103 protein-coding genes and 1 tRNA gene (1 of these 104 running past the window's edge) are annotated in these 115,343 nt (G+C 54.9%); 48 read left to right on the forward strand and 56 right to left on the reverse strand.

Translation table 11 applies throughout. The features are described from left to right. The 4 genes from ABJI30_RS00005 to ABJI30_RS00020 form a co-directional block, all read right to left on the reverse strand. A partial coding sequence (locus ABJI30_RS00005) for a glutathione S-transferase N-terminal domain-containing protein (RefSeq protein ID WP_348014842.1) occupies nt 1–267 on the reverse strand: 267 nt, incomplete at its 3' end. A 41-nt stretch (nt 268–308) separates the two neighbouring features. Further along, on the reverse strand, nt 309–1,751 hold the full coding sequence (locus ABJI30_RS00010) for an aldehyde dehydrogenase family protein (RefSeq protein ID WP_348014843.1): 1,443 nt from the start codon (nt 1,749–1,751) through the stop codon (nt 309–311). A 64-nt stretch (nt 1,752–1,815) separates the two neighbouring features. After that, nucleotides 1,816–2,322 (reverse strand): nuclear transport factor 2 family protein, encoded by a 507-nt coding sequence (locus ABJI30_RS00015; RefSeq protein ID WP_348014844.1) that lies wholly within the window; start codon nt 2,320–2,322, stop codon nt 1,816–1,818. A 52-nt stretch (nt 2,323–2,374) separates the two neighbouring features. Then, nucleotides 2,375–2,908: a TetR/AcrR family transcriptional regulator gene (locus ABJI30_RS00020; RefSeq protein WP_348014845.1), complete on the reverse strand. Its 534-nt coding sequence runs from the start codon at nt 2,906–2,908 to the stop codon at nt 2,375–2,377. A gap of 121 nt (nt 2,909–3,029) precedes the next feature. On the opposite strand from ABJI30_RS00020, the gene ABJI30_RS00025 reads away from it, so the two are divergent. Beyond that, nucleotides 3,030–5,414, forward strand: coding sequence for a molybdopterin cofactor-binding domain-containing protein (locus tag ABJI30_RS00025; RefSeq protein ID WP_348014846.1), 2,385 nt, complete (start codon nt 3,030–3,032; stop codon nt 5,412–5,414). A 14-nt stretch (nt 5,415–5,428) separates the two neighbouring features. Continuing rightward, complete coding sequence (locus ABJI30_RS00030; protein ID WP_348014847.1) at nt 5,429–5,884, forward strand: (2Fe-2S)-binding protein; 456 nt, start codon at nt 5,429–5,431, stop codon at nt 5,882–5,884. A 105-nt stretch (nt 5,885–5,989) separates the two neighbouring features. On the opposite strand, the gene ABJI30_RS00035 is transcribed toward ABJI30_RS00030, so the two are convergent. The 7 genes from ABJI30_RS00035 to ABJI30_RS00065 form a co-directional block, all read right to left on the reverse strand. Next, nucleotides 5,990–7,078, reverse strand: a complete 1,089-nt coding sequence (locus ABJI30_RS00035) for a site-specific integrase (protein ID WP_348014848.1) — start codon at nt 7,076–7,078, stop codon at nt 5,990–5,992. Nucleotides 7,079–7,084: 6 nt separating this feature from the next. Beyond that, nucleotides 7,085–7,564 carry a helix-turn-helix domain-containing protein gene (locus ABJI30_RS00040; protein WP_348014849.1) on the reverse strand — a complete coding sequence of 160 codons (480 nt, stop codon included), beginning with the start codon at nt 7,562–7,564 and terminating at the stop codon, nt 7,085–7,087. Between the two features lie 11 nt (nt 7,565–7,575). Beyond that, entirely contained in the window at nt 7,576–7,740 is a 165-nt protein-coding gene (locus ABJI30_RS00045; RefSeq protein WP_348014850.1) for a helix-turn-helix domain-containing protein, read from the reverse strand. Between the two features lie 120 nt (nt 7,741–7,860). Continuing rightward, nucleotides 7,861–8,535 carry a hypothetical protein gene (locus ABJI30_RS00050; RefSeq protein ID WP_348014851.1) on the reverse strand — a complete coding sequence of 225 codons (675 nt, stop codon included), beginning with the start codon at nt 8,533–8,535 and terminating at the stop codon, nt 7,861–7,863. 48 nt (nt 8,536–8,583) lie between these two features. Further along, complete coding sequence (locus ABJI30_RS00055; protein ID WP_348014852.1) at nt 8,584–8,826, reverse strand: hypothetical protein; 243 nt, start codon at nt 8,824–8,826, stop codon at nt 8,584–8,586. Nucleotides 8,827–9,069: 243 nt separating this feature from the next. After that, a complete protein-coding gene (locus tag ABJI30_RS00060) occupies nt 9,070–10,095 on the reverse strand; it encodes an integrase arm-type DNA-binding domain-containing protein (RefSeq protein WP_348014853.1) in 1,026 nt (341 codons plus the stop codon). Nucleotides 10,096–10,260: 165 nt separating this feature from the next. Then, nucleotides 10,261–10,336, reverse strand: a tRNA-Thr gene (locus ABJI30_RS00065). A gap of 214 nt (nt 10,337–10,550) precedes the next feature. Between ABJI30_RS00065 and ABJI30_RS00070 the strand changes: the two genes are divergently transcribed. Continuing rightward, a complete protein-coding gene (locus tag ABJI30_RS00070; protein ID WP_348014854.1) occupies nt 10,551–11,891 on the forward strand; it encodes a hypothetical protein in 1,341 nt (446 codons plus the stop codon). 200 nt (nt 11,892–12,091) lie between these two features. Next, the gene (locus ABJI30_RS00075) at nt 12,092–16,771 is read left to right on the forward strand and encodes an NAD-glutamate dehydrogenase domain-containing protein (protein WP_348014855.1); all 4,680 of its coding nucleotides are present in this window, start codon (nt 12,092–12,094) and stop codon (nt 16,769–16,771) included. A gap of 37 nt (nt 16,772–16,808) precedes the next feature. On the opposite strand, the gene ABJI30_RS00080 is transcribed toward ABJI30_RS00075, so the two are convergent. The 5 genes from ABJI30_RS00080 to ABJI30_RS00100 form a co-directional block, all read right to left on the reverse strand. Continuing rightward, on the reverse strand, nt 16,809–18,014 hold the full coding sequence (locus tag ABJI30_RS00080) for a DUF445 domain-containing protein (RefSeq protein WP_348015213.1): 1,206 nt from the start codon (nt 18,012–18,014) through the stop codon (nt 16,809–16,811). 167 nt (nt 18,015–18,181) lie between these two features. Further along, nucleotides 18,182–21,619 (reverse strand): efflux RND transporter permease subunit, encoded by a 3,438-nt coding sequence (locus ABJI30_RS00085; RefSeq protein WP_348014856.1) that lies wholly within the window; start codon nt 21,617–21,619, stop codon nt 18,182–18,184. A gap of 54 nt (nt 21,620–21,673) precedes the next feature. Then, nucleotides 21,674–22,855 (reverse strand): efflux RND transporter periplasmic adaptor subunit, encoded by a 1,182-nt coding sequence (locus ABJI30_RS00090; RefSeq protein WP_348014857.1) that lies wholly within the window; start codon nt 22,853–22,855, stop codon nt 21,674–21,676. A gap of 254 nt (nt 22,856–23,109) precedes the next feature. Beyond that, entirely contained in the window at nt 23,110–23,382 is a 273-nt protein-coding gene (locus ABJI30_RS00095; protein ID WP_348015214.1) for a GlsB/YeaQ/YmgE family stress response membrane protein, read from the reverse strand. A 158-nt stretch (nt 23,383–23,540) separates the two neighbouring features. Further along, nucleotides 23,541–23,840 carry a DUF1153 domain-containing protein gene (locus ABJI30_RS00100; RefSeq protein ID WP_348015215.1) on the reverse strand — a complete coding sequence of 100 codons (300 nt, stop codon included), beginning with the start codon at nt 23,838–23,840 and terminating at the stop codon, nt 23,541–23,543. Between the two features lie 628 nt (nt 23,841–24,468). On the opposite strand from ABJI30_RS00100, the gene mnmA reads away from it, so the two are divergent. Continuing rightward, nucleotides 24,469–25,602 (forward strand): tRNA 2-thiouridine(34) synthase MnmA, encoded by a 1,134-nt coding sequence (gene mnmA / locus ABJI30_RS00105; protein WP_348014858.1) that lies wholly within the window; start codon nt 24,469–24,471, stop codon nt 25,600–25,602. A 17-nt stretch (nt 25,603–25,619) separates the two neighbouring features. On the opposite strand, the gene ABJI30_RS00110 is transcribed toward mnmA, so the two are convergent. Next, entirely contained in the window at nt 25,620–25,988 is a 369-nt protein-coding gene (locus tag ABJI30_RS00110; RefSeq protein ID WP_348014859.1) for a hypothetical protein, read from the reverse strand. A gap of 29 nt (nt 25,989–26,017) precedes the next feature. Between ABJI30_RS00110 and ABJI30_RS00115 the strand changes: the two genes are divergently transcribed. After that, nucleotides 26,018–27,160, forward strand: coding sequence for a serine hydrolase (locus tag ABJI30_RS00115; RefSeq protein WP_348014860.1), 1,143 nt, complete (start codon nt 26,018–26,020; stop codon nt 27,158–27,160). A gap of 21 nt (nt 27,161–27,181) precedes the next feature. Here the strand turns inward: ABJI30_RS00115 and ABJI30_RS00120 are convergent, their stop codons facing one another. From ABJI30_RS00120 to ABJI30_RS00135, 4 genes are all read right to left on the reverse strand, one after another. Beyond that, complete coding sequence (locus ABJI30_RS00120; protein ID WP_348014861.1) at nt 27,182–27,985, reverse strand: PhzF family phenazine biosynthesis protein; 804 nt, start codon at nt 27,983–27,985, stop codon at nt 27,182–27,184. Then, the gene (gene pdxH / locus ABJI30_RS00125; RefSeq protein ID WP_348014862.1) at nt 27,982–28,560 is read right to left on the reverse strand and encodes a pyridoxamine 5'-phosphate oxidase; all 579 of its coding nucleotides are present in this window, start codon (nt 28,558–28,560) and stop codon (nt 27,982–27,984) included. Before pdxH ends, ABJI30_RS00120 begins: the two co-directional genes overlap by 4 nt. 80 nt (nt 28,561–28,640) lie before the next feature. Beyond that, entirely contained in the window at nt 28,641–29,216 is a 576-nt protein-coding gene (locus tag ABJI30_RS00130; protein ID WP_348014863.1) for a DsbA family protein, read from the reverse strand. Continuing rightward, on the reverse strand, nt 29,210–29,890 hold the full coding sequence (locus ABJI30_RS00135) for a DsbA family protein (protein ID WP_348014864.1): 681 nt from the start codon (nt 29,888–29,890) through the stop codon (nt 29,210–29,212). The genes ABJI30_RS00130 and ABJI30_RS00135 overlap by 7 nt, the downstream gene beginning before the upstream one ends. A 244-nt stretch (nt 29,891–30,134) precedes the next feature. On the opposite strand from ABJI30_RS00135, the gene ABJI30_RS00140 reads away from it, so the two are divergent. The 10 genes from ABJI30_RS00140 (at nt 30,135) to ABJI30_RS00185 (ending at nt 39,114) form a co-directional block, all read left to right on the forward strand. Next, nucleotides 30,135–30,590, forward strand: coding sequence for an ABA4-like family protein (locus tag ABJI30_RS00140; RefSeq protein WP_348014865.1), 456 nt, complete (start codon nt 30,135–30,137; stop codon nt 30,588–30,590). An 83-nt stretch (nt 30,591–30,673) separates the two neighbouring features. Further along, complete coding sequence (locus tag ABJI30_RS00145) at nt 30,674–31,594, forward strand: J domain-containing protein (RefSeq protein WP_348014866.1); 921 nt, start codon at nt 30,674–30,676, stop codon at nt 31,592–31,594. A gap of 18 nt (nt 31,595–31,612) precedes the next feature. Next, nucleotides 31,613–32,677: a YihY/virulence factor BrkB family protein gene (locus ABJI30_RS00150; protein ID WP_348014867.1), complete on the forward strand. Its 1,065-nt coding sequence runs from the start codon at nt 31,613–31,615 to the stop codon at nt 32,675–32,677. Beyond that, complete coding sequence (fabI, locus tag ABJI30_RS00155; protein ID WP_348014868.1) at nt 32,670–33,473, forward strand: enoyl-ACP reductase FabI; 804 nt, start codon at nt 32,670–32,672, stop codon at nt 33,471–33,473. The genes ABJI30_RS00150 and fabI overlap by 8 nt, the downstream gene beginning before the upstream one ends. Then, nucleotides 33,473–33,841, forward strand: a complete 369-nt coding sequence (locus ABJI30_RS00160; RefSeq protein ID WP_348014869.1) for a VOC family protein — start codon at nt 33,473–33,475, stop codon at nt 33,839–33,841. Before fabI ends, ABJI30_RS00160 begins: the two co-directional genes overlap by 1 nt. Next, nucleotides 33,838–34,914: a chorismate synthase gene (aroC, locus tag ABJI30_RS00165; protein WP_348014870.1), complete on the forward strand. Its 1,077-nt coding sequence runs from the start codon at nt 33,838–33,840 to the stop codon at nt 34,912–34,914. The genes ABJI30_RS00160 and aroC overlap by 4 nt, the downstream gene beginning before the upstream one ends. After that, a complete protein-coding gene (locus tag ABJI30_RS00170; protein WP_348014871.1) occupies nt 34,914–35,555 on the forward strand; it encodes a hypothetical protein in 642 nt (213 codons plus the stop codon). The genes aroC and ABJI30_RS00170 overlap by 1 nt, the downstream gene beginning before the upstream one ends. A gap of 4 nt (nt 35,556–35,559) precedes the next feature. Beyond that, nucleotides 35,560–37,359: an SLC13 family permease gene (locus ABJI30_RS00175; protein WP_348014872.1), complete on the forward strand. Its 1,800-nt coding sequence runs from the start codon at nt 35,560–35,562 to the stop codon at nt 37,357–37,359. Nucleotides 37,360–37,476: 117 nt separating this feature from the next. Next, complete coding sequence (locus tag ABJI30_RS00180) at nt 37,477–38,715, forward strand: dicarboxylate/amino acid:cation symporter (protein WP_348014873.1); 1,239 nt, start codon at nt 37,477–37,479, stop codon at nt 38,713–38,715. A 9-nt stretch (nt 38,716–38,724) separates the two neighbouring features. Further along, nucleotides 38,725–39,114, forward strand: coding sequence for a hypothetical protein (locus tag ABJI30_RS00185; RefSeq protein WP_348014874.1), 390 nt, complete (start codon nt 38,725–38,727; stop codon nt 39,112–39,114). Between the two features lie 3 nt (nt 39,115–39,117). Here ABJI30_RS00185 and ABJI30_RS00190 read toward each other — a convergent pair whose 3' ends face one another. From ABJI30_RS00190 to ABJI30_RS00215, 6 genes are all read right to left on the reverse strand, one after another. Then, nucleotides 39,118–40,407 (reverse strand): adenylosuccinate synthase, encoded by a 1,290-nt coding sequence (locus tag ABJI30_RS00190; protein ID WP_348014875.1) that lies wholly within the window; start codon nt 40,405–40,407, stop codon nt 39,118–39,120. A gap of 19 nt (nt 40,408–40,426) precedes the next feature. Beyond that, entirely contained in the window at nt 40,427–41,542 is a 1,116-nt protein-coding gene (locus ABJI30_RS00195; protein WP_348014876.1) for an ATP phosphoribosyltransferase regulatory subunit, read from the reverse strand. Nucleotides 41,543–41,600: 58 nt separating this feature from the next. Continuing rightward, nucleotides 41,601–43,184: a phosphoglycerate dehydrogenase gene (gene serA / locus ABJI30_RS00200; protein WP_348014877.1), complete on the reverse strand. Its 1,584-nt coding sequence runs from the start codon at nt 43,182–43,184 to the stop codon at nt 41,601–41,603. A gap of 108 nt (nt 43,185–43,292) precedes the next feature. Then, nucleotides 43,293–44,462, reverse strand: coding sequence for a phosphoserine transaminase (locus ABJI30_RS00205; RefSeq protein WP_348014878.1), 1,170 nt, complete (start codon nt 44,460–44,462; stop codon nt 43,293–43,295). A gap of 126 nt (nt 44,463–44,588) precedes the next feature. Beyond that, nucleotides 44,589–44,900 carry a PepSY domain-containing protein gene (locus ABJI30_RS00210; protein ID WP_348014879.1) on the reverse strand — a complete coding sequence of 104 codons (312 nt, stop codon included), beginning with the start codon at nt 44,898–44,900 and terminating at the stop codon, nt 44,589–44,591. A 32-nt stretch (nt 44,901–44,932) separates the two neighbouring features. Continuing rightward, on the reverse strand, nt 44,933–45,550 hold the full coding sequence (locus ABJI30_RS00215; protein WP_348025376.1) for a ferric reductase-like transmembrane domain-containing protein: 618 nt from the start codon (nt 45,548–45,550) through the stop codon (nt 44,933–44,935). Between the two features lie 142 nt (nt 45,551–45,692). Here ABJI30_RS00215 and ABJI30_RS00220 point away from each other — a divergent pair, with 142 nt between their 5' ends. Both ABJI30_RS00220 and ABJI30_RS00225 read left to right on the forward strand, forming a co-directional pair. After that, nucleotides 45,693–46,361, forward strand: coding sequence for an extensin family protein (locus tag ABJI30_RS00220; protein WP_348014881.1), 669 nt, complete (start codon nt 45,693–45,695; stop codon nt 46,359–46,361). A gap of 70 nt (nt 46,362–46,431) precedes the next feature. After that, entirely contained in the window at nt 46,432–47,301 is an 870-nt protein-coding gene (locus ABJI30_RS00225; RefSeq protein ID WP_348014882.1) for a TIGR00730 family Rossman fold protein, read from the forward strand. Nucleotides 47,302–47,340: 39 nt separating this feature from the next. Here the strand turns inward: ABJI30_RS00225 and ABJI30_RS00230 are convergent, their stop codons facing one another. Further along, the gene (locus ABJI30_RS00230) at nt 47,341–47,961 is read right to left on the reverse strand and encodes a cytochrome c family protein (RefSeq protein WP_348025377.1); all 621 of its coding nucleotides are present in this window, start codon (nt 47,959–47,961) and stop codon (nt 47,341–47,343) included. Nucleotides 47,962–48,167: 206 nt separating this feature from the next. On the opposite strand from ABJI30_RS00230, the gene ABJI30_RS00235 reads away from it, so the two are divergent. From ABJI30_RS00235 to ABJI30_RS00250, 4 genes are all read left to right on the forward strand, one after another. Continuing rightward, nucleotides 48,168–49,067, forward strand: a complete 900-nt coding sequence (locus ABJI30_RS00235; protein ID WP_348014884.1) for a prephenate dehydratase — start codon at nt 48,168–48,170, stop codon at nt 49,065–49,067. Between the two features lie 204 nt (nt 49,068–49,271). Further along, nucleotides 49,272–49,670, forward strand: a complete 399-nt coding sequence (locus ABJI30_RS00240; RefSeq protein ID WP_348014885.1) for a UrcA family protein — start codon at nt 49,272–49,274, stop codon at nt 49,668–49,670. A 169-nt stretch (nt 49,671–49,839) separates the two neighbouring features. Beyond that, nucleotides 49,840–50,199 (forward strand): hypothetical protein, encoded by a 360-nt coding sequence (locus ABJI30_RS00245; protein WP_348014886.1) that lies wholly within the window; start codon nt 49,840–49,842, stop codon nt 50,197–50,199. Next, nucleotides 50,192–50,650 carry a hypothetical protein gene (locus ABJI30_RS00250; RefSeq protein ID WP_348014887.1) on the forward strand — a complete coding sequence of 153 codons (459 nt, stop codon included), beginning with the start codon at nt 50,192–50,194 and terminating at the stop codon, nt 50,648–50,650. Before ABJI30_RS00245 ends, ABJI30_RS00250 begins: the two co-directional genes overlap by 8 nt. Nucleotides 50,651–50,684: 34 nt before the next feature. On the opposite strand, the gene polA is transcribed toward ABJI30_RS00250, so the two are convergent. The 3 genes from polA to ABJI30_RS00265 all read right to left on the reverse strand — a co-directional run bounded on the left by polA (nt 50,685) and on the right by ABJI30_RS00265 (nt 55,471). Then, nucleotides 50,685–53,543, reverse strand: coding sequence for a DNA polymerase I (gene polA / locus ABJI30_RS00255; RefSeq protein ID WP_348014888.1), 2,859 nt, complete (start codon nt 53,541–53,543; stop codon nt 50,685–50,687). Between the two features lie 55 nt (nt 53,544–53,598). After that, nucleotides 53,599–54,438, reverse strand: coding sequence for a GGDEF domain-containing protein (locus tag ABJI30_RS00260; protein WP_348014889.1), 840 nt, complete (start codon nt 54,436–54,438; stop codon nt 53,599–53,601). A gap of 127 nt (nt 54,439–54,565) precedes the next feature. Beyond that, a complete protein-coding gene (locus tag ABJI30_RS00265; RefSeq protein WP_348014890.1) occupies nt 54,566–55,471 on the reverse strand; it encodes a LysR family transcriptional regulator in 906 nt (301 codons plus the stop codon). Between the two features lie 160 nt (nt 55,472–55,631). Between ABJI30_RS00265 and ABJI30_RS00270 the strand changes: the two genes are divergently transcribed. Both ABJI30_RS00270 and ABJI30_RS00275 read left to right on the forward strand, forming a co-directional pair. Next, nucleotides 55,632–56,048, forward strand: a complete 417-nt coding sequence (locus ABJI30_RS00270) for an MAPEG family protein (RefSeq protein ID WP_348014891.1) — start codon at nt 55,632–55,634, stop codon at nt 56,046–56,048. Between the two features lie 58 nt (nt 56,049–56,106). Beyond that, the gene (locus ABJI30_RS00275) at nt 56,107–56,622 is read left to right on the forward strand and encodes a DUF1993 domain-containing protein (RefSeq protein WP_348014892.1); all 516 of its coding nucleotides are present in this window, start codon (nt 56,107–56,109) and stop codon (nt 56,620–56,622) included. A gap of 126 nt (nt 56,623–56,748) precedes the next feature. Here ABJI30_RS00275 and ABJI30_RS00280 read toward each other — a convergent pair whose 3' ends face one another. From ABJI30_RS00280 to ABJI30_RS00290, 3 genes are all read right to left on the reverse strand, one after another. Next, on the reverse strand, nt 56,749–57,942 hold the full coding sequence (locus ABJI30_RS00280) for an acyl-CoA dehydrogenase family protein (protein ID WP_348014893.1): 1,194 nt from the start codon (nt 57,940–57,942) through the stop codon (nt 56,749–56,751). Nucleotides 57,943–57,956: 14 nt separating this feature from the next. Then, nucleotides 57,957–59,075: an acyl-CoA dehydrogenase family protein gene (locus ABJI30_RS00285; protein ID WP_348014894.1), complete on the reverse strand. Its 1,119-nt coding sequence runs from the start codon at nt 59,073–59,075 to the stop codon at nt 57,957–57,959. A 148-nt stretch (nt 59,076–59,223) separates the two neighbouring features. Next, nucleotides 59,224–60,354 (reverse strand): zinc-binding dehydrogenase, encoded by a 1,131-nt coding sequence (locus ABJI30_RS00290; RefSeq protein ID WP_348014895.1) that lies wholly within the window; start codon nt 60,352–60,354, stop codon nt 59,224–59,226. Nucleotides 60,355–60,557: 203 nt separating this feature from the next. On the opposite strand from ABJI30_RS00290, the gene ABJI30_RS00295 reads away from it, so the two are divergent. After that, nucleotides 60,558–61,925 (forward strand): alkaline phosphatase PhoX, encoded by a 1,368-nt coding sequence (locus ABJI30_RS00295; RefSeq protein WP_348014896.1) that lies wholly within the window; start codon nt 60,558–60,560, stop codon nt 61,923–61,925. Nucleotides 61,926–61,949: 24 nt separating this feature from the next. Here the strand turns inward: ABJI30_RS00295 and ABJI30_RS00300 are convergent, their stop codons facing one another. After that, nucleotides 61,950–65,144: an amidohydrolase family protein gene (locus ABJI30_RS00300; protein WP_348014897.1), complete on the reverse strand. Its 3,195-nt coding sequence runs from the start codon at nt 65,142–65,144 to the stop codon at nt 61,950–61,952. A gap of 105 nt (nt 65,145–65,249) precedes the next feature. Here ABJI30_RS00300 and ABJI30_RS00305 point away from each other — a divergent pair, with 105 nt between their 5' ends. Then, complete coding sequence (locus tag ABJI30_RS00305; protein WP_348014898.1) at nt 65,250–67,190, forward strand: beta-galactosidase; 1,941 nt, start codon at nt 65,250–65,252, stop codon at nt 67,188–67,190. A 75-nt stretch (nt 67,191–67,265) separates the two neighbouring features. Here the strand turns inward: ABJI30_RS00305 and ABJI30_RS00310 are convergent, their stop codons facing one another. The 5 genes from ABJI30_RS00310 to ABJI30_RS00330 form a co-directional block, all read right to left on the reverse strand. Further along, entirely contained in the window at nt 67,266–70,724 is a 3,459-nt protein-coding gene (locus ABJI30_RS00310) for a TonB-dependent receptor (RefSeq protein ID WP_348014899.1), read from the reverse strand. 237 nt (nt 70,725–70,961) lie between these two features. Next, nucleotides 70,962–71,582: a uridine kinase gene (gene udk, locus ABJI30_RS00315; protein WP_348014900.1), complete on the reverse strand. Its 621-nt coding sequence runs from the start codon at nt 71,580–71,582 to the stop codon at nt 70,962–70,964. Nucleotides 71,583–71,607: 25 nt separating this feature from the next. Next, nucleotides 71,608–72,576 (reverse strand): 2-oxoglutarate and iron-dependent oxygenase domain-containing protein, encoded by a 969-nt coding sequence (locus tag ABJI30_RS00320; protein ID WP_348014901.1) that lies wholly within the window; start codon nt 72,574–72,576, stop codon nt 71,608–71,610. A 44-nt stretch (nt 72,577–72,620) separates the two neighbouring features. Then, the gene (locus tag ABJI30_RS00325) at nt 72,621–73,856 is read right to left on the reverse strand and encodes a NupC/NupG family nucleoside CNT transporter (protein WP_348014902.1); all 1,236 of its coding nucleotides are present in this window, start codon (nt 73,854–73,856) and stop codon (nt 72,621–72,623) included. 34 nt (nt 73,857–73,890) lie between these two features. Further along, nucleotides 73,891–74,460: a TIGR00730 family Rossman fold protein gene (locus tag ABJI30_RS00330; protein WP_348014903.1), complete on the reverse strand. Its 570-nt coding sequence runs from the start codon at nt 74,458–74,460 to the stop codon at nt 73,891–73,893. Nucleotides 74,461–74,577: 117 nt separating this feature from the next. Here ABJI30_RS00330 and ABJI30_RS00335 point away from each other — a divergent pair, with 117 nt between their 5' ends. After that, entirely contained in the window at nt 74,578–75,228 is a 651-nt protein-coding gene (locus ABJI30_RS00335) for a queuosine precursor transporter (RefSeq protein ID WP_348014904.1), read from the forward strand. After that, nucleotides 75,218–76,006, forward strand: coding sequence for a hypothetical protein (locus ABJI30_RS00340; RefSeq protein ID WP_348014905.1), 789 nt, complete (start codon nt 75,218–75,220; stop codon nt 76,004–76,006). Before ABJI30_RS00335 ends, ABJI30_RS00340 begins: the two co-directional genes overlap by 11 nt. Before the next feature lie 19 nt (nt 76,007–76,025). Here the strand turns inward: ABJI30_RS00340 and ABJI30_RS00345 are convergent, their stop codons facing one another. Beyond that, complete coding sequence (locus tag ABJI30_RS00345) at nt 76,026–76,766, reverse strand: hypothetical protein (protein WP_348014906.1); 741 nt, start codon at nt 76,764–76,766, stop codon at nt 76,026–76,028. Nucleotides 76,767–76,888: 122 nt separating this feature from the next. Here ABJI30_RS00345 and ABJI30_RS00350 point away from each other — a divergent pair, with 122 nt between their 5' ends. The 10 genes from ABJI30_RS00350 (at nt 76,889) to ABJI30_RS00395 (ending at nt 88,301) form a co-directional block, all read left to right on the forward strand. Beyond that, a complete protein-coding gene (locus ABJI30_RS00350) occupies nt 76,889–77,578 on the forward strand; it encodes a hypothetical protein (RefSeq protein ID WP_348014907.1) in 690 nt (229 codons plus the stop codon). Continuing rightward, complete coding sequence (locus ABJI30_RS00355; protein ID WP_348014908.1) at nt 77,575–78,873, forward strand: hypothetical protein; 1,299 nt, start codon at nt 77,575–77,577, stop codon at nt 78,871–78,873. Before ABJI30_RS00350 ends, ABJI30_RS00355 begins: the two co-directional genes overlap by 4 nt. Then, nucleotides 78,870–79,826, forward strand: coding sequence for a MoxR family ATPase (locus ABJI30_RS00360; protein ID WP_348014909.1), 957 nt, complete (start codon nt 78,870–78,872; stop codon nt 79,824–79,826). The genes ABJI30_RS00355 and ABJI30_RS00360 overlap by 4 nt, the downstream gene beginning before the upstream one ends. After that, entirely contained in the window at nt 79,823–81,142 is a 1,320-nt protein-coding gene (locus ABJI30_RS00365; RefSeq protein WP_348014910.1) for a DUF58 domain-containing protein, read from the forward strand. The genes ABJI30_RS00360 and ABJI30_RS00365 overlap by 4 nt, the downstream gene beginning before the upstream one ends. Then, nucleotides 81,142–82,185 carry a stage II sporulation protein M gene (locus ABJI30_RS00370; protein ID WP_348014911.1) on the forward strand — a complete coding sequence of 348 codons (1,044 nt, stop codon included), beginning with the start codon at nt 81,142–81,144 and terminating at the stop codon, nt 82,183–82,185. Before ABJI30_RS00365 ends, ABJI30_RS00370 begins: the two co-directional genes overlap by 1 nt. Beyond that, a complete protein-coding gene (locus tag ABJI30_RS00375; protein WP_348014912.1) occupies nt 82,182–83,144 on the forward strand; it encodes an RDD family protein in 963 nt (320 codons plus the stop codon). Before ABJI30_RS00370 ends, ABJI30_RS00375 begins: the two co-directional genes overlap by 4 nt. After that, the gene (locus tag ABJI30_RS00380) at nt 83,141–84,307 is read left to right on the forward strand and encodes an FAD-dependent monooxygenase (protein WP_348014913.1); all 1,167 of its coding nucleotides are present in this window, start codon (nt 83,141–83,143) and stop codon (nt 84,305–84,307) included. The genes ABJI30_RS00375 and ABJI30_RS00380 overlap by 4 nt, the downstream gene beginning before the upstream one ends. Nucleotides 84,308–84,456: 149 nt before the next feature. Further along, nucleotides 84,457–85,653, forward strand: coding sequence for an acyl-CoA dehydrogenase family protein (locus tag ABJI30_RS00385; RefSeq protein ID WP_348014914.1), 1,197 nt, complete (start codon nt 84,457–84,459; stop codon nt 85,651–85,653). A gap of 26 nt (nt 85,654–85,679) precedes the next feature. After that, a complete protein-coding gene (locus ABJI30_RS00390; RefSeq protein ID WP_348014915.1) occupies nt 85,680–86,816 on the forward strand; it encodes an acyl-CoA dehydrogenase family protein in 1,137 nt (378 codons plus the stop codon). Nucleotides 86,817–87,011: 195 nt separating this feature from the next. Continuing rightward, nucleotides 87,012–88,301, forward strand: a complete 1,290-nt coding sequence (locus ABJI30_RS00395) for an MFS transporter (protein WP_348014916.1) — start codon at nt 87,012–87,014, stop codon at nt 88,299–88,301. Nucleotide 88,302: 1 nt separating this feature from the next. Here the strand turns inward: ABJI30_RS00395 and ABJI30_RS00400 are convergent, their stop codons facing one another. Beyond that, nucleotides 88,303–89,043, reverse strand: a complete 741-nt coding sequence (locus tag ABJI30_RS00400; RefSeq protein ID WP_348014917.1) for an SDR family oxidoreductase — start codon at nt 89,041–89,043, stop codon at nt 88,303–88,305. A 90-nt stretch (nt 89,044–89,133) separates the two neighbouring features. Between ABJI30_RS00400 and ABJI30_RS00405 the strand changes: the two genes are divergently transcribed. After that, nucleotides 89,134–89,904, forward strand: coding sequence for an SDR family NAD(P)-dependent oxidoreductase (locus ABJI30_RS00405; RefSeq protein ID WP_348014918.1), 771 nt, complete (start codon nt 89,134–89,136; stop codon nt 89,902–89,904). Nucleotides 89,905–89,914: 10 nt separating this feature from the next. On the opposite strand, the gene ABJI30_RS00410 is transcribed toward ABJI30_RS00405, so the two are convergent. The 4 genes from ABJI30_RS00410 to ABJI30_RS00425 form a co-directional block, all read right to left on the reverse strand. Further along, entirely contained in the window at nt 89,915–90,688 is a 774-nt protein-coding gene (locus ABJI30_RS00410) for an SDR family oxidoreductase (protein ID WP_348014919.1), read from the reverse strand. Between the two features lie 68 nt (nt 90,689–90,756). Next, the gene (locus ABJI30_RS00415) at nt 90,757–92,631 is read right to left on the reverse strand and encodes a hydantoinase B/oxoprolinase family protein (RefSeq protein WP_348014920.1); all 1,875 of its coding nucleotides are present in this window, start codon (nt 92,629–92,631) and stop codon (nt 90,757–90,759) included. A gap of 1 nt (nt 92,632) precedes the next feature. Next, nucleotides 92,633–94,690 carry a hydantoinase/oxoprolinase family protein gene (locus ABJI30_RS00420; RefSeq protein ID WP_348014921.1) on the reverse strand — a complete coding sequence of 686 codons (2,058 nt, stop codon included), beginning with the start codon at nt 94,688–94,690 and terminating at the stop codon, nt 92,633–92,635. Nucleotides 94,691–94,721: 31 nt separating this feature from the next. Beyond that, nucleotides 94,722–95,642 carry a hydroxymethylglutaryl-CoA lyase gene (locus ABJI30_RS00425; protein WP_348014922.1) on the reverse strand — a complete coding sequence of 307 codons (921 nt, stop codon included), beginning with the start codon at nt 95,640–95,642 and terminating at the stop codon, nt 94,722–94,724. 63 nt (nt 95,643–95,705) lie between these two features. On the opposite strand from ABJI30_RS00425, the gene ABJI30_RS00430 reads away from it, so the two are divergent. Beyond that, complete coding sequence (locus ABJI30_RS00430; protein WP_348014923.1) at nt 95,706–96,887, forward strand: CoA transferase; 1,182 nt, start codon at nt 95,706–95,708, stop codon at nt 96,885–96,887. Nucleotides 96,888–96,893: 6 nt separating this feature from the next. Here ABJI30_RS00430 and ABJI30_RS00435 read toward each other — a convergent pair whose 3' ends face one another. Next, the gene (locus ABJI30_RS00435; RefSeq protein WP_348014924.1) at nt 96,894–97,544 is read right to left on the reverse strand and encodes a GntR family transcriptional regulator; all 651 of its coding nucleotides are present in this window, start codon (nt 97,542–97,544) and stop codon (nt 96,894–96,896) included. A gap of 108 nt (nt 97,545–97,652) precedes the next feature. Here ABJI30_RS00435 and ABJI30_RS00440 point away from each other — a divergent pair, with 108 nt between their 5' ends. The 4 genes from ABJI30_RS00440 to ABJI30_RS00455 are packed head-to-tail and all read left to right on the forward strand — an operon-like array spanning nt 97,653 to nt 101,816. Continuing rightward, a complete protein-coding gene (locus ABJI30_RS00440) occupies nt 97,653–98,405 on the forward strand; it encodes an aspartate/glutamate racemase family protein (protein WP_348014925.1) in 753 nt (250 codons plus the stop codon). Next, nucleotides 98,405–98,836 (forward strand): nuclear transport factor 2 family protein, encoded by a 432-nt coding sequence (locus ABJI30_RS00445; protein ID WP_348014926.1) that lies wholly within the window; start codon nt 98,405–98,407, stop codon nt 98,834–98,836. The genes ABJI30_RS00440 and ABJI30_RS00445 overlap by 1 nt, the downstream gene beginning before the upstream one ends. Beyond that, nucleotides 98,836–99,234 carry a nuclear transport factor 2 family protein gene (locus ABJI30_RS00450; RefSeq protein ID WP_348014927.1) on the forward strand — a complete coding sequence of 133 codons (399 nt, stop codon included), beginning with the start codon at nt 98,836–98,838 and terminating at the stop codon, nt 99,232–99,234. Before ABJI30_RS00445 ends, ABJI30_RS00450 begins: the two co-directional genes overlap by 1 nt. 56 nt (nt 99,235–99,290) lie before the next feature. After that, nucleotides 99,291–101,816 carry a TonB-dependent receptor gene (locus tag ABJI30_RS00455; RefSeq protein ID WP_348014928.1) on the forward strand — a complete coding sequence of 842 codons (2,526 nt, stop codon included), beginning with the start codon at nt 99,291–99,293 and terminating at the stop codon, nt 101,814–101,816. Nucleotides 101,817–101,876: 60 nt separating this feature from the next. Here ABJI30_RS00455 and ABJI30_RS00460 read toward each other — a convergent pair whose 3' ends face one another. The 9 genes from ABJI30_RS00460 to ABJI30_RS00500 are packed head-to-tail and all read right to left on the reverse strand — an operon-like array spanning nt 101,877 to nt 111,826. Beyond that, complete coding sequence (locus ABJI30_RS00460; protein ID WP_348014929.1) at nt 101,877–103,163, reverse strand: MFS transporter; 1,287 nt, start codon at nt 103,161–103,163, stop codon at nt 101,877–101,879. Continuing rightward, nucleotides 103,164–104,111 (reverse strand): NmrA family NAD(P)-binding protein, encoded by a 948-nt coding sequence (locus ABJI30_RS00465; RefSeq protein WP_348014930.1) that lies wholly within the window; start codon nt 104,109–104,111, stop codon nt 103,164–103,166. Between the two features lie 13 nt (nt 104,112–104,124). Beyond that, nucleotides 104,125–105,750 carry an FAD-dependent oxidoreductase gene (locus ABJI30_RS00470; protein ID WP_348014931.1) on the reverse strand — a complete coding sequence of 542 codons (1,626 nt, stop codon included), beginning with the start codon at nt 105,748–105,750 and terminating at the stop codon, nt 104,125–104,127. A gap of 45 nt (nt 105,751–105,795) precedes the next feature. Continuing rightward, entirely contained in the window at nt 105,796–106,983 is a 1,188-nt protein-coding gene (locus tag ABJI30_RS00475; protein WP_348014932.1) for a CaiB/BaiF CoA-transferase family protein, read from the reverse strand. Further along, complete coding sequence (locus ABJI30_RS00480; RefSeq protein ID WP_348014933.1) at nt 106,980–107,924, reverse strand: hydroxymethylglutaryl-CoA lyase; 945 nt, start codon at nt 107,922–107,924, stop codon at nt 106,980–106,982. Before ABJI30_RS00480 ends, ABJI30_RS00475 begins: the two co-directional genes overlap by 4 nt. Then, on the reverse strand, nt 107,921–108,535 hold the full coding sequence (gene leuD / locus ABJI30_RS00485; RefSeq protein ID WP_348014934.1) for a 3-isopropylmalate dehydratase small subunit: 615 nt from the start codon (nt 108,533–108,535) through the stop codon (nt 107,921–107,923). Before leuD ends, ABJI30_RS00480 begins: the two co-directional genes overlap by 4 nt. After that, nucleotides 108,535–109,938, reverse strand: a complete 1,404-nt coding sequence (locus ABJI30_RS00490; protein WP_348014935.1) for a 3-isopropylmalate dehydratase large subunit — start codon at nt 109,936–109,938, stop codon at nt 108,535–108,537. The genes leuD and ABJI30_RS00490 overlap by 1 nt, the downstream gene beginning before the upstream one ends. Continuing rightward, entirely contained in the window at nt 109,916–110,407 is a 492-nt protein-coding gene (locus ABJI30_RS00495; protein WP_348014936.1) for a DUF3598 domain-containing protein, read from the reverse strand. The genes ABJI30_RS00490 and ABJI30_RS00495 overlap by 23 nt, the downstream gene beginning before the upstream one ends. A 12-nt stretch (nt 110,408–110,419) precedes the next feature. Next, nucleotides 110,420–111,826, reverse strand: a complete 1,407-nt coding sequence (locus ABJI30_RS00500) for an alpha/beta fold hydrolase (RefSeq protein WP_348014937.1) — start codon at nt 111,824–111,826, stop codon at nt 110,420–110,422. Between the two features lie 50 nt (nt 111,827–111,876). Here ABJI30_RS00500 and ABJI30_RS00505 point away from each other — a divergent pair, with 50 nt between their 5' ends. The 4 genes in view from ABJI30_RS00505 to ABJI30_RS00520 are tightly spaced (each overlapping or abutting the next) and all read left to right on the forward strand, a layout consistent with a single transcriptional unit that may run on beyond the window. Further along, the gene (locus ABJI30_RS00505) at nt 111,877–112,557 is read left to right on the forward strand and encodes an isochorismatase family protein (RefSeq protein WP_348014938.1); all 681 of its coding nucleotides are present in this window, start codon (nt 111,877–111,879) and stop codon (nt 112,555–112,557) included. Beyond that, a complete protein-coding gene (locus tag ABJI30_RS00510) occupies nt 112,557–113,462 on the forward strand; it encodes a polysaccharide deacetylase family protein (RefSeq protein ID WP_348014939.1) in 906 nt (301 codons plus the stop codon). The genes ABJI30_RS00505 and ABJI30_RS00510 overlap by 1 nt, the downstream gene beginning before the upstream one ends. Then, a complete protein-coding gene (locus tag ABJI30_RS00515; protein ID WP_348014940.1) occupies nt 113,459–114,382 on the forward strand; it encodes a polysaccharide deacetylase family protein in 924 nt (307 codons plus the stop codon). The genes ABJI30_RS00510 and ABJI30_RS00515 overlap by 4 nt, the downstream gene beginning before the upstream one ends. Next, a protein-coding gene (locus ABJI30_RS00520; protein ID WP_348014941.1) for an aldehyde dehydrogenase family protein crosses the window boundary here: on the forward strand, nt 114,379–115,343 show its 5' portion. It continues 457 nt past the right edge of the window; only the first 965 of its 1,422 coding nucleotides appear in the window; it begins with the start codon at nt 114,379–114,381; the stop codon falls past the right edge of the window. The genes ABJI30_RS00515 and ABJI30_RS00520 overlap by 4 nt, the downstream gene beginning before the upstream one ends.

Here is a 115,343-nt window from a genome sequence, read left to right on the forward strand (position 1 = left end):
GTCTGGCCCATTGGGGTCGACAATCGCGGGAATCTTGTTGTTGGGGTTTAATGACAGAAACTCCGGTGTTGTAACCCCTTCATCATTCAAAAGCACCTTATGGGCTTCATATTCTATCCCGATTTCTTCGAGCATGATGGACACTTTTTGGCCATTTGGCGTCGGCAGGGAATAGAGCTGTAATATATCAGGGTTTTTGGCCGGCCAACGCTTTGCGATCATCAAGTCATTTACCGAGGTGACTGCATTTGTTGTTTTATCGAGCATTATTTTTTCTCTAGTTTGTTTGGGGGATGAGTGTTTTGGGTTTATTGATTGGAGGCCCAGCCGCTGACGGATTTGACTTCCAGGAAGTCTTCGATGCCCCAGCTGCCGCCTTCACGGCCATTGCCGGACTGTTTGTAGCCGCCAAAAGGAGCACCCGCTGAACGCGGCATTCCATTTATTTCGACCATGCCAGACCGCAACCTTCGTGCGACCCGAGTAGCCTTTTCGCTATCCTCAGTTTGGACATAATTGGTCAGGCCATAGACTGTATCGTTAGCAATCCTGATCGCTTCTTCTTCGTCATCAAACGGGATGATCGATAGGACGGGACCAAAGATTTCTTCGCGGGCAATTTCCATTTCGTTATTCACGTCAGCAAATACCGTTGGACGCACGAAATATCCTTCTGTGATACCCTCGGGGCGACCAGGGCCACCGGCAACAAGTCGTGCACCTTCGCCAATTCCGGTTTCAATAAGATTCTGCACTTTATCAAATTGAAGCTGTGAAACCAGCGGGCCGATATGATTGCCTTGCTTGGAAGCCATATCAACGGCAGTCGCATTTGCCGCGTCTGCCGCTGCAGTGACAGCGTCATTATAGACAGAACGTTCAACCAAAAGGCGTGTCGGAGCATTGCAAGATTGCCCGGAGTTGCCAAAGCAACGTTTCACACTCCATGCCAAGGCATTATCGCGCGCATCGGCAAATATAATATTTGCACCTTTACCGCCAAGCTCCAAATGGACCCGCTTGACCGTGTCGGCCGCACTTTTGGAAATCAGCTTGCCAGCACGGGTCGATCCGGTGAATGAAACCATGTCTACGTCCGGATGGCTGGTCAATTGGGTGCCAACACCCATGCCGTCACCATTTACCAGATTGAATACGCCCTTGGGGAAACCCGCCTCATCGATCATTTCTGCAAAAATAAGCGCAGACATGGGAGCGATTTCGGACGGTTTAAGAATGATTGTGCAACCCGCTGCAAGCGCCGCAATGACCTTCAACGTCACCTGATTAATTGGCCAATTCCACGGGGTGATCAGGGCGCAAACGCCAACGGCTTCATATAATATGCGATCATTTGGAGAATTGTCATTAAGCAGCCGGTCAAATTCAAATTCTTTCAAAGTTTTTATGAAATTCTTGATATGACCAAAGCCGGACCCCGCTTGCGCGCCCTTTGCCCAATCAATCGGTGCCCCCATTTCTTTTGAGATAGTTTCACCCATCTCGCCTGCGCGGCGGCCATAAATGTCCAGCAGCTTTTCTAGCAGAGCCAGACGTTCTTCTTTACTGGTTTGGCTCCAACCGTCGAAAGCGGCATTGGCGGCAGCCACAGCTGCGTTTGTATCGGCACCACCCCCAAGGGCGATGACGGCATAAGCCTCTTCTGTTGACGGGTTTGTGACTTCAAGGCGGGCGTCACTTTGGGACTGCCGCCATTGACCATCAATGTAAAATTCAAGTGCTTCTTGCATGGTTTTCTCCAATGGGTTCAGAGATGCTTTCTCGGTTGAAAGCATCATTGCTCCCTCAATATTATCAGTTGTTTGAATGAGAGTCGTAGACTTTGCCGCTGATTTTCCATTCGCCGTCTTTTTTGTAGAGTATGAAGAAATCAGTGAAGCGATTACCGCGCCAGTTAATGAATTCGACTTTTGCAGCCGCAGCCGGGCCGGAAATATCAATCCAAGCTATGTGATGCTTTACTTCAGGGGACGGACCTGAGCCGCCAATGCTCTTGGAAAAGCTATCCAAATCAGCATTATAAAACACACCGCCTACCGAACCGACAATATGAGCATGATCATAAAAAGCACTGCGAATTACTTCTCCGTCACCTGTCGTGGCGGATTGAATATATGGCTGCAAAGCAGCTTCAACGGCTTTATATTCAGCAAAGCTATGGGCTTCGTCTGTCTTGGTTTCTTTGGAAGTTTCAGCATTTGAAACGGCGTCGGTTCTTTGGATCGGGGTTTGGGACTGTACAGCTGTTAACGGCAGCATGAGCAGCAAAACAAATGAGAAAAGGGGGAATATTTTGTTCATAATTACTTCCTATCTATCTATATATGCATAGTTAACAATGTTAAAAAAATATTCAAGCCTTCAAAAAACCTTTTAAGGCTTCGTGAACTAGTTTTGGATCACGCCGCACTCGCGCGATCAACAACGAACCTTCTAAGGCACTAAGAAAACTGAGTGCCCGGCGATTGGCATCTGTATGTCCAACTTCTTTAAACTGACGAGCAAGCCATGCCTGAAAATCCTTGAAGTACAAGTCCACCAAATTCGATACATGCGGACTTACCGATTGCAGTTCCGCTACCATCATTCCGCAAAGGCAGAATTTTTCATCAACAGCATATTGCTGGAAAAATGCGATTACAGCTTCCAGGCGCTTTTTTGGAGATTTGGTTCCGGCTTCTATATTACTAAATCCTTCAGCATGGGCTTTGCGAATGCGCTCCACCAAAGCTGCTGCAAGGTCATCTTTGCACTTGAAATAATAATGGATACTGGACGTCTTGATCCCAATCGCATCAGCAAGATCAATATAGCTAAACCCGTTAAACCCTCTCGTTTGGGTATAACATTCAGCCAAGTCTAAAATTTTCGTTTTGGTGTCAGTCATGTTCTTTACAATCTAGTCTATGTGTATATAGATAGACTGATTCGATAATTTCACAACCCCCTTTTTTGACAAGCATTTCTGTCGTTCAGCTTATGCCAACCAATCGACTAGGAGAATATGAATGTTCTTGCATGACATAGGGGTTATCCCCGGTGGCGAAAAAAAGCAGGTAGCCGATTCAAGCGCGCCAAATATCACGAATTTATCACGGCGCGGATTTGTGGTTGGATCAAGTCTGTTTGTTGTCGGCGTCACACTTGCTGGTTGCTCCAGTTACGAAGAACCGAAAATAGATCCTAGTAATCTCGATTTACCGACCGCCGGACCTAACCCTTTGACCGACGTGAAGGGTGGTGACGCAACTCCCGCGTTGTGGATATCGATTGAAGAAGATGGCGCTGTCAAGATTACCTGCCATCGCTCTGAAATGGGCCAGCAGGTTTGGACATCGATGGCTCAAATCGTCGCCGATGAATTGGATGCTGATTGGGAAAATGTAGAGATTGTGCAGGCCGTTGGCCATGAACGCTATGGTGACCAAAATACCGACGGATCGCGCTCAGTCCGTTACAATTTCCATCGCTTACGTTTGGCCGGTGCAGCGATGAAACAGATGCTGGTGGAAGCTGCGGCAATCTATTGGAAGATGGACCCATCCAAATGCGAAGCTGCGCTCGGTAAGGTAAGCAATATTCAGAATAGCGATACGCTATCCTACGGCAATCTGGCAAAGGTCGCTGCAAAACTCCAAGTTCCCGAAGAAGCCAAGGTTTCGCTAAAAGACCCAAAAGACTGGCGGTATATCAACAAGGATGTAGCCTCGCTTACCATTCCTAAAATTACGCGCGGCGAAAGTACCTATGGCATTGATGTCGATATTCCGAATATGGTCTATGCGGTCGTTGCCAGACCGCCTCAGGTTTTTGGAAAAACAGGAGCGGTCCGCGATACAAAAGCCTTGGCAGTTCCTGGGGTGATACGCACGGTCAAATTGCCTGATGCAACCCCACCCGCACTTTTTAAAGCTTTGGGCGGAGTAGCAGTTGTTGCGTCGGATACCTGGGCCGCCATTCAGGGTCGCAATGCACTGGAGATTGATTGGATAGACGGTCCCAATGCCGGTTATGATTCGGAGACCTTCGGCAAAGAGATGGTCCAGACGGTCAAACGGTCCGGAACCGTTAGAAGAAAGCGCGGAGACGTTTCCACTGGACTATCGAATGCGAGTAAGCGCGTGGAGGCGGAATATTATGCACCTCATTTATCGCAATCGCCCATGGAACCACCCGTCGCCACCGCGTGGTGGGATGGTGACAAGCTGGAATGCTGGGCCTGCGTGCAGGACCCCCAAACCACGAGACAGACGCTGTCGGATTTATTGGGGGTCGATAAAGAGAATATTACTGTCAATGCAACTTGGCTGGGCGGAGCATTCGGACGCAAGTCAAAGCCTGACTTTGTCATCGAAGCCGCAATCATTGCAAAAGAAATAGGACGTCCCGTCAAGGTGACTTGGACCCGCGAAGATGATATCCGCCATGGCTATTATCATTCGGTGAGCGCACAGCGGCTTGAAGCCGGATTAGATGCAGATGGGAAAACTACCTCCTATCTTCACCGCACAGTCTTCCCGCCCATAGCATCTACGTTTTCACCCGGAATGGATATTCCTACCGATGGTGAAATGGGAATGGGTGCGACAGATGTACCGTTCGACATGCCGAACCTACAAGTGGAATCGGGCAATGCCGAAGGCCATTTGCGAATCGGGTGGCTGCGTTCGGTTGCCAATATCTATCACGCATTTGCGGTTCAGAGCTTTGCGGCAGAACTGGCTCATGCAGCAGGCCGGGATCAGAAAGATTATTTGCTGGAACTTATCGGCGGCGCCCGCACATTGGTGCCCGGCGATGAAGGGGCAACCTATCCCAATTATGACGCATCGATCGAAGAATATCCGATAGAAACAGCGCGGCTATCCAACGTTGTTAATATCGCTGCGGACATGGCAAAATGGGGGCGCTCGATGCCCGAAGGCCATGGACTGGGAATTGCCGTCCACCGGTCTTTCCTGTCCTATATCGCGACGGTAGTGGAAGTTGCTGTCAGTCCCGAAGGTGCGCTCACCATACCTGGCGTCTGGCTTGCCGTTGATGCAGGGACCGTAATCAATCCGCGCCATACGCGGGCGCAGATGGAGGGCGGCACAATTTACGGTCTGTCCAATGCATTATTTGGCGAAATTACCGCGAAAAATGGTGCCGTTGTGGAAGATAACTTTCCGTCATGGCGGGTGTTGCGCATGGGCGAAGCGCCTCGCGCTTTTGACGTTCAGATCGTAAAGTCGAACAGCGCGCCTGCCGGTGTTGGTGAACCAGCCACGCCGCCCGCTGCGCCGGCACTGGCTAACGCGATATTCAATGCAACCGGTCACCGTATCCGCAAACTGCCGATCATCGGGGCCTCGGGAAGAAAATTGTCACTTCCCACTAAACAAACTTCGTAAATCAGGAACAGCTCATGGCCATAACGCTTAATATTAATGGAAAAGACGAAACAGTCGATGCACCTGCCGGGACACCGTTATTGTGGGTATTGCGCGATCATCTTAAAATGACAGGTACGAAATTTGGTTGCGGGGTTGCGCAATGTGGCGCCTGTACCGTCCATGTCGATGATGCGCCCACCCGTGCCTGCATTACCCCACATGATTCACTGGATGGTTCAAAAATTACGACTATCGAAGGCGTAAAGGGCGGCGCAGCGGATGCGATCCGTTCGACCTGGATAAAAAACGATGTTCCGCAATGTGGTTATTGCCAGTCCGGTCAAATCATGGCCGCAACTGCGCTGTTAGAAGAAAATTCTAACCCAAGTGATGAAGACATCGATGCGGCGATGAGCGGTAATATCTGCCGCTGTGCGACTTACATGAGCATCCGACGAGCAATCAAGGAAGCAGCCAAAGGTTTATAGTTTTCGCTCCATATTAACTCACAAATTTTCCGTGAATCAAAGCCGTACAGCCTAGTGTCCGCTTTCGGGATAAAGCAGCCATCCTCAGGACGCCCTAATCTGTCACTATCCGAAATTGTGTTTGCGGACGGTATTTGCAATTGCCGTTATTAGCGGATCATCGCTGCGCGCACCTTCTGGGTCGATTGCTCGGATCAATTCTGCCTGTTCATCGGCTGGAACGTCTCCATAGCTGGAAAATGTCGTCATCATATTGCTGTGCCCTAAATTCTTTGACCAAGCCTTATAACTGCGGATTGGAAGGTGCAGCGTTTGCCCAAATCTTGCCAATGTTGATCGGACCGAATGCGGACTATGATATTTGAGATCGGCACCTTCAAAGGCCTCTTTGAATATCTTGCGAACCGGCCCGGCGTTACTCCAACTTTGCCGGTCTAGCCCCATAACCTCGAAACCATTGTCGCCAACGCCAACTTTGGTCTTCGGAAATAGCGGATCATCATCACCAAACAGCAAATCCTCCCGCAAATAGCGCACCCAATCAGAGACTATTTCCAGTGCATCATCGCCAACCGGAAAAAACCAAGTCTGGAATGTCTTGGAAAACTTGGTTTTAACTTCCCTAGCATCCTGATCCAACCGTTGCTCTGGAATATTAATGTGCTTCAGTTTAAGCGAAACCAGCGCACCATCACGAACGCCAGTTAAGAAGATCAACGCTACAATCGCCCGGTTGCGTTTCTCGATGTCGGATGCGGCTGGCATGGATGCGATAACTTGGCGCATTTGCTCCAATGATGGAACGGGTTGTTCGCGTTTGGCGCGGTTGATCTGCAAGTCTTTTTCGGAAATACTGAAATAGTCAGCATCGGAATAACTGAGTTTGGATTTATAACCCGGCTGGCCCGCAAGCCACTCAAAGAAATTGAACAACGCGCGCATCGTTGTGCCAATGGTCGCCTTGCTCAGCGGCTTGCCAGTTTGCTCATTAAGTTGCTCGGCAAGGTGGCGTTTAAACGCGATTGCTTGCTCTTTATGAAACAGTTTGAAATCCCGGAAGCGGGTTGATGATTCAAAGCGATGGATTGCCTTTGCGACAACATCCAATGATTTTTCATCGCGGCCTTTTGCCTCTTTCAAATATTGGAAATATTCACGCTTGATACGTTCATTTGCAGCGTTGTGTTTTGCCATAGTTTCTCAATCCCTTTTCAAGTCACTGTTTGGGGGGAGTTCAGCGCGCCCACTTAGTCTTGATTGACACTCCGCAAACTGGATTTCCATTTCGGGCATAATATGAGTTAAAACTGCTAATCTGGCGTTGCGGTTGATTGGACGTTCGCACGTCTCGCATAGGGCTTTCAAACAGCCGCTCTGTTCGTTTTTGGGTAGGTAATCGACCATGCCCAACGCCGGTCGTTTGGGCATTCGACATTTGAGGCAATAGAGTTGATTTGGCCCGCATGGTTGCTTTGCTGATTTTCGGTTGTTTTCCAGCCAGCTTTTCAAATCACTACCCAATACCAACTTGGGTTTGCGATCATCATCAATGACGGGAAGGCCGCGCTTGATCCATTCGCGCACCGTGTTTTTGTGAACACCAAGCAAGCGTGAAATATCATCCACGTTATAATTGCGATGCAGCTTAACCAGCCTATAATTGACGCGTTTGCCGGACATGATAACCGCGCCTATTCACTATCAATCAAACGGCGGATTGACTCGGTTTTGATAAGGCGGCGGCGACCAAATTTGATTGTCTCCAAGCGCCCTTCTTTGATCAACGCGTAAACTGACGTGCGGCCCAAGCCCAAAGCTTTCGCAGCGCCGGTGATTGAAATTGTAACAGGTTCCATTGTCCAAACTCCTTTGATGCACCGGTGTATTCCAGCGAACGTGAAGTTTGAATCGCACAAGGCAGATCATTTGTCGGATGATAAGGCCAAACTAAGGCCGATAATTGATCGAGGTGTATTTCAGGCCTTAACGAATTCGTCCCAAATTACCTTGGCATGAGGTCTGACTGTGCTTTCAGACGGCTCCTTGGTTGCCGTTGCTAAATGGCTTTGAATGGCCTTCTCTATTTGAGCTTGGTTTTCGGGTATAAACTCGCCTCGATATATCTGCCCCCAAACAGCCGATGATGCGCTTGGCCAGTCATATGTTGGTTTCCGGCCTCGCTTTGACTGGCCATCTTCTGTCACTACTTCTTGTGTGCTGTCTAGTCCAATATTGACCAACCCCGAGCGATGGAAATGAATGCCCTGTAGCTTGATAAAATCTGGACCGGATGGTCCCTTTCCGCGCCCTTGCGCTATTCCCATTTGCCAATCTTGATTGGATTTTGAAGGATCGGTGAAATCTCGCCAAAACCATAGCGGAATATCCCATTCAATAGCTGCCCACGGCTTTGAACCCTCGCGCGCCGTCCCTCTGTTGTTCCCTTCCCCATTAGCCCGCATCGCGCGGCCTGCAATTTGCCCTATTCGACAGGCCTCAGTAATGACCTCTTCCGTTCTTGAATGCCTACCGTTGCTAAAAATTAAATTCTGCAAATCTATGGCGGTTATCCAGCCATCTTCTGCGATGACACTGATTGCACGCATGGCCTTGGCCTGATTATCAGCAGATACAAGATCGGTTATGGCCAAAAAGTCGAAGCTTATTCCAAAAGCTTTGATTTCAAATTTTTCATCGATTCAGGTTGAAAAATCACCCGATTCCCAGTCTTGTTCGAGCGCTTCATTGCCTTCCGCCCACCAAAATCCTTTCGGCAAAATTTTATTTTGGGATTCTTGACCATCCCATATTACTGTTTCCGCCTTGGCGACAATCAACCCACTGTGCGCTCGTTCACAAATTTTAACACGTGAAGGATAGTCATACTCGCCAAGTGAAGCATATTTTAGTGCCAGCGGCGCTTTGATCCATTCGATTGCCATGCTTCCTTATGAATTGCAGCAGTCGGAAGAATCAAGTCTAGATGGTTATTGGCTAACAAGTTTATCGATTGGAATCACTTTGGCACCATCGCGCAACGTCTCCAAATGATCGCTCCACCACTGCGCCATTTGAACGCGTTCGTCCCAATGCTGGCCTCGATGATAGGCTGCGCGGATGGAATTGCTGTCTTTATGCGCCAATGCCCGCTCGATAGCATCGGGATTCCATTTTCCGCTTTCGTTTTACAATGTGCTGGCGGTCGAGCGGAAGCCATACGCGGTCATTTCTTTGCCGGAATAGCCCAGCCGCCTGAGTGCTGCATTGATCGTATTTTCTGACATAGGACGATTGCCGGGATAGAGTGAGGAAAAGACATATCTTTGTCCTTCACTTATAACCTTTGTCGATTCCATCAACTCCAACGTTTGTTCCGATAGCGGGACAACATGGGGGTCGCGCATTTTCATCTTCTCGGCTGGTATAGTCCAAATCGCCTTATCCAAATCAATTTCTTGCCATTCTGCACGGCGCAGTTCTCCGGGTCGCACAAAAAGATGCGGGGTTAATTGCAATGCAAGACAAGTAAGGGGTTGGCCCTGATAACCGTCGATTGCGCGAAGCAGTTCGCCAACCGCCTTCGGTTCCAATATCGCGCTATGGTGCTTTACTTGTGGAACCGTTAGTGCCCCCTTTAGCAACGCGGACGGATCAGCACTCGCGCGAGAAGTTGCTACAGCATAGCGAAAAACGCGGCCAGCAAACCAGCGCATCCGCCTTGCTGTTTCCAAATGCCCCTTGGTTTCCACCTTTTGCAATGTTTCCAGCAAGTCGGCTGGCGTGATCTCAGTTATCGGGCGATTGCCTAGATCAGGCTCCATCAATGACAAGAGCCAGCGAGTTTTCTTAATTGTCACGGCAGCCTTGCCTTCTTTGGCCGATTTTTCGATAAACTCATCGGCTATCGCTTGGAACGTGTTGGCTGCTTCCCTTTTTGCTGATTTGGATTGTTCGCGCTTTACGCTGGCAGGATCGACCCGGTTGGCGAGTAAAGTCCGCGCTTCATCACGCCGTTTGCGCGCCTCTTTCAATGACACATCGGGATAGACGCCAAGCGAAAGCTTCTTTTCTTTGCCCAATATTCTGTATTTCAGCCGCCAAAGCTTGCCGCCGCTGGGTTGCAATAGAAGGAAGAGTCCACGCTCGTCGAACATCTTGATCGGCTTAGGGCCATGTTTTGCGTTACGAATCTTAATATCTGTTAGCGCCATTTTGGGGCCACTCCTGCAATCAATTTCTAAGTGGCCCCCAAGGTGGCCCCCAATATGATGCGATTATACACGAACACAGGCGGACACTGGCAACCGGCTATTGCAACTTTATCGCAGTTTTTAGTGGGATTTGTAAGCTTTGACGGACACTTGCGAACGTGGGAATGGTGCCGCTTAGAGGACTCGAACCTCTGACCCCATCATTACGAATGATGTGCTCTACCACCTGAGCTAAAGCGGCTGATCGGTTGATGGAATAACTCAAATCCTGTCCATCACACGTTCGCCGGGCCTTTAACAGTCGGCTTGGTCCGTGACAAGCCTGCTCGCGAATGCGGGCCTGAATCGTCGTCCCGTGCGCCTTTGCCTGTGATAATGTTCCGGAAATTTACCATATATTTACCATAGTCGTGGCAAAACGCAGGCTATTCACAGGAACAACGGCAGAACCAGGCATGGAAAATCTTCGCAACAATGATGGCAGCAACGACATGAACGACAGTTCTGCGTCCGATTATATTGCCTATGACGACGACGCTTCTGCGGTTGAACCGCCTCCGGCCATTGGTCAGGATGAGCGGCGCATGCACGTTCGTGCCTATAATTTCTGGGCCGGATTGCTCGGTGATCGCCAGTTTCCTTCGGTTGAAGATCTGACGCCCGACACCGATGATGACTTTGGTCCGAACAGCGTTTTGCTGGATTTCACCAATGGCGTTGAAAATCCAACCATTCAGTTTCTCGGCGAGGCTCTAAGGAACGAATGCGACCTCGACGATAGCATCACCAGTATCGATGACGTTCCGGCGCGCTCGCTATTGTCCCGGATCACCGATCACTATCTGCAAATCATTGCCAATCAGGCACCGATTGGTTTTGAAGCGGAATTTGTAAATCAGCGCGGCGTTGCGATCATGTATCGCGGCATCTTGCTGCCATTCTCGACAGATGATGACACGATCGATTTCATTTATGGTGTTATCAACTGGAAAGAAGTTGCCACCGATGCGGTGACCCATGAACTGGAACAACAGGTTGCCGAAGCGATGCGAGCGGCCCCGGTCGCGGCTGAAACCGGTCCGGTCTGGGCAGATGCCCCGGCCTCTGGCCCGCTGGCAGATGTTGAAGACGCACAAGACGAACCGCTGGAGTTGACGGCAGAAGACATTGATCCCGAATTTTCGGTTCTCGACGACGAAGCGAGTCTCGCGGACTGGCTTTCGGCCGCACGAAACAGCGCAGACAACGCAGCACATTGCGAACAACGCAGCCGTGCCGCTCTATATGCAGCGGTTGGACAGGCATATGATTTCTATCTGATGACTCAGGCACATCCTGAAGATTATCAGACATTGCTCGAAGATTCCGGCCTGACCACGCAGGAACGTGCACCGATGACGCCAATTGTCAAACTGGTCTTTGGCATTAATTATGACAAGACCCGACTGACCGAATATGCATCTGCCTTGCGATTTGCTGAAAATGCAGGAATTGCCAAAGGTGAATTCGCGGCGTTTCTTGAAAATCATGACGGCGGCCTGAAGGCAATCGTCAATGCCGAACGAGTTTCGCGGAAACCGGATGTTGTGGTCGAAGATTCCGAGTCGCAGCATGAAAACATGCTGGACCGTTTGCGGTCGGCACCGGCGCGCGAACTGGCAGATATCGAAACTGGCGAAGAAGAATTTGTTGTGCTGGTGGCTCGTCGCGACAGCAGCGGGCAGCTTGCGATCGTCGGACCCGTTCTGGGCGACAGAAAACTGACCGACCGGGTTTTGAACAAAACGCAGGTCTGACCGCAGTTCTGAGCACAGGCCTGACGAGGGTAAAACACCAGTATAGTTACTTATGTAACTAAAATATCACTTTATGTCCCTAAAAGTCATTCTGGCGAAGCCAGGGTGCGATAACCTATTGAGCAACGCTGCAAACAGGCCCATAAACCGGCCGTCAGAACGCGCATTTTTCTTCGCTATGTTCTGGCTGGGGAACTATCATGGCGAGCGGTAGACGATCAGTGGCGCAGAAATCCAGATCCAGCAAATTAACGGAACTGGAGGTCAGGCTGGCGACAGCTTTTCGAGAAAGCGCACTTCCCGGCGAGAATAGCGGCTTTGATGACGAAGCTTGCGGCGAAGCCGTGCGGTTCGCGTTGCAATGCGCCGACAAGCGCAATGGTGTCGAAACCAGACTGTTGCTGGAAAGTGTCGCAGTTTCGAAGAAAAACAGACACTTGCGCCTCGCGATCATCAATGATGACATGCCGTTTCTGGTCGATTCCGTATGCGCGACAATTGTCGGTTTCGGACTGAATATTCAGCGGCTTATTCACCCGGTCGTCGGTGTCAAGCGCAGTTCCGACGGAAAACTCAAAGAGATTCTGGCCACCACGACCAAGGGAGAGAAGCGGGAATCGATTATCTATATCGAGCTCGAGCGCACCGATGCAAAAACCCGGCGTGCGCTGCAAAAGGCGCTTCTTTCCAATCTGAAAGACGTGGGCGCAGCTGTGTCCGACTGGCTGAAGCTGCAAATTGTCCTTGGTGACAATGCGGACAGCCTGCCCGACAGTGAAGGCACGACTCTTCTGCGCTGGTTCCTTGATCGCAACCTGACATTACTCGGCCATGAAATAATTGATCACAAGGGCGGACGCAGCCAGAAGCTGGGGCTCGCACGCATGCGTTCCCGGCCGGCTCTGTCCAAGGAAAGCCAGAAACGGGCGTTTCGCTGGTTTGAAGGGGGCGGGAACAGTCCGCTGGTGATCAAGTCCAATCAGATTTCAACTGTTCATCGCCAGGTTTTGATGGACCTCGTCATTGTCCCCGTGCGGGAAAAGGGAAAAATCACCGCGCTTTCGATCGTTGCGGGTCTGTGGACCAGTGCCGCTCTGGCGGCGGCTCCGGAAAATGTTCCCGTGTTGCGGCGTCAGATGGTGCAGTTGTTTGACAAATTCGGATTTGCCGAAGCAGGTCATGCCGGAAAATCCCTGACCCATGCGCTCACCAGTCTGCCGCACGATCTTCTGATCACATTTCCGCAAGAAGATCTCGAAAAACTGGCCCTGATCATGATGTCGCTGCTGGATCGACCCCGGCCCAAACTGCACAGCATCGTTTCACCGCTGGCCCGACATCTGTTCGTTTTTGTCTGGTTACCGCGCGAACAACTGTCGACCGAACGGCGGCGCAGTGTCGAGGACATGTTGACCGACGCCACCGGCGCCACCATCCTCAGCTGGTCGAATTCACTGGAAGAAGGCGGCGTATCGGCGCTGCGATATACGCTGGATATGGGCCCGAACGGCCGGGTGCCCGATCCGGATGAGCTGGACCGGAAACTGGAGAATATGGTTCGCGGCTGGCGGCCGAAAGTCGAACAGTTTTTGCGCGAGTCCGGTCAGGAGAACCGGGCCGCGATTTTGGCACAGCGCTATGCGGATTGTTTCCCCGGATCCTATCAGTCCACTTATGGTGCAAGCGAGGCCGCAAAGGATATATTGCGCCTGTTCAGCCTCGAATGGGGGCGGCAGAAATCGACGCGACTCTATCGCCTCGATGGCGATCCGGATGGGCAGCTGCGGTTGAAAATCTACTATATCGGCGGTGCCTTGCCGCTTTCAGATGCCGTCCCGACGCTTGAGAATTTCGGCTTTTCGGTATTGGATGGCATGCCAACGCCGCTCGATGAAGGGCGACTGGGTTACATTCACGATTTCAAGCTTGAAATGCGCGGCAATGACAATCTCGATGATCTGATCGCCCGGGCCGAAGATATCGAGCGTGCGATTACCGGCGTGCTCGAAGGGGAAGCCGAAAATGATGCGTTTAACCAGCTGATCACGGCCGTGGGCATTGATGCCCGCGCGACGGTCTGGATTCGTGCCTGGTTCCGCTATCTGCGCCAGATTGGTATCAGCTATGGTCTGGCGACCGTCGTCGAAGCGCTGGTCGAAGCCCCCGATGTCACGCGTGCAATGACCGGCCTGTTCCGCAATCTGCACGACCCCGCCTTCGAAGGAGATCGGGCGACTGCCGCCGCGAAAGCCGTCAAAGCCATCGATAGCGGACTGGTCCAGGTGCACAGTATCGATGATGATCGCATCTTGCGGTTATTCCGTGCGGTCATCGAGGCAATATTGCGAACCAATGCCTTTGCTTGTGGTCCGGGTGAGGCGCTGGCCTTCAAAATTGAAAGCGAGCATGTCCCTGAACTGCCGGACCCTGTGCCGTGGCGGGAAATGTTCGTGTATAGTCCGCGCGTCGAAGGCATCCATCTGCGTGCTGGTCCCGTGGCCCGCGGCGGGCTCCGCTGGTCGGATCGCCGGGATGATTTCCGGACCGAAATACTGGGGTTGATGAAGGCACAGCGCGTCAAGAATGCGGTCATCGTTCCGACCGGAGCCAAAGGCGGGTTTTTTGCCAAGCAACTGCCGCTGGGCGATGACCGCGATGCGTGGCTGGCCGAAGGCGTCGCGGCCTACAAGATTTTTATCAGCGCCTTGCTTTCGATTACCGACAATATTGTCGACGGAAAAATCATACCCCCCGTCAATGTGGTGCGCCGGGATGCCGATGACCCCTATTTTGTTGTCGCGGCGGACAAGGGAACCGCGACGTTTTCCGATATCGCCAATCAGCTTGCGCTTGATCGCAACTTCTGGCTGGGCGATGCGTTCGCCAGTGGTGGCAGCAACGGATATGACCACAAGGCGATGGGAATTACGGCCCGTGGTGCCTGGGTGTCGGTGCAGCGTCATTTTGCCGAAATGGGTGTCGATGTGCAGTCGGATCCGGTGACCGTGGTCGGTGTGGGTGATATGTCGGGCGATGTATTCGGCAACGGCATGCTGCTGTCCAAATCCCTCAAGGTGCTGGCAGCTTTTGATCACCGCCATATTTTCATTGATCCCGATCCTGACCCGGCGGCGAGCTGGAAAGAACGCAAACGGCTATTCGATTTGCCGCGTTCGAGCTGGGAAGACTATGACAAATCCTTGATTTCAAAGGGCGGTGCCATATATTCGCGCCAATCCAAGACGATCAAGATCACCAAAAAAATCGGTGAGATGCTCGATCTGGATTCCTCTGAAGAAACGACACCTTCCAGATTGATGACGGCGATTCTGTCATCGCGAGCCGATCTTTTGTGGTTCGGCGGCATCGGTACATATGTGAAGGCCGCCTCGGAAAATCATATCGAAGTCGGCGATCCATCCAATGACAAGATCCGGATCAATGCTGCGAAGCTGCGCGTAAAAGTTATCGGAGAGGGTGCCAATCTGGGCATTACCCAAGCCGCCAGAATTGGATTTGCGGAGAGGGGCGGGCGGATTAACACCGACTTTATCGACAATAGCGCGGGCGTCGATTGTTCCGATAATGAAGTGAATATCAAGATTGCGCTGAATGCCGAGCTGGCGAACGGAACACTGAAATCTGATGCGCGAAACAAGTTACTGGAATCGATGACCGACGAAGTTGGGGCGCTGGTACTGGAGGATAACCGGCTGCAGGCGCTGGGTCTGTCGATCGCCGAAATGGGGGGGCGCAAGACGTTGCCATCCTATGTACGGCTCATCGAGCAGTTTGAAGACGCAGGACAGTTGAACCGTGCGGTCGAAGGTCTGGCGAGTAACGAAGATCTGATCCGGCGCGGGCAGGAAAAACGCGGGCTGTATCGCCCGGAACTTGCTGTTTTGATTTCTACCGCCAAGCTGGCGCTGCAGGAGGCCATCGAGCAGGGTGATCTTGCCGATGATCCTGCGCTCGACAGTGACCTGATGCGCGCTTTTCCGACCGCCATGCAAAATGGCCATGCCGATGCGATATTGAACCACCAGTTGCGCAAGGAACTTCTGGCGACAAAACTGGCCAACCGGATGATCAACCGCATGGGCGTGATCGATCCTTTTGAACTGGCCGAAGAAGAAGGCTGTTCGCTGGGTGAGGTGGCCCGGGCTTTTGTAATGACCGAACGGCTTTTTGATGCCGAACATCTCTGGAACTGGCTCGAAGAAGCCGAGACCAGCGAGGAAATCCGGCTGTTGCTGTTTGACCGGCTGGCCTATGTGCTGCGCTCTCACATGGCAGATCTGATGCGTATTGGCTTGTCCGACAACCAGATTGAAGATACGGTCGAGATGCTCTCGCCCGGTGTTCGTGCGCTCGACGCAAAGGTTGACAGTCTGATTTCCGAAGAGGGCCGGGCTCAGGCACAGAAACAGACACGCTTGCTGGTCGAAGCAGGGGCGACGCCCGACATCGCGGACAAGATTTCCAATATCTACAAAAATGACGGCGCTGCAGGGATCGCCTATCTTGCCCAGCAGCGCGATATTGATGCCGTTCCGGTTGCAGCGGTGTTCACAAGGGTTGGCAGCATGCTGGGACTCGATTGGGCACAGATGACTGCCACGCGTATCAATCCGTCCGATCCCTGGGATCGTCTGCTGGTCGCTGGACTGGCACGGGATTTTCAGCAGATGCGGCTGGATTTTCTGCGGCGCGCGCGGAACAAGGACATGGATCAGTTTGTCGACAGCTGGCGCGAGAAGAACAGCGAACAGGTGCAGCAATTCCGAAAAATTATTGATCGTGCGCAGCAAATGACACGACCGTCTATTGCGATGATTGCCCAGATCGCCAGTCAGGCCCGGATATTGCTGTCGCGTTAAGTGGGGGCAGACATGTAAGATCGGCCCTTTGTTGGACCTAGATCCAGTGCCCGATCAAATGCAGCGTCACGCCCACCAGTCCCCCGACCAGTGTCCCGTTGACGCGAATATATTGCAGGTCGCGTCCGACGGCATTCTCGACGCGGTCGGTAATCGTCTGTGCGTCCCAGCTGTGAATGGTTTCTGACACCAGTTTGACGATATTGTCGCCATAGCTCGAAACAACACCTGCAACTGCGCGGCGCGCGAACCGGTTCAGCTGGCGATTGAGAATGGGGTCTTTTTGAAGGCTGTTCCCCAGCTGCATCAAGGCATCGCCAAAATGTCCTGCCATCGCTGCGTTGGGATCCCTAGAGGCCTTGAGCAGTGCGGTGCGGCCATTTTCCCAGATACCGTCAATCCATTGCGCTATGGCCGGATTGTCGATCATCTCCAGCTTCCACTGATTGATTCTGTCCCGCAATTCCGGGTCTGACTTTAGCTCCTGTGCAAGTTGTGCCAGTGCTTCCTCGGACTTTTCCCGAACCGGGTGGTTGGGATCGGAGGCCATGTCGGCGAGCAGCTTGTACAAGCCGTCTACCACTTCATTGGCCAGACGGTCATCCAGTCCGGTCCAGCGCATGACGGCATTGGCCCGATCAAAAACTACCGCGCGGATGACATATTCATTGGTGTCCAGCGTTCGATAGGCCCATTTGATCGTTGAATCGATCAGTGGACCGTGCCGGTTTTCCTTCATGATGACTTCGAGAATCTGGCCCAGCGGCGTGGCGAGGTCGAGATCGCGTGCCTGAGTTTTTACCGCACCCTTGAACATGCTCCCCAGGCGGTCTTGGTCGAGAGAACCAATTATGTCGCCGATCAGGCGCGATGCGCCCATTTTCAGCCGTCCTTCGCCGCCGCTCGGGCTTTGCAGGAAGCGCCCAACACCGGCAGCGAGATCAACACCATGCATCCGCTTGGCCACGATACGGGTGATCATGAAATTGTTTTTCAGGAAGTTCGCCAGCGTATCGCCGATCCGATCCTTGTTGCGAGGAATGATCGCGGTGTGCGGGATCGGGATACCCATGGGATGCCGGAACAATGCCGTGACTGCAAACCAGTCAGCCAGGCCGCCGACCATCGCCGCTTCGGCAAAGGCCCGTACAAACCCAATTGCAGGATGCACCGGCTCCCAGGATTTGGCGGTGAAATAGATAATCGCCATCAGGATCAGCAATCCGGTCGCGATGATTTTCATATCGCGCCCGGCATTGTTTGTTGCCAGACCGCTGGAGGGCGCAATCGGCGATCCGCTATTGCCCGTGCTGACGTCTGTGCTGTCGCCCTTGGTGGCGCCAGTTTCATCGCCAGAATTGGCGTCAGAATTGGCGTCAGTGCTGGGAACCAATGTCGAACTTAATGGCTTCACTCGGCTGGCTGAACCTCGGCATCACTGATCGGATCTGGATCATTGTCGACCAGCAGATGCCTTCTGAACAATCCGCCGAGCCGTTGCTCGAGACCACTGGCCAGACTGAACCCGGCTGGAACGATCAACAGGGTCAGGACCGTCGAAAGGATCAATCCGCCAATCACGACAGTTCCCATCGGAGCGCGCCACGAAGCGTCGCCTGTCAGCGAGACGGCCGTTGGAATCATGCCTGCGGTCATGGCAACGGTGGTCATCACAATCGGCTGTGCGCGTTTGCGCCCGGCTTCGATAATGGCATCTCGTCGGCGCATGCCTGCATCCATTTGTTCGAGCGCGAAGTCGACCAGGAGGATCGAGTTTTTCGCGACAATTCCGAACAGCAACAATATGCCGATAAAGACCGGCATCGATATGGCTTGTCCCACCATTGCCAGAGCGATCAAGCCGCCCAGCGGAGCGAGCAGCAATGAGCCCATGTTAACCAGCGGCGACATGATCCGACCGTAAAGCAAGACCAGTACAGCAAACATCAGCAAGGTTCCGGCGATCAGCGCTATCCCGAAGTCCCTTTGCATTTCCTGCTCCCATTCTGCGCTTCCGAACGGGGCGTTGGACACGCCGGTAGGCAGGTTTTTCATGATCGGCAGTTCGTCGATTTCCTTTTGGGCTGATCCTTTCACCACACCGGAAGCGAGATCAGCGCCAACAAAAATCCGGCGTTTTTGCTTGTAGCGCTGAATCGTGGTGGGTCCGGAACCAAAGCTGATCTCGGCAACACGGCTCAAGGGTACAGAGCCTCCGCCGGCGATCGGCACCGGCAGGTTTTCTATGGTGGAGAAATCACGGCGCGATTGGCGTGGCAGCAGGACCCGGATCGGGACCTGTCTGTCGGACAGTGAAAACTTCGCACTATTCTGATCAATTTCGCCTAGCGTGGCGATACGGACCGCCTGACTCAGTGCCGAGGTGGAAACGCCCAGTTGAGCGGCCAGATCTGCGCGCGGTTTGATCAGCAATTCGGGGCGCTGCAAATCCGCGTTTACGCGCGGTCCGATGATTGATTTCAGGCCTTTCATCTGCTCGACCAGAGTCGCTGCAGTTTCTTCCAGCAAGGCAGGGTCCGATCCGGAAAGCATGATCGAAAAATCACGACCGGTTCCGCCGCCGCCTGGTCCGTTATTGTTCAGGAACGAAACGCGGGCATCGGGGATGGACTGGAGCACAGGGGTCAGTTGATCTTCGAAATCCTTGCTGGACCGTTCGCGATCCGGACGCAGGGTAATGAACATACGCGCATTACCCTCACGGATGCTTTCCAGTGCGGTTTGAGTTTCTTGCTGCGCCTCTATTATCTCCGCGACTTTTGCAGATACATCGGCCGTTTGCTCGAGGGTCGTGCCCGGCACCATCTCGATGCGGACGCGGCTGAAATCTTCATTGCCGGTCGGGAAGAATTCTTTCGGCACGACAGCGAACATCATTATGGTCGCAGCAAAAGTGGTGACACCAATGCCCATGATCCAGATCCGGTGATCCAGGCCGCGTGCGTGGAAACGCCCTTCGCGATATGCAAACCATTGTGCAAATCGGCCACCAACTCCGCTGACTACGAGATGGATGATCCGGTGTACGATCGCAGCAAAAACCAGGCCGGCTATCACTCCGAAAGCGAAACTGACGATGAAAACGAAAATGGTCAAAAGCAGAATATTGTCCGGTAGCCATTCCAGCAGGATACCGCCCAACCAGAAGCCGGCTGCGGAAGCTGCGCCCAAAAAGGCCACGACAATTGTTGTGAACAAAGCAAAGCCGATCGGATATTGCCACCAAAGCGCTTTTGCCGGGGTCAATGTTTCACGGAATTTGGTCGCCTTTTTAAGATCCACAGACCAGTGCAATATACCGACATATTTCTCAATCCACGGTCCACTGGCATGATCTGCCTCGCCTTTGGCCTTGAGGAAATAGGCGGCGATCATCGGTGTAATCATTCGAGCCACGGCCAGACTCATCAGAACAGCAATCACAACGGTAAAGCCAAATACCTTGAAATATTGTCCCGCAATTCCGGGCATCAGCGCAACCGGAAGGAACACGGCAACAATCGAGAAGGTTGTTGCAACAACCGCGAGGCCAATTTCATCAGCTGCGTCGATCGATGCCTGATAGGCAGATTTGCCCATACGCATATGCCGGACGATATTCTCGATCTCCACAATCGCATCATCAACCAGCACACCGGCAACCAGCCCCAGTGCCATCAGACTCATCTGGTTCAGGCTGAAACCGATCAGATCCAGAAACCAGAAAGTCGGAATTGCGGACAGCGGGATGGCAATCGCGGAAATAAACGTTGCACGCCAGTCACGCAGGAACAGGAATACCACGACGATAGCGAGGAGAGCACCTTCGATCATCGCGGCCATGGAACTGGTATATTGGGTTTTGGTGAAGCCCACGCTGTTGAAAAGTTGAGTGAATGTGATGCCCGGATTTTCTTCTGAAATCACCGCCATTTTTTCAATGGCTTCATCATATACGCTGACATCGGATGCCCCCTTCGCGCGGGACATGCTGAACGTGACAACCTGCTTGCCTTTAACCCGGGCAATCCGGGTCAACTCGCTGTAGCCGTCGGATACATTTGCAATGTCGGAAAGCTTTACAGTGCGACCATCACCCATCGCGATCTGGGTTTGCGAGAGTGCATAAGCGGTATCTGCATTGCCGAGTACCCGGACAGATTGTCTGGAGCCCGCAATTTCTGCCTGCCCGCCAGCGGCGTTCAGGTTGAGTTGCCGCAAAGCCCCATTAATCTGATTGGCAGTTACGCCCATAGCCTGCACTTGTTCCGGAATCAGAACGACGCGAATTTCGCGGTCGACGCCGCCGCCGCGTTCCACAGTTCCGATTCCGTTAATCGTCAAAAGCGATTTGGCTACGGTATCATCAACGAACCAGCTCAGCTGTTCCATCGTCATATCGTCGGCACCTACCGCAAAATATGCAATTGGCTGGCCAGATGTTGATTCCTTGGTGATCAAAGGCTCCAAAATGCCATCCGGAAGATTGCCGCGTTCCTGATCGACAGCATTTTTTACGTCGTTGACGGCCTGGTCAACATTTTCGCCGATATCAAATTGAACAACGGTTTGACTCCGTCCCTCGCGGGTCGTGGAGCTGATACTGTCAACACCATCAAGTCCTTGCACAGCCGATTCAACACGCTGTGTAATCTGGGTTTCAATTTCTGTCGGAGCAGCGCCTGGCTGGGAGATTGAAACGATTACAACCGGAAATTCGATGTCCGGTTCATTCTGGACATCAATCATTTTGAAAGCGAGAATGCCTGCCAGCATCATTCCCGCGAACAGGACGATCGGGATGATCGGATTTCGTATCGACCAGGCAGAGATGTTGCGAAAATTCATAATGTAATCATCCCGGATACCGCCATGTCGATATCATCGAACTGGCGGATTGGTTTACTTTCCTTCGTCCTCGTTCACCGCGCGTACTGATTCTCCGGGATTCAAAAACCCGCCGGCGCGCAGAACAACCCGTTCATTGCCAGTGAGACCGGAAGCAATGGAAACACCCGTGCTAAACACCGCACCAATAGCGACATCGCGTCGCGCGACCTTGTCATCTTTGTCGATAATATAGACAAAGCTACCCTGATTGTCGTTCTGGATGGCTGATTCCGGCAAAACCGAAGCCTGGTTCTGGCCGCTTTGGATTTTGGCGCTGGCAAAGCCACCGGGCCGCAAAGATTCATCATAGCTCAGCGCAATTTTCGCAACGCCCTGGCGGGTTTGCGAGTCGATCACCGGCGAAACCTGCCAGATCTGCCCGGTCAGGGTTTTGCTCGTCCCGACGGGCACAACTTCAGTCGTGACGCCGACAGATATGTTGGCAAGATCACTTTCGCTCAATTGCGCCTGCAGCTCCATTTCGCCATTTTGTGCGAGACGGAACAATGTACCGCTGCCTTGCGTGACGGTCTGACCCGTCTCGACATTGCGATCCAGCACATAACCGCTTTTGGGAGCGACAATATTCAGTCTGTTGTTCCGGGCGCGGGTTTCGTTCAACTGGGCCAGCGAAACATTGAGCCGAGCGGCCGCAGAATCGCGCGTTGCGGTCAGACGATCAATATCCGCCTTGGAAATAAATCCGCGATCAACCAGTTTTTCGGCCCGGTCCAGATTGGCCTGAGCCAGATTGAGATCTGCCCGGGAAACACCAACCGAGGCTTGCAGGCTTGCCGCTTGCTGGCTCTGAACCGAACGATCAATGCTGGCCATGATCTGGCCTTGCTTGACCCAGTCGCCAGCGTCCACATAAACTCTGGTAATCCGTCCGCCTTCGCCAACCACGCCGACCGGGATCTCCCGCCGCGCCGCAAGCGTACCGGTTACATTGATCGTGCGCGTGACGCTCTGTTTGCCAGGCACCACGACCGTAACCACCGGCGCCTGGCTGGCTTCTGTTCCGTCAGCACCCTGGCCACTGGCAAACAGCTGATAGGCAACATAGGCAATAGCGATTGCGACCAACAATGCGGCAACAACAATCATTCGAGTGCGATTGCGCGCACTGTTATCTTGATCATCGAGCGTGGAGACGTCGATATCTTCGCTGGAAATTGTTGATTCGTAGTTCATGTTCATTTCTCTTCGGCGGGGTCTTACCGTATTTTTGCCGGGCAACATAGCCGAGAATCAACAAAAACAGGGGAAAAGCCTCATTTTCATGTCGACTGTATTAGATCAATATATCACCGGCGACAAGCCTCAACCGGCAATTCTGTCCAAAAAACCTCCGGAAGTCCCTTGAAGCACGGGCATAAAACGGAAAAGGCCAGCACGAGGGCTGGCCTTTTCCATGATGTCAAACGCGCAAAAAAAGCGCGATCTGTCTAGCGAATTTTTCCGCGTTTGATCAGATTGACGATCCCGAGCAATACGACAGCGCCTCCAAATGCGACGAGCAAAGTCATCGGGCTGAACGGCGCGTCTCTCAAATTCGATGTTCCGCCAGTCAGAAAACCGAACAGCCAGCCGCCCAGCATGGATCCGACACAGCCGACCACGACATTGGCGAAAATTCCCATGGATGCGTCTCTGCCCATCACCATGCTGGCAAGCCAGCCGATGATTCCGCCCATGACGAGTGCGATGATAAAGGTAATCATATTATCCTCCTGATATTTTGGGGGCGTAACTATTCACCCCTCCTTCTTACGCGACTAGCACAGCAGGAACTGGCAGGAAACCAAGGACATAAAAAAAGACCCCGGAAACTGGTTCCGGGGTCTTTTTTGATCTGCGATCGACAGGCTAGAACGCCTTAGTATTTCTGCTGGCGCTCGTACAAATCCCGATAATGCTGGATCCGTGTAACCCGCAGACCCGGCATACCCGACCGATCGACAGCTCGCTGCCAGGAAGCAAATTCTTCCAGTGAAAGGCTGTAGCGGTCGCAGACTTCGTCAACGGTGAGCAATCCACCGTTTACGGCGGCCACTACTTCGGCCTTGCGGCGAACTACCCAGCGCGTCGTCCCCGGCGCTGGAAGGTCGTCCAAAGTCAGCGGCTCGCCCAACGGGCCGACCACTTGTGCTGGTTTAATCTTCTGGTTCTCGATCATACTACCCTTCAATCATGCTTTTCAGCATTTACTCTCTGTCCGATGTTTCCCACCTTAGACGTCGAGCTTTTCAAACAACTAAATTACCAGGGTAAACAGCGCGTTCATACTTATGTACACTTTGTTTATCCTGCTGGATTTTCACACACCAGATCTGGTCTGAAATGACCTGAGGTGAAAATCCGATCCCCATTTACTGACGCCTTCGTCCGGTTGATATCTCCGGCAAAAAACTTGATCCGATTTTCCCTCGAGCCATATTGTACCGGCATCGACTCCTGTGCTGCGCCTGATTGAAGCGCGGCAAAGGCCCGGGACGATACAGAATCCGACTGTCGTTCAACCGCAAATGCCACCAGCGAATCCAGATCGCAGATCAGATCTGCGTCGGTTTTGCTGTCTGTGCGAGCCAAACTCTTGTGAGGGAAATTCATATCCATGAACACTGTTCTAGCGACGAAGGTATAAACTTACGTAAAAGAGCTGTTCACGCGGTCTTAGGACTGGTTAAGCAAACCTTCCTTGCAAAGGACGCTTTCGTCCCAATATGAACCAGTATTGGATATTGCGGACCAAATTGTCGCAATAGTGGCGCGACGAGCGGTTCATCGCTATGGCACGGAACATTATGACAGACCGAATCAACAGCGATTTTCAACTGGGCGAAGACATGAGCGGCAAAAGGATTGTCGTGGCCATGTCTGGTGGTGTCGATTCGAGCGTGGTCGCTGCACTGGCCGCGCGGACCGGTGCGGAGACCATTGGGATCACGCTGCAACTCTATGATCATGGCGAAGCCGTCGGCCGGGCCGGGAGCTGTTGTGCGGGACAGGATATTCGCGATGCGCGCGCCGTGGCCGAAAAGCTGGGCATCGCCCATTATGTATTTGATCATGCCAGCCGGTTTCAGGAATCGGTCATGGATGTGTTCGCCGACGAATATATGTCCGGCCGGACGCCAATCCCCTGCGTTCAGTGCAATATGGGTGTGAAATTTACGGACTTGTTGAATCTGTCCCGGGAGCTCGGAGCCGATTGTCTGGCGACCGGACATTACGTGCGCCGGGTCATGGGTGAAGACGGGGCCGAGCTTCATCGTGCACTCGATCCCGCCCGTGACCAGAGCTATTTTCTGTTTGCGACAACCCAGGAGCAGCTGGAATATCTGCGCTTTCCTTTGGGTGATATGCCCAAGGCACAGGTGCGCGAAATTGCCGAAGAAATGGGCCTCGCAGTTGCATTCAAGCCGGACAGTCAGGATATTTGCTTTGTTCCCGATGGCGACTATGCCGGCGTCGTACGCAAGCTTCGCCCGGAAGCGGATGACGATGGCGAGATTGTGCATATTGATGGCACGGTCATGGGGCGGCACAAGGGATTGATTCATTATACGGTCGGTCAGCGCAAGGGACTGGAAATCGGAGGCCAGGCCGAACCGCTCTATGTTATTCGTCTGGACCCCGAAACAAAGCGGGTATTTGTCGGACCCAGACAGGCGCTCGCAGTCGCGTCGGCGCACTTGCGGGATATCAACTGGATCGGCGGCGATTTTAACGGGCCCATGCAGGTCAAGGTGCGCTCCATGGCAAAGCCAACCCATGCGCGTCTCGAAGACGGCAAGTTGCAATTCCACAATCCCGAATATGGCGTCGCGCCGGGACAGGCAGCCGTGTTCTACAACAAGGATCGTGTTCTGGGCGGGGGCTGGATTGAAAAAACCGGAGCGGTTTCACAGCAATGGCTCGCGGCAGCAGCAGTCTGATAGCCGGAATGATCTCGTCAGCGGGTATCCAGTTTTTCCGCTTCGATCATCACACATCCCCAGCCTTCACGAAATTCTGCGGTCGCGGATGCGAGTAAGGGCACAGATGCGGTAACCTGTCTGGTTTCATCATCGACCGAAAGCCCGATCACTTCCATTCCCGGTTCAAAATCCTTTTCGCAATCACCGATCTCGCGCCCGCCAATATAGTGGCAGGAGCAGGCTACGCGGGCGCCATAGGCAGTGCCGACGCCCAGTTGCCCTTTGATAAACGTATAGTTCCAGGCAAATATCGCTGCCAGGATCACCAGAAAAAGAACCAGAACATATATCAATATGCGGCCTTTGCTGACCGGTGCCGGGGAATCGTTTTTTACAGTTGCCATAAGCGCCTCTATTGGTGCAACGATCAGCCATGTACAAGATGAAATTCCCGCTCATGGTCGCACTGGCCGCCTGTCTCAACAGTTGTGGTGCCGGCGAGGCCGACAATCTTCCTCCGGTCAAGAGCGCGGAAGAACTCTCCTATATCTCTGAATCCAGCCCGATTGACCGGGCGCGACTTGACCGGGCGATCTCGCCTCTGTTCGACGATCCAGCCATGTCTGAAACCCGCGCATTGCTGGTCATGCATCGCGGAGAGATTATCGCAGAACGCTATGGCGAAGGCTATGACGAGGATACGCGTTTCATCAGCTGGTCCATGGCCAAGTCATTCACTGGTGCGCTGATCGGATTCATGGTTGGGGATGGCCGGCTTGTGCTGGATGACCCCGCACCGGTTCCGGCATGGCAGCGTTCGGGAGATCCGCGCGGAGAGATTACCCTTCGCCATTTGCTCCACATGTCTTCGGGGCTGCAGCATACGGAAGTCGGCCCGGAAGACGGCAAGACGCTCTATGAAGCAGATACGCAGCGCATGCTGTTTCTGGATGGTGCCGATGACATGAGCGGCTATGCCGAAGCACGGACAATGGAAGCCGCGGCGGGAGAAAAATTCGAATATAGCACGGCAACCAGTGTGATCCTCGCCGATATCATCACCCGGACATTGACCGACAGCAAGGATCCAAATGTCAGGCGCGATGCCACGATGCGGTTCATTCGCGGCCGGCTGCTGGAACCGCTGGGCATGGAAAGCACATTTGTCGAGTTTGACGCCAATGGAACGATGGTCGGTGGCAGTATTATCCAGGCGACTGCGCGTGACTATGCAACCTTCGGAGAATTTCTGCGCCACAATGGCACCCGCAAGGGGGCACAGCATTTACCGGTAAGCTGGGTGAAATTCATGAAAACATCTTCCCCCAATGATCCGGCTTATGGCGGACATATCTGGCTCAACAAAAAACGCCCGGAGGGACGCAATCAGGTTCTTTTCCCGGACAACGGCCCCGACACGATCTTTGCAGCGCTCGGACATCTTGGACAGCAGATTGTGGTTTCGCCGGAACAAAAGCTGACGGTTGTGCGGCTCGGCAAGACCCAGGATGATGTCAATCGCCCGATGAGTGATCAGATCGGCAACATCATGGCCTTGTTTCCGATCGGAAGCTAAATCCGGGTTTCCGCTCGGAAATCAAATCCGAAACAGGCCTTCGACAACGGTCACGCAATTCCCGCCGAGCCAGGCCGTTTCCCCGTCGAGGCGACAATTGACATAACCGCCTCTCTGGCTCGCCTGATATGCGGTGAAGCTGTCACGTTCGAGTTGCTTCGCCCAAAATGGCGTGAGCACGGCATGAGCAGACCCAGTGACACTGTCTTCATCGACCCCGCCGCCGGGGACGAAGACCCGGCTGAGAACATCGGTGTCGGTTCCCGGAGCCGTGCAGATGAACTGCTGGTTGCCAAGAGCACCCAAGGCTTTCAGATCCGGCTTGAGCGCCAGAACTTCGTCCGCGGTCTGGTAACGCAAAACATGATAGCGGCCCTTGTGAAACTGTGTTTCGACAGGACTGCCGCCGACAAGCTCGACAATCTCCGGAAAATCTTTCAGATCAGGTGCATAGGCCGGCAGTCCGAGCGCATAGCCCTCCCCGTCCCGTTTCATTTTCAAAATGCCGGCCCGGCGTGTTCGAAATGTCACCTGATCACGATCCGGCTGCTCGGACAGGATGACATGGCCGCTTGCCAGTGTCGCATGCCCGCACAGAGCAATTTCAATCGTCGGTGTAAACCAGCGTAGCTCATAATCCGCTTCACCAGTCTCGTCAGGCAGATAAAATGCGGTTTCGGCGAAGTTATTTTCTTCACCAATGGCTTGCAGAATGTCATCGTCGAGCCATTCGGTCAGCGGGATGACTGCGGCCTGGTTGCCCGTGAACGGACGATCCGCAAACGCATCGACATGATAATAATGCAGAGACTGTCCTGTGGTCATGGATAAAGCATCCCTTCTGTCCAGTTGTCGCCATCACGCCGATAAGTTCGGCGCTCGTGCAGGCGATGTTCGCGATCCTGCCAGAATTCAAATCGTTCCGGCCGGAGAATGTAGCCGGACCAATGTGCAGGACGCGGGACCTCTCCGCCAGAAAATTTCTCTTTCATGGCCTCAAATCTCGCTTCGAACGTTTCGCGGCTGTCCAGCGGCTGTGACTGGTCGGATGCCCATGCCCCGAGTTGGGAATCCCGGCTGCGGGTAGCGAAATAGGAGTCTGCCACATCATCTGCGACTACCGAAAGCGATCCTTCAATCCTGATCTGGCGGCGCTTGCTCTTCCAGTGGAACAATATGGCTGCCTTTGGATTAGACGCGATGTCTGCAGCCTTGCGGCTCTCCTGATTGGTGTAGAAGATAAAACCGTCCGTACCGTGGCCTTTGAGCAATACCATTCGGGCGGCAGGCTGGCCATCGGCATCTGCGGTCGCGAGCGTCATCGCATTGCTGTCATTAAGTTCGGTTTCGCGTGCTTCGGTGAACCACGTGTCGAAGAGGGAGAAAGGATCCATTGTCATAGGGCGCGCTGTATCAGGGCTTGATGACCGGTGGAAGGGTATGGAAGATTTTTGCGCCAGGCCGTTTTCGCGGGCTGGGCTCAAGTCTCCGTCACAATGAGCTCTTCAATCCACGGCAAATGCTCGCGCCCGATAAACAGTTGATCCTGTATGATGAATGCCGGCGCATCGACAACGCCCCGTTCTTCTGCGTCCTCCTGCGTAGATTCCAGCGCCTCGATTGCAGCATTTTGGTCGAAGCGGAGATCTTCTGCCAGGGTTTTCATCAGCAATGGTGCGACGATGTCCGGATTGTTCAGATCAGCATGGCTGGTCCAGTAAGCCGCAAAGGTTGCGTGGATGAATGGCAATGGATCACCTTTGATCAGCGCCAACGCACCCAGGGCGAGATCGGTATTTCCGGCCGGATCGGGAAATTGCAGATCGATCCCTTGATGTGCCGCATATTTTTGATGGATGGCGCGCCGGGAAGTCGCGCGCACCCGGCGGTGGGATTGTGCGACAGTAGGACTTTCGGTCACGTCGGGTATATCTCGTTCAAAAGTCCGAAAGGGTTGCCATTGCACTGTGATTCCATGACGCTTCGCAAGCGCCAGAACCGGTTTGATCGCGAGATATGACGCAGGTGATCTGAAATCGATATAGGCTGTCAGCATGGCGCAATTTCGTATGCAATGTCGGGTGCAGGGCCATTTTGTCCGCCGAGATGCCACCGCAGGTAAGGAATATGTTCCCGGCCAAACAGGATCTCGTCCCCGAGCACATATGTGGGAACACCGTAAATGCCGTTCGGGTGAAACTGTTTCTGGAGGTCGTCATGCTGCGCACGTCCGTCACCGGACTCAAAAGCGTCAAAACCGCTGACGTCAACGCCGGCTTCGGCGAGACATGATTTCACCACATCACTATCTTCAATATCCCGTTCCCGCCGCCAGAATGGGGGATAGACCGCTTCCAGATAGCGTGGCAGCTTGTCCCGGTCCTGCTGGGTAACCCAAAGTATTCCGATATTGGCGATGCTCGAATCCCAGATCTTTTCAGTGCCCTTGAGCATCAGGCCCTGACGTTCGGCATAACGCCGCGCATCACGATAGGAATATCTGATCGCATTCCATGTGCGCGGGCTGCGACCCGATGATGCGACAACCTTGCCCTTTTTCTTTTCCGCAGAGCCAAGATAGCTGGGAATGTCCAGCGTCAGTGGCCGCCAGTCAAATTGCATGCCCAGCTCTGCCTCCAGGGCCAGTGTCGGGCGGATCGCGACAAATGCATAGGGGCTTTTCACGTCGACATAGACAATCAACGGCGCATCGCTTTCGAGGGCATTCATATATCAGCCTCACAAGTTTCCAGCGTATCACATGCAAAAAAATGCCGGGTACCAACAAAGGATGGAAGATAATTCATGTCCGGCGAACTATCAGGGTGTCGGCAGACAGGAAAGGGCATTATATGATTTCAACAGCTGCCGTTTTTTCGGATGCTGGAAATTTGCAGTTATTCGGAGAAGAGCCGATTGGCCCCCCGTTCTTTTTCATGCTAACCCCCGATCTCCAAAGCAGGGGAGCTTTATTATGAACTGGGAACTGATATTTACGGTCACCAATAGCTGGGCGCTGTTGATGTGGCTCATTCTGGCGTTGGCTCCGCGCCGGGATATTGTGATGAAGGGCCTTTTCTATGGCGGTGTCGGGCTTCTTTCGCTCGCCTATGCGGTGATTATCATTCCGTTGATGACCGGCATGATTGACGGCGGTGGCGGAACGCCGGACTTTTCAACCCTCGCAGGTGTCCAGCAAGCACTGGGCAATGAAGGCGGCGCAACAATCGGATGGATCCACTATCTTGCCTTTGACCTGTTCGTTGGCATGTGGGTCGCCAACAATGCCGACAAATACGGATTTGCCCGCTGGTTGCAGGTCCCGGTTCTGTTTTTCGTGCTGATGCTCGGACCATTTGGACTGACCTTATATTTGCTCCTGCGCTTCACGCGCCACAACCGGGTTGCAGATGCCGTAGTACCTGAGTAAAACACTGATATTGAATCGCAAATGTTGAATCACGGGAACACAATTCCAATCTTGAGAGATAAGGAGTTGAAAAAGGGCAAATAATGGCTGATCCATATCAGGCACTTGGCGTAGCCAAAGGCGCAAGCGAGAAGGAGATTAAAAGCGCCTATCGCAAGCTTGCCAAAGAGCTGCACCCGGACAGAAACAAGGATAACCCCAAGGCGACAGAGCGGTTTTCGGACGTAACCAAGGCCTATGATCTGTTGCTGGACAAGGACAAGCGCGCCCAGTTTGATCGCGGAGAAATCGATGCGGACGGAAATCCGGCCGCACCCTATGGATTTGGCGGTGGCGCAGGCGGATATAATCGCGGAAGTGGCGGGCAGCAATTTGACTTTGGCAATGGGGGCGCTGATTTCGGGGATATATTCGAAGGCCTGTTTGGCGGCGGCGGTGGCAGGTCTTCGCCGTTCGGATCCAGTTCGCGCAGTGCGCCCCCGCCCAAAGGGGCCAATGTTTCCTATCGCCTGAAAGTGGAATTTGTAGCCGCCGCGACACTGGAAAAACAGCGCATCACTCTCGAAGATGGCAAGACCATTGATCTCAGCCTGCCCAAGGGCGTGGAGGATGGAACGCAGATGCGACTGGGTGGCAAGGGACGGTCCGGTCCTGGCGGACATGGAGATGCGATAGTCACGATCCATGTCAACGCGCATCCCTTTTTCGAACGTGACGGCAATAATGTGAAGCTGGAGTTGCCGATCAGCCTGAAAGAAGCGGTCACAGGCGGCAAGGTCAAAGTTCCGACCGTCGATGGGCCGGTCATGCTTTCGATCCCCGCCGGCGCCAATTCCGGCAAGACCTTGCGCCTTAAAAAAAGAGGCTTTCATGGCAAGTCCGGAGGGCGCGGTGACCAACTGGTTACATTGATGATCGAGATCCCGGAGGATGACAAGGCGCTGAAGGATTTTGTTTCCGATTGGGATAATGACGATAGTCCCCGCACGTTTATGGGCGTTTAGAATTGGCGTGGTCCCGATATGACTGAGGGGTCACGGCTTTCACCGGAAGCGCGGCATGGCGGTCGGCGGCGGACCGATCGGACGGAAATGGATCCGAAGCCCGAACGTGCGGCCGAACGACTGGCGGACGAAAGCCTGCCCCGCCAAATCTTTTCCGTGGCCGAACGGACGGCCGTGGGCGTGTATACAGACGGATTCACCTTTGCCGGAAATTTCGCCTATCTTTCCCTTCTGGCCGTTTTCTCCTTCTTCATAGTGGCAGCGGCAATTGCGGGCAGTATCGGTCAGACGGCGGCGGGTGTGGATTTTGTGGCTGCCTTTCTGCAAACGGTGCCGCCGTCGGTGGCCAATGCGCTGCGTGATCCGATCAGCGAGGCGATGAACGCCCGGACCGGCCCCTTGCTTTGGTTGAGCGCCGGTGTCGGCCTCTGGACGACCGCCAGTTTGATCGAGACAATCCGGGAAATCCTGCACCGGGCATATGGCGTCGAGGCTCAGCGCGCATTCTGGGAATACCGGCTGACGTCAATTGGCCTGATCATCCTTTCTGTCTTTTTTGCGATGCTTTCGCTGAGCGCGCAATTTGCGCTTTCCGCCCTGACCGAGTTTTTCGGTGGCTATCTGTCACTGGATGACACTGGTTCCACATGGTTTTCGCTGTCCGCCATCTTGCCGTTCCTGATATTGTTTTTCACGCTCTATTTTCTGTTCCGCCTGTTGACCCCGCGCCAGTATCGCCATCGCATCTTTCCAAAATGGCCGGGTGCCGTTTTTATCAGTGCCTGGTGGTTGATGATTTCCGGCCTGCTGCCGCTATTCCTCAAATATGCCGCCAATTATCAGCTGACCTATGGCAGTCTGGCCGGTGTGATTATCACGCTGATATTCTTTTATCTGATCGGATTGGGAATGGTTATCGGAGCGGAACTCAACGCCGCGCTGGCTGATCGGCCACAATATTTGACCCGGCCTGACAGGGCCGCTTTCGATCAAAACACGGAAAGCGATGATTTTCTGGAAAATCAGACGGATGAGCGCTATCAGACGGGAATTAGTCGAGACAAGGGAACCGGCAATGAATGAACTGATGAAGGGCAAACGTGGCCTGATCATGGGGCTGGCAAACAACAAGTCGCTGGCTTGGGGTATCGCCAGGCAGCTGGCTGAAGCGGGAGCCGAACTGGCCTTTTCATATCAGGGTGATGCCCTGGCGAAACGGGTCAGGCCTCTTGCTGCGGAATTGGGGTCCGATTTTCTGATTGATTGTGATGTGTCGGATATGGCGGCACTTGATGGAGCTTTCGAAACCCTCCAATCCCGCTGGGACACGCTGGACTTTGTGGTCCATGCGATCGGATTTTCCGACAAAAGCGAATTGCGCGGAAAATATGTCGACACCAGTCTCGATAATTTTCTGATGACGATGAATATTTCCGCATACAGTCTGGTCGCGGTGGCCCAGCGAGCGGCGAAAATGATGCCGGATGGCGGCAGCATCGTCACGTTGACCTATTATGGCGCAGAAAAAGTTATCCCGCACTATAATGTCATGGGCGTCGCAAAAGCGGCTTTGGAAACATCGGTTCAATATCTGGCCAATGATCTGGGCCCGAACAATATTCGGGTCAACGCAATATCGGCCGGCCCGATCAAGACCCTGGCCGCCAGCGGAATCGGAGATTTTCGCTATATCTTGAAGTGGAACGAATATAATTCGCCGCTGCGTCGCAACGTCACGATCGAGGATGTTGGCGGGGCCGGTCTGTATTTCTGTTCTAGCTTGTCATCCGGTGTGACCGGCGAAACCCATCATGTCGATGCCGGCTATCATGTGGTGGGGATGAAACAGGAAGACGCGCCTGATATCGCGCTGGATTGATGATCCTCGATCTGCATCACGTGCAACTCGCGATGCCCAAGGGCGGTGAAGACAAAGCGCGCGGTTTCTATCGGGATATCCTTGGACTGCCTGAACGGGAAAAACCGCTCGACATGCAGCAAAACGGGGGATGCTGGTTTGAATATTGCGGCGTGCGCGTGCACCTTGGCGTGGAACAGGACTTCCGGCCCGCGCAAAAAGCACATCCCGCTTTTTCTGTGCGCGGTTTCGGACAATTGCGCCGGCAATGCGAAACAGCTGGCTTTGCGACACGGCAAAGCAATAATATTGATGGTCAGGCGCGATTCTTTGTAGATGATCCGTTCGGAAATAGAGTAGAGATTATCGACGGGGAGAATCCGATTTGAGTTTCAACAGTTTTGGTCGCGTTTTTCGCTTCTCCACTTGGGGAGAAAGTCATGGTCCTGCGCTGGGCGCGGTCGTCGATGGCTGCCCTCCGGGACTGCCTGTAAGCGAAGCTGATATTCAGCCCTATCTTGATGCGCGGCGCCCGGGTCAGTCCAAATATACGACGCAGCGCAAGGAACCGGATCAGGTCAGAATCCTGTCCGGCGTGTTCGAAGGCAAGACGACCGGCACGCCGATATCCCTGATGATCGAAAATGTCGACCAGAGGTCCAAAGATTATTCGGAAGTGGCCAAAGCCTATCGGCCCGGCCATGCGGATTATGCTTATGATCAGAAATATGGTTTTCGCGATTATCGCGGAGGGGGGCGATCGAGCGCCCGCGAAACCGCAGCGAGAGTTGCTGCCGGTGCGGTCGCCCGCCTGGCGTTGCCCGAGGTTTCAATTCAGGCATGGGTTGCGGAAATTGGCGGTGATGCCATTGATATGGCAAATTTTGATGCAGAAGAGATCACCAGAAATCCGTTTTTCTGTCCGGATGCCAAGGCAGCAAAACGCTGGGAAGCGCTGGTCGATGGCGCACGCAAGGATGGCAGCAGTCTCGGAGCGGTGATCGCCTGTCAGGCCACCGGGGTTCCCGCAGGCTGGGGCGCGCCCGTCTACGCAAAACTGGATAGCGAGATTGCGGCGGCGATGATGACCATCAATGCCACCAAGGGCGTCGAAATTGGGGATGGCTTTGCCGCCGCCCGGTTGCGCGGTGAACAGAATGCGGATGCCATGCGTCCCGGAAATGATGGTCCAAGATTTGATTCCAATCATGCCGGAGGAACGGCTGGAGGAATTTCAACCGGACAACCGGTATTTTGCCGGGTTGCGTTCAAACCGACCAGCTCGATTCTGACTCCGGTGGAAACGGTGACGCGGGATGGTGAAGCGACAGAAATAGTCACCAAGGGCCGCCATGATCCGTGCGTTGGCATTCGCGGTGTTCCGGTGGTCGAGGCGATGATGGCACTGGTTCTCGCAGATCAGAAACTCATGCACCGGGCGCAATGCGGAGAATCTGACTGATGGCGAGACTGGCGGCTTTTGTGCTGGCGCTTCTGGTGACCGCATGCGTGCCGTCTGAACCGGCCAGTGAGGACGCGAAATCATCTGTTTCGAATTCCGAATCTGGCGATGCCAGTTCGGATGCGGCACAGACGGACCAGAAGGCAGCGAACACATTCATTGCCTATCCCGACCGCGCCGGACCATTCACAATAGGCACGGCTTATACAGATGTGGCAGCTGCCCATGACCTGTCATTGCAATATTCATCGGAAGTGGAAGACTGGGACAATCCTCAGGCAACGGGCAAAGGGTGCGAAAATTTTGGTGTGGCAGACAAATGGCCGGTCAGCTCACTCATGTTCGAAGACGGAATATTGACCAGAGTTGATTTTTACACGCCTCAGCCGGACGAACCCAAGTCTGAAAAAGAGGTAATGACCGAAAAGAATATTGGTCTCGGCAGTCCGGTTGCAGATGCTCTTGTCGCCTATGGCGCATCGCTGAAACAGGCACCGCACCCCTATCTGGAGGATGCCGGCTCCTATCTTTCGTGGTCGGCTGGAGATCACGGAATTGTCTTTGAAACAGACACCAAAGTGATCACCAGTTTTCGCATCGGGACCAGCAACAGTGTCCAGTATATAGAAGGCTGCCTCTAGTCCGATGATCGAACTGATACTTCATGTCGTTGACGACTATATTCAGGCGCACAAGGCGATTATCGGTCTTGTCATACTTGGTTTTCTGTTCACCGGCTTTTTCATGGAACGGTTCCCGGCTGCGGTCGTTGCGGTGCTTGGCGCCTGCATGTTTCTGTTCCTGGGCATTATCGATTCTGACGGATTATTCTCTGTTTTTTCGAATACGGCGCCGATTACCATTGCCGCGATGTTCATATTGTCGGGCGCTCTGCTGAGGACCGGGACTATTGATGCCATAGCCGGTTTCATCATTTCGCGCGCGCGCAAACATCCCCGACTGGCCGTTGCCGAAATGTTTCTGGGCGCATTTGTCGCCTCGGCTTTCATGAACAACACGCCGGTTGTTCTGGTGCTGATTCCAATCATCATCCGGCTGTCCCGTGCGACCGGAATATCTTCGAAGAAGCTGCTGATTCCGCTGAGTTTCATCTGCATTCTGGGCGGCACAACGACGCTGATCGGAACGTCGACCAACCTGATTGTTGATGCTGTTGCGCGCGATACGGGCATGAGCGGGTTCGGCATTTTCGAGATCACGCCTTACGGACTGGTGGCGGCACTGGCTGGTACAATCATGATGGCACTGTTCAGCAGCTGGCTGCTTCCCGGCGGACAGGTTAGCGGAGAATTTTCCAGCAATGATGAAAGCGCGTTCCTGACCGAATTGACCGTTCGCAACAAATCGGACGCCAGGAACAAAAGGATTTCCGACGTCCCGATCTTCCGTCGCGCGGGAATCAAGGTCACTGCTGTCAGTCGGGAGAGTTCATATATTCGTCATGATCTGGAGCATCTGGTTCTCGAAGCTGGTGACCGGGTGGCTGTCCAGCTCGAGCTCGCCGAATTGATTTCCTTGCGCGAATCCCCCGATTTCAAGATCGGCATTATCCGGCGCGGTGATGTCGGACCATTGGGTGAGGAACTTGTCGAGGCGACAGTTGCGCCCAGCCACCCCAGTATCGGGAACCGGTTGTTCGACATTCCGTTTCTGTCACAGCTGAACGTCCGGATTCTGGGCATGACCCGGTTTCGGAACCTGCCTCGATCCGATCTCACAAATGCACGTATTCATGCGGCGGACCGACTGCTGGTAACCGGATCCGGAGAAGATATTGCGCGCATGTACGAAAATCCCAATCTGTTTGGTGTGGGCCAGACCAAGATTCGTGCCTTCCGCAGAGATCGCGCGCCGATTGCGGTTGGCGCACTTGTCGCAGTGGTCGTATTGGCCGCCCTGAACGTCATTCCCCTTGCCGTCGCAGCCATTCTGGCTGTGGGTGCAATCTTGCTGGCGCGCTGTATCGATGCCGAAGAAGCATGGGGATCAATTGACGGCAATGTGCTGGTCCTGATTTTTGGCATGCTGGCCGTCGGGCTTGGACTGCAACAGGCGGGCAGCGTTGATCTGATTGTCCGGGTGCTGACGCCCTATCTTCAGGATATTCCGCCCTGGGGGCTGGTATTTGCCATTTATGTTCTCTCGGTCATCATGACGGAGATCGTGACCAACAATGCAGTGGCGATCATCATTACGCCCATTGCCATTGCGCTGGGGCAGGATCTGGGAGTTGATCCAAGGCCGCTGGTCATCGCCGTCATGTTCGCCGCTTCTGCCAGTTTTGCCACACCAATCGGCTATCAGACCAACACCTTGGTCTACGCGGCGGGCAATTACCGGTTTACGGACTTTTTCAAGGCCGGCATTCCGCTGACCATCGGAGTCGGTCTGGCAACCTGTATGGCGATCAGTTTCTGGATGTAATCTTTTGGCCCGGATACCGGCCCAAGTCCGAAATCGCATGGGCTGATGCAGGAATGACGCTTGCCGAACCCCGGGGCGGGCGATAGGTTCTCTTGAAACGATAACGGGGATTAATCGATGCTGTCTTTCTGGTTCAAAATACCGCTGTGGCAGCGGGTCATTGCAGCTCTTATCCTTGGCATTGCCACGGGTCTGTTCTGGGGTCCGGACGCTGCATCGATCAAATGGATCGGTGATTTCTTCATCAAGGCGATCAAGATGCTGGTCGTCCCGCTTATTTTCTTCTCTCTGGTGGCGGGCGTTGCCGCACTCGGAGATTTACGGAAACTCGGCAGTGTCGGCGGTCGGGCGATGCTCCTGTTTATCATTACCGGTCAGATTGCCGCGTGGCTGGGCCTCGCACTTGGTACATTTTTCCAGCCCGGAGAAGGCGTCGATACCAGCGCAATCCAGAAAGGCGAAACGCCGGCGCCCAATGACACCACAGCGATAGATATGATCCTGTCGATTGTGCCGGATAGCCCGGTGCAGGTGATGGCCGATGTCCGGGTTCTGCCGCTGATCGTTTTTGCGCTTCTGATCGGTATCGGCATCCTGATGGCGAAAGAAGAAGGCAGACCGCTGGCGAAGATTTTCGACAGCGGCGCGATCGTGATGCAGAAGGTTACGATGATCGTCATGGAATTGACGCCTTTCGGTGTCTTTGCGCTCATGGCCTGGGTGGCTGGCACATTGGGGCCGGAGGCTCTGGTCTCGCTGGCCAAACTGGTTGGTCTCAACTATCTCGGCTGTCTGCTGATCATTTTTGTGATGTATTCCGGGCTCATCAAATTCATCGCCAAACTGCCGGTGATTGATTTCTTCCGCGGGATTATCGATGCGATGGCGGTAAGCTATTCGACGGCATCTTCCAATGCCACATTGCCGGTCACATTGCGCTGCACCCAGCGCAATCTTGGCGTATCGCAGAGTGTTTCCAGCTTTGTCGTCTCGCTGGGCGCAACCATCAACATGAACGGCACCGCCATGTATCTGGGGCTGGCCACATTGTTTGGTGCGCAGATATTCGGGGTGGACCTCAATATGGGTGACTATATCCTGATTGCGATTACCTCCACCCTTGGTGCAATTGGTGCTGCAGGCATTCCCGGTGCGGGCCTGATCATGATGGCGCTGGTCTTTGGCAGTGTCGGTGTCCCGCTTGAAACAATAGCCTTTGTCGCTGGCGTCGATCGGATCATGGACATGATGCGCACGACAACCAATGTTTCGGGTGATGCCGCGATTGCCGTGACCGTCGCTTCGATGACCGGAGAGATTGACCGGGAAGAAATGATTTCCGCGGACGATGTTTGAGGCATTGATATGGATTCCGACCCACTGGACATGACGGGCCAATGGTTAGGAGTTTTTGGCTATCCCGGGGATCTCGCGGAAACTGCTTTTCAAGCGAGGATTAGCGAAGCTGGCAGCCGTATTTCAGGCGAGACAAGCGAGACTGAACGAGGCCGGTTTTTAACCGCCCGTTTGAATGGTGTCAGGTCGGGCTCATCCGTCACCTTTTTGAAACTATATGATGTTTCCAGTGAAGAATATGATGACATATCCTACGAGGGAGAACTTTCCGGCGATGGCAGGCAGCTTTCCGGAAAGTGGATCATCCATGATAGCTGGAGCGGTGATTTCGTCATGACACGCGCCAATCGATCAGGCCAATCGGTCAAATTGGAGCAAACCGCGGAAATCTCGACTTAGCCGTTAATCCGCGAATGGATCGGTCACCAATATCGTGTCTTCGCGTTCGGGAGACGTCGACACCAGAGCCACCGGGCATTGAATCAGTTCTTCCACGCGTTTGATATATTTGATCGCCTGCGCCGGAAGGTCAGCCCAGCTGCGGGCGCCGGCGGTCGACTCGCTCCACCCCGGCATGCTCTCGTAAATGGGCTTCACGCTTTCCTGATCCTGATGGTGCGGCGGCAGATAGTCATAGGTGACGCCGTTCAGATCATAGCCGATACAGATTTTGAGTTCTTCAAAGCCATCGAGAACATCGAGCTTCGTGAGAGCAATGCCTGCAACTCCGGATACGGCCAGAGCCTGTCGAACCAGTACGGCGTCAAACCAGCCGCAGCGGCGCTGACGGCCGGTATTGGTCCCGAATTCATGGCCACGCTCGCCAAGACGCTGGCCAATATCATCATCCAGCTCAGAAGGGAAAGGACCGGAGCCAACACGTGTCGTATAGGCTTTGACGATGCCCAGCACATAGCCCGTTCCGGATGGACCAAGGCCTGATCCACCTGCAGCAGTGCCGGAGATGGTGTTGGAGCTGGTGACAAAGGGATAGGTGCCGTGATCGACATCGAGCAACACGCCCTGCGCGCCTTCAAACAATATCCGATCGCCGCGTTTGCGCGCCTCGTTCAGCCGTTTCCAGACCGGCTGTGCATATTGCAGAACCGAATCCGCAATTTCGCGCAAGTCGGTAAGCAGGCGTTCGCGATCTACGGGGGGCTCGCCAAAGCCAGCCCTTAAAGCATCATGATGGGCGCAGAGCCTATCCAGCTGCGGTCCGAGATCATCGAGATGCGCCAGATCGCATACCCGAATTGCGCGCCGTCCGACCTTGTCTTCATAGGCCGGTCCGATTCCGCGACGGGTGGTCCCGATCTTGCCTTTGCCACTGGCATCTTCCCGCATGGCGTCGAGGTCGCGGTGGATGGGCAGGATCAGCGGACAGTTTTCCGCAACCCCGAAATTCTCCGCGTTGATCGCAACACCCTGTTTGCTGAGCTTGTCAATTTCTTCGCGCAAATGCCACGGGTCCAGCACAACGCCATTGCCGATAATCGACAGTGCACCGCGGACAATTCCTGATGGCAGTAATGACAATTTATAGACTTCGCCGTCGACGACGAGTGTGTGTCCGGCATTATGACCGCCCTGAAAGCGCACCACAACGTCTGCCCGTTCCGAAAGCCAGTCGACAATCTTGCCTTTGCCTTCATCTCCCCACTGGGCACCGATCACCGTCACATTTGCCATATTCAGAACGTCTTCCTGTTTAGTATTTTTCCGGTTTGCTGCCATCGAGATGGTGCGTACAGCCCATATCTCGAGGCTGGTCGCCCTCCGACAAAGCGGCGATCGTCCGCCACCCTTCGGCACGGAGTTTTGCGGCTGCTGCAATGTCATGCCCGAGCGGTAGAAACAGCAGGTCATGCGCTTTGGCACCAAAGCCCGCGTCGACAAGAGGGCCGGGATAAAGCGAGAACCCCACTGCCGGCTCCGTCCCGTCGTCCTGGCGGTCGATTTCATAGCTGCCACCACGCCCCATGGCGCCGACAAAGCCTTCGGCAAAAATCGTGAAGCCGAACCAGTTTTGATATTCAAAACCGTGGCGTTCCGTGGGGTCTAGCGTCAGGTTCGCCTTGTCGCTGATGGCCGATGCAATTTCGGCAATTCCATCAAGCCGTGATGTCAGCAGGGAGTCAGTGTCGAAGTTCCGCATTTTGGTCATGGCATCATCAAACGGACCAGTCGCTTCGATTAGCGGGAGATAGCCAGTCGCACCAAGTTCGGCGAGGCCTCCAGCGTCTTTCATATCCAGTTCGCGGCGTACTTCACTGGCCTGCGCGCTGCTGAGCGGCAACGGTCCGGCAGACAATATATCAACCAGATCGGGCATCGTGAAATCAACGGTAATGCCAGTCACGCCGGCCCGCTCGAGCGCCTCTACAGCAACCGACACAATTTCGCTGGCGGCTGCGACACTGTCGGTACCGATCAGTTCAGCGCCAATCTGCAATCGGCTGCGTTCCGGACGGAGTTGACCCGAACGCAGTTTCAGCACGGTGCCGGAATAGCCGAGCCGGAGAGGCCGGGCCTGATCCGCCAGGCTGGTCGCTGCGATTCGGCCGATTTGCATGGTGACATCCGGCCGCAAGGCCAGCGTCCGCTGAGAGATCGGATCGACAAAGCGCATCAGATCGCTTTTCGCAGATCCTGTCATCCGGCTGGTCAGTACGTCTTCATATTCTGCCAGCGGCGGCGATACCCGGGCATAGCCGTGGCTCGCCAGGGTATCCAGGATATCCCGTTCCATCCGCGATGCCGCTTCCGCGAGAGGCGGCAGCGAATCGTGGAAACCTTCCGGCAGCAGGTTGGAGCGCTTGTTCATGTCGTTTGCTCCATAGCCATGCGGACGCAGTCAGGCCATAGCCTTTTTCAATGCCCGTTCAGAAGCGCAGGGCTTTGACCGTCTTGACGCCTTCCAGCTTGCAGACGGCCCACAACACCGGTTCTTCCACTGGCGAGTCAATCGAAAGCAACAAGACCGCTTCACCGCCCGGGCCATCAGACCGTCGACCAAGGTGGAAGGTTCCGATATTGACACCGGCTTCTCCCAAAGTGGAACCGACGCTGCCGATAAAGCCAGGCTGATCCTGGTTCACGACATAAAGCATGTCGCCTTCCAGATCTGCTTCGACCTTGATCCCGAACATTTCCACCAGACGCGGTCCGGAAGAACCGAATAGCGTACCCGCCACTGATTTCTCGCCTTCGTCCGTGTTGACCGATACGCGGACCAGTGTTTGATAGTCTCCTTCGCGATCATGCCGTACTTCGCGGACATCAAGGCCGCGTTCTTTCGCCAGATAGGGCGCGTTCACCATATTCACGGAATCGCTATAGGCTGCCATCAGTCCGGCAAGAACGGCAGCAGTGATGGGTTTGGGATCGAGCTCGGCTGCTGCACCTTCAACTTCTACCGAAATGCCCTTGAGCGAACTGCTTGACAACTGGCCGATCAAGGAACCCAGTTGATTGGCGAGCGCCATATATGGTTTGAGCTTCGGCGCCTGTTCTGCCGACAGGCTGGGCATGTTGAGCGCATTTTCCACGCCGCCATTGACCAGATAATCGGCCATTTGTTCTGCGACCTGAATGGCGACATTGACTTGTGCTTCGCTGGTCGATGCCCCGAGATGCGGGGTGCAGATCAGGTTTGGTGTTCCGAAAAGCGCGTTTTCTTTCGCCGGTTCCTCCGCATAAACGTCAAGCGCAGCACCAGCCACATGACCCGATTCCAGCGCGTCCTTCAGAGCGGCCTCGTCAATCAGTCCGCCGCGTGCACAGTTGATGATCCGCACGCCGGCTTTTGTTTTCGCCAGTGCCTCTGCAGACAGGATGTTGCGGGTCTGATCGGTGAGCGGAGTATGCATGGTGATAAAGTCGGCGCGCGCCAGCAGGTCGTCGAGCGAGACTTTTTCAATGCCGAGTTCTACGGCCCGTTCTTCGGTCAGGAACGGGTCATATGCAACCACCTTCATTCTCAGGCCAATCGCGCGCTCTGCCACGATCGAACCGATATTGCCGGCACCGATCAGGCCCAGTGTCTTGCTCGTCAGTTCGACGCCCATATATTTGGATTTTTCCCATTTGCCCGCCTGGGTTGACGCATCGGCGGACGGGAGCTGGCGGGCGAGCGCGAACATCATCGCAATAGCGTGTTCCGCTGTGGTGATGCTGTTCCCGAACGGTGTGTTCATGACAACAACACCTTTGGCGGACGCGGATGGAATATCGACATTGTCGACACCTATCCCGGCGCGGCCAACGACTTTCAGATTGGTGGCGGCATCCAGGATTTCAGATGTGACCTTGGTCGACGAGCGAATGGCGAGACCATCATAGTCGCCGATGATTTTCATAAGCTCTTCTGGCGTCTGTCCTGTAATTTCGTCTACTTCAACTCCGCGTTCGCGGAAAATCTCTGCAGCTTTGGGGTCCATTTTGTCGGAAATAAGTACTTTTGGCATGGAATATCTCTTTTCAATTCTCGTCATCCCAGCGAAGGCAGGGATCTCCATAATGTTGGCGCTGGTTCGCGAGGAGATTCCAGCTTTCGCTGGAATGACGGATAAATATTAAATCTCGGCTTTAACCTGTGCATAGGCCCATTCGATCCAGGGCAGCAGACGCCGGACGTCTTCTTCCTCAACCGTGGAGCCGCACCAGATACGCAAGCTTGGCGGCGCATCGCGATAGCCGTTGAAATCATAGCCGATGCCCATCTCGTCGAGCATGCCGGCGATTTTCTTCGGCACTGCGGCTTTGTCATCGTCGCTCAGGCCATCATACCAGTCGCCCTGGAAAACCATGCAGACACCGGTATTGGTCCATTTCGCCGGATCACCGACCATATTGCGCAGCCAAGGCGTGGCTGCGATCCAGTCGTGGACCACTTTCGCATTGCGGTCGGCGCGAGCGTGCAGCTCGGGCAGGCCGCCAATCGATTTGGCCCATTCCAGCGACGCGATATAATCCTCGGTGGCAAGCAGGGACGGCGTATTGATCGTGGCGCCTTCAAATATCGCGCGATTGAGCTTGTCGCCCTTTTTCACGCGAAAGATTTTTGGCAGCGGCCATTCAGGATCATGGCTTTCGATCCGCTCGACGGCCCGGGGGCTGAGGATCAACATGCCATGGCCGGCTTCCGAACCCATCACTTTCTGCCAGCTGTATGTCGTTGCATCGAGCTTGGCCCAATCCATCGGCTGGGCAAACACCGCGCTGGTCGCATCGTTGATGGTCACGCCTTCGCGATCATCTGCAATCCAGTCGGTATCCGGTATCTTCGCGCCAGAGGTCGTGCCGTTCCAGGTGAAGACAATGTCATCGCCTTTGTCGATCTGCGTGAGATCGGGAATGTCTCCATAATCGGCTTCGAGCACAGTAAGATTGGCTGGCTTCAACTGCTTCACAGCATCCTGGATCCACACATTGCCAAAGCTTTCCCAAGCTGCGACCGTCACCGGACGGGCGCCCAGCATGTTCCACATGGCCAGTTCCACCGCTCCGGTATCCGATGCCGGGACGATACCAATCAGATAGTCATCAGGAATGCCCAAAAGCTCGCGGGACAAGTCGATCGCATATTTCAGACGACCCTTGCCGGTAGCAGAGCGATGGGAGCGACCCATGGCGACGGTGTTGATTTTGTCGAGAGACCAGCCAGGAAATTTGGCGGTGGGGCCCGAAGAGAAATTCGGGCAATCTGGACGCAACTCGGGTTGCGGATTCGTAGTATCAGTCATTTAAACGCTTCTCCTTACAGAGAGCTCGCGCGGCGTTGGGACCGCGTGGCCCGTCGCCGCAATGTCTGTTGCAGTGCAGCATGTCAAGGAGCAAATGTTGACTGTCGGCAAAAACTGCCGATCCGGCTATTTCTTGCGGAACAGTTCTTTGCCGCGTCGCAGGACGAGCAATTTTTCCATCGAAACCGGGTGGAAATAGGCTTCCACACGGTCGCCCTCGGGGGTGGTGCCATAGACTTCATAGCAGCCGCCATCGACTTTCGACTTTTTCACTTTCCAGCCCTTTGCAACGAGATCCGCTTCGAGATCAGCGCGGCTGACCCAGCCGGATTCGGGACCCGCTTCGCATTTCATTTTGCCGGTCGCATGAGCTGGGGTTGAAAAACCAATGGACAAGGCTGCGGCGGCAAGTGTTGCGGTGAGTGCGGGATATTTCATATTTCAAACTCCAACTGGAACGGGGATCAAATTTACTGTTTGGCTGCACGCGAATCGGTTTTTGCAGCGCTTTCATGCCTTCTGGCATAGATGATAATCATTCGCAATAACTGCAGCGCCCCCAATGGGATAAAATGTACAAGAGCTCCGGTTACGCCATCATGAATGAGCAGCCAGTGAGCCAATGTGAGCAATGCGGCGGCGTAGACCAGTCGCTGCAATGTTTTCCAGCGTTGCTTTAGCCACTGCATGGATCGATTGTTGCTGGTTATGGCCAATGGCAGGAACAGGAACAATGCGGCCCACCCGGTCCAGATTCCCGGGGCCCAGAACTCAGCGAGGATCGGTTTGAGTTCTTCGATGTCGAGCAGGTAAAAAATCAGATGAAGCATCGCATAGGCAAATGCAGCGAGTCCAAAAGACCGTCGCCGCCGCAACAGCCATGCTGTCCACGGACGGTTGCCAAATATTGTGAGCAAGGGAGAAATGATCATTGCGATAATCATGAACCGGGCCGAGAATTCACCGGTAGGGTGGAGCAGGTCCATCGCGATTTTGGCGCCGGAAGCATATACGTAGATCATCGGGATGGCGGGGATCGCAAGCAGCGCCCAGAAAACCGGCAGACTGTTCAGCTTTTGTATCAACATGCGCATGAAGTCTCTTTGAATATGCAGACGGCGGAGGTCCAGCATATATTTGTGTCAGTTTGTCGCAAAACCGTCGGGCGTTCATGGCGGCGTTAACTATTTCTTAACCATGTTCCGTCAGCAAAACGATATGGGACGATATGTGAAAAACAGATCTGGAAAATGGAACCTCGCTTGGTTGGGCGTGGCATCACTTTTGCTCAGCGCTTGTGGCGCCATTCCCGGTGGTGACCGACAGACCAGTCGCCCGCAAAGCTCGGCGGGACTGGGTTCCTTCGATCCTTCACCCTCTGCCCGGCAGTGTTTCAGCCAACTCGGCAAAGCGAAAGTCAGGTTCTCTCCTCTGCCCAATCGAAATTTTCAGGGCGGATGCAGCCAGATTGACAGTATTAAATTGCTGGATGTCGGTACTGATGTCACCAATCTAGGCCCCGTCAAATGCCAGCTGGCCAGCAAATTTGCGGCCTGGACCGAATATGCGGTCAAACGCGCGGCACGCCAGTATCTCGGCAGCGAGCTGGCGCGGATTGAAACAATGGGCAGTTATAGCTGCCGCAATATTTCCGGATCCGGGCGTCTTTCCCAGCATGCGCATGCCAATGCCATTGATATCTCCGGATTTGTTCTTGCCGATGGCCGCCGGATTACCCTGACCAATCACTGGAAAGGCAGTCGCCGGGAAAAACAATTCCTGACCGCCATTCATCAAAGCGCCTGCAAGCGCTTTGGAACCGTCCTGAGCCCGGACTATAATGCCGCACATCGTGATCATTTCCATTTTGATATGAGTGGCAACGGATATTGCCGGTAAACTGCAGATTAATTGCAGATATTCGGCCAACGTCATTGGCAAGTCCCATGTCTTTGCCTAGGGCAGTTGCATGACAAACAAAGATTTACATGACCCGCGCTTTTATCGCGCCAAACAAGAAGCTGATTTCGCCAAGGATCCGACGATCAGCACACCCCAGACCGAAGACCCGGCCTATACGCTGGCTTTTCAGGATACCGAATTTCTGTTGCGCGAGGAATTGCGCCCGGTGCGTTTCCAGCTGGAATTGCTCAAACCGGAAATGCTCCTCGACGAGGCCGGCATTGGCTCGACGCTTGTCATGTATGGTTCCGCGCGTATTCCAGAACCGGACAAGGCCGATGCGCTCATTGAAGCTGCCACGGACGAAGCATCCCTGAAAACGGCACAGCGGATGAAGGAAAAGGCCAAATATTACGACGAAGCGCGCAAACTGGCGCGGATCGTCAGCGACTGCGGGATTGAAGAAGATGGCAAGCGCGATTTTGTGGTCTGTTCGGGCGGCGGGCCCTCGATCATGGAGGCGGCCAATCGCGGAGCAGCTGATGTCGGCAAGGAATCCATCGGGCTTAACATCGTATTGCCACATGAGCAGGCACCCAATGAATATGTCACCCCGTCACTCAGCTTTCAGTTCCACTATTTCGCCTTGCGCAAAATGCACTTTTTGCTGCGCGCGCGGGCAGTAGCGGTATTCCCCGGCGGGTTCGGGACTTTTGACGAATTTTTCGAACTGATCACGCTGATCCAGACGGGCAAGATGGAACCTTTGCCGATCATGTTGTTTGGCAAGGATTTCTGGAATCGGATCATTGACTTTGACGCCCTTGCCGAAGAAGGCACGATCAGCCGCAAGGATCTCGACCTGTTCCAGTTTGTCGAAACCGCTGATGAGGCATGGGCTATCATCCAGCGCTTTTACGATCTGGACTGCGCCTGATTCTCGGATTTTGGTAGTCGGTCGAGCTCGCGGGTTGCGTTATTCTGCTGCTGCAGCTTCGTCTGCCACTGCAGTTTCTTCCGCGACTTCGGTCGCATCCGCATCCGCTTCGGCTTCTTCTTCCGCAACTTCCGCAGGTGGTTCCGGATAAGGCAGATTGGAACCCTGTGCGTTCATATAGGCGATGACATTGGCGCGGTCTTCGGGTTTGCCGAGACCGGCGAAGGTCATTTTCGTGCCCGGCGCATATTTCCGCGGCGAGATCAGCCACGCGTTCATATTGTCGAAATTCCAGTCGCCTTCGATCGAAGCCAGAGCATCACTATAGGCGAAACCGGCAACATGGCCGTGTGATTTGCCGAGCGAGTTGTACAAATTTGGTCCAATGCCATTCGCGCCGCCATCATTGATCGTGTGACAGGCGACACATTTTTTGAACACCGCCTCGCCTTTGGCAATATCAGCCTTGGCGAGCATCATGCTCATCGGAACTTCTTCCTTGCCGCTATCCGCGACTTCCACACCTTCGATCACATAGCCCAGTGTTTCAGGGCGTTCGGGTTTGTCGGCGTGAAAATATTTGGCGCTAAGGATTGAAAATCCCAGAGCCGCGATGCCGCCAGCCAGAACCCAGCCTGCAATGGTGTTGTTTCTATCCATCTTGTCTCTCGTACCCCGAATTGAGCGTGCAGGACTCATGCCTGCCAGAAGTTTGGCTTTCTCTAATAAGAGCAGAAGGTCAAAGCAAGGGTTCATTGGACGCCCCGCTGCAAATTCTTGGCCCGGTGCTGTGGATCAAAGTGCATCACTTCTTGCTCTTTCCACGCCTGTTCGACTATCGCTGCGGCTGGAATTAGAGGGGTAATATGGACAGCTTTCCGCAAAACGCGCTGGGAATGGTCGGCAAGATGACTGAAACGGCTGAACAGCAGCCGGACAAGGCAATTGCCTTTCAGGGTGCGCCGGGTGCAAATTCGCATCTTGCAGCCTTGCAATTTGATCCGGATTGTCTGCCGGTTCCGTGCTTTTCATTTGAAGATGCGCTGGATGCCGTGAGCAAGGGCAAGGCGGGAAGCGCAATCATCCCGATTGAAAACAGCCTGCACGGGCGCGTCGCGGACATTCACTTTCTGCTCCCCGAATCGGGCCTGCATATTGTCGCCGAACATTTTATGCCAATTCAGCATTGCCTGATGGCCAAGTCCGCATCCGCATCTATTAGCACTGCGATGAGCCACCCCCAGGCTCTTGGTCAATGCCGTCACTATCTGCGCGCGCATGACATAATTCCGGTTGCCTATGCAGATACGGCCGCTGCAGCCGCCTATGTCGCCCAAAATGACGACCCCAAGGCGGCTGCGATAGCACCGCCGCTGGCAGCAGAGCTCTATGGACTGGAACCGATTGTTGATGCCATCGAGGATGCGGCGCACAATATGACCCGGTTTGTGGTTCTCGCCCCCGATGCGGCAATGCCGGAGCCCAACGGACCCGTTATGACCACGCTGATTTTCGAAGTGAAGAATATTCCGGCAGCGCTGTACAAGGCGATGGGCGGTTTTGCGACCAATGGCGTGAACATGACCAAGCTCGAAAGCTATCAGGAAGGCGGCAGTTTCGCCGCAACCCGTTTCTATGCTGATATCGAAGGCGCGCCGGGCGATGCGGGAGTCGACCGGGCGATTGAAGAACTGGGCTTTCATTGCAATGAAGTGCGCGTATTGGGCAGTTATAGACAGGCACGTGCGCGAACAGTGACCAAGTGATTCCGCTCATCGCGCTCCAGCTGCTCTGATTCAGGTAAAAATCAGAATCGAAAAAACCGATTCAATTTCGAAATCCACCAGCATTTTTTGAATTTGCGGCGAAAGGATTGGTGTTTCCAGACATTTTCAATTCCAGACATTGGTCCTTGTTCGGGTGCTGGTGTCGAATTTTGAAATTTACCCCATGTCACAAAGGAAATACATATGAAGAACGCAAAATTCAGTTTGATTGCCGGTTTATCAATAGTCAGCATTTTTGGACCGGCACTCGTCTGCGCCCCGGCCCATGCGACAAGTCTTTCGGAACCGGTGCACAAACAGTTGATCATTCCAGTGAATCAAATCGATTTGAGCAGTCCGAAGGGGATTGCGGAAGCGACGAAACTCGTACGACGGGAAGCCAGGCGGGCCTGCTATCAAACATCCAGCCGATTTTCCGAAGTCAAACGCGCGCAATCGGAATGCATGAAAAAAGTCATGCAAGACGCAGCGACCCAGATTGAAATCCTGCACCGTAGCGCGCTGTTCAAAACGGGTGTGATGCTGGCAGAAAATGCGAATCCCGGCACACTGCCGGGCACGTCAAAGTCATGCAGGAATTAGTGCACAATTGTGCAGTCCGCATAGCAGTTGGAGTATTTGGAATCGGTTTCCGACAGGACCGGCAACCCATTAGCCGGTCCTGATTCAGGGGGTCGAGCGGACCGCAGTTCGTTCCCCGCCCTTTTTCTGGCGTTGACAGTATAGCGAGATCCATATATGTCACTAAATAGTGACATATCAATTTGCACATGAAGACCTGATCTGGAAAGCGCTCAGCGACGGGCGGCGTCGGCTGATTGTCGAGGCCCTGTCCGCGGGTCCGAAGCAAACGGGCGAGCTGGTTGATCTTTTTCCCGATATCGGGCGAACCGGGGTTCTCAAGCATATCGATATTTTGACGGAAGGCCGGATTATTCATGTGCGCCGGGAAGGCCGTGTGCGCTGGAATTATCTCAACCCGGAGCCGATCAAGGCCGTCTGCAGCACATGGGTCCTGCGACATATTGACGGCATACAATCTTCTGCCGCCAGGTTGAAACAAATCGCGGAGCGGGGCGGAACCTCAGCAAAGGAGCAAAAAAATGAGTGACATTACGGATGCAAAAATACTCAAATACCAGTTTGAGCTGCCGATAAAGCGCAGCGCTGCCGATATCTGGACGCTGATGATCGATGAGATTGACGCATGGTGGATGGACGATTTTCGGGCGCTGGGGGAAGGATCAAAAGTGTCTCTGGACGCGACGGTCGGCGGCCATTTGGTAGAGAGCACCACTGATGGTGCTCAGCTTGAATGGTACCGTGTGCAGATGGTCTCGCCAGGGGCATCTCTTTATCTTGTCGGCTATATGGCACCGGACTGGGGTGGGCCAACAAGTTCGATGCTCAAGCTGGCGGTCGAGGATCGTGATGACGGCGGGGTGTTGATTGTATCGGATGCGTTATTCGGCAATGTGACGGAATCATCTGCCGCGAGTGCAGAAGATGGCTGGAAGATGCTGTTCGCAGATGGATTGAAACGATTGGCGGAAGGTTCCTGAGCTGCTGGGATTGTTTCGAACAGATGCTGTCAGCTTAATGCGCCTCGTCCCAGCTTTTGCCGGTGCCAATATCAACATCGAGCGGGACGGATAGTTTCATCACGGGCTCTGCCGCGCCGGACATGACCGACCGGATAACCGCGCTTGCCGCTTCGACCTCGCCTTCGGGCAATTCAAATACCAGTTCATCATGCACCTGCATAAGCATTTTGACATTGCCGAGTCCGGCGTCTGACAGTGCCGGCATCATCCGGGCCATGGCACGCTTGATGATATCGGCGCTGGTGCCCTGGATCGGGGCATTGATCGCCGCACGTTCGCTGCCTTGACGCTCCATCTGGTTTGCCGACTTCAGACGTTCGAACCACGTCTTGCGGCCAAACAGGGTCTCGGTATAGCCCGTCTCCCGCGCAGATTGCAGGGTTGTCGAGATATATTGGTTGATGCCCGGAAAGCGTTCGAAATAAGTGTCGATCATATCCTGTGCTTCGTCCGCATCGACTTCCAGCCGCTTGGCGAGGCCCCAGCGCGAGATACCGTAAAGGATGGCAAAGTTGATCGTCTTTGCGCGCGCGCGGGTATCGCGGTCCACGTCGCCAAACAATTCCTGCGCGGTACGATTATGAATATCTTCGCCCGCTGCAAACGCCGCCTTCAGCGTATCAACATCCGCAATATGCGCGGCCAGCCGGAGTTCAATCTGACTATAGTCGGCAGCCAGAATCACGTTCCCGGGCGCAGCCACAAAGGCCTGCCGGATCTGCCGCCCGATCTCCGTCCGGATCGGAATGTTCTGCAGATTTGGTTCCGTTGAAGACAGCCGCCCGGTCTGCGCTCCGCTGAGCGAATAGGAGGTATGCACGCGGCCGGTCTTGGCGTTGATCTGTTCCTGCAGCGCATCCGTATAGGTGGATTTCAGTTTGGAAAGCTGCCGCCAGTTGACTACTTTCTGCGCTATTGGCTCGCCATCACCGGCGAGGCGTTCCAGCACCGTGACATCGGTGGAATATTGGCCCGATTTACCTTTTTTGCCGCCCTTCAGACCCAACTTGCCAAACAGGATCTCACCCAGTTGTTTCGGACTGCCAATGGAAAAGGGTTCGCCGGCCAGTCCGTGAATTTCCGTTTCCAGACTTGCCATGTTCTCGGCAAAGGTTCCCGATAGCCGCGCGAGTTCTTCGCGGTCGACCAACACCCCGGTTTCTTCCATCCCGGCGATCACGGGCACCAGTGGCCGGTCGACCATCTGATAAACCCGGCTTGCTTGCTCGGGCGCCATGCGCAGGCGCAATATGTTCCACAGGCGCAAGGTGACGTCGGCATCTTCAGCCGCATATTCCGTTGCCTTGTCCAGCGGGACTTCAGCGAATGTAATCGCTTTCTTGCCAGTGCCGGTGAGCGATTTAAAACTGATGCATTCATGTCCCAGATGCAGTTTGCTGAGCTCATCCATGCCGTGCCCGTGCAAGCCGGCATCAAGATTGAAACTCATGACCAGCGTATCGTCAAACGGGGCGATGCGGATGTCATGCTGGGCCAGCACCGTCATGTCATATTTGAGATTCTGGCCCACTTTCAGGACCGCATCATCCTCAAGCAGGGGACGCAGTCGATCAAGTGCATCGGCAGTTGAAATCTGATCCGGCGTTTCTCCAAACATGTCACCGCTGCCGTGGCCCAGCGGAATATAGCAGGCCTCATTCGGACCGGCGGCCAGACACACGCCAACCACCCGCGCGGTCACGCTTTCGAGACTGTCGGTTTCCACATCGACCGCCATCACGCCGCGCGCGCGGCAAAGCGCAATCCACGCGTCCAGTCGCTCAAGATTTTGCACACATTCATAAGCGCTACGATCAATCGCCGGGGCATCGACCGGCTTGGGAGTTTCCCCCGGGGCTGCCGCGTGATTGCCGTTATCTGCAATGTCCGGATCTTGCGGTTCCGACTGGCTGCCCCCCAGCTTTTTCAGCAGGGAATTAAATCCATGATGCTCCAGAAACGACCGCAACGGCGCGTCCGGAATATCCTGAATCTCAAAGCTTTCCAGCGTGTCGGGCAACGGGCAATCTTCCTTGAGCGTGACCAAGATGCGTGACAGCCGTGCCTGTTCGGCAAACTCGATGAGGTTCTCCTTCATCTTCGACTTTTTCATATCTGGTGCAGCATCCAGAACGCTTTCGATATCGCCATGCTCGTTGATCAGTTTGGATGCTGTCTTCGGACCGATGCCGGGCACGCCGGGAATATTGTCTGAACTGTCACCCATCAGACCCAGCACATCGCCGAGCTTTTCTGGCCCGACACCGAATTTTTCTTCGACTGTGGCCCGGCCCATGCGGACATTTTTCATCGTGTCGAGCATATCGACCCGGCTGTCATCCGATGGCTCGATCAACTGCATCAGGTCCTTGTCCGAAGAGACGATTGTTACTTTCCAGCCTTGTTCCAAAGCCGCCTTTGTATAGCTGGCAATCATGTCGTCTGCTTCGACATTTTCCTCTTCGATGAGCGGCAGCGAAAAGGCGCGTGTTGCATCCCGGATAACCGGGAATTGCGGCTTCAGGTCATCTGGTGCTTCAGGACGATTGGCTTTGTACTGATCATAAAGGTCATTGCGGAAACTGGTGCCCGATTTGTCCAGCACCACCGCCAGATGGGTCGGGCCATCTGCCTTGTTGAGCTGGTCCGCCAGTTTCCAGAGCATGGTCGTATAACCATAGACCGCACCGACGGGTTCTCCGTGAATATTGGTTAGCGGAGGCAGCCGGTGATAGGCGCGAAAAATATAAGCGGAACCATCCACCAGATAGAGGTGGTTCTGAGCAGGAACAGCTGCGTCACTGGGGTTGGAAGAGGTCTTTTTGGCCTCGTCAAATAGTGCATCGGTCATGGGCCATAGCCCTAGCAGCGATGGCGCGTTTCGTCATTGGGAAATTGTGATCACTTCAGGCTCTCAAGGCAAAGGGGTCGGTCGATTGCGAGGCTTCGAAAAACGGCCTCGGTTTGGAACGCATGCCACTTGAATAGAGGACACACTGATTCCGTCCGCGGCGCTTCGCTTCGAACAGCGCCGTGTCTGCATTGCGCATGGAAATCGCACGCTCGTCGTTCGGAGACATGCCGGTCAGTCCGATGCTGACGGTCATGCGGTGCACCTTGTCGGCCTGGGGCTCAAACAGGATATTTTCGATCTCGTGGCGCAGCATTTCACCGATAATCTCACCCTCGGCTTCCACCGTATCAGGCAATAATATCCCGAATTCCTCACCGCCAATCCGGCCAACAAGGTCCTGTTTGCGCAAGCTCCGTTTGAATACACCGGCGAGCAGGACCAGTGCCTTGTCGCCAACCGGATGTCCGTAGCAGTCATTGATATTCTTGAAATGATCGGCATCCACGATCATCAGAACGTTATTTTCGGCCAGTACGCGACGTTCGCCAAGTTGCTTGATGAAATGTTCGCGATTGGCGAGGCCGGTCAGTCCATCAAAATTGGCTTTATGTTGCAGCTTTTCGTTGACAGCTTTCAGCTCGTGTTGCGCCTGTTTCAATTTTCGGGTCATGCCGATCAGGCGGGAATGCTGATTGACCATGTACCACCCAAGCGGGATGCTGATGCCCCAGGGAACAATGATCGCAAAGGTCATGGCATCCCAAAACCGGTCGTCCAGTCCGAGCGTGGTCAGATATAATGCACCGGTAATGACGAACGACAGCAAAACCGCAATTGCGGCGATAATGCTGGTTTGCCGGATAATCGGCCGGGTTGAGTGTAACCGCAACATATTCCGGTAATAGACGCCTGGTCATTACATTGGTGTGCAACGGCATGGTTAACGCCGCCAACCGCGATAGACGGGAATCAGGCGATTTCCCCTCGATCATGGTTAACCCGCATGAATTATCTGTAAACTATCCCGTCAAATTTCCGGTCAGTCCATCCTTGTTCTCGCGCAGAACCATTTCGGCGAAATCCATGAAAGCACGGACTCGAGCTGTTCTGCGCAGGTCTTCATGGGTCAGAATCCATATGTCGCGAGAAGGGGTCGGGGGTTGCCGGGTGGCGCGGACAATATCCGGACTATTGTCGCCTAGAATACACGGAATCAGGATCAAGCCCATTTGCGCCCGCGCCATTTCCAGTTGCAGGCCGATGCTTCCGAAATTTCCCCAAACCGGTACGCGGGCAAATTCGGTCTCTCTCGTCCAGTCCGGGAACCGGCTTTCCCGTCCACTCCAGCCGAGCCAGCGTGCCTGTTCCGGGTGGTTCGCGAAATCATGCCGCGCAAGATAATCCGGATGGGCATAAACGGAAGTCGAATAGGGGAAAAGGCGTTTGCCGACCAGGGTGTCGGGCGGGTTATTGTCCATGCGAATGGCAATATCAGCTTCCCGCCGAGCGACATCGAGCAGATCAAAACTGGTCAGGATTTCCAGTTCGAGGCCCGGATAGGCATTGCAGAATTCGGGCAGCCGCTGAGCGAACATCAATGTCGCGAACGGTTCCGCCATGGTGACCCGGACGGTTCCCGACAATTCATTGTCCCGCCCGACAATATGCCGCTCAACTGCGACCAGATCTTCGGCAAATATATTGGCTGCGCGGGCCAGGTCTTCGCCTGCGGATGTCGGAAAAAATCCCTCCGGTCGTCGCTCGAACAGTGTGACACCCAGCGCGTGTTCCAGATGTTCGATGCGGCGGCTGACCGTTGAATGATGGACGTTGAGCGACTTGGCAGCCGCACGAACCGTGTTCCCTTGCATGACCTCGCGAAAGGTTTTGATGTCTTCCCAGTCCATGCGGTTCAAATCTTCCATATGCGAGGCATTAAACGAAAACCGACCTGGATGCATGGCTAAAATTTGCACCACAAAGGTGCATTAAGTTGTTTAGACAATGCGAATATTAGCCAGTAAAACCACTTTTATCCGCACAATTCTGACGTTTGTTCGATAAAAAACAACTGGAGTTTTCACTATGACTGTACCGATAATTTCTGCTTATGCTGGCGGATTGCTGATAATCATGCAGGCCTTGTTGATGGTGACGGTCGGATTGCACCGCGGCAAATCCGGTGTGAGTCTAGGGCTCGGTGACGATCCTGTGCTCGAGCGCAAAATCCGGCGTCACGGAAATCTGGCTGAAAACGCAGCCATATTTATCGTGGTTCTGGCCCTCGCCGAGATTACGGTGGTGCCCGGCGGAGTGATCAAGACTATTGCCATTGTCTTTCTGGCCGCACGGCTTTTTCATGCCATCGCAATGTCGACGGTGATCGGTTCGCATGGCGGGGAAGGCAGCAAGGTCTTTGTCGTTGCGCGGGTATTGGGAGCATTGGGAACATTTGGATCGTTCCTCGCGTTGGGCGGCTTCCTGCTTTACCATCTTGTATGATCATATTGTTTGTGTTCCAGACCACATCCAGACCCTGAAAAACCAATAAGGAATTCCCATGACTGAAGCGCTTTCTCATATTTTCAAAGGTTCGACCGCGCAGGCTTTTCGCGGCCTGACCACCGTACTGACCAAGGCCAAGGCGCAGGCAGAGGCCACCGGTGCTTCGGAAGAGGCCTATCTGGGCGCCCGCCTTTATCCGGATATGAATGACATGAAATGGCAAGTACAGATGATCACCGAATTTGCCGTGCGCGGTGCCGCCCGCATGTCGGGTGTGGCAACCGATGACCTGCCCGATATGGCGATGGAAGGTGAAACCTTCGACGCCCTGATTGCCCGAATTGCTGCATGCGCCCAGACGGTTGCCGATACACCCGATGCCGTGATTGATGGTAACGCAGAGATGATGATTTCGATGCCGATCGGGCCCGAACAATCCCTGGATCTGGATGGCAAAACCTATGTCTTGAGCTTCTACATCCCCAATCTCTTTTTCCACGTCACCACGGCCTATAATCTGCTCAGAATGCAGGGCGTGCCGGTGGGCAAGAAAGATTATATGGGCATGTAATTCAACAACCCGAGACGCTTCCTGCGGAGGCTCTTCCCCCTGAGACTCTTCCCCAGAGTCCCTCTCCCTGAGCAAGGTGTGCCCGTCACACCTTGCTCACTTTTTTTGGGAGAATAGGACGCGCGTCTAGAATTCCGAAAAGGGCTTGGTCTTGTCAACGCGGACATCCTGCGGCAGTCCGAGAACCCGTTCGGCAATGATGTTTTTCAATATCTCATCAGTACCGCCAGCGATCCGCAATCCGGGAGCCCACATGAAGCTTTCCTGAAAAATCGCTTCGGACGGCGCATGATCCTTGTCGGAAATAATACCGAAATGGTCCTGCATTTCGATTGCACTGTTGCAGATATCCTGCAGATGATTGGCGGTGATGACCTTGCCGATCGAGTTTTCCGGTCCCGGTGTTTCGCCTTTGGACAGCGCAGTCTGGGTACGGAATTTCGTGAGTTTATACCCTTGTGCAGCGACATACCAGTCCGCCAGTTTGGCGCGGAAAGCAGCGTCGGTCATGGTGCCGCTGGAGCGGGCATAATCCATGATTTCGGCCCAGTCAGGACCCGGAGAGCCGCCAACCGCGAGACGTTCGTTCATCAACGTCACCAGTGCGACTTTCCAGCCCATTCCCGGTTCGCCCAGACGGTCCTTGTCCGGAATGCGCACATCGGTGAAATAGACTTCATTAAATTCGCTGCCGCCAGAGGCCTGATGGATGGGCCGGACTTCAACGCCTTCCTGTTTCATGTCGATGATGAACATGGTCAGGCCTTTATGCTTCGGTACATCGGGATCGGTTCGCACCAGGACAATGCCATAGTCGGAATAATGCGCGCCCGAGGTCCAGACTTTCTGGCCGTTGATGACCCAGTCGTCGCCATCCTTGACCGCTTTGGTTTTCAGTCCCGCGACATCGGAACCTGCCGCAGGCTCCGAGAAAAGCTGGCACCAGATTTCTTCGCCAAACAGGGCTTTTTGAACATAGCGCTGTTTGTGTTCGTCAGAACCAAATGCGATGACCGTAGGGACACACATGCCCAGGCCGATGGCAAAGGGCCCTGTGGGCGCATCAAATTTATTTTCTTCCTGATTCCAGATGACTTGCTGCATCGGTGATCCGCCGCGGCCGCCCATGGCTTCGGGCCAGGTAATCTGCGCAAAACGATTTTCTGCTTTGACCTTCTGCCAGTCCTTGGCACGCTGCAGATAATCTCCGCTGCGTCCGCCCCGGATGCCGTTGGCAATTTTGGGATCGAGATGCTGGCTCAGAAACGCATTGGCTTCGGCTCTGAATTCTGCTTCTTCGGGTGAATCCTTGAAATCCATGATATTATCCTTCCTTAAGCCGCGTTTCGGGCTTCAAGCGCCGTAACCAGTTTTTCTTTCCAGACTGCGGGGCTGCCCGCCTGTACCGCGAGCAATTTGGCACGGCGGTAGAAGAGGTGACAGTCTACTTCCCAGGTAAAGCCCATCCCGCCATGGGTCTGGATATTTTCCTTGCTCGCAAACCAATAAGCTTCTGAGGCAGCTACGCGCGCCGCGGCTGCGGCTTCGGGCAATTCCGCTGCATCAGTCGATAACGCCCACGCGCCGTAATAGGCATTGGAACGCGCCACTTCGTTTTTCACATACATGTCGGCAAGCTTGTGCTTGATCGCCTGATTGCCGCCGATCGGCCGGCCAAAGGCGTGGCGTTCCTTGGCATATTCTGTTGCCAGCTCGAGGCATCGCGAAGCACCGCCAATTTGTTCGAAGGCCAGCAGGACAGCAGCGCGGTCGAGAATTTGATCGAGAGCGACCATACCGTTGCCAACGCCGGCGCTGAGTATCCGGGCGTCCGCATTGTTAAAAGCAATCTCGGCATGGCTGCGTGTGGGCTCGATGGTCTTCAGAGATTTGCGGGAGACGCCGTCCTGATCCAGCGCCACGACAACCAGACAGGAAGTTCCGCCATCCTTGGCCAGCACAACGGCGTGGGTGGCAATATCGCCATCTGTCACCGGCAATTTTGTTCCGGTCAGTTTGCCGTCTTTATACTGTGCGCCGATGCTTGTTTCTGCAATCGCGCCGGGCCCTTCGGTTGTCGCCAGACATCCGATGAAGCTTCCGTCTGCAATCTTCGGCAGCAATTCGGATTTTTGTTCTTCCGAGCCCGCCAGTTTGATGGCTTCTGCGAAATAATAGGCAGAGGAACTGAATGGAACCGGCGCCAGTACACGCCCCAATTCCTCGGCGATTACGCATAATTCGAGCATGCCGAGTCCAAGTCCGCCATATTCTTCCGGGATGGCAGCGCCCAGCCATCCCATTTCAACGATTTTCTGCCAGACTTCAGCATTGTGGCTGACGCTGTCATTGTCGAGAACGGATCGAACATCCGCGATAGTGCATTCTGCCTCCAGAAACTTCCGTGCTTCATCACGCAAATATTTCTGATCGTCGGAAAAATCAAAATTCAATGTCTGTGCTCCCAAAAACGTCTGTCCCAGGCAATCGAATCACCCGTCGCCCGCTCGACGCAACTATGCATCAAGCCAGTTAACCGGGCAATTAAATTTCTGTCGGAAGAAAGGCTGTCCGCCCTATCAATTGTGTCCGGCGCCGCGATCAGAGGTCTTTTTGCGGACACATCAGATATTTTTCGCCAGTAGTTTTCAGATTATACTGCTTTGCCGTATCCGCATCCAGCGCTTCGGTGAGAGACAGTTCCTGCGTGTAATTGCTGGCAAAAGTTGTCTTCAGCTCGCGCGCAACCCGGCCGCGCATTTCATTGCCTTTTTCCATACCGACCTTGGCAAGGAAATTGGGCAGCAGAAATCCGCCCACACCCCAGGCCATGCCATAGGCGCGGTTGAGTGTGGTCGCCGACATATCAAGGCTGCCGTAGAGATAGACCTGCTTGTGGGTGGTCGAGCCATAGATGCTGTATTGCGATGGTGTCCGCGCTGCTGCCTGTTCCATGCCGGTCAGGATCTTGCTGGCGAGATCGCCGCCGCCGGTTGCATCAAACGCGATGGTCGCACCAGTTTCGTGCAGGGCATCTGTCAGGTCAGCCATAAAATTATCGTCGCTGCTGTTGCAGATATATTTGGCACCCATGGCCTTGAGAATATCGACCTGCTCCTGTTTGCGGACAATATTCACCAGATCGACGCCATCGGCCATGCAGATACGATTGAGCATCTGACCGAGATTGGAAGCCGCTGCGGTATGAACGAGGGCCTTGTGATCTTCCATTCTCATCGTTTCCACCATCGCCAGCGCGGTCAGTGGATTGACGAAACAGGAGGCACCGTCCTTGGCTGTTGCGTCATCCGGCAGGGGCAAGCACATCATCGCCGGGATGGTCCGATACTGGCCGTACATTCCGCCACCCAATATGGCGACGGTTTTGCCCATCAATGCTTGTGCTGCTTCACCGGGCCCGGCGTCGACAACAACTCCGGCTCCCTCATTGCCGACTGTCAAAGCCTGGCCCACACGGGCTGCAAAGCGCGGCATATGTTGCGGGGCAACCGGCGCAGACAGCACCGTATCGGCTCCGCTGCCGGTGGACGTTGCCGCATTGACATCGGCAGGGCCGAACATCACGCCAAGATCGGACGGGTTGATCGGAGAAGCTTCGACCCGCACCAGCACTTCATTTTCACCCGGTACCGGCATTTCGACATTGGCCAGAGCAAGTTCGAGTGTCCCGTTTTCGAGCAGGGTTGATTGCATTTGAAGAGCGGTGGCCATTATGATTCTCCTGGATTGGTTTTATATTGCCACGGACTTATGCTCTAATGGTACGCAGGTCCAGCTTCGATTTTTTTCACATAATCCCATGCGTTATTTGCATCGCCTTTCAGCCGATTTTGCGTTGCCGCAGAGTTTTTTGAGGACTACGGGTTGGTCTTGCACGTGGTGGACCTGAGTTCATCCATCCAGAGGAGTGACAGATGAAACTGAACCGGCGCAATTTTATCGGTGGTCTCACCGCCATCGCCTTGTCGGGATTTGCAGCGCACAATCTCTTGGCGCGCGAAGGTGCACCGCCGGCGCATCCCGGCTTCGGGCCGTTGATCAGGGATCCCGACGGACTTCTCGATCTGCCGGAGGGGTTTTCCTATCGGGTCATCTCGCAATTTCAGGACAAGATGTCCGATGGCCTGCTGGTTCCCGATCGTGCAGATGGCATGGGCTGTTTCGCGATGCCCGACGGCAAGATCGCGCTGGTGCGAAATCACGAATTGAAACGCTCCAACTATGAGGATGGCCCGTTTGGCGACAAAGCCAGCCCGACGCGCGGAGTTTATGATCACAGCTCCAAAGGGGAAGCTCTGGTTGGCGGCACGACGACATTGCTGCTCAATCAAACGACCCTGAAAGTCGAGCGCGAACATCTCAGTCTTGTCGGCACGATCCGCAATTGTGCGGGCGGTACCACGCCCTGGGGGAGCTGGTTGTCCTGTGAAGAAGATGTGACGCGTGCCGGAGACAAGGTGGGCAAGGATCACGGCTGGATTTTTGAAGTGCCTGCCGCGCATCAGGGGCTGGTTGATCCGGTTCCGCTAACGGCGATGGGGCGCTTCAATCATGAAGCCGCCGCGGTCGACCCGGACACTGGAATTGTTTACCTGACCGAGGATCGCGAAGACAGTCTGTTCTATCGCTTCATTCCCGACCAGCCAGAACAGCTGATCAAGGGTGGGCGGTTGCAGGCGCTGGCATTTGCCGATGATACGTCCGGCAACGACAGTCGCAACTGGTCGGGCGAGACATTCAAACCGGGCGCATGGAAATTTGCACGCTGGGTTGATCTCGATAATGTCGAAAGCCCGGATGATGATCTGCGTATACGTGGGGCCAAGGCAGGAGGGGTCCTTTTTGCCCGTGGTGAAGGTATTATTTACGGCGACGGCGAGCTCTATTTCTGTTGTACATCCGGCGGCGCTGCCAAAGAGGGCCAGATCATGCGCTATCGTCCTTCGCGATATGAAGGGCAGTCAGAAGAAAAAAACGCGCCCGGGCTGCTGCAACTGTTTTTCGAATCCGTTCACAGTGACCAATATAGCTTTGGCGACAATCTGACCGTCGCCCCCAATGGCCATCTGGTTGTCTGCGAAGATCAGTACAGCGCCTTGGTCGACAATCATCTGCGCGGGATTACGGCCAGCGGCGAAGCCTATGCTCTGGCGCGGATACGGGTCCAGACAGAACCCGCGGGAGCCTGTTTTTCTCCCGACGGCAAGACGATGTTTGTCAATCTCTACAGTCCGACAAAAACGCTTGCCATTTCGGGACCCTGGGATCGCGTGATCATCTGATTACGACAATCCAAACGGTTCTGCTCATTCCCACCAGTAAGCGGATCGTTTGGTGGAACCGGTCATCATTTCGTTCATGGTGAGCGGATCGTACATGCGGCCGTTGACCATCACGCCATGGATTTTGTCGCTGTTCCTAATGTCGACAGTGGGATCGGCGTCCAGCACGACCAGATCGGCAAGCTTGCCGGCTTCCAGCGATCCGATCTCCCTATCCATGCCCAGAGACTCGGCTGCATCCATCGTTGCCGTCCGCAGTGCCTGCACCGGAGACATGCCGCCCCGGACAAACGACCAGAGCTCCCAATGGGTTGCGATCCCGGCTTGCTGGCCATGGGCACCGATGGCAACCTTGACGCCTGCATCCATGAGTTTCTTTGCTTCCCGCGCATTGTCATCGTCGACAAAATCGGACTCCGGCGCCTTGGTTCTGCGGATTGTTGCTGCGGCCAGCTGTTTGGGCGGTGTGTGAACCAGCAGCGGATGTGCGAACACATCCGTTGCCTGGCGCCAATAGGGATCACCGGCCATGCCGCCATAGCTCACGACCAGAGTCGGGGTATAGTTGGTCTGCGATTGCGAGAAAAACTGAACCACATCATCATAAAAGATTTCCAGCGGAACATTATGTTCCAGAGTGGAATTTCCGTCGGCAACCAGAGCCATGTCCATCCCGTATAGCGAACCGCCTTCTGCCACGACGAGCATATTTTCCTGTCGAGCGGCTTCGACAACCTGTTGACGCTGTTCGCGGCGGGGCTGGTTATAGTTTTTGACGCTGATGCCGCCTTGTGCCTTGAGCCGGCGGACATGGTCGAGCGCATCGTCGAGACTGTTGATCTCGGCATAGCGACTTGACAGTTTTGCTCCATAGACAATCTCGCCGGTTGAGAAAATTCGCGGACCGACCAACAGGCCAGCGCGCTGCATTTCCGCAGCCACGAAAATTTCACTGGCGCGACTGGACGGATCGTGGATTGTCGTCGTGCCCAGTGCCAGATTCTGGATCAGCGACCAGTTCTGTTCCGGGATCAGCTCGTCCGTGCCCTGCGGACCATGAGCATGGGCATCGATCAAGCCGGGGATGATCGTCTTGCCGGTCATGTCGATGATATTGGCGCCAGCGGGAATGGGAGCACCCCGATCACCGACTGTCGCAATGCCGTTGCCGTCGAGCACGATCACGCCATCTTCGATAATCCCGCCGTCTTTGTCGGTCATCGTAATCAGGCGAGCGCCGACCAGCGCTGTGAGGCCGGAAGGTTTGGCCGCGGTAATGGTGCGTTCCAGAGAAACCCCGCGGGTCGGGGGCTCGAATTTTGGCGTATCCTTGCTTGCAGGAGCATTTTGAAACAGCTGATCAACTCCGGTTGAATAGAGTGTTGAACCGATACTCCAATGCAGCTGGCGACCGTTTCTGGACCAGCTGACATAATCTGCACCGCCTTTGCTGGCGCGGGTGACCGGCAATGCCTTGCTGTCTGGCTTGACTTCGACGGCTTGTGAGCCTGGCAAAAGCGGCATGACAAAGGCTTCGTAATTCTGACGAAACGCAACATATTGGCCATCCGGTGACACAATATATTCATTGGTGAGAGCGCCCGCAGCATGGACGCGCTTCGCTTCACCATCGAGATTTGAACTGACCAGCCGCTGCTTGTCATCTTTTCGGTCGATCATGAAGATTCGGTCGTTGTCCGCTCCAAATTGCGGGCGATCTGCGCCTTTGGCAATGCGTGTGGGTGCGCCGCCTGATGCTGCGACCTGATAGGCACCCGAATCTGCAGACCAGTCCGGCGATGTCATCCGTCCGCCCTTGTTCATTTCAAAGACAAGCGTTTTGCCATCCGGTGAAAATTGTGGCCGGGCATAGTGGCCTGGCCGGTTGGTCACAACGCGCGATGAACCGCCGCGCGCGCCAACGATCCGGATCTGGCCCAGCCCTGCATCGGTCCACCGGACAAAGGCTATCGAGCGCCCGTCCCTCGACCATGTCGGGAACAGCTCGCGTCCTGCGCCATCCCGGGTCAGGCGTTTGGGTGCGCCCCCGCCGGCAGGCTGGATATAAAGTTTGCCGAGGCTTTCGAACACAACCTGGCCACCATCGGGCGATACCGCGGCAAAGCGTGACATTTTGGTGGAGAAGCTCTCCGGTGCCACGGCTATTTTGGGATGCGGCGCATCAGCCACACCGCGCGTATCACTGACCTGGAACGGGATCACTGTCGACCCGCTCCCATCACTCGCGACCTTGCGAATCTTGCCGCGTGCCCAGATAACCAGGCTCTTGCCGTCAGGGGTCCAGTCCATATTGGGATATACACCCGTGACCGCCCAGGTTTCCTGCACATCCTGATCGAGGTCATCATAGATTTTGCGCTCGATGCCGGACGCCAGATCTTTCACATAAAGCTTCGACTTGGCACGTTCGCGGCGGACAAATGCGATCTGCTTGCCATCCGGGGACGGCGTCGGACGAACGGAGCCGCCAAGGCCCGAAACTGCGGTCGAAGTCTCGCCGGTCTCCAGATCATATTCCTTGATATTGAACAGATCAGTGTTCGAATTCTGGGCATAGATAAACGTACTGCCGGCTGTGATGTTCTGCGTAAAATAGACCGATTTGCCATCTGGAGCGTAGGTCGGTTCGCCCAGTTCTTTCTGATGTTTTTCGCTCGGACGTTTGACCAGCACAACCCCGCCGCCGCCTGAAACATGATAAATCCAGACTTCACCCGTGCCGAGTGATCGCGCCGTTGTGAAATGCTTCTTGGCGACAATATAGCGGCCGTCCGGGCTCCAGCTGGGCTGGTTGAGCAACCGGAATTTTTCTTTGGTGACCTGTTTCATGTCGCTGCCATCGCGATTCATGATCCAGATATTGTCGCCGCCGCCACGATCAGACGTGAACGCAATGCGCTTGCCGTCTGGCGAGAAACGCGGCTGGACTTCCCAGGCGAGGCCTTCTGCGATGCGCGCGGGTGTTCCGCCTGCAATCGGCATGATGTAGATATCGCCGAGCAAGGCAAAGGCGATGCTTTTGCCATCCGGACTGACATCAACGTCGATCCAGCTGCCTTCATCGACATTGATTGGCACCTGTTTGATCGTCGCGCCTTGCGGGGTGTTTACATCCCATTTTTCGGTTTCGGGTTTTTCAGCAAGACCTGGTGTGGCCAAGGCGCATGCGGCAATGAAAGTAGCGAACCGATATGTCATGAAATTCCCCTGAAGCATTATTCTGTTTAAGGAAGGTCTAACCGATTCTCGACGTATAAAGAATAGTCAATCAGGCGATCGCCAAAATAGAGGACAGACACGCATATGAAACTCGGCAGCTGCTACTATCCGGAACATTGGCCAGAAGAAATCTGGAGCGAAGATGCCACCCGGATGGTTGAAATGGGTCTGTCGCAAGTCCGGATTGGAGAATTTGCCTGGAGCCGGATTGAGCCCGAACCGGGTCAATTTGACTGGGCCTGGCTGGACCGGGCAATCGGGATACTGGGCGATGCCGGTCTCGAAATCATATTGGGAACCCCGACCGCGACCCCGCCCAAATGGCTGGTTGACAGCATGCCGGATATGGTCGCGATTGATGCTGACGGCAAACCGCGTGGCTTTGGTTCGCGGCGACATTATTGCTTTTCCCATCAAGGCTATCGCACCGAATGCAAGCGGATCGTCACAGCTCTGGCACAGCGCTACGGCAACCATCCCGCAATTGCAGCGTGGCAGACCGACAATGAATATGGCTGCCATGATACTGTCGTTAGCTATTCGCAGGCTGCGGCGCAGGGATTCCGAAACTGGCTGGCTGCGAAATATGAAAATGTGAATGCTTTGAACAAAGCCTGGGGCAATGTCTTCTGGAGCATGGAATATCGGGATTTTGCGGAGATTGATCCGCCCAATCTGACCGTGACCGAGCCCAATCCGGTGCATGTTCTGGATTACCGCCGGTTCGCCTCGGATGAGGTTGTCACGTTCAACAAATTGCAGGCGGATATCATTCGTGCCCACGCGCCGGGACGGGATGTCGTTCACAATTATATGGGTTTCTACACCGAATTTGATCACCACAAGGTCGGTCAGGATCTGGATGTGGCGAGCTGGGACAGCTATCCGCTCGGATTTCTGGAGCAATTCTGGTTCAGTGATGCCGAGAAACTGCGCTATGCCCGGCAGGGACATCCCGATATCGCAGCGTTCCATCATGATCTCTATCGCGGCTGTACCGGCGGGCGCTGGTCGGTCATGGAACAACAGCCGGGTCCGGTAAACTGGGCGCGTTATAATCCTGCACCCCTGCCCGGGATGGTGCGTCTGTGGACATTGGAAGCGATGGCCCACGGTGCCGAACTGGTCTCTTATTTCCGCTGGCGACAGGCCCCGTTTGCGCAGGAGCAAATGCATGCCGGTCTGCTTCGGCCCGACAATATGGAAGATCAGGGCGCGAAAGAAGCGCGTCAGGTTGCAACAGAAATCCCGGCTGTGGCTGAACCGGGCAAGGCGGCCCCAACGGTGGCTTTGCTCTTTTCCTACGAAGCCGCGTGGCTGTTTGAGACACAGCCACAAGGACAGAGCTTTCAGTATCTCCAGCTGGTTTTCAGCATGTACAGCGCTTTGCGCCAGTTGGGCCTGAACGTCGATATTGTCTCGCCGAATGCGGATCTGGCGGATCACCAGATGGTTGTCGCGCCCAGTCTGCCAATTATCGGGGCCGGCGTCCTCAAAAAATTGCAGCAACTGTCCATACCGGTTCTGATCGGCCCGCGCAGTGGCAGCAAGACCGCGCATTTTTCAATCCCTGACAATCTTGCGCCCGGCGAATTGCAGGATCTGATCCCCCTGAAAGTGACACGCGTCGAAAGCCTGCGTCCGGGATTTGTCGAACGGGGCGAAGATTTTGAGATTGCCCGGTGGATCGAACATGTTGACACCCGGCTGTCAGCGGAAGAAGCGCTGAACGACGGTCGCGGGGTCGTGTTTGTTTCAGAGAATATGCGCTATCTTGCCGGATGGGCTGATGATGTGCTGCTGAAGCGAATGTTCCGGCGCATGGCGGAGGAAGCCAAACTGGCGGTTATCGAACTGCCAGCCGATTTGCGTTTGCGCCGGCTCGGAGAAACCTGCTTTGCGTTTAACTATGGCACCGAAGCCATTAATCTGACTGATCTGATGCCGGACGCCGGGCAAAATCATTATGTCATCGGAGACGCGACCATTGCCGCTGCCGGCGTATCGGCCTGGACGCGCAGCTAAACAATAACGTCAGGCACAAAAAAACCGGCGACCCCTTGCAGAGCCGCCGGTTTGAAATTTGTGATGATCAATCGATCAGAATTCGTAACGAACACCGACCTGGATCCGCCAGACCGAATTGGAAAAGCGCAGGGTTTCCTGATTATCCGGAATCCCTCCGTTCAGGCTGTCAAGAATGTACAGTCCATTCGCATCCACTCCGGACGTGCCGATCAGATTGACCAGACCATCTTCATCTTCGCGATTGCGGAGCACGTTCCAGTCGGGATCAATGAAGTTCAGGAAGTTGTCAAAATCAGCAAACAGCTCGATTCTGTCTTCCACGCCGAACAAGCGACCAGGCCCTGGAATCTCTTGGCTGAGGCGAAGATCCATGTCAAAGACCCAATCATTGCGGCAGGTATTGCGGCGAATAGTCTGACCGGGTGTGAAGCTACAGTTTAGTCCCGAAATGACATTTTGCAGGCTGTTTATGTCGGCTGCAGTCGCTGTCGACAGAGGTGATAGATTTGGATCGCTGATGCCGGTCGGGATGTACAACAGAGCGTTGTTGTCGCCAGATGTTGAATCCTGGAATCCGTCACCGCTAAAGGTCAAGCTATAAGGTCGGCCTGATTGGGCTGAGAAAAACATGCCTAATTGCGTCGAGTAATCGTCAAAAAATTCCTCGCGGAAGTTTGCTGCGACAGTGAACCTGTGACGGGTTTCGAAATTCGATGTCGAGATAGCAGGGTCCTGGAAATCGAAAGCGGCCGTATCTTCAAAGTTGCCATTCGCGGTGGCTCCAAATACGTTTCGCGTGTTGTTCGAGTCCGTAAACGCGTAGCCAAGGCTCAGATTGACATTGCCACCATCGGTGAACACGCCGCTTTCAAAACGCTTCGCGAAAGCAATCGAAAAAACGTGACTGTCATAGGAAGGTCCATTGGTCAGCTGGTTGAAATCATCCAAGCCTACTGAGCGACCAGTGACATTATTAACGAAGCAGTCATCTGTAACGCCTGTATAAGTTGGCGGTGTTCCGCCGGTTCCGACCAATTGTGCATTACAATCCGGGTTTAACGGGTCTATGGCCGCAATAATCGGACGACCATCAATGGCGAAGCCGTTCAGGCCCTCGCTTGGGTTGGGAATTTGAACCAGGTCATTGATGTTGATAGGGTTGATAAACCGCGAATAGATGTAATCAAGCTTCAGGTTCCAGTTTGAAAAGAAGCCACTCTGGGCTCCGATTGTGGTGTCGATGCCAAGATTTGCTCGAAGCACTGTAGGAACTTTAAAATTGGGATCGGTGGATTTGACATCGGCTCCACCGCGAGTAGCATTGTTGATTGCCGCCTGCACTGCGCATTGCGGGATACCTGTGAACTGTCCGCCATTCAAGACGTTGAAGTTGCCATTGGCATCGAGTAATCCTGCACACTCCCCGTCAAACGTGTCGCCATTGGCGGAGGCAAAGCCGTCATTGGAAAATGCGTTCGAATAGAAGACAACAGGGTCGCCTCCAGAAAACAGGCCAACGCCGCCGGTGAATGTCGTGTTGCTGAAGAAGCCCTCGTTGAACAGGTCATAGGTTGCCGAAAAACGTGGTAGGATGACAGTGTCCAGGCTGCTGAACGGTACGCTGTTGGAAAACCCAAAGCGCTGCTGGAACAACGGGTTGTTGCGCGGGACACCTACACCATCATAGAGCTGTACGCGAACACCGGCAGTCAGACTCAACTGATCAGTGGCCTGCCATTCGTCTTGTGCGAAGAAGGAATAAATTTGCCGGCTGAATGTAGCGCTGGCGTCATTAATGTCGCCGGTTGCAGATGTGGCGATTGTTGCTCCGCCATTGAAACCGAAGCGGCCGCCCACAATCAAATCATCGGCGCTGGCAAAAACACTGGAACCACTACCGTCTGCGACAACACCATTTTGGAAATCCGTCAGATTGCGGAAGAAGATTGATCCGGTCGCATTGATTGCAAAAAGGTTGAATACTTCGAGATCGTTGAGTTCCGCGCCGAGTTTGATCTTGTGATCACCGGCGTCGATATTCATCACGAAACGCGCCTGGTCGATTTTGGTATCGAGCTGGTTGGCGGAACGGAAAATACCCGGGCCAGTAGAAAGAAGACCATTTTCAGTTGGCCCTTGCACGCCAACGACTAGCCGGACGATTGGAGTATCGTCTTGGGCTTCACCGCCGCCAAACGGCCCCTGTTTGTCACCAACTTCAGCGCGTGACACGCGAAGTTCCGTCGAAATCCGGTCCGTCCAGTCGGAATAGAGACGAACGGAATAATAATCCGAAACCGTGCCTTCATCTTCAAAGCTGTTCAAGCCGGTCAGATTGTTCGTACCGGTATCCGATTCAACATTGGTTTCTTCCAGGCGCTGATAGGTCGCTTCAAGACGATGATTATCGGTGAGATAAGCATCAAGGCGACCGAAATAGCGGACGCTGGTTTCTGGCAGGTTCTGCGGATAGCCACCAACATCCTGTCCATAAAGCGTGTTTGCGATATTGGCGAACTGGTCAAACTGTGCCTGTGTGACAAAATCGGCTTCGTTCGGGAAGCCAGCGCCTGCAGGGCCAAATTCATTTGCATTGCCAAGATCGGTTTCTTCATAACCAACGAAAAAGAACAAGCGATCAGGAATGATCGGACCGGACAGCGTTGCACCCCAGCGTTTTTCGGAAAATGGAGCAACGACTGATGCCAAGGGGCCGGCTTCATCGCCGCGCAGATCTTGATTGGTGAAAGTATAGAAAGCAGAGCCATGGAACTGGTTTTCACCCGATTTGGTGACGACGTTGATCGCACAACCGGTAAAGTCGGAATATTCCACATCGAACGGTGCGAATTCGACGGAGGTCTGGCGAATGGCATCGAATGGGATCGGGAAAGTGTTTCGTGATGCGGATGGTGTGCCGTTCAAGCCGAAGACATCGGACTGCACGATACCGTCAACGGTAAAGGTATTGGAACGATCATTGCCGCCAAGACAGCTGATCCGGTCCACTTCATTGTTCCGGTCGAGACTGACGCGCGGGTCGATCCGGATAATGTCGCTGACATTGCGGGTAATTGACGGAAAGCCTTCCAGCGTCTCGAGATCAAATGATTGACTCGGACCAACCGCGAGCTGAGCCGCCGACACGCGAGATGCGGTAACCACGATGACGTCTTCATTGGTGCTGGCTGCTAATGCAAATGTCAAACGCAGGCTACCACTGACACTCAGTGACTGATTTTCGACGCTTTGACCTTCGAACCCTGAGGCAGTTGCGGTGATCGTGTAAGGACCGCCCGCGACCAGACCTTGCGCCGAGAAGCTACCGCTCCCGCTGGCAGTCATTGTCCTCGTCGATCCGGTACGCGTATCAGTAACCGTTACTGTGGCACCCGGCAGCGGATTGCCATTTTCGTCTTTGACCTGGCCCTCAACACCAGAAGTAATCTGCTGCGCGGCAGCTGGAGTTGCCATCAGGCCCGCAGTGGATAGGCTGACAACACTGGCTGCCAAAAGATATTTGATTTTCATGGTTACATTCCCCGTAATTGTCACACAAAAAATTGCGTCCGCATGGACATATGAGCAGCTTCACCGTCTCACAGGATTTCGAAAAGCAAGGTCGCTTTATTCTTCTAAAATGACAGTTTTGTCTCAATCGCAACGACTTTATTTTGCATCGCAGCAATTTGTTTTTTGTCCACAGCTTATCCAGCTGGCGCAAAGCAGAGGAGATCAAGCGCGTTTCTGCCGACAGCAGCAATTATCCTATTGAATCATAAGAGCTATTGTCTCCGAGATCGCGTTGAATTCGGCAGCGAGGGCCCGTTCTGACTGTTGCGAATTTACCACGACGTCAGCAACTTCCCGGCACGGCTCTACATAGCTATTATGCATCGGGGCGACCTGATCGGCAAATACCTGGCGGACCGAGTCGGCGGTCCGGCCCCGTTCGCGGACATCCCGATCCACGCGGCGCGCCAGACGGAGGTCTTCCGCGCACTCGACAAATATCGACAGATCAAACAGCGCGCGCAACGGCGCGTGATGCAGGATCAATATGCCATCGACCAATATGATCGGACGCGGTTCGGTTCGGCAGGTTTCAACCTTGGGCAAATGGGTGGGAAAGTCATAAAGCGGGCGGTCAATTGTTTCGCCCTGCTTCAGCTGCGTGAGCTGATGTGTCAGCTTGTCAAAATCGACGGCATTCGGATGATCGAAATTGGGACCACCCTTGCCAGCCGGTGCGTCGCCATAGCCGAAGAAATAATCATCCTGCGGCAAGATCACGCATAGTTCAGGCCCCAAGCTTTCAAACAGATGACGCGCCAATGTCGACTTGCCCGAACAGCTGCCGCCGGAAATTCCGATTGCCTTGATTGTCATGTTGCCGTCGGTTCAACGCTGACAATCATGCCAGTCCGATTTCGCGAAGGCGTTGCTGGAGATATTCATGAGCAGTTATCGGCTCGGGATATTGATTGGAACGAGATGCATCGACGCACTGGGGCAATGTCTCGATCAGATAGTCAGGCCGGAAATGCAGGAAAAATGGCATTGAGAACCGGGAGTGTCCCCGACGTTCCGGAGCCGGATTGACGACCCTGTGCGTCGTCGAAGGCAATTGATTATTGGAGAGTCGCTGCAGCATGTCGCCGATATTGACGGCCAGTTCGCCCGGCTTTGGTGTGACGGGCCGCCAATTGCCCTGTTTGTCGAGCAGTTCCAGTCCGGCTTCTTCCGCACCAATCAGCAATGTGATCGTGTTGATATCCTCATGGGCCGCGGCCCGCACCGCGGGAGAGTCGGCCGGTACCGGCGGGTAGTGAATCAGCCGAAGCACGGAGTTACCGTCGCGGACCGTGTCGTCAAAAAATTTTGGCGGCAGATTCAGGAACCGCGCAATTGCTTCGAGTATGCGGCCACCGGCTGTGTCGAACGCCGCAAACAGTTCGTCATAACATTCCTGAAAACCGGCTATCTCTTCCGGCCAGATATTGGGATCCATAAACGCTTCAAACGGGTGGCCTTCGGAAAGCTGGCGGCCGATATGCCAGAATTCCTTGAGATCATGAATTGTCGAATCCTTTGCCACTTCCGTACCAAATGGCGTGTATCCCCGGGCGCCGCCGCCGCCGGTGACGAAGTATTTTCTTTTCACCTCTTCCGGCAATGCGAAGAAGGCACGGGACATGCTCTCGGCGCGCGCGATCAGTTCGTCGGGAATGCCGTGATCCGCGACGACGGCAAAGCCCCAGTCGGAAAAGGACCGACCAATCTGTGCGGCAAAGGCATCCGGATCCTGATCGGACAGGGCCAGCGAAACGGATGACAGGTTGTCCGGGTTTTGGGCGGAGTTCTGGGTAGGGCTTTGAGACATGTCTCTATGATGCTCGGCTGAGGTGATTTGTCAATTGATGTGAATCAAGCAAAGGACAATAATATTCCTGCCAGGGCCGCGCTCGTCAGATTTGCTAGCGATCCTGCGGCGAGGGCGCGCAGTCCGAGCTTCGCAATCACTGGCCGCTGATTGGGAGCCAGTCCGCCGGTTACCGCAAGCTGGATGGCGATGCTGCTGAAATTGGCAAAGCCGCAAAGTGCGAAAATGACAATCGCGTTTGTAAGCGGAGAAATGCCGTCTTGCATTTTGCCCAGTTCGATAAACGCGACGAATTCATTCAGGACCACTTTGGTACCGAACAACCCGCCCGCGCGCAGAGCCTCATCCCATGGTACACCGAGCAGATACATGATCGGTGCAAATACATAGCCGATGACTTGCTGAAAACTGAGTTCGGGATAGCCGAACCATCCGCCAACTCCGCCCAGCAAACCATTGGCGAGAGCCACAAGCGCGACAAATGCGAGAACCATTGCACCAACTGCAACGGCCAGCTTGACGCCGGTTTGGGCACCCATTCCGGCTGCCATAATGATATTGGCCGGTTTCTCTTCTTCATATTCCACCGCGACGACCAGCTCTTCCGGTGCGGGGTCATCGGGATTGTCCGGCATGATGATTTTCGCCATCATGATCCCGCCGGGTGCGGACATGAATGCGGCTGCCAGCAGATAGTCAATCCGGATGCCCATTGCGGCATAGGCAGCCAGGATCGTGCCCGCAACACCGGCCATGCCGACGCTCATCACCGTAAACAGTTGCGACTGGGTCAGGCTGGCAAGATAAGGGCGAATGACCAAAGGGGATTCTGACTGACCCACGAAAATATTGGCTGCTGCACACAGGGATTCCACTTTAGATATCCCGGTTACCTTCTGGATTCCCCCGCCAACCCATTTGATGATGAACTGCATGATCCCGAGATAATAAAGAATCGAAATCAAGGCCGAGAAAAAAATGATGACCGGCAGGGCAGCTATGGCGAAACTGTTGCCGCCTATGTCCGGGCTGGCCAAGGGACCAAAGATGAAGTTCGTTCCTGCCGCAGCATAGCCCAGCAATTCAGAGACGCCGCTAGCCATAGCGGCGATGACGTTCTTGCCGGTCGGAACATAAAGGACCAGCACCGCAATACCGGCCTGCAGCGCGAACGCTGCGCCGACAACGCGCAAGCGGATATTCTTGCGATCTGTGGACAGCGCCAGCGCGAGTAAAAGAATCAACACAATTCCGGCAAGGCTGGTCAGAAATGACGTCATTTTCGGTTCACCCTGTTTGTTGCCACGCCATTTTTTACCACGTTACTTTCCCCTGTTGGCCAGTGGCCTTTGCTGCGAGTTGATCCAGAATATCATCCATATTGTCCGATATCAGCAATTGCTGCCGCCGGGCCTCTGACATGAAGCCGTGACCGGCAACATTGTCGAGAAAGGCAGTCAGATTGTCCCAATATCCATTGATGTTAAGCAGACCAAAGGGCTTGGCATGATAGCCCAGCGCATTCCATGTCCAGGCCTCGAACAATTCGTCGAGCGTGCCAATGCCGCCCGGAATGGCAACAAAGGCATCGGTCAGTTCGGTCATTTTTGCTTTGCGTTCGTGCATGCCGTCGACGATATGAAGTTCCGTCAGATCCGGATGTGCCACTTCGTGATTCCGCAATATTTCGGGAATAACCCCATAGACTTTCCCGCCGTTCGCCAGAACGGTATCGGCGATGACGCCCATCAGTCCCAGCTTGCCGCCGCCATAGACGAGATCAATGCCGCGTTCCGCCATCCGCTCGCCGAGCTGGTTTGCCAATTCAGCGAAATAGGGATCATTTCCCATGCTGGAACCACAATAAACCGCTAGTCTTTGCACAAAAACCCCTTTGAACCCGAACCTGTCGCTATGTCGCTTGTCATTTTCTTCCTAGAGCAAAAAATCCGGGAGTCACTATTCCTTTTTTTTGGAGCAGGTTCGCGCTAGGGCTTTCCCATGACAGACCAGATAAAGACCAACCTCATTCCCCGTTCCCTGTTTGTTTTCGCAGTACTTTATGGCGGCATGACCGTGATTGCCGGGGTGCTGGGTTTCAAACAGGTGGCACTCGGACCGCTGGCCGTAGAGGCGGGGATTTTCCCGTTTCTGATGCTGGTGGTTTTGTCGAGCAGCGTTTCCCAGCATTACGGGCGTGAACAGGCGAACAAGCTCGTTCTCTGGGGATTCTTGCCGCTGGCGGCCTCGATCTTTCTGATCCTTATCGTCATGGGATTGCCGCCTTCCGAAAAAATGCCGGTGGAGAATATCAACGCGTTCGAGACGGTCCTCAACCAGACTCCGCGGATCATGGCAGCGGGACCATTTGCATATGGCGTGTCGCTTTTTCTCAACGTCTATATTTTTGACAGACTGCGCGGCAGCGGCGGCGATGGCAATGTCGCGCTGATGGTTCGTGGCGGGATAGCGTCCGCCATTTCGCAGGCGATTGATTCTGTTATCTTCATCACCCTCGCTTTCTATGGCGAGTTTCCGATTGGTTCCTTGCTCGCTGGTCAGATGCTGGCCAAAGTGGTGCTGTCGTTCATCATTGTCCCGCCAATGGTCTATGCCATGGTGAGTCTGGCAAAGGTGCTGGATGAGAAATAGCCTGGCGGCCTTCTTTTCTGCATTTTTGCTGATTTTGGCAGGATGTTCGGATGCAGCTGAACCTGATACGCCGCCAGAAGCCCATATACCGGGCGTCAATACCGTCGCGGTGATCGGTGCCATTCACGGCCAGCATCGGCGCAGCGAGACCTATTCGCTTGCGGTGCTCGAAGCAGTGATTGTGAAATTTGATCCGGACGTGGTGATGGTGGAGTTACCGCCTGACCGCTATGCTGTGGCGGCCGAAAACTATGCGCAATTCGGTGAGGTGCGCGAAAGCCGCGCGGACGATTTTCCGGAACTGATCGATGTTGTATTCCCGCTGCAGAACCAAATGGGTTTCACTGTGGTTCCGGTTGCTGCCTGGTCTCGGGAACTGGCCGATGAGCGGCGCGCTGCCCTGAAACAGATTGAAGGCGATCCCGCGCGGACGGATGACTGGAGCGCCTATCAATCTGCTATTCAAAAATATGGTCGTGCGGTTTCAGGCAAGTCTGACAATCCCGATTTCATTCACAGCCACAAATATGACCTGGCCGTTCGCACGCGGCAGGAAAGCTATGAACGGCTATTCGGCAGTGACCTCGGCGCCGGCGGCTGGGAGGCGATCAACCGCGCTCATTTCGCGAAAATGGCTTCGGCACTCGATGACCTTGACGGTCAGGAGAAGCGGATTTTGATCCTGTTCGGGGCCTGGCACAAATATTGGATACTGGACGCGCTGGACGCCCGATCGGATATTCGGATCGCCGATTCCGGAACGCTATTCTCCAACTGAAACTCCAACAAGTAGGAGATCAGGCAAAGACATCTGCCAGTGTTTCTGTATCCGTGCCTTCTTTCACTGCGCGCAGTTCAACATAGGCAGATGCCACGCCCGCCCCCTGTAACGCGCCGGTAATGGTATTGGTCAACATGGTGAAAAGTCCTAGCACCACGGTGCCCATGGAACCAAACATCGTCAGCAAAACTCCGATGATCATCGCAATCACGAAAAAGATAATCGCAAGAATGAAAAGCGTACCTTTTGAACCAGAGGTCAATTCTGCGCTGCGGCTCAGTGAATCGAACACGCCTTTATCTTCCGCCATCATCACAGGCGTTGCAACGAACCACATCAGGATGAGAATGACGCCGGGTACGATCAGCAGCAAAAACCCGAGTCCGACCCCGATTGCAACTATGATTCCCAGTCCGAGCAGCGGTAGAAACTTGTTCACGGCTTTGGAGAAGCACTCTCCCATGCTTACCGGTTTTCCGCCGAGGTCATTGATCGTCGCCACAATCAACGTGGCTTGCGCAATTATTGACAAGACCATCAGTGCGATAAAACCAAAACCCTGAGCCGAGTAACTCGCGGAGAAGCCGAAGTTGCCACTATCGGTCATCGGGCCGCCCTGCATGGTTTCCAGCAGTGCATTGGGGATGCCGACGATCAGCAGAGACAGTCCCAGATAAATAAACGGATGGCGGCCAATGACGCCGATCGTGTTGTTCAGGATACGGCTGATATCAATTTTTGCGTTTGCGTCTGCCATGTTTCCCCCGATGTTCCCTGTATCTTTGTCAAGCTGTCACAGAAGATCGTCGGGGTAAAGTCCTTCCTGATGAACCGATCTAGACACTTGCCCCGATCCGCGGTTTCTGCAACATCCTGACTGTGGCAAATGATGCGCAAGAACAGGGCGGAAATGACAGCGCATCTTTTGACGCCGCCTGGAAAGATGTGCGCGGCGACGAAGATATTCAATTCACCGCGACCACGCCCGAACCCCCAGAAGAGCTGCCGCAATGGTGGAAGGATTTTCTGGAATGGCTGACTGATGTTCTGAGCCCGGTGGCAGAGATTGTCGTCGCGGCCTGGCCGGTTTTGAGAATAGTGTTGCTGGTACTGCTGGCGATCGGCGTCCTGGCTCTGCTGTGGATGATGTTGGCGCCCTATGTCGACAACTGGCGCCGCGCGAAAGCGGTCCCGGACGACGAATGGCGCCCGGAGGAAGGTGCGGCCAGACAACTGCTAGATGAAGCGGAAGCACTGGCCAAAAAAGGGTTGTTCAATGATGCTGTGCATCTGCTGCTGTTTCGCAGTATTGAGGATATCGAACGACGGCGGCCTGAACTTTTACGGCCATCAAGCACGTCTCGGGAAATCGGGAATTTTGAGAGCTTGCCTGAAAATGCGCGCACCATGTTTGGTGTGATTGCCGGTCATGTCGAACGCGGGATATTCGCAGCCATGCCGATCGGAGAAGAGGGCTGGGCTGCATCCCGTGACGCCTATGGAGCATTTGCATTGTCTGACACCTGGCGCAACAATACGCCTGGGCGCGTAAAGGCATCTGCCGGATGAGCATGCAGGCCAATCCTTTCCAGCGGACAGCCATTGTCATCATGTTCGTGATCGGTTTTGCTGCCTTCGTCGCGCTGCTCTACGGTCTGGGAACAGGCGACCGACTGAACTCCGGACAAAATGGACAGGCACATGGCGCGTCCAACAGCATTGTTGGCTTCAAGGGGCTGGTCAATTTGCTGGAAAAAACCGGAACGCGCGTAGAATTTTCCAGAACCGCTGCAGGCCTCGACAAGGAAGGTCTGCTGATTCTCACTCCGCCGCCCTATAGCGATGCCGAAGCGCTCAACCAGGTTATCGATAACCGCGCCTATGTCGGTCCGACCATGATCATCCTGCCCAAATGGTATGTCGGCAGTCTGCCGACATTGAAAAAGGGATGGGTGCAGCGGGGAGGTCTGGTCGCGGCAGAGGACAGCGTAAATTTGCTTGCGGAAATGGCAGAGGTCGAAATCAACATTCCCGATCTGGGAGAAGATGATCCGAAACCCTCATCGCGACCTCTTGCCCGCTCCGCAATGGATATCGCGATCTCTCCTCCGCAAAATCCGGTGACGATCAGCGGTGCAACGATCCGCAATATTGTCACCGATCCCGACAGTGGCGGTGCGCTGATCGCTTATCTGGATGACGGCGGCGTATATGCCCAACTGGACAGTCTCGACGAATCGCAAATCACCAATGAAGAGGATATTGACGAATCCTATTTTCCGGTTGTTTTCGTGGCGGATGCGGATCTGCTCAACAATGCGGGAATGGCGGATCAGAAAACGGCGCGCCATGCTCTGGCATTGATTGCAGCGGCATCGATGGGCGGGTCGGAAACTGTGACGTTCGATTTGACTTTCAACGGACTGGGGGCTTCTGAAAACCTGCTGACGCTGGCATTTGAGCCGCCGTTTTTCTCGGCAACCATTTGCCTGATTATTGCTGCGCTGGCGGCGGCATGGATGGGCTTCAACCGCTTTGGACCGCCCGCCCGTGATGCGCGCAGTATTGAATTCGGGAAAACTGCACTGGTCAATAACAGCGCTGGTTTCATCCATCGGATGCAGCGGGAATATCTGGTCGCCGATCCCTATGCCGACCTGATCCAGGCGCAGGCAGCCAAAGCCGCCGGCATTTCTCCCACAGTCAGCCACGCCGAGATCCGGCAGAAACTGGATGAGCTGGGAGAAGTAAACGGCAATCGATTCACCGCGCTGGTCCACGACCTCAGCCGCGCGACAAATTCACGCGAGACGGCCGACCGAGCCGCCGCGCTCTACCATTGGAAAAAGGAAAAAACCGGATGAACATTGGGGAATTGAAAACACTGGCGGACAATATCCGCGCCGAAGTGGGCAAGGCGATTATCGGGCAGGAAGAGATTGTCGACCATTTGCTTATCGCGCTTTTCTCATCTGGACATGTGTTGCTGGAAGGCCCGCCGGGCACCGCCAAAACCTTTCTTGCGCAATGCTTTTCGGCGACGCTCAACCTCGATTTCGGCAGAATCCAGTTCACGCCTGATCTGATGCCAGGTGATATTATCGGATCCAATCTGTTCAATTTCCAGACCAGCAGCTTTACGCTGACCCGCGGCCCCATATTCTGTGATCTGTTGCTGGCGGACGAGATCAACCGGACGCCGCCCAAAACCCAGGCGGCGATGCTCGAAGCGATGCAGGAACGCGCAGTCACCATTGATGGTGAAACCCACAAGCTGTCCTCGCGCTTCATGGTGGTTGCAACCCAGAATCCGATTGAGCAGCAGGGAGTATATCCATTGCCCGAGGCACAGCTTGACCGCTTTCTGTTCAAACTGCTCGTTCAATATCCGGATGCCGCGGAAGAGAAGATGATTGTTTCGCGTTATGGCGAACGGTCCGGCGCACCGGGCCCGGCTGATTTTGGCATCTCGGCGCAAGCAGATGAAAAGACGCTGATCGCGGCCAGTGAAGTGACAAAAACCGTCAAGCTGGTGGAAGATGTCGTGGATTATATTGTCCGCCTTGTCCGCGCCACCCGCGAAACTGCAGATCTGGAAAACGGCGCCAGTCCGCGTGCTGCGATCATGCTGGCCAGCGCAGCGCGCGCCCGCGCCGCGATATCGGGACGGGACTATGTCATTCCGGATGATGTCAAAGCTCTGGCACCATCCGTGCTCCGCCATCGGACGCTTTTGTCTCCGGCGGCAGAGATCGAGGGACGCAATGTCGATGCAATTGTCGAAACTCTGGTGGAACAGACGGAAGCCCCGCGTTGATCTATCCGACGACCCGAGCTGTCTTGCTGATCGTAATCGGAGCACCGATCGCCGCTGTGCTCGCGGCACTTTTGCCGGGATTGTGGGCGATCGGAATTGCCTGGGCGGCGATGCTGGTCATTTTGCTGATTGTTGACGGATTAATTGCTGCCCGTGCCGGCGCTGTCAGGCTTGCGGTTCCGAAATCGGCCGAGATTGGGGAAAAGCTTGGCCTGGGGGTTGAAGCGGAACTCAGCGGGCTGATGAAACCGCGCTCCATTAGGGGCAGTCTGGGCGTTGATGACAGGTTGTCCGAAAGGGGCGGACTGCAATTTGCCCTGCAGCGCGGCGCTGGAGGAAAAACGGTTTATCAGGGGCAGATTGAAGCTGTGCCGCAGCGCCGGGGTGCGGCAGAGGTCGGAACGATATGGCTGCGCTGGACCGGCCCGCTGGGACTGGCGTGGCGACAGGTGACCCGGAAATCGGACCAGTCAATCGCCGTTGTCCCCAACATTTCTGCGGTACGCAGTCCGACGGTCCAGATGTTCCTGCGCGATTCGATGCTCGGCTTGCTCGCCCGCAAGTTTCGCGGCGAAGGCAGCGAGTTTGAGGCGCTGGCGGACTATCAGCCTGGCATGGACCGGCGCAGCATCGACTGGAAAGGGTCTGCCCGGCACAGCAAATTGCTCGCCAAGGAATATGATACCGAACGCAACAATCAGATTGTCTTCGCCCTCGATTGCGGGTCGACCATGTGTGAACCGATTGATGGATTACCGCGCATCGATCGCGCTGTATCAGCGGCTTTGCTAACCGCCTATATATCCTTGAAATCCGGCGATCGAACAAGCTTGTTCAGTTTCGCGGCAAAGCCCGAACTGTCGACGCCGTTCCTGTCCGGGAGCGCGAATTTTCATCGCTTGCAGCGGGAAGCCGCGACAATTGATTATCGCCATCAGGAGAGCAACTACACGCTGGCCCTGTCATCGCTGTCCGATCGTCTGAAACGGCGGTCACTGATTATCATCTTTACCGATTTCACCGATCCGACCAGCGCTGACATGATGCTGGAGGCAGCCGCGCGGTTGATCGACAAGCATCTCGTGCTGTTTGTCATACTCGAAGATGAAGAATTGTCGGGATTTGTCGAAAAGCGGCCCGAAACCGCCGGTGACGTGGCACGCAGTGTAACCGCACAAAGCCTGCTTGATCAGAAAAAAATGGTCGTCACACGGCTGCAGCACATGGGCATTGATGTCGTCGAAGGCCGGCACACCGAAATTGGAACACGGCTGATCAATGGCTATCTGAAGATCAAACGGCGCGGGCAAATCTGATGGCCGATGTCATCGACACTCCGGTATCCGGCCAGGCGCTCCAGTCCGCCGCGCTCAAGAGTGACCGGTTCCGGCTGGAACGGGAGGCGGACTGGCTTCGGCTGGAAGACATTGTCACCCGGATGGAAAAAGGCAAGGCACGCCGGCTGTCTGACGAGGATGTGCTTGCATTGCCAACGCTTTACCGGACGCTGTTGTCGAGCCTGTCCATTGCGCGTGAAAATTCTCTCGACGCCGGATTGATTGATTATCTCGAAGGCCTGGCTTTGCGATCATATTTTCTGGTCTATGGCACCCAGACGAGCTTTGGCCGCTGGTTGCGCGAATTTTTCGGCGGAGGCTGGAGCCGGGCGGTGCAGGCGATCCAGATGGAAATCTGGGTAGCGTTGCTGGTCATGATTGCCGGAGCCATTGTCGGTTACGCGCTTGTAGCAAGCGACAGCGACTGGTTTTACGCTCTCGTCCCAGCCAATTTCACCGATGTACGGGTACCCGGAGCGACGGAACAAGCGTTGCGCGGGACGTTGTTTGGCACCGAAAATCAGGACGGGCTGGGCGTGTTTGCAGCGTTTCTGTTCAGCAATAATGCGCAGGTGGCGATATTGGCATTTGCGCTGGGCTTTGCTTTCGCCATTCCGAGCATATTGCTGCTCATTCACAATCTCGCATTGCTCGGTGCGATGATCTGGGTGTTCGCACAGCGCGGCCTGACTGCGGAATTTGTTGGCTGGCTTTCGATCCACGGCACGACCGAACTATTTGCGATATTGCTTGCCGGAGCCGCAGGAATCCATGTTGGCCGGTCAATTGCCTTTCCCGGTACGCGGTCTCACCTGGCAGCGGCCAGCAGCGCAGGCAAACGTGCCGCCGTGGTGATGACGGGCGTGATCATCATGCTCATTTGCGCCGGATTGCTGGAAGGTTTCGCTCGCCAGCTGATCAACAATACCGGTGCGCGCTACGCGGTCGGCGGGTTCATGCTGGCATTCTGGCTCATCTATTTCTTCCTGTTCGGACGCCGTGCCCGGGGAGGAGAATCATGACTGACACCGCAGCTGTGTCATCGGTTCGACGCGTGAGAGATACCAAACTGGATCGCGTAATGATTTCGCCAGAGGGCGTGTCGTTGAATGTTGCCGTGGCCCCGGCCGGTGCGCGTGCCGGAGCGCTGATGCTGGATATCATCATCATATTGTCATTGATATTTGTCGTTTCCTTGCTCGGACTGCTGGCATGGATGGGTTTTGCATCGGCGTTCGGCGGAGATTTGGAAGCAGAAGCCAGCGGACCGCTCAATGTCGTGATCGTGATCTGGATTATCGCAATTTTTCTCTTTCGAAACGCTTATTTTCTCTATTTTGAACTGGGCGACCGTGCTGCCACCTGGGGAAAACGCGCCGTGGGAATTCGGGTGGCCGCGCGCGATGGCGGGCAGCTGACCGCCGAAGCGGTTATCGCGCGAAATATCATCCGCGACATTGAACTTTTCCTGCCTCTGGTATTTCTGAGCTCGGGCACGTCAGACGGATCGATGACCAGCTTTACGGCCTGGGCCGGGTTTGTCTGGGTGCTGATGTTCCTGCTCTTTCCCCTGTTCAACAAGGACCGGCTGCGCTGTGGGGATTTGATTGCAGGCACGTGGGTCATCCAAAATCCCAAACGCAAGTTGGGCGATGTGGTTGCACCATCAACTGATCTTCAGGTTGATGACAAAACCGGCAATAGCCAGGGCAGTAGATATCAGTTTTCCGATGCCGATCTGGCCGTCTATGGCGAGTATGAATTGCAGACACTGGAAAGTGTTTTGCGAAAAGGGTCCGAGGAAGCCCTGCAAACCGTAGCCGCATCGATATGCGCCAAAATCGGTTGGGAACCCGGCCATGGTGATGAACGGATTTTCCTCGAGGCCTATTATACGGCATTGCGCGGAAAGCTGGAGCGCGGGATGCGATTTGGCAAGCGTCGCAAGGATAAATTTTCTCAGGAAACCGACCGATCATGAAGGCGGTCATTGTCGGCGCAGGTATTGGCGGACTGACCGCAGCTTTGTGTTTCCGTCATTTTGGCTGGGAAGTTTCGGTACTCGAGCGGGCGGCCGCGATTGAGGAGGTCGGAGCGGGCATTCAAATCAGTCCCAATGGCATGCAGGTGTTCCAGACGCTGGGACTGGGGCCCGCGATTGAAGCTGCCGGATTCCGGCCGCGCGCGAGTCAGTTTCGCAAAGGGAAAAGCGGTCGGGTCATCATGGTCAGCGCGATGGGTGATCAGATGGAACAGGCCTATGGTGCGCCTTACATACATATTCATCGCGCCGACCTGATTTCTGTTTTGACGCAGGCTCTGGATAGCAACGCTGTGAAGGCGGTGCGCACCGGGGTTGAAGTGACCGGGTATTGGCAGAAAGCAGACAGCGCAGAGGCTGAACTGGCAAACGGAACAAGCGTGGACGGCGATGTACTGATTGGCGCAGACGGGATAAATTCGGTCATCCGTACCCAGATGCTTGGGCCCGAGGCACCGCAATTCACGGGCAATGTTGCGTGGCGTGCGGTGGTTCCGGTTTTGCGGCTGGGACGACATGTTCCTCCGCCGGCTGCAAGCGTCTGGACCGGGTCCGGGCAACATGCGGTAACCTATTTGCTTCGCGGCGGGGAACTGGCCAATTTTGTTGGGGTGGTGGAGCGTGATGACTGGCAAAAGGAAAGCTGGACGGAAGCGGGCTCGCGCGAGGAAGCGCTGGCGGATTTTGCGGGCTGGCATCCGATCATCCGGACATTGATTGAAAAAGCCGACCATCATTATCGCTGGGCGCTGTTCGATCGAAAACCCCTGGATCGCTGGTCTGACGAGAGAGTGGTCCTGCTGGGCGATGCGGCCCATCCGATGCTGCCTTTTATGGCGCAAGGCGCGGTGCAGGCGATCGAGGATAGTTATGTGCTCGCCAGGCTTTTATCTGATGCAGATGATATAGCGGTTGCTCTGGAATCATATTTTCAAACCCGGATCGCGCGGGTCACCCGTGTTCAGGCGGCCGCACGCGTCAATATGGAACTCTTTCATCACCGGCGGCCCCAGAGCCCGGTCTGGCTCGCGGGAAAGATTGCACCGACCGTCGTCGAACGGCAACTGGACTGGCTATACGGACATGATGTGACGGGCAGCTAGTCCGGGTAGCTGATCCAGGCCGCAGGCATGTTCGAAAGGTCTGAGCAAGTCCAGCTTGCCGTAGCGTCACCCGACTGAGCGCTCGAATCGCTTGTTTTTCGCCGTTTTTGGCCTATGTTTGCTGCAAATTTGCCAATGGAGACATCCCTATGAACCTGGAATTCACCGAAGAGGAAAATGCATTCCGCGCCGAAGTGCGGAGCTTTATCGAGAATAACTATCCCAAACATATTGAAGGGAGAGGCGTTCAGGATGAGCTCGGACCGGAAGATATGGCTGCCTGGCACAAGATCCTTGGCAAAAAGGGCTGGTCCACGCCGGCATGGCCCGAACAATATGGCGGAACCGGCTGGACGCCGACACAGCGTTATATCTGGTCGGAAGAAAATGCGCGTGTCAATGCGATCATGCCTTTGCCCTTTGGCGTCGCGATGGTCGGTCCGGTGATCTACACCTTTGGCAATGAGGAACAGAAAGCGGAGCATCTTCCCGGCATTCAAAGCGGTGATGTATGGTGGTGTCAGGGCTATTCCGAACCGGGAGCCGGTTCTGACCTCGCCTCGTTGAAAACCACGGCTGTCCGCGATGGTGATGATTATATCATCAACGGACAGAAGACCTGGACAACTTTGGCGCAGCACGCCGACTGGGGCTTCTTCCTGTGCCGCACCGATCCCGATGCGCCCAAACCGCAAATGGGCATCAGCTTCATTCTGGTCGACATGAAAACACCGGGTATTGAAGTCCGGCCGATCAAGTTGATCGATGGCGGCTACGAAGTGAACGAGGTCTGGCTCACGGACGTGCGCGTCCCGGCGACCAACCTGATCGGCGAAGAGAATAAGGGCTGGACCTATGCCAAATTCCTGCTTGCCCACGAACGCTCGGGTATTGCCGGCGTCGCACGGTCCAAACGCGGTGTCGAACAGCTCAAGGAAATTGCAGCATCGGAATTGCTCGACGGCAAGCCGCTGATCGAAGATATGGGTTTTGCCCGCAAGATCAGCCAACTGGAAATCGATCTGGCGGCACTGGAGATTACCGAGCTGCGCACGCTGGCCGGTGAACAGGCCGGCAAGGGACCTGGTCCTGAAAGCTCGTTGCTGAAAGTGAAGGGTACGGAAATCCAGCAACGTTTGACGGAGCTGACCCTTGAAGCCGTTGGCCATTATGGCACACCGGATTTCCGAAGCTTCCCGGATGATGGTTCCAACGATTTCCCGATCGGACCGGACTATGCCCATCATGCGGCCCCGACCTATTTCAATATGCGCAAAACCTCGATTTACGGCGGATCCAACGAGATCCAGCGCAATATTATCACCAAGATGATTCTCGGGCTTTAATCGCCTGACGCAGGAGTAACAGACAGATGGATTTCAATTTTACCGACGAACAGAATATGGTTCGCGACGGCATTTCCCGCCTGATCCGCGAGCAATATGAATGGGATACGCGCCGCGAAGTGATTGAGAGTGAAGCCGGATGGCGTCCCGAACTATGGGCGCAACTGGCGGAGCTGGGCATGCTCGCAGCACCATTTAGCGAAGAAGATGGCGGCTTTGGCGGCGGCCCAACCGAAACCATGCTGATCATGGAAGAATTTGGCAAAGGCCTGGCGGTCGAGCCCTTCGTGCCCAGCGTGGTCTGCGGAGGTGGCTTCCTGAAACATGCAGGTACCGCGGCGCAGAAAGAAGAGTATCTTGGCGGCATTATCTCCGGTGAGATGGTTTTTGCTTTTGCCTATGCGGAACCACGCGGACGCTACGATCTTGCGGATCTGCAAACCACGGCGAAAGCGGATGGCGGCGACTATGTCCTTAATGGTCACAAAGCGGTTGTGATTGGCGCGCCTTGGGCGACGCATTTTGTCGTGACGGCCCGGACATCCGGTGACCAGCGCGATGCAGGTGGTGTGTCCGTATTCATCGTTGCCAAAAATGCGGATGGCGTCAGCCTTCGCGATTATGGCACGGTTGACGGGCGCCGGGCATCGGAAGTCTATTTTGAAAATGTCAAACTTTCCGGCGATGCACTGATCGGTGATGCGGACAATGGTTTGCCGCTTGTTGAAAAAGTTGTCGACGAAGCCACTGCAGCGGTTTGCGCGGAAGCAACCGGGGTGATGAAAGTGACCAACGAAATGACATTGGACTATTCGCGCCAGCGCAAGCAATTTGGCACCGCGATTGGTTCTTTTCAGGTGCTCCAGCACCGGATGGCCGACATGTTGATGGAATATGAGCAATCGGTGTCCATGTCCTATCTGGCGACGATCAAGCTGGATGAAGATGACGCGACGCGCAAGCAGACGGTATCGTCTTCAAAGGTGCGGATCGGCCAGTCCGCGCGCTTCATTGGCCAGAACGCCATTCAAACTCATGGCGGCATGGGCATGACAGACGAGCTGGCGGTCGGCAGTTACTTCAAACGGCTTTCGATCATTGAAGGTGAATTTGGCAGCGTCGACCATCATATGCGCCGGCATATCAAGCTCAACGCGGCTTGAGGTAGTTCGTTGCCGCTCGTGCTGAGCTTGTCGAGGCATGGTTGGCAAAGCCGAATATTCCAGGCATCCTTCGACAAGCTCAGGATGAACGGATTCGGGTAGCTTGAACAAACCTATCACTAAAGGGGGTGCAGCCAGACTGGTTGCGCCCCCTTTTTCGCGCTATTCCCGTCTTTCCTTTGGGAGGGGATGCAAATGGCTCATCAGGCGACACCAACTGGCGGAGGTATCTATCGCTATTACGTGCTGATCATGCTGATGCTGACATTCATGTTCAACATCACCGACCGGCTGGTCATGTCGATTCTGATCGAGGATATCAAAGCCGAGTTTCTGCTCAGTGATACCCAGATTGGTTTGTTGGCCGGGACCGCCTTTACGGCATTCTATCTGATTTTGGGTATCCCGGCGGGGCGTCTGGCGGATCGCACCAACCGCAAAAACATGGTGGCCATAGCCTTGTCGTTGTGGAGCCTGATGGCGGCCCTTTGTGGGGCAGCGGTCGGGTTCTGGACCCTGTTGCTGGCGCGCCTTGGCGTGGGAGTGGGGGAGGCCGGCGGCGGTCCGCCCTCGGTTTCCATCATCACCGATTATTTCGCGCCGCATGAATTGTCGCGGGCCATGGGAATATTTGCCGTGGGTGCGGTTCTGGGTCCGGTGCTGGGCTATGCTGCCGGCGGATTGATCGCAGAATCCTATGGCTGGCGCTGGACCTTCATCATCCTTGGCCTGCCGGGAATATTGCTGGGGATCATCCTCTATCTGACGGTCAGGGAACCCAAGCGCGGACAATTTTTCAAGCCAGGTGCACAGCAAGGCGGAGATGATACGCAGCAACCGTTCATGATGACGATGCGATCGCTCTGGAAGAATACCGTTTTCAGGCGTGTTGTTCTGGCGAATTCTTTCACCAATGTCCCTTCCTTCGCATTTGCCATATGGATGGCCCCGACCCTGATCCGCAATTTTGACGTGACGCAGGGAGAAGCGGGTGTCTATCTCGGCGCGACTTTGTTTGTCGGCGGTGTGCCCGGCATGATCTTGGGCGGCTACCTGGCTGATTTTCTGGCGAAGAAAAACCCCAAATGGCGGCCATGGTATTGCAGTGTCGCCATGGCATTGACCCTGCCGTTCTGGACCTTGTGCCTGCTGGCAGGCAGTCTCGAACTCACCCTTGCGCTCTACATAATCGGTTATGTGCTTCTGGTATCCACGCAGGGTGCCGCCATCTCCATGGTGCAGTCTTCGGTCCTGCCAACCGAACGCGGAACCGCATCATCGATCAGCAGTTTGACGATAAATCTGCTCGGATATGGCATAGGCCCGGCCTTGATTGGCTTGATGAGCGATAACTGGGCGGACGCTTATGGCTCGATGTCGCTCAGCTATGCAGTCATCACCACCGTTGTCGTCAGCCTGACGATCGCTGTGTTCTTGTTCTGGTGGACGGGCAGAGCAGTAACCGACGATCCGGCAACTGTCTGAACTAAAGCAACAATCCGCCATCCGCGATAATCGTTTGTCCGACAATGTAGCTGGCCAGTGGTGAGGCGAGAAACAGCGATAATCCGGCCATGTCCTCCGGATCGCCAATGCGGCCAACCGGGATATTGCGAATGGTCGCCTCCCGCCTTTTGGGGTTCTCGGTCGTCACGGCGGTCATCTTGGTGGCGATAAGTCCCGGGGCAATGCCATTGACCCGGATGCCATCCGGTGCCCAGGCTTTGCCAAGAGTTCTGGTTAGGCCCATTGCCCCGGTTTTCGAAGCATTATAGGCGGGATTTCCGACTGTGGCATGGAAAGCAGCAGTCGAACTGATGATGATCATCGACCCTTTTGCTTGCTTGAGCAGGTCATGGAACGCTCCGGCGAAGGTCATCAGGCTGTTGAGATTGACCTGAATCACCTTGGTGAAGTTGTCCGATTCAAACTCCGCACGCTTGTAAAGCACCATGCCTTGCGAGCAGACCAGAACATCCAGTCGGTCAAATGTCTGGCAATAGGCATTGATGGCCGCGTCGTCGGCTGCATCGACCTGTGCATAAGACAGCCCTTCGAGATCAGATCCTTGCGCCTTGTCATAGTCATCTGGCCCGGCTCGCGTGCCTGTGACATGAACATTGGCACCGCATGCCCGAAAGGCCTGAGCTGTCGCATTGCCAATCCCGCTGGATCCGCCCACAATACAGACTGTCTTTCCGGAATAGTCGAGTTTTGAATCGAGCATCTTTGTCTCCCCTATGCAAAGCGATATTGGCCGAGCGAAAGGCAATGGTCTACAGCCAATTTGACAGTCAGTTTCAGGAGACGCTTGCCAATGGATATTCCTTTTTCGCTCACCGGCAGAACCGCCCTGATAGCTGGAGCATCCTCCGGCCTCGGCGCGCATTTTGCCCGGTTGTTTGCGCAGGCGGGAGCGCAGGTCGTGCTCGGAGCGCGGCGGACAGACCGTACGGCACAGCTGGCCACGGAAATTGAAAACCAGGGCGGCAAGGCCTTGGCCGTACCGCTGGATGTCACGGATGAAGCATCGATCATTTCCGCTTATGATGCAGCGGAATCGACCTTTGATACGGTTGATTCGATCGTCGCCAATGCCGGCCTCAGCGCGGCTGGACGGACGACTGATCTGCCGCTGGCAGATGTCGAACGCCTCGTCGCCACCAATTTTACCGGTGTCTATTCCGTTGCGCGCGAAGGGGCCAAACGGCTGATCGCCAGTGGCAGCCGGGAAAAGGAAAACGGACGGATTACCATTATTGGATCGATTACATCACGGCTCAATGCCAATGGCGACAGCGCCTATGCCGCAACCAAGGCCGGGGTGACGCATCTGGGCCGAAACATGGCGCGTGAGTGGGTTCGTCAGGGGGTGAATGTGAATACGATTCACCCCGGTTACATTGCCACCGAGATTCAGGGCGACTGGTATCAGACCGAAGGCGGCAAAGGACAGATTGCGGGATTCCATCGGCGGCGTCTGCAGGAAAAGGAATCGCTGGATGCAATGATGCTTTATTTTGCGTCCGATGCATCCCGCTCGGTCACCGGTTCTGATATTGTCGTGGACGACGGCCAGTCGCTTTGAAACCTTGAAATCACTTGCCGCCGGTGACGAACAGACACTGGCCGGTCACCCAGCCTGCTGCGGGTGATGCCATATAGACCACGGCCGACGCGATATCTTCTTCTGCACCGAAACGGGCGAGTGGAATCTGGAATTGCTTAAGCAAGGCCTGCCGCTTTTCATCGGTATCAATCCCCATGGATTCATCAAAATTCTCGGTCGGAATTGGCCCTGGTGCGACCGCATTGACACGGATTTTTGGCGCGAGTTCGAGCGATAATGTCTGAGTCAGGCTGTTGGTTGCGGCCTTGGACGCGCCATAAGGACCATTTTTCAGCTGGCCGCCCATCGATGCACGGGAGGAAATGTTGATGATCGATCCACCCTCGTCCGTCATCTGTCTGGCCGCGACGACTGCTCCCATCCAGACGCTTTTGAGATTGAGATCAATCTGCGCATCCCATTTGTCTTCGGGTGTGCGGGTGAGATAGCGCGGTGTACCATCGGGCAGGCCGCCGGCGTTGCTGACCCAGATGCTGAGTGACCCCAGTTCGGCAACCGTCTGTTCTGCCAGAGCTTCGAGCGAGTCCATTTTTGTAACATCTGTGGGGATCGCAATGGCCTTGCGACCAAGTGCGCGAATCTCGTCCGCGACCCGGTCAATATCGCCAGCGGTTCGAGAGGCAACTGCGACATCGGCGCCCGCCTCGGCCAGTCCCAGGGCGATGGCGCGACCAATCCCCTTGCCCGCACCGGTCACGACAGCGACTTCGCCGTCCAGTCGAAAATTGTCCAATATGCTCATACTGATAGTCTCTCCCTTTGCCGCCACGATGATGAGCGGCAAAGGGGAAGTCTACTAGCAGATTGAAGCTATTCCGCAGCTTCCAGAGTCGGCCAGACCGGTTGAACAGGTGGTTTGAGTCCCGTCTCCGCTTCGCAATTTTCGCGCAGCGTTTCGATCCCCGGGCCATAGTCGAACAACGGTAACGGACCGCGTTTCGCAGCCATTTCTGCCCGCAGCGCTTCGGTGGCTGCTGCATCTACGACACCATTCGCATCGGCAATCACGCCATATTCCTTTGCGCCGTCCGGAGTCACCAGCCCCTGGGTGATTTCCTTGCCGACCAGAGCGGGGTCGCGTTCAAGCGGATCGCCCCATCCGCCGCCGCCCCAGGTGATGAAGTGCAGCTGATCGCCTTCTTCCACTGCAACTTCCTCAATCTTGTTGCCGACAATGACGCTGGTGCCATCTGCCTTTTCCAGAATCTTGCGTGCTCGCTTTCCGGGTTCGCCGCCATTGACGCCCCAGGGCGGAACAAACCAGCGATCATCATGAATGGAAATTGTTCCGGCTGCGAGGAAGCGATAGGTCATGTGAATACCATTGCCGCCCCGGTGCAAGCCGGCACCGCCGCTGTCTGCTTTGGTTTCATAACGTTCGATCAACAGCGGGAAATAACGTTCCAGAAATTCGTTCGGAACATTGGTAAAGCCCGGCCACAACGAGTGGCCGTCGGGCCCGTCGCCCATCGGACGTCCGGGAATACCGCCAAAGCCAATCTGGAACAGCTGGAACCAGTCGCCTTTCTTGTCATTGCCCGAATAAAAGAGATGCGGGCTAGACGAGAAACCGGCAGCGTTCAGGAATTCCGGCGTTTTTTGACCAAGCAGGCCGCCGAGAATATCAAAAATACGCCCCAATGCGTGGGTTCGCCCCGACAGGGCTGCCGGAAATTGCGGTTTGAGCAATGATCCTTCAGGTATGCGTACATCAATCAGATCATAGAAGCCGTCGTTGAACAGGATTTGCGGATCGAAGACCATGATCATGTAGATGCCGAAGAACATCTTGAACATGCTTTCATTCAGCAGGAAGTTGATCGATGCCTGACTTTGCGGATCGGTTCCCGCAAAATCGAGAATGACCTTGTCGCCCTCGCGCCACATGGTGCATTTGATCTTGTAGGGACCGGAGCCCATGCCGTCATCACACAAATAATCTTCGAAGCTGACGGGCTCTTCGCCAATGGCCTGACCGATCAGCGCTTTCATCGCGCGGTGGTTGCGGGCCAGCAGTTCCTGCGTTGCGGAAACATAGACATCGTCTCCGAAACGCTCGGCCATTTCCACCACGCGGCGCGAAGCCACACGACAGGATGCGATCAGTGCGTTGAGATCGGCCTGACACCAGTCCGGCTTGCGGGTCTGGTGCATGACGAGCTTGATCAGATCTTCGTTATATTCGCCCTTCTTCCAGATTTTCACCGGTGGAATGCGGACGCCTTCCTCGAAAATGGAATGGGCGTTGATCGGCATCGACCCAACCACTTTGCCGCCGATATCGGACTGATGTCCGAACATCGATGTATAGGCGATAACCCGACCGTCCTTGAACACCGGCAGCAGCACCAGCCAGTCATTGCTGTGGCTGATCGCCCCGGCCACCGAATAGGGATCGGACAGGAAAATCATGTCGCCATCCTCGACGGTCCCGTCAAAGCCTTCGAGAAACGGCCCGATATAGCTGCCAAACTGGCCGACAATCATCTTGCCGGTATGATCCGCTATCAGCGGAAAGGCATCACCTTGCTCGCGGATGCCGGGAGACATGGCTGTGCGCACCAATGTGGCATCCATTTCGACCCGGGCATTGCGCAGGGCGTTTTCGATAATGTCCAGCGTGACCGGATCAATATCAACTTTCTTGAATGGCGTGGTGTTTGACTCAATAATTTGTGCAGGCATTTTACTGTCCCTCCGCCAGGTTAATCAGGATATTGCCAAAGGCATCCACCTCGGCAACACATCCGGTTTCGATCAATGTCGTCGAGTCCATCTCGATCACGATCGCCGGACCGGGGATGATATCCCCCTGTTTCAGTTTCGAGCGATCATAGATCGCACCGTCCTGTTCCTTGCCATCCATCCACATGGTGTGATCGCGCATTTTCGCATCGATTGGATCGCCATTGCCTTTGGGAAGTTCGGTCGCCGCCAGATCGAGCACCTGACCAAGCGCAACAGCACGCAAATTCACGATCTCGTGCGGTGTATCCATGTTAAAGGTGAACAGCCGGTGATGTTCTTCGTCAAAGCGTTTCAATATGCCGTCAATGCCATCATTTTCGAGTACTTCGGGTGTGATCGTCAGCGGCACTTCAAAAGCCTGTCCGGCATAGCGCACGTCGACTTCAAACTCGCTGGTAATCTCGTCCTCGGAAAGCCCGTCTGACACCAGTTCTGCCCGGGTCTGGTCGTTCATTTCCTTGAGAATTGTGATCAGCTCCGAAGCATCGGTGGTCGTTGCGAGTTTTGAAAAAGATCGCGCCGTTTCCGTCCGCATGCGGGTCGTTGCATCACCCAGCGCACATAATACACCCGGAGAAACGGGCGAAACGGCTGGCCAGCTATCCATCAATTTGGCCACCGCATTGACATGCAACGGACCGGCACCGCCGAAGCCCATCAAGGCAAAATGGCGTGGGTCATAGCCTTGCTGCACGGAGATCATTCTGAGCGCTCCGAACATGTTTTCGTTGACGATATCAATGATACCGCGTGCCGCAGCCATCAATTCGATACCCAAGGCGTCGGCAATTTTCTGAACCGATTTTTTGGCCCCTTCGCGGTCAAGCTGGAAGCTGCCGCCGAGCAGGTTTTCCGGAAGATAGCCAAGAACCACATTCGCGTCTGTCACGGTCGGCTCTTCGCCGCCCTTTCCGTAAGCAACAGGGCCGGGCACGGCTCCTGCCGATTGCGGGCCAACGCGCAGGGCTCCGGTCAGCTCTGGCACATAGGCAATCGAGCCGCCACCAGCACCCACGGTTTTGACGTCCAGAGAGGAGGCTCGGACCGACAAATGGCCCACCTCGGTTGTGCGGACACGGCGTGGTTCGAGATTCTCGATCAAGGCCACATCTGTGGATGTGCCACCGACATCGAGCGTCAGGATATTTTTCAACCCGGCATTTTTTGCTACCCACATGGCGCCGGTTACCCCGCCGGCGGGGCCGGACATGAGGATATTGACCGGATGCTCTTCCGCTTTTTGCGAAGACATCAAGCCGCCATCGGAACGCAGCAGCGAAAATTTTCCGCCCATTCCGATATCCGCCAGTTTGGAGCGCAGGCTGGAGACATAATTGCTGACCACCGGACGCACGGCAGCGTTGGCAACTGTGGTCAGGGTGCGCTCATATTCCTGCATTTCGGGCAGGACTTCATGACTCAGCGAGACCGGCACGTCCGGCATTTCCGAGACGACCATCTCGCCGATCCGGCTTTCATGTGCGCCATTGGCATAGGCATTCATCAGCGACACCGTGACAGCTTCGACACCATTGTTTTTCAATTGGGTGATCGCTGCGCCGATACTGGCATCATCCAATGGCCGAACTTCTTCGCCATCTGCATTCATCCGGCCGTTGACGGTTACGGTATTTTCCAGTGCGGCGAGCGGCTCCGGTTTGGGCCAGATGATCCAGGCCGCCAGACCGCCGGGAACGAAGCTCCGGGCGATCTGCATGATATCGCGGTAACCTTCCGTCGTGATCAGGCCAACCTTCGCGCCTTTGCCTTCCAGCACGGCATTGGTTGCGACCGTCGTTCCGTGAAGGAAATAGTCAATCGCCTTGGGGTCAACGCCGGCATCTTCACAAATGGCGTGCACGCCATTCAATATGCCTTCGGAACTGTCATGCGGGGTCGATGGCGTCTTGGTTCGCCAGGATTCTCCGCTCTCCTGATTGAACAGCAGCAAATCCGTAAATGTCCCGCCGACATCAACGCCCAGTCGGTACCCCATATTATTTCTCTCTCTTCTTGTGATTATGCATTCAGGCTTCGGCTCTTGCCACCAAGGAGGGAAGCGGCCGGTTCATGATTTTCGCAAACCATTGGTTGGTTTTGATCGCTGTGCGAAGGTCCAGATTATGCGGAACCCCGGACCGATCCAGCAGGTTGATCAGATCCTCGGTCGCGATATTGCCGGTCGCATTGGGTGCAAATGGACATCCGCCGAGACCGCCCAGACTGGCATCCAGTGTCTTGACGCCCGACCGGACCGCGGCCCAGGCATTGGCGATGCCGGTATTTCGTGTGTCATGAAAATGGGCGCGCATGGATATGTTGTCCGGCAGCAATTCGTGCAGCTGGCCGAACAGATTTTCGACCTGACCCGGGACGCCGACGCCAATGGTGTCGGCCAGCGCAATTTCGAGAGGGCCCTCTTGGGCAATCTCGCTTGCGATATGTAATACTGTTTCGGCGGGAACCGGGCCTTCGAACGGGCAGCCAAAAGCAGCAGAGATTGTGACCTGCGCCTTGAGTCCTTCGGTTTTGGCAAAGCGGATCATTTCGCGATTCTCGCGAATGCCCTGTTCGATGGTCTGACCCTGATTTTTCTCGCCAAAAGTATCGCTGGCCACGACGACGCACCCGGCTTCATCAATGCCCCGCTTGCCCCCTTCTTTGGTGGCGAGCGCACGCAACACGCCGCGCTTGTTGAGGCACAGGCCGATATAGGACATGTCGTCCCGATCTTGCAGGCCTGCAATCACCGCTTCGGCGTCCGCCATTTGCGGAACCCGCTTGGGATGGACAAAGCTTGCCACTTCCATGCGCCGAACACCGGCATCAATCATATTGTTGATCAGCTGCAATTTGTCCGAGGTGGATATGATATCAGATTCGTTCTGCAGCCCGTCACGCGGGCCAACTTCAAGAATTTCAACCGGGGACGGAGAGGCGTGGGTCATAAAATTTGTATACAATCCTGAATCTGCTTTGTATAGCAAAAGGATGATGCGGGAGATTTTTGAATGACGCAAGGGGCTCTGTCTGGATTGCGATTGATCGAAATGGGGCAACTGATTGCAGGCCCTTTTTGCGGACAGTTGATGGGCGACCACGGTGCGGAAGTCATCAAGATCGAACCACCCAAAATTGGCGATGCGATGCGCAGCTGGGGGCAGGGAATACCGCTCTGGTTCTCTGTTGTAGGGCGCAACAAGAAATCCATCACCTTGAATCTGCGGGAAAAGGAAGGCCAGGATATCGTTCGGCGCCTTGCCAGGAAATCCGATTTCCTGCTCGAGAATTTTCGCCCCGGCACGATGGAGAAATGGGGTCTGGGCTATGACGAACTGAACCAGATCAACGAAGCACTGATCATGATTCGGGTGTCTGGCTATGGGCAAACCGGGCCTTATGCTTCGCGCGCAGGCTATGGCTCGATTGGCGAGGCGATGGGCGGCATGCGCTATATTGCGGGCGAACCGGACCGGCCGCCAAGTCGAGCAGGCCTGTCCATCGGCGACTCGCTGGCAGCGACATATGCCTGTCTCGGCGCGATGATGGCGCTGCACCACCGGCATGTGACCGGCAAGGGGCAGGTTGTCGATTCGGCAATTTATGAAGCGGTGCTGGCCAATATGGAATCAACCGTCGCTGAATATACAGTCGCGGGCCACATTCGGGAACGCACCGGATCCATATTGCCGAAAATCGCACCTTCCAACGTCTATCCGACATCGGACGGTAGCGTGCTTATTGGCGGAAATCAGGATAGCGTCTGGAAACGCATGGCCGAAATGATGGGGCAGCCGGAACTGGGTGATGATCCGTGCTATGCCACGCATATGGCGCGCGGTGAAAACCAGACGGAGCTGGATGAACGGATCAACCAGTGGACGCGGACACTGACCAGCGCGCAAGTACTTGAACTCTGCGAAAAGCACGGCGTTCCAGCGGGCAATATCTATCGTGCGCCTGAGATGATTGCGGATCCGCACTTCGCCGCCCGCGAGGCTTTGGTCGAGATGGATCACCCGCAACACGACAATTTTGTCATGCAGAATGTCGCCCCCAAATTATCCGCCACACCGGGTAGTGTGGAAACAATCGGGCCCGAACTGGGAGCCCATAACGAGGCGATTTACGGCGAACTTCTGGGAATGGACAGCGCGCAGCGGGCGGACCTCGCAGCACGCGGCATTATCTGAAAATCGTCAGTCGCTTTTGATATCTGCTGCGGTGTTGAACGTATGGAACGCGCGGCGAATATGGCTGTTCATGACCGACCAGGCCCAGCTCGTGTCCTGCGCCGCAAAGGCGGCAATCAGTTCGTCATGATCCCGTGCAGACTGATCCAGCTGTTCTTTGGAATATTGCTGGGCCGTGCGGCGAACAACCGGTTGTTCGACCAATGCCGGAAGCATCTTGCTGAGACGCGGAGACGCAGCGCATTCAAGAATCAAATCATGAAAGCGGCGATTTGCATCCAGAAAAGCCGGGACGTCGGGCCGGTTTTTGGCGACCGCTTTTTTCAGGTCTTCATTGATACCGCGAAGAGCGTTAAGTGCATCGGCGTCGATACGAGCAGCGGCGCGTTCGGCGGCATGGGCCTCGAGCATGGCGCGCAGCGTAAACATTTCATCGATCTCTCCATCTGACCAGTCCGCGACAGAGAGGCGCTTTGAGGCGCTGCGGACCAGCAGCATTTCATTCTCCAGACGGCGCACGGCATCGCGCACAGGGGTTCGTGAAACGCCTGATATCTCCGCCAGTTTTTCCTCTGTCAATTGCATGCCGGGATCCGCTTCCCCGTGCAAAATATAGTGGCGGATCTTTTCATATGCGGTTTCGGCGGCGCGACTCATATGTTTCCTTTGTGCAACTATAAAAGTGACAGTTGATCGGCAGGTGACTTTCCGCTTGACGGAACAGAATTGTATACAATAGAAGCGATCAGGAGGTAATTGTCAAATATGCCGAACCCAAAGCGCATTAAAGTCATTGTACCCATTCCGATGGATGAGGCCGGTGTAGCTGCTCGTGCGGAGCAATTGCCAGCAGATTTTGTCCGGGAAGGATTTGCTCCTGAATTTGTAGCCGTACCGTGGGGAGCAGCACTGGGCGATAGCTATCATGATACGATGTTGATGGACTGGACGGTGTTCCAGGCAGGCATCAAGGCCGAAGAAGAAGGCTATGCCGGCGTGCTGATCGACACGGTGAGCGACAGCGGCATGCGAGCGTTGCGCTCGCGGCTTTCAATCCCGGTGGTGGGGCCCGGAGAGGCCGCTTTCGCTGCGGCGATGATGCTGGGTAAAAAATTCACGGTGCTGACCATGTGGTCGGAATGGTTCCCGCTCTATGAAAAGACGCTGACAGAATATGGCTGGTGGGAGCGCGTCGCTTCCCTCCGTTCAATCGAAACCCGTCCGGACGTGACCGAGTTGCTCGCCGGAAAGGAAGAAGTCATTTTTGACAAGCTGAAAGAGGAAGCCACGGCGGCGATGGAAGAAGACGGTGCGGATGTGATCGTTCTTGGATCAACAACCATGCATCAGTCCGCGAAATTTCTTGATGACAATCTTCCGATACCGATCCTCAATCCCGGCCAGGTGGCTTATAAATTTCTGGAAACACTGATCGAACTGGGCCTTACGCACAGCAAGAAAGCGTTTCCGGCTCCCGAAGTTCCCAAAGACGACGATATAAGAAAGGGTTGGTATTGATGGCAGACTGGACTCCCGGCATGGCGGGGCAAACGCCGCTTCCCTATCCCTTTTACGTGGATATCGTCACCAAGCGTTATTTTGACGGGGTTGATAACAAGAATCTGACTCAGGTGCTCAACTGTTTCGCACCGGATGCTATTCTCTACGAAGCGACATCGGACACGACGCATAATGGCCGCGATGCGATCCGGTCCATGTTTGAAAAGCTGTTCGCTGACTTCGAAGATATCTGGCACGGCAATTTCGTCCACACGGCGGATCCCGAAACCAACGCGGTCTGTTCGCAGTTTACGGTTTTGATCACGCCTAATGGCGGTGAGCAATTGCGCTATGAAAACTGCAACCGCTTTTACTGCAAAGACCGGCTGTTCCAGCATGTTACGGTTTACATGAGCGGTGACAACCTGCTCAAAGAAGGAGACGCCTGATGCAATATGAACCCGGTCTCTCCCGCGATGCACTAATTGAATTTGCCACCAAAACCTATTTTGGAAATGTCGATGCCAAGAACATGGATGCGGCACTGGACTGTTTCCACGACGAAGCCTTGTTCTGTGTGCAAACAGATTTCACCCGGCACAGCGGCAAGGGCGAAATCCGCCGTATGTTCGAGGATTTTTTCGCAGCTTATGAAACGATTATCCATCGTGATTTTGTGTGCACGGTCGATGAAGCCAATGGCCGTATTGCTGCCAATTTCATTGCCGAGCTGATTGATGATGATGGCAATGTCACATTGTTGAACAACACCAATTTCTGGCGCCTTCGCGATGGCAAGTTTCAGGAAGTCTATGTCTACATGAGCGGAGCAAATGTGCTCACTTGAATACTATCAGAGGCCAAAAGGCCCGAAAAAAATTCCACTCAGGGAAGGAAAATACAATGCGTCGCCTTAAAACAGCTCTTTCACTATCGGCAGGTTTTGCCGCCCTGGTCACCTACAATCCGGCCTTGGCTCAAACCAGCGGAGACCAGGCTGCTGACGATGCCGGGGACAGCAATGTCATTATCGTTACCGCTCGTCGTCAAGATGAATTGCTGACAGAAGTCCCCGCCTCGGTCACCGTCTTCGGTGCAGATGCCATCGACAAAACCGGAATCGAACGTGCGGATGAATTTGTCCAGCTGACGGCCGGTGTCACGATCATTACCGGAACAGCGGAAGCGGGCGACACGCAGATCAACATTCGCGGTATTAACGGTACACGCGATGCAGAAAGTTCGGTTGCGCTGGTCGTCGACGGGATATTGAAAACCAACACGGCACAGCTGAACCAGAAGCAAGGAACCTTGCGCCAGATCGAAGTGCTGAAAGGGCCGCAAGGCGCGCTTTACGGACGTAATGCAGCAGCGGGTGCGATTGTCATCCAGACTCTGAAGCCCGGTGATTTTCTCGAGGGCGGTATTGAAGCCAGTGCTGCACAAGACAATACATACAAGGCATCGGCTTATGTTTCCGTTCCGGTCGGCGAAGGCTCCGGTCTCGTTCTGTCCGGCAGTTATACGACAAGTGACGGCTTCTTCCGCAATTCCTTCCTCAACAACCGAGCGGTTGTGGACGATCAGGAGACCTGGTCGATTGACGGACGTTTTGTCACGCAGTTGGGTGATGATACGGAGCTCGATGTGAAAGCGCGCTATGCAGATCTTTCGGGAGCGTCGATCAATTTCAACGCCTCGTTCCATCTGCCCAATTTTGCCGGCGTCAACCCGGATTTCTTTGAAGATGTGAACGACCATCCGTTCAATTTTTACAGCAATATCCGGCCGACCAATGACCAGCAGACTTTTGAAGCATCGGCCAAGATAGAGCATCAGTTTGATGCGGCCGTCCTGACTGCCTGGGTGCTCTATAGTGACGTTGATCAGGCGCTGACCGCCGATGGAACGTCCGCTGACTTTGCGCGCTTCACCTTCCCGGGCGCGACGCCGGCCTCGGTGACAGCATCAAACAGCTGTTTCGCCACCACTGCGGCATTGACCGGTTTTCCCGTCAATTCCCCGGGTTTCGTCGGCAACAATCCGGTCCCGTTTATCTTTGATCCAGCCAATGGTTCGACTTTCGGGCCATATAGCCCGACGACCTGTGACGGGACGCAATATCAGATTCGCAACCAGACCGACATCAGTGCCGAAGTGCGGCTGGCCTCGGACAGCGACGGACCGCTCAACTGGCAAGTGGGTGCTTATTTCCTGAACATTGATCGCGACGTGGGTGTCAGCCTCGGTGCTGATCTTGGGCAGGGTATCATTCGTGAATTGTTCAACGATGCGAACAGCACCAACCCGACCACACAGCTCTATTTCGACAATTTCAACACCAATGTCTACGCGGCTTTCGGTTCTGTCGACTGGGAACCCAGCGACCGGTTCAATGTCGGGGTGGCGCTGCGCTATGATATCGAAGATCGCAGTGTCAGCAACCTGGTTCCGGTAGCGACCGATCCATTCACTGGCGGACCAATTAATCCGGGTCAGGCATTTGGGGCGATTGCTGATCAATCGCGGACGTTCAAACAGCTGCAGCCGAAAGTTTCTCTGCGTTACGGGTTGACCGACGACGTCAATGTCTACGCCAACTGGGGCATCGGGTTCAAATCCGGCGGGTTTAACAACCAGGGTTCTGCCGCAGTTATCGATCAGAACTTTAATCAGTTTCTCGGCACGAATATCCTGATTGAGGATGTGTTCGACAAGGAAACGTCCAGTGCGTTTGAAGCCGGAATCAAGGGCAGCCTCTGGGATGGCCGTGTCACCTTCGATCTTGCCGGCTATTATACGCAGGCCGATGACGTGCAGTTCTTCGAATTTTTCGTGGGCGCATTTGGCTTGCTGCGCATCGTTTCGAATATTGATGAAGTCGAGATCTATGGTGCGGAGTTCAACACCAATATCGAGATAGTCGAAGGCTGGGATATTTTTGGTTCACTCAACGTGACCGAAAGCGAAATCAAGGCCAACAGTTCGCGTCCGAACACGGTTGGCAACAAGTCACCTTCGACATCTGACTATACGATCAACCTTGGTACCCAGGTGGTTGCACCGATCGCAAACAGCTTCGATCTTGTGATGCGGGCCGACTATCGGATCACCGGACCGACATTCTTCCACACGGTGCAGGATGATGTGGGACCGACCTTGTTCAGCGGCTTGCTGCCGGGTTCTGCATTGATGCTGCCCGCCTTTGTCGGAGATGCCGATCTGACACCAACCGAACGGGAAGCCTTTGGTGTTCTTGATCTGCGGGTTGGCTTGGAAGGCGAGAACTGGAAAATCACCGCCTTTGCGGACAACATGTTCAATCGGAAATATCTCAATGAGGTCATTCCGGCGGTTGAATTCGGAGGTTCGTTTATCTCACCTGGCGGTCGCCGCCGTCTGGGAGTGGAAGTTGGCTATAAATTCTGATCGCGCTTGCTGAAGCCCGGCACGGGTGGAGGCAAGCGATCGTCCGCGACGAACGGGATATCAGCTCGCCAGCTGGTATCCCGTTTGTTTCAGATGCGCCTGTGCACGCCAGTAGTGGAAACCGGCCCAGAGGTTGAACATGGCCAGGCAGGCAAGAGCGGTCTGCAATGCGCTGGCTTCGGTCGCGCCCGGGTTCATAGCCAGCTGGTCGGACAAAATGCCGACAAAGACCGGGCCGAGTCCAAGTCCAATCAGGCCGGCGATGAGCAGATAGATCGCAACCGCCAGCGCCCGCGTCTGTTCACTGGCGAGCAACTGCAGCGCCGCAAATGTTGGCCCGTAATAGAATGTGGCGGCGAATGTAGGAATGGCCAGCAACAAGACGGCCAGATTGGCGCTGCCAGCGTAAACGGCCCAGGCCATTCCGGGCGCAGCCGCGATCAGAATCAGCCCGCTGACGATCAACGGCAAGGCAGGATTTTTCTTGCCCAGCCGGTCACCAAATTTGCCGCCGAGCCAGGCACCCAATCCGCCCGAAATACCGACCATGAGGCCCAGTTTCCAGCCCAGTTCCCCATAGCCGATGCCATGGACACGGACGAACAGCCCACCATAGAAACTGGCAAGCCCATAAGAAACAAACTGGATCAAAACCCCTCCGGCTACCAGATGCCAGTAAGCTGGCTTTTGGGAGAGTTCCGCCAGTGCGTCTTTGAGACTGGCCTTCCCGGGAAGTGGCTTGAAGGCTTCGGTCAAGCGCGGTTTCCCGCGAGGGTCAGGGACCGTGAACCACATCGTGAGCGCAACCAGCAGTCCCGGCACCCCTGCGATCAGAAAAGCAATTCTCCAGCTCAGCTCCTGCGCTATCCAGCCGCCAGCCGCATAGGCGATAAAAGCGCCAATCGGGACGGACATCCCCAATATGCCGAGCGCTCCGGCCCGGCGTTCGGGAGGAAACAGATCAGCGATCAGAGAATGGGATGCGGGGGCGGATCCGGCTTCACCAATTCCGACTCCGATGCGCGCCATAAATAACTGCACGAAATTTGCCGACAGTCCGCACAGGACAGTCATGGCCGACCAGATGGCAATGGCAATGGCGATAATCCGGCTGCGGTTCCAGCGGTCCGCCAGCGCGGCGACCGGTATCGCCAGCGTTGTATAGAAAAGCGCAAATGACAGGCCGGTCATCAGGCCAAGTTGGGTATCGGACAGACCAAGATCGCGTTTGATCGGCTCTGCCAGTATCGAGATAATCTGGCGGTCGAGAAAATTGAGCATGGTGACGATAAACAGCACACCAAGCGCATAATTGGCTTTCTGGTCGCTGGTCTTCGCCGCCGCCATTTATTGCATGCCCGCCATTCTGATTGCCAGAGCCGGATCGATGGGATCGCTCCAGTCCTGCCGTGCTGCCCAATCTTTGAGCGCCGTAGGTTTGGTTCGGAATAGCCGCGCCATTTCCTGTGTATCCGCGATCAGGGGAGACACGGACTGCGTATTGTAGAAGCGGTAAAAGCTGGCCATGCCGTCATAGACGCTAAAGGGCACAACTTCGGCGGATCCGGTCACCAGCAAGCTCATCGCCGATGCGAATTCATCCGGTGACAGGCTTTTGAAAACAATTGATTTTCCTGCAGCTTCACTCAGGATCGCAGCGACTTCATCGCCAATCAGCGCGTCCGGGCCACCAATCGCATAGCGCCCGTTCGGCAGGTCGTCGCGCTGGAGGGCTTCGACCATGAATGCAGCGACATCATCCAGGCAGATCCAGGATATTTTCAAATCCGGTTTGGCTGGATAGGCAAAAATGCCGCTGTTCACGATCGACGGCTTGCTCCAGCTGCGGATCATGTTGTCCATGAACACTTTTGGTTCGAAAATGACATAGTCGACGCCGCTTTCTATAATCGCCTTTTCAATTTCGCGCCGGCCGTCATGCGCCGGATTGTCATTGTCAAAATCTGCAACAAAGCAACTGGTGTTGAACACAATCTTGCTGACCGAACTTGCCTTGGCTGCTTCAGCAATATTGTGTCCCAGCTCGGCCGCTTTCTCGCGGTCAAACACGAAAGGCAGATGGATCGCCATCGCGTCCATGTTTTGGGCCGCCGCGATCAATGAATCCGGATCATACAGGTCTGCCTTCACGGTGGCGACATCAGCGAAGGGGGTATTGGCGAGCGCCTGGATGTTCCGCAATGCAGCAACCGGTTCCATACCGGCTGCAACCAATCTCTCGAGCAATGGGTGGCCTTGGTCCCCGGTTGCGCCAATGGTGAGTATCTTGATCATCGCCTCCTGAAATTCACGTGTTGACCAGCCGCGCTGCTGACCGGCCTGCGATATATCCGAACGTCAGTGCTGGACCCAATGTCCCGCCGGCTCCGGCATAGACGCCGCCGGTCGGGCAGCTGATGACATTGCCCGCCGCGAACAATCCGGGAATGGGTTTGTCGTCATGGCCGATGACTTGGGCAGATCCGTTGGTTCTGGCCCCGCCATTGGTACCGAGCGCGCCCATATTGATTTCTACGGCATGAAAAGGCGCTTCGGTCAGGGGGCCCAAGGTTGCCGATGCGCCAGGCCGGGACCGGTCGCCGTAAAAGCGGTCATAGTCGCTCGTCCCGCGTCCGAATTCTTCGTCTTGTGCTTTCGCCGCCTGTTGATTGAAATGGGCCACGGTTGTCGCCAGTTGCGCGCCATCTATGCCGACCTTGTTCGCGAGACTTTCAAGATCATCAGCGCTTGTGATCCAGTCCGGAAGCGGCATTCCGGGCATCACGGTGGCCAGCGGATATTTGGACAGATATTGCTGATCGAGGATCAAAAAAGCCGGAAGGTTGGGATAGCTGTAGGTGGCTGGATCGAAAAAATGGAATGCTCCAGCCAGCGCCGAATAATTATTCGCCTCGTTGCAAAATCTCTTGCCCGCGCGGTTGACCATGATCGTATGCGGCAGGGTGCGTTCGATCAGAACGGGCATGGATCGCTGGCTGCCATCTGCCCAATTCGCGCCGGGCATCGACAATGTTGGCACCCACCATGCGCTGGTCATATTGCCAAGACTGGCGCCCGCTGCCATCGCCATTTTGAGACCATCACCCTGATTGCCCGGAGGGGAAGCGGGGGCATCGAGTGGACCGCGCAGGAAGGTCTGTTTCAGCTGGTCATTCCATTCAAACCCGCCGGTGGCGATGATCACACCCTTGCTGGCCTTGATCGTCTTTGCAGTGCCATCATGCGCAATAGTTGCGCCGATAACATGGCCATTTTCCATGTTGAGTTGCTGACAATCCGCAGCAAGCAGAGGTGTAATTTCGCGATCAAGGCAGGCTTTGAGCAGCCGGCCGATCAGCGCCTGTCCCCATCCGCGCAGGTTGCCAGACTCGCGTCGTTGCATTTCTTCCGGATCAACCACCCCCGTCCCGCCGCCGAGCGGCGTCTCCCGCAGCATCATGCGCGGCGCGGGCCCGTGTTCGAATATCTTGTCGGCCCACTCTCCAAGCGTGTTAAAATCAAACAGATCATTATCGAGTGCACGGCCGCCTTCCGGCTTTGCGCCCGGGCGGTCGAGATAATAATCGGGATAACCTTCGAGCATGCTCAGCCCGGCAGCATTATTTTCTGCGAGAAACTTCAATGCTTTGGGCGATTCATCGACAAAGGCCGACAGGACGATTTCATCAATGTCCCCCTGATCGAGCGACTGGAAATAGGCCATTGCGTCTTCAGGGCTGTCGCTCAGACCATGGGCATCCATATAATGATTGCCGGGCACCCAGACGATGCCGCCGGAAATGGCAGCGGTGCCGCCGAGCTGATCCTGTTTTTCGATGATCGTGACAGAAGCGCCCGTATCATGGGCGGCAAGGGCGGCTGTCAGCCCAGCGGCCCCGGCCCCGATGATCAAAATGTCTGTGTCGATGATCACGTGAGGCCTCTCAGATTACGGCCTCAATTTTCTGAAGCTCTTGGCCTAACTGATAGCACCTTTTTCTCGCAGTCTAACTATCTCTTCTGGTGAGATACCGATGCTGGCAAGACGCGCATCCGTGTGTTCGCCAATGGCGGAAAGCTGTACTGGTGCAGAAGGGCGAGACCCATTCATCTCAATTGGCAGAGCCGGCAGTTTCGTTTTCTCGCCAGTATCCAGAGTGACCGGTTCCAGCCCGCCACTGGCATTGAGATGGGGGTCATCGAACATGTCTTCGGGCCGGGCAATGGGCGCGAACGGCAAGCCGGTTCCTTCCAGTTTCTCAATCAGCTCTGACCGTGTGAATCCGGAAATCAGATCGCGGATTTGCGGCATGATGCGGTCGCGAGCGGCCACACGATTGTTGTTCTCGCGGATGCTTTCATCGGCCCAGAGTTCATCCAGTGCAAACAGCTTGCAGAATTTCTCCCACAGGGCGTCCGTCACGACCCCGATAAATACCGGATCATCCTTGGTCTGGAAGACATCATAAATCGCCCATGCCGAGATACGTGCGGGCATCGGGTCAGCGGCTTTCCCCGTCACTGCCTTTTGCGCCATATGCTGTCCGATCATGTAGATAGTTGTCTCGAACAGCGAGCTCTGTACTTTCTGGCCTTTGCCCGTGCGATGGCGTTCCTCCACCGCGGCGAGAATGGCAATCACGCCAAACATGCCCCCGGTGACATCAATCACGCTCGAGCCGGCACGCAGCGGCTGGCCGGGAGGACCGGTCATATAGGCAAGACCACCCATCATTTGCGCGACTTCATCCAGTGCCGTGCGATTCTCATATGGTCCGGGAAGAAACCCTTTTTCCGAGCAATAGATCAGGCGGTCGTTCGTTTCGGACAAAACATCATAGCCAAGCCCCAGCCGATCCATCGCTCCGGGGCGATAATTCTCAACCAGTATATCCGCATCAGCCACCAGTTTTTTGGCCACGTCCAGGCCTTCCGGATCTTTCAGGTTCAGTGAGATGCTTTCCTTGTGCCGATTATACATCGGAAAATAACCGGATCCTGAACCGACCAGACGCCGGGTGCGGTCACCGCCAATCGGCTCCACCCGAATAACGTCTGCACCCAGTGATGCGAGGATCGCACCAACCGCCGGGCCCATGACCATATGTGTGAACTCAACGACCTTAAGGCCTGCAAGCGGGGTGGGACCTCCGGATGTTTCTGTCATGCTGCCGCTTTCTTTGTAGTGGGCTCAAATCCGAGTGGAAGACCGGAGTCAGGTGTAAATCCATAGAGCGGTTCGCCGGGCAAGGCTTCGGCTACAATCTCTCTGACTTTCAGTAACTTGTCGAGATCGATCCCCGTTTCAATGCCCATTGCTTCGAGCATGAAAACCAGATCCTCGGTAACAATATTGCCGGACGCGCCCGGGGCAAAGGGACAGCCGCCCAGTCCGCCGAGCGAGGAGTCGAATGTGGTGATGCCCTCGGCCAGACCGGCCATGACATTGGCGAGACCCAGTCCGCGCGTATTGTGGAGATGAAGCGTATTGAGATGTTCCGAACCGATGGCTGATTTGACCTTGCGCACCAGTCGCGTGACCTGCGTCGGATTGGCATAGCCGGTCGTATCGGACAGGCCACATTCGGCTACACCGGCTTCCATCGCGGCTTCGGCGAGACGGGCGATCTGATCTTCGCTGACCGGTCCTTCCATGGTGCAACCAAAAGCCGTGGACAGGCCGACTTCGAAATGCGGGCGCTGACCGTCCGGTTGCGCTGCCACCAGTTCGGCAATTGCCTTGATCTCCGCAATCATCGCCGGATGATCCTTGCGGACATTGTTGATGCTGTGGGTCTCGGACATCGAAAAGGGGATCGACATTTTGTCGACACCGGCTTTGATCGCATTTTCTGCACCACGCAAATTGGGGATCAGGGCGACAACATCCAGACCAGGCAAGGTCTTGGCATATTCAACAATCTCCGCCGTATCCGCCATTTGCGGCAAAAGCGATGGCGGCACGAAACTGCCGACCTCGATTTCACTGACACCGGCTTCGACTTCTGCCTTTATCCAGGCTTTCTTGGCTTCGGTCGCCATGACACGGTCGACGCTTTGCAAGCCGTCTCGCGGGCCAACTTCGCTGATGGTGACGGATGGGGTCATGCGGAAGCTCCTATATATATCCACGGCCGGTCGCCGCGATCTTGCTGTTGCCATGTGGCGATCTGGTGCGCCATTTTCAAACTCAGGTCGATGGCATCAAGGCCTTCTATCAGCATCGCCTTGGCTTCTTCTTCAATCGGAAAGGTCCAGTCTTGTTGATCGACGCTGACCAATTGTGCGGCCAGATCGATGGTCACCGGCCGCTCGGTTTTTTCGATACAGGCAATTGCATCGGCATCCAGGACAGCGGGCAATATTCCATTGCGGACACAATTCCCCGCAAAAATTGGTGCAAAGCTGGGCGCGAGCACGGCGCGAAAGCCATATTCTGCCAAAGCCCAGACCGCGTGTTCCCGGCTGGAACCGCAACCGAAGTTTTCTCCGCCGAGAATGATCTGGCTGCTTGCATATTTTGGCTTGTTCAGCGCAAATTCCGGATCGGGATCACGTCCGCCTATTTCCGTGTAGCGCCAGCCAGCGAACAAGCCGTCAGCGAGACCGGTTTTACCGGTGCTTTTCATTTCGCGTGACGGAATGATTTGATCGGTATCGATATTGTCGCGCATCAGCGGCAATGGCAGCGAGATCAGGGTGGAGAATGGTTCAGCCATCAGATCAGCTCCCGCGGATCGGCAATCGCACCGGCAATCGCGCTGGCAACCACCGTTTCCGGACTTGCGATATGGGTTTTGACGTTCGGGCCTTGCCGGCTTTCAAAGTTGCGATTGGTCGTTGAGATGACACGGGAACCGGCGTCAAAACTCTCGCCACCGGCATAGAAGCACATCGAACAACCGCTTTCCCGCCACTCAAAACCGGCGTCGCGGAAAATCTGGTCAATACCTTCTGCTTCGGCTTCGCGTTTGACCCGCGATGACCCCGGGACGCAAATGGCTTTGACACCATTTGCTACCTTTTTACCTCGCAGCATTGCAGAAGCCCGGCGCAAATCGGACAGCCGGCTATTGGTGCAGCTTCCGATAAAGGCGGCATCAACCGGAGTGTCCCTGATCGGATGGCTGGCGGTCAACGCCATATAGTCCAGTGATCTTGCGGCTGCATCTGTGGGAATATTATCTTCGATACCGATGCTGTGTTCCGGGCTGGTGCCCCAACTCACCATGGGTGAAATGACGCTTGCATCAATTTCGATCTGTTGGTCAAAAACTGCGCCATCATCGCTCGCAAGATTGGTCCAATCCTCAATGGCCTGGTCCCGGAGCGCACCGGCCGGCGCATGGCGACGACCTTCCAGATAGGCGAATGTCCTGTCATCCGGAGCTATGAATCCGGACATGGCGGAAAATTCAGTCGCCATGTTGCACAGGGTCATGCGGCCTTCCATGTCCAGTTCCCGGACGGCGTCACCCGCAAATTCAACCGCATGGCCTTTGCCTCCCGCTGCGCCATGGCGCGCAATCAGCGTCATGATCATGTCTTTGGGCGTCACGCCCGGAGACAAGGTTCCGGAGAATGTCACACGCATTGATTTGGGTTTTGTCAGACGCAACGTTCCAGTGGCCATGGCATGTTCAGCCTCGGACGAGCCGATTCCCCATGCAAGTGCTCCGAAGGCCCCTTGCGTGCAAGTATGGCTATCGGGGGCAATCAAGGTGCAACCCGGCAGGACAATTCCAAGTTCCGGCGAAATTACATGAACAATTCCCTGATCCGGATCATTGACGTCAAACAGGGTTATTCCGGCCGCCTTGGCCGCTGCCCGGGTTTCGGTAATGAAGGCCTGCCCGCCTGGCATCAGTGTCTGATCGGTGCGCCCCGGACGAGTGTCGACAATATGATCGGTGACCGCAAACACGCGCGACGGATCTGCGACTTTACGGCCGGCTTCGGCGAGGCTGTTGAGCGCCGCCGCGCCCGTACGTTCGTGCAGAAACACCCGGTCAATTGCGACCAGTGCAGCACCGCCCGGCAAATCTGCAACGACATGGCTGTTCCAAAGCTTGTCAAAAAGAGAGCGTGGCTGAGTCAGTTTATATCCCCATTTCCGCTTCAATTCTGCGCCAGTCTTTCGTCACAAATGTCTCCTGTATTGCGGTTCTCGTTTCCAGAGCTCCATTTCTGATCCAATGCCAAGTCCGGCATCTGTTCTGACCATCATCGGATAGCTGGATCTGTTCATACAGATAAAGCGACGGATCACCTTGTCTTTGCCAATATAACATCATTGTGCGGTTATATTCGTCAAGCGGCACTTCCGCAGCCCAGCCCTTGATCAGATCATTGTCCCACCAGATTCGCTTGTCGCGATACTCGGCAGGAAATTCGCGAGTGTCGGTTTTGCCATCGGCCCAGGTGTAATAGTTGGATTGATGATAAGGCACCGGACCCTCATCCAGAAAACGGCAGATAAGCCGCGATGCATGTCCGTCCACCTTCTCGTTCTGCGCATTATAATAGGCGTAAGTTCCATCCCAGACGCCTTCGTGGCGCGCGAGCAATGGCATGTCTTCTCTGATTCCCATGGATGTTCCTCGTTATTTTGACTGGAGAGCCAAATGATAATGCCGGGCTGCCGGCGCATTGATCAGCGCGCGATGTTCGACGGCGAGATTTTCCGGTTCCAGGACTGCCGGATCAAACTTGATCTCGTGAGCCGGATCTGCGGAATACCAGGGCGCAAATATGTGGCGCGCGCGAACAATCTGCCAGGCCATGCCGAGATAATTTCCAAACCGGTCCGGGCTCAAGTCCGGATAGAGACGACCAGCATCGCCAGCTGGAAGATCCGGAAATACTGTTGTCGTTGTGCCGAGCGCCAATGCCACCGCGTCAATAACATCCTGCCAATCCGCCCAGTTTTGCGGTGGTTCGGCGGGCCAGCCATCAGAAATCCCATGACCCGGCAAGTCGATGGCAACCGTCTCTTTCGCGGGCGCGTCCGATGCAGCATATCCCGGGGCGTGCAATATGAGGCGCGATGCGCTTTTGCTTCCGCGCCAGTGAATCAGCCCGTCAAAGCCAGTGGTCTTGATCTTGATAAAGCCTTCGTCGGCTGTCTCTGCCAGTGATCCACAAGCCGGAGTTTCAAATTTCGTCAGATGCGCAATACTGACGGCTTGATGGTCTTCTGGTGTGCGGACCTTTTGCGCTGCCCAGTTTGATGGCATGCGACCAAGGCGATCGATATGATCTTGCAACGGATCGCCGTCATAAGCGCTGATCAGGCAAGGCGGCGCGACCGTATTATCTACCGGAATATCGCGAGATGCTCTCAGGACCGCGCCATAGCCCGCCTGATAGGCATGGCCGGCGTCGAGCATTTCCTGCACAACTGCATCCACCCGTTCGGGACTGTCATTGGACAGACTGAGCCGATGATCATCATCCGCGGCGAACCATGGAAAGAACCAGCTCTGTTCCAGCACCCGGTTCCACAGCCAGGTCAGATGTTCGCCATATGTTGACGGGTGGAAGTCCGGCAAATATCGATCGCCGAACAGGTTTTTTTCGGCTTCGGTCCAGATTGCATAGCCACCAACCGCGAGGCTGGTGATTCGATTCGGGTGTCTCTTGGCCGCCGTGACGAGAATAATCCCGCCGCTGTGGAACCCATAAGCGGCACATTTTCCGATGCCAATTGCATCGAGAAAATCCACAACCGAGTCGGCATATTCATTGATTTCCGGATTGCCCGGCAAGCGTTCCGACTGCCCAAAACCCGCAGTATCCGGAGCTATACAGGTGAAATGCTCTGCCCATTGTTCCATCAGCGGTTCATATTCTTTTGAACTGCGCGGGCTTTGGTGAACCATCAGCAGCGGCGGGCCTTTGCCCGCCTTGCGGTAATGGACACGGCGTGAGTTGCTGTCCTTGCGGACATCGATAAAGTGGCGAGTGATCATGATGAAATCATATTTGTCCGGACAAATTTGTCTCGACAAGCTTTTTCTTGTGTTTATTGTCTTTTTATCGATTCTGGAGAGATTGAAATATGGCGATTATTGGTACAAAAATGGTTGAGGATGGCCGCACTGCCCGGGACATTTTCGAAGAATTGATCGCCAATTCCGCGCGCAAGAAATTCGGATTTGGCGAAAAACTGGCAATCGTAAATGTTGATGTCCAGCAAGCCTATACCCGAATGGACATGTTCAAGACGGCCTATGAGACCGACCCCAACCAGATTGGTTATATCAACCAGATTTCGGCCTTGGCGCGTTCCAGAGACATGCCGGTGATATGGAGCCGTGTGGCTTACAAGGATGATGCGGGTGATGCAGGTGTCTGGGGTACGCGGACAGATACGGAAGATTCGCTTCAGAATATCAAATATGACAGCGAGCGCCACAAGCTCGACCCGCGCTGCGACGTCAAAGGTAACGACCTGCAATATACCAAGCGCATGCCCAGCGCCTTTTTTGAAACCCAGCTGGCCAGTTATCTGATCTGGCACAAAGTGGACACCGTGATTGTGACCGGTGGATCCACTTCTGGCTGTGTTCGCGCAACAGCAGTGGATGCCCTGAGCCATGGGTACCGAACGATTGTTCCGATCGAAACCTGTGCGGACAAACATGAAAGCTATCATTTCGCCAATCTCACTGACCTCCAGATCAAATATGCCGATGTCGAACCGGTGCAGGCGGTCATCGACTGGCTCGAGGCGAGATAATGGCTGAAGCGCAGAAATCCGATCCCGGGCTGTTTGACTATGCACCCTATCGCAGTGCCAGACAGCCGCGACCCCAAATTCAGTGGCCGGACGGCAAGACCTGTGCAGTCTGGGTCGCACCCAACCTGGAATATTACGAACTTGATCCGGCGGTAAATCCGCACCGCAAGAGCTGGCCCAAACCACATCCCGATGTGGTGGGCTATAGTCACCGAGATCATGCCAACCGTGTTTCTCACTGGCGGATGGCCGAGATGATGACGAAACATGGTTTCCCCGGATCGGTCAGCCTGTCTGTCGCTCTGTGCGATCATATTCCCGAAGTTGTGGAGGATGCCAGTCAGCGCGGTTGGGAATTTTTCAGCCATGGCATTTACAACACCCGTTACAGCTACGGCATGGACGAAGCACAGGAACGGGCGATTATTGAAGACAGTATCGCGACCGTGGAACGCGCCACAGGACAGCGCATTCGCGGCTGGCTGGCACCCGCGCTGACCCACACTCCGCGCACGCTGGATCTATTGGCCGAATATGGCATGGATTATACCTGCGATCTCTATCATGATGACCAGCCGACCGATGTGCACGTAGCTTCGGGGCAGCTGACGGCCATTCCTTACAGTCTCGAAGTAAATGACCATTATGGCTTTTTCATCTACAATATGAGCCCACGCGAATATGCGGACACGCTGATCCGGCAATATGACCGGCTGGCGGACGAAGGTGCGGTGTCGGGTACAGTCATGTGTATCCCGCTGCACAGCTATTTGATCGGACAACCGCATCGGATCGGTCCATTTGAAGCAGTCCTCGAACATATTGCCGCCGATGACCGGGCATGGATCACCAGGGCGGGCGATATTGTCGACAGCTTCCGGGCTCAGGCGGGAGGCGGATCATGAGTCTCGATGCAAGCTATACGGAATATGCCAAACGCGGACGCGGGATGGATCATGACTATTATCCCTATTCGATTCTGTCCGAGCGCAAACCCGTCTCATGGCCCGATGACAGGAAATTGCTGATCTGGCCGGTCATCAGTCTGGAATATTTCCCGATGGTGCCGACCGATGATCCGTTTCGGGCGCCAGGCCACATGCAGACCGCCTATCCGGACTACCGGCACTATACGGCGCGGGAATACGGGACGCGTATTGGCATTTATCGATTGCTCGATGCGTTTGAAAAAGCGGGTGCGAAAATATCTGTTGCGACCAATAGTGTGATTGCCGAGCGATACCCGCAACTAATCAGTGACATTGTGAGCGGCGGGCATGAGATTATTGCGCATTCCACCGATATGAACGGCACGATTGCCAGTGGTATGACCGAGGATGACGAGCGTTCCCTTATCGCTGGTTCGCTTGATGCTCTGGAAAAGGCGACGGGACAACGTCCGCGCGGGTGGCTCTCCATTGCCCGGTCACAAAGCTTCAACACCGCAAAGCTGCTGGCCGATGCCGGTGTCGATTATATGTGCGACTGGGTGAATGACGAGCTGCCTTATGCGTTCCGGACCGATGCGGGCGAGATCACCAACATTCCGCTCAATCACGAATTGTCAGATCGTCAGATCATCAATGTCCAGCAGCAGTCGGTTGACAGCTATGCACAGCAAATGATCGATGCCGCGGACTGGCTGCTCGGCGAAGCGCAGCAGCATGGGGGACGGATGCTGCCCATGCATTTGACGCCTTACATCATGGGACTACCATATCGCATAGGAGCGTTCGAGCAATTGATCGCCAGTCTCTCGGATCGCCCGGAAATTGGATTTACACGCGGAGATACCATGCTGGACGGCTGGAGAGCAGGACAATGAAAATACGCAATCCGCGCACCGGTGAGGCCGACTATGAGATCGCGCCGCTCGATGCGCAAGCCGTGGCAGGCGAAGTCAGCAGATTGCGCGAAGCGCAATTGGCTTGGGTCGCAAAAACACCGGAGCAGCGCGGCGCTGTTTTGCTGCAATGGGCGGATGCGATCGAAGCGCATCTGGGTGCCATCACGCCCGCTTTGACGGATGACACGGGGCGCGGCGGAATTTCGAAAATCGAAGCGGCGGGAGTGCCAGGGCAAATCCGGCGCTGGGCGGGAATGGCTCCTGGTCTGATTGCAGCCGGACAGCCTGCAGAGCAGCCGACTTCGGTGCCGACAATTACGACCTCTACGCGGTTGGTGCCCTACCAGCTAATCGGCGTGATCAGTCCGTGGAATTTCCCGATGACGCTGGCATTGATTGATGCGATCCCGGCTTTGATGGCGGGTTCGGCAGTGCTGATAAAACCATCCGAAGTCACGCCGCGTTTCATCAAGCCCTTGATGGAAACAGTGCGCCAGGTTCCGGAACTGGCAGCGGTTTTATCGCTCATTGAGGGTGATGGTGCGACCGGTGCGGCGATGGTCAGTCAGGTGGACTATATCTGTTTCACTGGCTCGGTTGCCACGGGCCGCAAAGTTGGCGAAGCGGCTGCAAAAGCGTTTATCCCTGCCAGTCTCGAACTGGGCGGCAAGGACCCGATGATCATATTGCCGAGCGCCGATCCGGAAAAGGCGGCCGGGATTGCCCTGCGCGCCAGCATTGTGAACACCGGACAAGCCTGCCAGTCGATCGAACGTGTTTATGTCGCGCGTGATATCGCGGATGCATTTTTGGAATCATTAAAGACCCGGGCGCAATCGGTCGAGCTGAACTATCCGGATATATCGGAAGGTCATATCGGTCCGTTTATTTTTGAGAAACAGGCGCAGATTGCCCAGGCACAGATTGATGGCGCAGTGGA

The sequence above is a fragment of the Parasphingorhabdus sp. genome (assembly GCF_039968395.1).
In the GTDB taxonomy this organism is placed as follows: Bacteria; Pseudomonadota; Alphaproteobacteria; order Sphingomonadales; family Sphingomonadaceae; genus Parasphingorhabdus.

Bases quoted from the DNA above. Each gene is read 5' to 3' on its own strand.
- ABJI30_RS00010 (WP_348014843.1), bottom strand. From the start codon at position 1,751: ATGCAAGAAGCACTTGAATTTTACATTGATGGTCAATGGCGGCAGTCC.
- ABJI30_RS00015 (WP_348014844.1), bottom strand. From the start codon at position 2,322: ATGAACAAAATATTCCCCCTTTTCTCATTTGTTTTGCTGCTCATGCTG.
- ABJI30_RS00020 (WP_348014845.1), bottom strand. From the start codon at position 2,908: ATGACTGACACCAAAACGAAAATTTTAGACTTGGCTGAATGTTATACC.
- ABJI30_RS00025 (WP_348014846.1), top strand. From the start codon at position 3,030: ATGTTCTTGCATGACATAGGGGTTATCCCCGGTGGCGAAAAAAAGCAG.
- ABJI30_RS00030 (WP_348014847.1), top strand. From the start codon at position 5,429: ATGGCCATAACGCTTAATATTAATGGAAAAGACGAAACAGTCGATGCA.
- ABJI30_RS00035 (WP_348014848.1), bottom strand. From the start codon at position 7,078: ATGGCAAAACACAACGCTGCAAATGAACGTATCAAGCGTGAATATTTC.
- ABJI30_RS00040 (WP_348014849.1), bottom strand. From the start codon at position 7,564: ATGTCCGGCAAACGCGTCAATTATAGGCTGGTTAAGCTGCATCGCAAT.
- ABJI30_RS00045 (WP_348014850.1), bottom strand. From the start codon at position 7,740: ATGGAACCTGTTACAATTTCAATCACCGGCGCTGCGAAAGCTTTGGGC.
- ABJI30_RS00055 (WP_348014852.1), bottom strand. From the start codon at position 8,826: ATGGCAATCGAATGGATCAAAGCGCCGCTGGCACTAAAATATGCTTCA.
- ABJI30_RS00060 (WP_348014853.1), bottom strand. From the start codon at position 10,095: ATGGCGCTAACAGATATTAAGATTCGTAACGCAAAACATGGCCCTAAG.
- ABJI30_RS00070 (WP_348014854.1), top strand. From the start codon at position 10,551: ATGGAAAATCTTCGCAACAATGATGGCAGCAACGACATGAACGACAGT.
- ABJI30_RS00075 (WP_348014855.1), top strand. From the start codon at position 12,092: ATGGCGAGCGGTAGACGATCAGTGGCGCAGAAATCCAGATCCAGCAAA.
- ABJI30_RS00080 (WP_348015213.1), bottom strand. From the start codon at position 18,014: ATGAAAATCATCGCGACCGGATTGCTGATCCTGATGGCGATTATCTAT.
- ABJI30_RS00085 (WP_348014856.1), bottom strand. From the start codon at position 21,619: ATGAATTTTCGCAACATCTCTGCCTGGTCGATACGAAATCCGATCATC.
- ABJI30_RS00090 (WP_348014857.1), bottom strand. From the start codon at position 22,855: ATGAACTACGAATCAACAATTTCCAGCGAAGATATCGACGTCTCCACG.
- ABJI30_RS00100 (WP_348015215.1), bottom strand. From the start codon at position 23,840: ATGATCGAGAACCAGAAGATTAAACCAGCACAAGTGGTCGGCCCGTTG.
- mnmA (WP_348014858.1), top strand. From the start codon at position 24,469: ATGACAGACCGAATCAACAGCGATTTTCAACTGGGCGAAGACATGAGC.
- ABJI30_RS00110 (WP_348014859.1), bottom strand. From the start codon at position 25,988: ATGGCAACTGTAAAAAACGATTCCCCGGCACCGGTCAGCAAAGGCCGC.
- ABJI30_RS00115 (WP_348014860.1), top strand. From the start codon at position 26,018: ATGTACAAGATGAAATTCCCGCTCATGGTCGCACTGGCCGCCTGTCTC.
- ABJI30_RS00120 (WP_348014861.1), bottom strand. From the start codon at position 27,985: ATGACCACAGGACAGTCTCTGCATTATTATCATGTCGATGCGTTTGCG.
- pdxH (WP_348014862.1), bottom strand. From the start codon at position 28,560: ATGACAATGGATCCTTTCTCCCTCTTCGACACGTGGTTCACCGAAGCA.
- ABJI30_RS00130 (WP_348014863.1), bottom strand. From the start codon at position 29,216: ATGCTGACAGCCTATATCGATTTCAGATCACCTGCGTCATATCTCGCG.
- ABJI30_RS00135 (WP_348014864.1), bottom strand. From the start codon at position 29,890: ATGAATGCCCTCGAAAGCGATGCGCCGTTGATTGTCTATGTCGACGTG.
- ABJI30_RS00140 (WP_348014865.1), top strand. From the start codon at position 30,135: ATGAACTGGGAACTGATATTTACGGTCACCAATAGCTGGGCGCTGTTG.
- ABJI30_RS00145 (WP_348014866.1), top strand. From the start codon at position 30,674: ATGGCTGATCCATATCAGGCACTTGGCGTAGCCAAAGGCGCAAGCGAG.
- ABJI30_RS00150 (WP_348014867.1), top strand. From the start codon at position 31,613: ATGACTGAGGGGTCACGGCTTTCACCGGAAGCGCGGCATGGCGGTCGG.
- fabI (WP_348014868.1), top strand. From the start codon at position 32,670: ATGAATGAACTGATGAAGGGCAAACGTGGCCTGATCATGGGGCTGGCA.
- ABJI30_RS00160 (WP_348014869.1), top strand. From the start codon at position 33,473: ATGATCCTCGATCTGCATCACGTGCAACTCGCGATGCCCAAGGGCGGT.
- ABJI30_RS00170 (WP_348014871.1), top strand. From the start codon at position 34,914: ATGGCGAGACTGGCGGCTTTTGTGCTGGCGCTTCTGGTGACCGCATGC.
- ABJI30_RS00175 (WP_348014872.1), top strand. From the start codon at position 35,560: ATGATCGAACTGATACTTCATGTCGTTGACGACTATATTCAGGCGCAC.
- ABJI30_RS00180 (WP_348014873.1), top strand. From the start codon at position 37,477: ATGCTGTCTTTCTGGTTCAAAATACCGCTGTGGCAGCGGGTCATTGCA.
- ABJI30_RS00185 (WP_348014874.1), top strand. From the start codon at position 38,725: ATGGATTCCGACCCACTGGACATGACGGGCCAATGGTTAGGAGTTTTT.
- ABJI30_RS00190 (WP_348014875.1), bottom strand. From the start codon at position 40,407: ATGGCAAATGTGACGGTGATCGGTGCCCAGTGGGGAGATGAAGGCAAA.
- ABJI30_RS00195 (WP_348014876.1), bottom strand. From the start codon at position 41,542: ATGAACAAGCGCTCCAACCTGCTGCCGGAAGGTTTCCACGATTCGCTG.
- serA (WP_348014877.1), bottom strand. From the start codon at position 43,184: ATGCCAAAAGTACTTATTTCCGACAAAATGGACCCCAAAGCTGCAGAG.
- ABJI30_RS00205 (WP_348014878.1), bottom strand. From the start codon at position 44,462: ATGACTGATACTACGAATCCGCAACCCGAGTTGCGTCCAGATTGCCCG.
- ABJI30_RS00210 (WP_348014879.1), bottom strand. From the start codon at position 44,900: ATGAAATATCCCGCACTCACCGCAACACTTGCCGCCGCAGCCTTGTCC.
- ABJI30_RS00215 (WP_348025376.1), bottom strand. From the start codon at position 45,550: ATGTTGATACAAAAGCTGAACAGTCTGCCGGTTTTCTGGGCGCTGCTT.
- ABJI30_RS00225 (WP_348014882.1), top strand. From the start codon at position 46,432: ATGACAAACAAAGATTTACATGACCCGCGCTTTTATCGCGCCAAACAA.
- ABJI30_RS00230 (WP_348025377.1), bottom strand. From the start codon at position 47,961: ATGGATAGAAACAACACCATTGCAGGCTGGGTTCTGGCTGGCGGCATC.
- ABJI30_RS00235 (WP_348014884.1), top strand. From the start codon at position 48,168: ATGGACAGCTTTCCGCAAAACGCGCTGGGAATGGTCGGCAAGATGACT.
- ABJI30_RS00240 (WP_348014885.1), top strand. From the start codon at position 49,272: ATGAAGAACGCAAAATTCAGTTTGATTGCCGGTTTATCAATAGTCAGC.
- ABJI30_RS00250 (WP_348014887.1), top strand. From the start codon at position 50,192: ATGAGTGACATTACGGATGCAAAAATACTCAAATACCAGTTTGAGCTG.
- polA (WP_348014888.1), bottom strand. From the start codon at position 53,543: ATGACCGATGCACTATTTGACGAGGCCAAAAAGACCTCTTCCAACCCC.
- ABJI30_RS00260 (WP_348014889.1), bottom strand. From the start codon at position 54,438: ATGTTGCGGTTACACTCAACCCGGCCGATTATCCGGCAAACCAGCATT.
- ABJI30_RS00265 (WP_348014890.1), bottom strand. From the start codon at position 55,471: ATGGAAGATTTGAACCGCATGGACTGGGAAGACATCAAAACCTTTCGC.
- ABJI30_RS00270 (WP_348014891.1), top strand. From the start codon at position 55,632: ATGACTGTACCGATAATTTCTGCTTATGCTGGCGGATTGCTGATAATC.
- ABJI30_RS00275 (WP_348014892.1), top strand. From the start codon at position 56,107: ATGACTGAAGCGCTTTCTCATATTTTCAAAGGTTCGACCGCGCAGGCT.
- ABJI30_RS00280 (WP_348014893.1), bottom strand. From the start codon at position 57,942: ATGGATTTCAAGGATTCACCCGAAGAAGCAGAATTCAGAGCCGAAGCC.
- ABJI30_RS00290 (WP_348014895.1), bottom strand. From the start codon at position 60,354: ATGGCCACCGCTCTTCAAATGCAATCAACCCTGCTCGAAAACGGGACA.
- ABJI30_RS00295 (WP_348014896.1), top strand. From the start codon at position 60,558: ATGAAACTGAACCGGCGCAATTTTATCGGTGGTCTCACCGCCATCGCC.
- ABJI30_RS00300 (WP_348014897.1), bottom strand. From the start codon at position 65,144: ATGACATATCGGTTCGCTACTTTCATTGCCGCATGCGCCTTGGCCACA.
- ABJI30_RS00305 (WP_348014898.1), top strand. From the start codon at position 65,250: ATGAAACTCGGCAGCTGCTACTATCCGGAACATTGGCCAGAAGAAATC.
- ABJI30_RS00310 (WP_348014899.1), bottom strand. From the start codon at position 70,724: ATGAAAATCAAATATCTTTTGGCAGCCAGTGTTGTCAGCCTATCCACT.
- udk (WP_348014900.1), bottom strand. From the start codon at position 71,582: ATGACAATCAAGGCAATCGGAATTTCCGGCGGCAGCTGTTCGGGCAAG.
- ABJI30_RS00320 (WP_348014901.1), bottom strand. From the start codon at position 72,576: ATGTCTCAAAGCCCTACCCAGAACTCCGCCCAAAACCCGGACAACCTG.
- ABJI30_RS00325 (WP_348014902.1), bottom strand. From the start codon at position 73,856: ATGACGTCATTTCTGACCAGCCTTGCCGGAATTGTGTTGATTCTTTTA.
- ABJI30_RS00335 (WP_348014904.1), top strand. From the start codon at position 74,578: ATGACAGACCAGATAAAGACCAACCTCATTCCCCGTTCCCTGTTTGTT.
- ABJI30_RS00340 (WP_348014905.1), top strand. From the start codon at position 75,218: ATGAGAAATAGCCTGGCGGCCTTCTTTTCTGCATTTTTGCTGATTTTG.
- ABJI30_RS00345 (WP_348014906.1), bottom strand. From the start codon at position 76,766: ATGGCAGACGCAAACGCAAAAATTGATATCAGCCGTATCCTGAACAAC.
- ABJI30_RS00355 (WP_348014908.1), top strand. From the start codon at position 77,575: ATGAGCATGCAGGCCAATCCTTTCCAGCGGACAGCCATTGTCATCATG.
- ABJI30_RS00360 (WP_348014909.1), top strand. From the start codon at position 78,870: ATGAACATTGGGGAATTGAAAACACTGGCGGACAATATCCGCGCCGAA.
- ABJI30_RS00370 (WP_348014911.1), top strand. From the start codon at position 81,142: ATGGCCGATGTCATCGACACTCCGGTATCCGGCCAGGCGCTCCAGTCC.
- ABJI30_RS00375 (WP_348014912.1), top strand. From the start codon at position 82,182: ATGACTGACACCGCAGCTGTGTCATCGGTTCGACGCGTGAGAGATACC.
- ABJI30_RS00380 (WP_348014913.1), top strand. From the start codon at position 83,141: ATGAAGGCGGTCATTGTCGGCGCAGGTATTGGCGGACTGACCGCAGCT.
- ABJI30_RS00385 (WP_348014914.1), top strand. From the start codon at position 84,457: ATGAACCTGGAATTCACCGAAGAGGAAAATGCATTCCGCGCCGAAGTG.
- ABJI30_RS00390 (WP_348014915.1), top strand. From the start codon at position 85,680: ATGGATTTCAATTTTACCGACGAACAGAATATGGTTCGCGACGGCATT.
- ABJI30_RS00395 (WP_348014916.1), top strand. From the start codon at position 87,012: ATGGCTCATCAGGCGACACCAACTGGCGGAGGTATCTATCGCTATTAC.
- ABJI30_RS00400 (WP_348014917.1), bottom strand. From the start codon at position 89,043: ATGCTCGATTCAAAACTCGACTATTCCGGAAAGACAGTCTGTATTGTG.
- ABJI30_RS00405 (WP_348014918.1), top strand. From the start codon at position 89,134: ATGGATATTCCTTTTTCGCTCACCGGCAGAACCGCCCTGATAGCTGGA.
- ABJI30_RS00410 (WP_348014919.1), bottom strand. From the start codon at position 90,688: ATGAGCATATTGGACAATTTTCGACTGGACGGCGAAGTCGCTGTCGTG.
- ABJI30_RS00415 (WP_348014920.1), bottom strand. From the start codon at position 92,631: ATGCCTGCACAAATTATTGAGTCAAACACCACGCCATTCAAGAAAGTT.
- ABJI30_RS00420 (WP_348014921.1), bottom strand. From the start codon at position 94,690: ATGGGGTACCGACTGGGCGTTGATGTCGGCGGGACATTTACGGATTTG.
- ABJI30_RS00425 (WP_348014922.1), bottom strand. From the start codon at position 95,642: ATGACCCACGCCTCTCCGTCCCCGGTTGAAATTCTTGAAGTTGGCCCG.
- ABJI30_RS00430 (WP_348014923.1), top strand. From the start codon at position 95,706: ATGACGCAAGGGGCTCTGTCTGGATTGCGATTGATCGAAATGGGGCAA.
- ABJI30_RS00435 (WP_348014924.1), bottom strand. From the start codon at position 97,544: ATGAGTCGCGCCGCCGAAACCGCATATGAAAAGATCCGCCACTATATT.
- ABJI30_RS00440 (WP_348014925.1), top strand. From the start codon at position 97,653: ATGCCGAACCCAAAGCGCATTAAAGTCATTGTACCCATTCCGATGGAT.
- ABJI30_RS00445 (WP_348014926.1), top strand. From the start codon at position 98,405: ATGGCAGACTGGACTCCCGGCATGGCGGGGCAAACGCCGCTTCCCTAT.
- ABJI30_RS00450 (WP_348014927.1), top strand. From the start codon at position 98,836: ATGCAATATGAACCCGGTCTCTCCCGCGATGCACTAATTGAATTTGCC.
- ABJI30_RS00455 (WP_348014928.1), top strand. From the start codon at position 99,291: ATGCGTCGCCTTAAAACAGCTCTTTCACTATCGGCAGGTTTTGCCGCC.
- ABJI30_RS00460 (WP_348014929.1), bottom strand. From the start codon at position 103,163: ATGGCGGCGGCGAAGACCAGCGACCAGAAAGCCAATTATGCGCTTGGT.
- ABJI30_RS00465 (WP_348014930.1), bottom strand. From the start codon at position 104,111: ATGATCAAGATACTCACCATTGGCGCAACCGGGGACCAAGGCCACCCA.
- ABJI30_RS00475 (WP_348014932.1), bottom strand. From the start codon at position 106,983: ATGACAGAAACATCCGGAGGTCCCACCCCGCTTGCAGGCCTTAAGGTC.
- ABJI30_RS00480 (WP_348014933.1), bottom strand. From the start codon at position 107,924: ATGACCCCATCCGTCACCATCAGCGAAGTTGGCCCGCGAGACGGCTTG.
- leuD (WP_348014934.1), bottom strand. From the start codon at position 108,535: ATGGCTGAACCATTCTCCACCCTGATCTCGCTGCCATTGCCGCTGATG.
- ABJI30_RS00495 (WP_348014936.1), bottom strand. From the start codon at position 110,407: ATGGGAATCAGAGAAGACATGCCATTGCTCGCGCGCCACGAAGGCGTC.
- ABJI30_RS00505 (WP_348014938.1), top strand. From the start codon at position 111,877: ATGGCGATTATTGGTACAAAAATGGTTGAGGATGGCCGCACTGCCCGG.
- ABJI30_RS00510 (WP_348014939.1), top strand. From the start codon at position 112,557: ATGGCTGAAGCGCAGAAATCCGATCCCGGGCTGTTTGACTATGCACCC.
- ABJI30_RS00515 (WP_348014940.1), top strand. From the start codon at position 113,459: ATGAGTCTCGATGCAAGCTATACGGAATATGCCAAACGCGGACGCGGG.